Below are 112,944 nucleotides of genomic sequence, written 5' to 3' on the forward strand. Positions count from 1 at the left end.
ATCGGCTTCATCGGCATGGGCGCCAAAAGCGGCGAAAGCGGCAACAGCGGCGACGGAGAGGAAACGGGCGGTCTTGTTCATGATGAAAATCCTTAAAAAAACTTAAAAAGCGTCTCAAAAAAGCCGGGTCAGAAACCGTTCCTGAACCGGGTTCGGTGAGTCGCCTTGCGGGTTCGGCTCATCGATGGGATGAACTGTACGCCGATGGTGTTCAGGGAAAAACCACCCAGTCGTAAACTAACTGTTCCAGTATTGGGAACAATCCGCCGACCCGTCGCCGGGCTGCCAAACCGCCTGTGGCAAACTCGCGCGCTTCGCTTTTTTGTTTGACCGAGTCTCAGAGAGTCCGCCCCACCCATGCAGCAGATCGTTCGGCAGTTGGCCGCAGAAATCAAAGTCAGTGAACAACAGGTGCGCGCAGCGGTGGAGCTGCTGGATGGCGGTGCCACGGTGCCCTTCATTGCGCGCTATCGCAAGGAAGTGACGGGCGGGCTGGACGACATTCAGCTGCGCGAACTGGAGGCGCGCCTGTCCTATCTGCGCGAGCTGGAAGACCGCCGCGTGGCCGTGCTCAAGGCGATTGACGAGCAGGGCAAGCTCACCGATGCACTGCGTGCCGCCATTGCCGCCGCCCCGACCAAGCAGGAGCTGGAAGACATCTACCTGCCGTTCAAGCAAAAGCGCCGCACCAAGGGCCAGATCGCCCGCGAGTTCGGCATCGAACCGCTGGCCGACAAGCTGTTTGTCGACCCCACACTGGACCCCGCCGTCGAAGCTGCGGCGTTCACCAAGCCACCCGAAGTGCTGGATGACGGCAAGCCTGGTGCCGATTTCTCTACCGTGCCCGCTGTGCTGGATGGTGTGCGCGACATCCTCAGCGAGCGCTGGGCCGAAGACCCGGCGCTGGTGCAGAACCTGCGTGAGTGGCTGTGGGCCGAAGGCCTGCTGCGCAGCAAGAAGGTGGACAGCAAGAACGAGAACGACCCCGAGGTCTCCAAGTTCCGCGACTACTTCGACTACGACGAACCCATCGGCCGCGTGCCCTCGCACCGCGCGCTGGCTGTGTTTCGCGGGCGCGGACTCGAAATTCTGGAAGCCAAGCTGGTATTGCCGGTGGAGCCCGAACCCGGCATGCCCAGCATCGCCGAAGGCAAGATCGCCCTGCACCTGGGTTGGAGCCACCAGGGCCGCAAGGCCGATGACCTGATCCGCAAGTGCGTGGCCTGGACCTGGCGCGTGAAGCTCAGCCTCTCGACCGAGCGCGACCTGTTCGCCCGCCTGCGCGACGAGGCCGAGAAGGTGGCGATCAAGGTGTTTGCCGACAACTTGCGCGACCTGCTGCTGGCCGCACCGGCCGGCCCGCGCGTGGTGATGGGGCTGGATCCAGGCATCCGTACCGGCGTGAAGGTGGCCGTGGTGGACGCCACGGGCAAGCTGGTGGAGACGGCCACCGTGTACCCGCACGAGCCCAAGCGCGACTGGGATGGCTCGCTGTTCACCCTGGCCAAGCTGGTGGAAAAACACGGCGTGAACCTGATCGCCATTGGCAACGGCACAGCCAGCCGCGAGACCGACAAGCTGGCCGCTGACCTCATCAAGATGGCCGCCAAGGCCGACCGCGCCATCGAGAAGGTGGTGGTGAGCGAGGCGGGGGCTTCGGTCTATTCCGCCAGCGAATATGCGTCGCAAGAGATGCCCGATGTGGACGTGAGCTTGCGCGGTGCGGCCTCCATCGCCCGCCGCCTGCAAGACCCGCTGGCCGAGCTGGTGAAGATCGACCCCAAGAGCATCGGCGTGGGCCAGTACCAGCACGACGTGAACCAGAGCGAGCTGGCCCGCACGCTGGGCACGGTGGTGGAAGACTGTGTGAACTCGGTGGGTGTGGACCTGAACACGGCCAGCGTGCCGCTGCTCAGCCGCGTGTCGGGCCTGTCCGGCAGTGTGGCCAAGGCCGTGGTGCGCTGGCGCGAGGCCAATGGTGCTTTCAAGAGCCGCAAGCAGCTCATGGATGTGGCCGGGCTCGGTGCGAAGACCTTTGAGCAGAGCGCGGGCTTCTTGCGCATTCGCGGTGGTGACAACCCGCTGGACATGACGGGCGTGCACCCCGAGACCTACCCGGTGGTCGAGCAGATCATGGAAAAGACTGGCAAGCCGGTGGCCGAGATCATGGGCCGTGCCGACATGCTCAAGACCCTGAAGCCCGAGCTGTTTGCCAACGAAAAATTTGGCGTGATCACTGTCAAGGACATCCTGGCCGAGCTGGAGAAGCCCGGCCGCGACCCGCGCCCCGACTTCAAGGTGGCGCGCTTCAACGACGGCGTGGAAGACATCAAGGACCTCAAGGAAGGCATGATCCTGGAGGGCACGGTGAGCAACGTGGCCCAGTTTGGCGCTTTCATCGACCTGGGCGTGCACCAGGACGGCTTGGTGCATGTGAGCCAGCTGGCGCACAAGTTCGTGAACGATGCGCGCGAGGTGGTCAAGACCGGCGACATCGTCAAGGTCAAGGTCATGGAAGTGGACGTGGAGCGCAAGCGCATCGGCCTGTCGATGAAGCTGGATGCCGCGCCACCGCGCCAGGGCGGCGACCGGGGTGCACCCCGTGACAACCGCTTTGAGGGCGCAGGCCGTGGCTACGCACAACCCCAGCGCCGTGGGCCCGAGCCTGTGCAGCAGTCGGCCATGGCGTCCGCATTTGCGAAGTTGCAACAGGCCAAAGGCCGCTGACGCAGCCGGCTGTACCGCCGGTGGTTTTTTGGCCGTGCAGGGGCCCATAATCGCCAGCACCTGAACCAACCACCGGCGCCGTACCCCATGGAGTTGAACGCACTGCTGGCCCAACCTGTGGCACTGCCCAGCCTTCCGCGCGCCGTGGCGCTGCTGATGAGCGAGCTGGCCCAGAACGAACCCAGCTTGCGGCGCCTGAACCAGCTGTTTGGCACCGATCCGGCCCTCGCGGCTCGTTTGCTGGAACTGGCCAATTCCCCCACCTTCCAGCTGCCCGGGCAGATCGCGGGCATCCCCGAGGCGCTGGCGCTGCTGGGCACCGCACAGCTGCGCACGTTGGTCACGTCGGCGCCGCTGGGCACCACGTCGCGCTCGGTGCCCGGGGTGAACATGCAGCAGTTCTGGCGCTACAGCCTCAACACGGCCAAGCTCGCGCGGTCGCTCGCTGGCATCGTCCATCACAACCAGATCGCGGCCTATACCGCCGGTTTGCTGCATGCCTTGGGCGAGCTGGTGATCCATCTGGCGGACCCCGAGAAGGCCCAGTCGGTCAACACCCTGGTAGCCCCGTTTGACCTGCGCCGCGACAAGATCGAGCAACGCATCTTTGGCTACAGCTACGGCCAGGTCACTGCGGGCTGCGCGCGCCGCTGGCAACTGCCCGAGGTGGTGATTGACGCCCTGCAGCACCAGCACGCACCGTTTGACAACAAGGTCTACGAACCCCTGGCGGGCGTCATCCACCTGGCTGCCTGGCGCGCCCGCGCCCGCGAGGCGGAGCTGAACGAAAAAGAGCTGGCCGTGTCCTTCCCTGGCGAAGTGGGGCTGGCCCTGGGGCTCGACATCGACATGGTGCTGCAGCAAGACCCCATTGACTGGACCGCTCGACCGGATGCGGCGGCGGATTTCATCGTCTAGTTGCCCGGTAGCGGGTCAGGCGGTTGCTGGGGAAGGCGCTGTTGAGTAAGGTCTACGGATTGACGGTGCTGCCCCAGCCGCTTTGCGACAATCAGCGCCATGAAAGCATTGCGCATCCATGCTGGCCCCCGCGCCCGCCAACACCTGGAACAACAGGGCCTGCGGCCCGCTGACGTGGGCGTAATCCCGGCAGCGGCTGGCGGTCCCAAGGGACTGATCCTGGGGCCGATGGACCGGTTCATTTTTGGGGAGTGGCTGCCGCGCTCCGATCAGCCAGTGCACCTGGTGGGCGCCTCGATTGGCGCCTGGCGCATGGCCACGGCCTGCCTGCAGCAATCGGTGGCGGCTTTTGAGCGGCTGGAGCACGACTACATCCACCAGGACTACGAGCTGCCACCCGGCAAAAAGCGCCCCACGGCCGCCCATGTGAGCGAGCGGTTCGGCCAGAACCTGGAGGCCTTCTACGGCGGGCGGGTGCAGGAAGTGCTCAGCCACCCCCGCTACCGCCTGCACATCGTCACGTCCCGGGGCCGCCATGTGCTGGGGCGCGAGCATGCGCTGGGCACGCCGCTGGGGTATCTGGGGGCGTTTGTGACCAACACCGTGCACCGCAAGGCGATGGGAGCCTGGCTGGAGCGGGTGGTGTTTTCCTCGTCGGGTGCGGCCTTGCCTTTTGCCACGACCGACTACCGCACCCGGCAGGTGGGGCTGAACGCAGACAATTTCATGCAGGCGCTGCAGGCCAGCTGCTCGATCCCGTTTGTCTTGCAGGCCGTGCACAACATCCCGGGCGCGCCCCGGGGCGCCTACTGGGACGGTGGCATCACCGACTACCACCTGCATCTTGCCTATGGCCTGCCGAACGGTGGTGCTTCTGAATTGATAGCTGCTCAGGCAATGAGTACTAGCGCTTCCGGCGAAAAAGACTCAAAAACTGCGTCTGATCGGCTGCGCGCGGTTGCTGGCGGCCTCGTGCTCTACCCCCACTTCCAGCACCGCGTGGTGCCGGGCTGGCTGGACAAGGGGCTGAAGTGGCGCCACAAGGCCACGTCCGCGCTCGACAACATGGTGGTGCTGTCACCCGACCCGGACTGGGTGCGCCGATTGCCCAACGCCAAGCTGCCCGACCGCAACGACTTCACCCACTACGGCACGGACAGCCGTGCCCGGGCCCAGGCGTGGCTCGCGGCCACGCGTGCCAGCCAGCAGCTGGTGGACGAGTGGCGCGAGTGGCTGGAGCGGCCTGACATGGGAGCGGTGCAGCCGCTGTAGGCCGCCAGAGCGGACGCGCCTCTGGGGCGCATTGGGTCTCCTGCGCTGGCCGCAGGCTCTCAGAACCTGTTCAAAGTCTTTTTGGAGTTGCACAAGTACCTTGCCGGGATGGGATGCCAGGCGCGGTGCGCCGCCGATAGCCCGTGCTATCGGCAAGCGCCGCAACGCCGCAGACCGCCCGGCAAGGCACTTGCCCGCAGGGTTGGAGTGAAATCGGGCGATTGAACGCCCCGGCTGCTTGCCTGGGCACGAGCCCATGCGGCGCATCCGAAGCATCCACTCATCCCGATTGCACTTCAATGCAATCTCCAAAATGACTTTGAACGGGTTCTTAGGTCGAAGCAGGGCGACGTGCCGCCTCTTGCACCGCCCTGGCAGCATGGCGTACAGCGTGGTCCCGGGCCCAAGGCAGCACGTCGGCCGCGGGCATGGGTCGGGCAATGCCATAACCTTGTGCGCGTTCGCAACCCAGCTCTAGCAGCTTGGCGCAGTGCTCGGCGGTTTCGACGCCTTCGGCCACCACATGGCGGTGGAACGCAGCCGCCAGCGCCACGATGGCTTTGACGAGGGTGAGGTCGTCGCCGTCCTCCAGGATGCCGCGCACGAAGGACTGGTCGATCTTGATGGTCTCGGCGGGCAGGCGCTTGAGGTAGGACAGGGACGAAAAGCCGGTGCCGAAGTCGTCCAGCGCAAAACGCACGCCCAGGGCCTGACAGCTTTGCATCATGCGGCGCATGTACTGCATGTCTTCGAGCGCGGCGGATTCCAGGATCTCCAGCTCCAGCCGCGAGGGAGACACCTCGGGGCAGGTGTGCAGGATGTCCTTGAGCCGCTGCACAAAGTTGGGCCGGTGAAAGTGGGGCGCCGCGATGTTGACGCTGACCTCCCATCCCATGCCCGCATCGCTCCACACCCGCATCTGCGCCAGGGCCTGGCGCAGCACCCATTCGCCCAGTTCGACCTGCAGGTCCGTGTCCTCCACCAGCGGCAGCACGTGCTGCGGGCCCAGCAGCCCCTCTTGCGGGTGTTGCCAGCGCAACAGGGCTTCGAGCCCGATGATCTCTCCCGTGCGCAGGTTGACCTTGGGCTGGTAGTGCAGCACCAGTTCGCCCGCGTGCAGTGCGCGGGCCACCCGGGTCTGGCGGGTGTGCTGGGTCTGCACGGCGTGGTCGTGTTGCACGTCGAACACGTGCAGCTGGTTGCGCCCGAAGCTCTTGGCCTGGCACATGGCCTGGTCGGCATGGCGCAGCAGGGTGTCGGGGTTGGCGTCGTCTTGTGGAAACACGGCCACGCCAATGCTGACGGTGATGTTCACCAGGCGGTCGTCAATCGCATAGGGCGCGGCCAGTTGCTGCATCAGCACGGCCAGGCGCGCCTCGATGGCGGGCACATCGGGCTGTTCGCCGAGCAGCAGCACAAACTCGTCGCCGCCCATGCGGGCCACGGCTTCGTGGGCCGTGATGAACGCGCCCAGGCGCCGCGCCACTTCCTTGAGCAGACGGTCGCCCACGCGCTGGCCAAAGGTGTCGTTCACGGCCTGGAAGTGGTCCAGGTCCAGCATGCACACCGCCAGCAGCAGCTGCTTGTTGCGGGCCACAAACAGGGCGTGTGTGAGCTTTTCGGCCAGGGCCGCACGGTTGTACAGACCGGTGAGCGCGTCGTGGCGGGCGTGCCACGAGATCTGGTGGCGCAGGTTGCGTGTTTCGGTCACGTCGCGGAACACCAGCACGCAGCCCGCCGCGTGGCCGCTTCCTTCGCGGATGGCGGCTGCCGTGTACTCGATGGCATAGCGCTCGCCCGAGCGATGGATCAGCACCTCGTAGGTGGCCTGCTGCAGCCCACCCGGCTGGGTGTCGCGTTCGGCGGCTGCGCTGGCTGTGCGGCTGGCAGGCTCTTCGTACAGACGAAACACGTCGTCCAGCTGCCGGCCCAGCGCCTGGTCGGCCGTGAACCCGGTCATGAGCTGTGCGGCCTCATTGATGGTCTCGATGCGCCCGCCCAGGTCGGTGGTGATGACCCCGTCGCCGATGGAGGCGAGGGTGACCTCGGCACGTTCCTTTTCAGCGCGCAGGGCTTCCTGGGCGCGCTTGCGCTCGGTCACGTCCACCAGCGTGCCGATGGTGCCAGCCAGTTCGCCGTTGGTGCTGGTGAAGGGCGCTTCGAAATACGCCATGTCCAGCGGGGGCTGGTGGGGCGGGCGGATGCGGATCTCGTTGTCGTGCGCGCTGGCGATCCGGGCCGACCGTTCCGGGGCCAGTTCGGCCGGCAGGCTGGCCCCTGCAACGCCGTCAGCACCTGGCTGTGACTGGAACAGGCGCTGCCATGCGCGGTTGGCGTCCAGGTAGGTGCCGTCGGCATGGCGCACAAACACGGGCAGGGGCAGGGCATCGATCAGCTGGCGGGTGAAGTGCAGTTGCTCGCTTTGCTGGCGCTGTGTTTCATGCAAGGACAGCACCAGAGATTGCACTTTGCCCGCCATGTCGTTGAAGGTCTCGGCCATGGCACGGGACTCCAGCGTGCCGGTGACCTCCATGCGCGTGCTCAGATAGCCTTGGCGAAACGCGTCGGTGGCCTGGGCCAGGCGCTGCAGCATGCGGGCATTGGCCCGCAGCAGCAGCGTCAGCAGAAAGAAGATGGTGAAGATGTTGAGTGCCGAGATGCGTGCCTGTACCAGCACGGTGCCCCACACCTGGTCCGCCAGGGGCTGCGGGTGGGCCGTCACCGTCAGTCGGCCCGATGTGCCGTCTGCCAGCGCGAGGCCGGACTGCTGCACAGGGGCGGAGAGGTCCAGCCAATCGGTAAACCATTTCGGAGCATTGGCGGGGTAGGGGAGGGCGGTGACCTCAATGGCGGGCTGGTCGGCGGCCTGCCATTTGATGGACGCCACTGCTGGCGCTGCCTGCGCCAACCCCTCGGTCAGGATACGGGTCACGGTGTCGGCATCGGGCGCGGGCATGGCGGCCAGGCGCAGCTGCAAAGGATCGCTGGCGCGCCGCAGTTCGGTAGAGCCTTGCTGCAGGGCTTCGTCGATTTCTGCGGTCAGCAGGTAGTGGTAGCGCACCCCAGTGACCAGCAGGATGATCGCCACGATGGACACATACAGCCGGGGGTAGGTGCCCCGCAGAAGCCAGGTGGTGAGATTTCCGGTGCGCATTGACGGTGGTCCTCCCCCACAACCCCAGTGGTAATGAATGGTTAATTAATTGTTGACAGCGGCGAGTCTATCTTGTGAGAAGTTGTGAGCGTGGTTTTGCATCGCGCTACCGGCGCGGTGTTGCTGATGTGTGACGTTTTGTAAAACTGCGGAGCTGCCAGCACGCGCAATGCGCGCCTGACAAGTGCACGGGCACGCGCTGGCTCTCTGCCATGTGCCGCCGCGCTCAGGTGCGCGGCGGTGGTACCGAGGGGGAGGCGGCTGGGTTCAGAGCGACTGGGCCAGCATGTCGCGGTATTCCTCGGGGGTGGCGATGCGCGGGTTGGTCTTGTGGCAGTGGTCGGCCATCGCGCCCTTGATGATGTCGTCGAACATCGCCTCGTTCACGCCCATGGCGGCCAGGCCGGTGGGCAGGCCCAGGCGGGCGTTCATGTCGCGGATGGCTTCGGGAATATCGCCTGCGCTGGCCAGGCCCATGGCGTGGGCCATGCGTTCCAGGCGCTTTTCCTTCTGCACCGATTCCGCCTGTGCATTGAAGCGCACCACGGCGGGCAGGAACATGGCGTTGAGCGTGCCGTGGTGCAGGCGCGGGTTCACGCCGCCCAGGCTGTGGCTGAGCGAGTGCACGGCGCCCAGTCCCTTCTGGAAGGCCATGGCGCCCTGCATGCTGGCGCTCATCATGTGCAGGCGTGCATCGCGGTCGCTGCCGTTTTTGGTGGCCTGCTCGATGTTCGCCCAGCCGCGCGTGAGGCCGTCCAGCGCAATGCCGTCAGCGGGCGGGTTGAACGCGGCGGACATGAAGGTTTCCATGCAGTGCGCAATCGCGTCCATGCCCGTGGCTGCTGTGAGCATGGGGGGCAGGCCGAGGGTGAGTTCGGGGTCGCAGATGGCGGTCTTGGGCACCAGGTTCCACGAGTGAAAGCCGAGCTTGCGGTGGTCGTCCACGATGATGATCGCGCCGCGCGCCACCTCGCTGCCCGTGCCGCTGGTGGTGGGCACGGCGATCAGCGGCGCGGCGCGGTCGGTGATGCGCGGCGAGCCGCCTTCGATGGTGGCGTAGTGCGTCAGCGGCCCCTCGTGCGTGGCGGCAATCGCGATGCCCTTGGCGCAGTCGATCGCGGAGCCCCCGCCCACGGCGATCAGCCCATCGCAGCCCTGGGCCTTGTACATGTCCACGGCGGCGCGCACGGCGGCCTCCGTGGGGTTGGAGGGGGTCTGATCAAACACGGCCACCGTCATGCCGGGCAGCGCGTCCAACGCCTTTTGCAGCACGCCGGCGGCCTTCACACCGGGGTCCGTCACGATCAGCGGGCGGGTAATGCCCACGCGCTCGCATTCCTGCTTGAGCAGCTGGACGGCGCCGAATTCAAACTGGATCTGGGTGACGTAGTAGATGAAAGCCATGGTGCAACAAGGTGTGTGAATGGGAGTGCCAGCGATTACGATAGCTCGCCAGCCTTTGAAAAGGTTCTGAGCCCACTTTATAAGGAGGAGACAGCCTTGAAAACGAAGCAAACCCTGATGGCGGCCCTGGTGGCCGTCGCATCTGTGACAAGCGCCCAGGCCCAGTGCCTCACGGACGCGCAGGCCGCCGACCTGGTGGCTAACTATGTGGCCAAGACCCCGGCGGCCAACCCCGAGAACCTGACGGACGCCGACGGCGCCTGCACACGCGGCAAGGTCAACGCCTTGCTGGCCCAGCGCATGGGCAAGGTGATTGGCTACAAGGCGGGCTTGACCAACCCCGCCGTGCAAAAGCGCTTCAACACCGACAAGCCCGTGTGGGGCAAGCTCTACGAGGGCATGGTGCTGCCCAGTGGCGCCACGGTGGATGCAGCCTTCGGTGCCCGCCCCCTGTACGAGGCCGACATGCTGGTGCGCGTGAAAAGCGCCGCCATCAACCAGGCCAAGACCCCCATGGACGTGCTGGACGCCGTGGACCAGATCATCCCGTTCATCGAGCTGCCCGACCTGATGGTGCAGGCGCCGCCCAAGCTCAACGGCGCGGGAGTGACGGCCATCAACGTGGGTGCGCGCCTGGGCGTGGCCGGTGTGCCCATCGCCGTGCCGGCGTACCGGGGCGAGCGTTTTGCCATGCTCCAGGCCCTGGCCGACATGAACGTGTCGCTGACCGATGGCGCGGGTGCGCGCCTGGGGAGCGGCAAAGGCAGCGACATCCTGGACCACCCACTCAACGCGGTGGTGTGGCTGTCCGGTGCGCTCGCGCAGGAAGGCCTGGCCATGCAGCCGGGCGACCTGATCAGCCTGGGCTCGTTCTCCGCATTGCTGCCGCCCAAGGCTGGCTTGTCGGTGACGGCCACCTACGACGGCTTGCCCGGCGCGGCACCCGTGCGACTGAGCTTCAAGTAACCCACCCCTGATCGGCCCGCCGCCTTGCGGGCCGTTGTCTTTTCTGCCGAGACCCTGACCGTTGACCGACCTGCACATCCACCACACCCGCCTGACCCCCCAGATGCGCAGCGTGCTCGAACGCATGGCCCGCGCCGGGCACCCGCCGCTGCACACGCGCACACCGCAAGAGGCACGCATCGCCTACCAGGCAGGTGCCGACGTGCTGGAGGTGCCCAAGGCAGCCCTGGCCCGCGTGGAGGACCTGCAGATCCCCACCCGCGATGGTGCCCAACTGCCCGCACGGCTGTATGCGCCCAACACCGACAAGGGCCTGCCCCTGCTGCTGTACACGCACGGCGGCGGCTTCACCATCGGCAACATCGCCACGCACGACATCCTGTGTCGCGAGCTGGCGCGTCTGGCCGGTTGCATGGTGGTCTCGCTGGACTACCGGCTGGCGCCTGAGCACCGCTTTCCCACGGCCAGCAACGATGCGTGGGATGCGCTGCAGTGGCTGGCTGCCAACGCCGAGCGCCTGGGTGCCGACCCGCAGGGCCTGGCCGTGGGGGGCGACAGCGCGGGGGGCACGCTGGCCGCGGTCAACGCCATCCTGGCGCGCGATGCAGGCCTGCCTCTGGCGCTGCAGCTGCTGATCTACCCCGGCTGCGCAGCCCACCAGGACACGCCTTCGCACGCCACCTTTGCGCGCGGGCTGGTGCTGGAGGAGCCCGCCATCAGCTGGTTCTTTGGCCACTACGTGACCACCCGCGAGGAGCGCGAGGACTGGCGTTTTGCCCCGCTGCTGGCGCCGGACGTGGAGGGTGTGGCGCCCGCCTGGATCGGCCTGGCCGAATGCGACCCGCTGGTGGACGAAGGCGTGGACTACGCAGACAAGCTGCGCCTGGCGGGCGTGCCCGTGGACCTGGACATCTACCGGGGCGTGACCCACGAATTCATCAAGATGGGCCGCGCCATCCCCGAAGCGCGCAAGGCCCATGCCGACGCAGCCCGCGCGCTGCGGCTGGCTTTTCACCTGGAGTAAACGAACCCATGCAACGCAGTGATTTCCGTTGTTTCCACCGCCTGCGCGTGCGCTGGGCCGAGGTGGACATGCAAAAGATCGTGTTCAACGCGCACTACCTCATGTACGTGGATACCGCCATGTCCGAGTACTGGCGCGCGCTGGCGCTGCCGTACGAGGCGAGCATGCTGGCGCTGGGCGGCGAGATGTATGTCAAGAAGGCCACGGTGGAGTACCACGCCTCGGCGCGGCTCGACGACACGCTGGACGTGGGCCTGAAGTGCGCGCGCATCGGCAATTCGTCGTGCCTGTTCACGGCGGGCATTTTCTGTGGTGACCGACTGCTCATCTCTGCCGAGCTGGTCTACGTGTTTGCCGACCCGGCCACACAGACCTCGCGCCCGGTACCGGCCGCACTGCGTGCGATCTTTGAAGGTTTTGAAGCGGGCGCCGAAATGGCCGAGGTGCGCACGGGCGACTGGAACACCCTGGGCCGCGATGCCGGCCGCGTGCGCATCGATGTGTTTGTGCACGAACAGGGCATTCCGGCCGAGGTCGAGGCCGATAGGCATGACATCTCGGCGCGCCACGCTGTGCTGTACAACCGGCTGGGCATGCCCGTCGCTGCGGGCCGCCTGCTGCAGCACGCACCCGGAGTGGGCCGCATCGGCCGCATGGCGGTGGACCGGTCGGTGCGCGGTGCGCAGTGGGGCCGCCAATTGCTGGATGCGCTGGTGGACGCGGCGCGTGCCCGGGGCGATGCCGAAGTGCAATTGCACGCCCAGCGCAGCGCCGAGGGCTTTTACCGCCGCGCGGGGTTCACGGTGGTGGGCGAGCCGTACGAAGAGGCGGGCATTGCGCACATCGCCATGGCCCGCAAGCTCTGATGGTTTGCTATTAAAAGGGGAGCTGCTCGGGCATGTAGGACTAGCGCCTGTGCCCGATTTGGCTCAAATATCGTCCAGCAGCGGGTAGGGCAGGGGCAGCAGCGACAGCGCCACGCCGCCTTCTGCGCCCACTTGCAGAGAGCCCTCTTGGGCAGCGCTGATCTGCAGCGACACGATGGTGTCAAACCCGCCGCCCGGCGCAGCGGCTACTTGCACCACGGTGCCGCAGGGTTGTTCGAGGTCGCTGGTGCTGAACACCTCGGCGCCCACCGCCACCTCGGCTGCTGCGTGGGCAATGTAGGCGCGGCGCTTGAGCGTGCCACGGAACTGGCTGCGCGCCACCACTTCCTGGCCGGGGTAGCAGCCTTTCTTGAAGTTCACGCCGCCCACAGACTCGTAGTTGAGCATCTGGGGCACAAAGGCTTCGACCACCGGCGCGGTCAGCGTGGCGACACCGCTGATGGCTTCGCTCCAGAGCCACAGCGTGGCCTCCAGCGCAGGGCCGGCGGGCGCGGGCTCTGTGGCGGGGGCTACCCAGAGGGCGCGCGGGGTGCCATCGGCGGGGTACAGGTGCACCACGGTGGCGGCACCCACATCGGCCTTGGTCCAGGCGGGCTGGGCGCTGCCAGCTACGGAGTTGATAGCGTCTCCGGCAACGCCATAAAGGGAGATGTCACCGGTGGCATCCGTCAGCTTGGCCTTGGCACGCAGCACAAACATCGACAGGCGCTTGAGCGTGGCAGGCAGCAGGTCGCGGCTGCAGACCAGCAGCACCTCGGTGGCGCTACGCTTGAAGCCGATGAAGCTGGCCTGCATGCGGCCCTTGGCCGACAAGAAGGCCGCGAGGCGGGCCTGGTCCATGCCGAGCAGGGCGAAATCCTGGGTGAGCTGGCCGTGCAGAAACTTGGCGGCGTCTTCGCCTTCCACGCGAATCACGCCGAGGTGGGACAGGGGGGCTATGCCATTCAAGGGGTAGGTCATCGCTGAATTATGATGCCCTGATTCATACATATTGGTGGCAGGGTTGTGCGACGTTTACTGGCTTTGATCGTGTTGGTGGGGATCGCACTGGGCGGCGCTGCGTATTGGTGGCTGCACCAGCCGCTCGACGTGGGCCCCGAGCCGCTGGAGCTGGCCATCGAGCCTGGCACCACTCCGCGCGGTGTCGCCCGCGATGTGGTGGCGGCCGGGGTGAAGACGGACGCGCGCCTGCTCTACGCCTGGTTCCGTGTCTCGGGGCAAGACCGCGCCATCAAGGCGGGCAACTACGAAATCCCGCCCGGCACCACCCCCATCAGCCTGCTGCAGAAGCTGGCCCGGGGCGAAGAGGCCTTGCGCGCACTCACCCTGGTCGAAGGCTGGAACTGGCGCCAGGTGCGCCAGGCGCTGGCCAAGGAAGAGCAGATCAAACACGATGCTGCCGCCTTGACCGACGAGGTGCTGATGGCCCAGCTGGGCCGCCCCGGCGTGGCGCCCGAGGGGCGTTTCTTCCCGGACACCTACACCTACGCCAAAGGCTCCAGCGACATCGCCTTGCTGCGCCGGGCGATGCACGCCATGGACCGCCATCTGGAGGCTGCCTGGGCCCAGCGCGCGGCCGACACCCCGCTCAAGTCGGCGGACGAGGCGCTGACGCTGGCCAGCATTGTCGAAAAGGAAACTGGCAAGGCCAGCGACCGGGGCCAGATTGCAGGCGTGTTCGTCAACCGCCTGCGGGTGGGCATGCTGCTGCAGACCGACCCCACGGTGATCTATGGCCTGGGCGAAAAGTTTGACGGCAACCTGCGCAAGCGCGACCTGCAGACCGACACCCCCTGGAACACCTACACCCGCCCCGGCTTGCCGCCCACTCCCATCGCCATGCCCGGCAAGGCTTCGCTGCTGGCCGCCGTGCAGCCGCAGGCCACGCGCGCGCTCTACTTTGTGGCCAAGGGCGACGGCACCAGCCATTTCAGTGCCTCGCTGGAGGAGCACAACCGCGCCGTCAACCGCTACCAACGCGGGCAGCAGTAAACAGTTTCTTGAACCAAGGCGCCCATGTCACGACCCGGTCTGTTCATCACGTTTGAAGGCATCGACGGTGCGGGCAAGTCCTCGCACATCGAAGGCCTGGCCGCGGCCTTCCGCACCCAGGGCCGTACTGTCACCGTGAGCCGCGAGCCCGGCGGCACGCCGCTGGCCGAAAAGCTGCGCGAGATGGTCCTGAACGACCCGATGGATGCGCTCACCGAGTCCTTGCTGATCTTTGCGGCCCGCCGCGACCACCTGCGCAACGTGATCGAGCCCGCGCTGGCACGTGGCGACGTGGTGCTGTGCGACCGGTTCACCGACGCCACCTTTGCCTACCAGGGCGCGGGACGGGGCTTCGACCTGGGTGTGCTATCAACTTTGGAGCGCCTGGCGCAAACCGGACTAGCGCCTGAGGCCAGTTTGATGCGTGAACCCGATCTGACGGTGTGGTTTGACCTGGCGCCCGAGGTGGCGGCCGAGCGGCTGGCCGGTGCGCGTGTGCCTGACCGCTTCGAGGCCCAACCGGTCGAGTTCTTCCGCCGCGTCGCCCAGGGCTACGCTGACCGCGCAGCCGCTGCACCGCAGCGGTTTGCGCGCCTGGATGCGGCGCAAGACCGCCACCGCGTGTGGCAGCAGCTCACCAGCGTGTTTGTGCGCAAGGGCTGGCTTGCCATCATGGTGGCTACGCAGGGAGGGGCGCAATGAGCGAGACCGCCGTGGCCCTGGCGCCCTGGATCGCTGCGCAGCGCACCAGCCTGCTGGCCCAGCGCGGCCACGCGTGGCTGTTGCAGGGGCCGTCGGGTCTGGGGCAATACACCCTGGGGCTGGAAATGGTGCGCGCGTGGCTGTGCGATGCGCCGACAGAGCAGGGCGCCTGCGGCCACTGCGGCAGCTGCCACGCCATCGACGTGCGCACCCATGCCGACCTGTGCGTGCTGATGCCCGAGGTGCAGATGATGGCGCTGGGCTGGCCCCTGTCGGAAAAGGCCCAGGCCGACATTGACGACAAAAAGCGCAAGCCCAGCCGCGAGATCCGCGTGGAGGCCATGCGCGATGCGGTGGAGTTTTCGCAGCGCACCTCGGCGCGTGGCAAAGGCAAGGCCGTGCTGGTTTACCCCGCCGAGCAGATGAACCATGTCACGGCCAACGCGCTGCTCAAGACGCTGGAAGAACCGCCGGGCGACGTGCGTTTTGTGCTGGCCAGCGAGGCTGCGCACCAACTGCTGCCCACCATCCGCAGCCGCTGCCTGGGCCACACCATGGTCTGGCCGGTCGAGGCCGATAGCCTGGCGTGGTTGCAGGCCCAGGGCCTGGCCCTGGATGCTGCAGCGTCGTTTTTGCGCGCGGCAGGCGGGCGGCCTGAGGACGCCTTGGCGCTGGCCCAGTCAGGCCGCAGCCCGCAGGCCTGGTCTGCCTTGCCGCAGGCGGTGGCGCGGGGCGATGTGACGGCGCTGGGCGACTGGGCTCCGGCCCAGGTGATCGACGCGCTGCAAAAGCTCTGCCACGACCTGCTGGCCGCCAGCGTGGGCGCCGCGCCGCGCTACTTTGCGCAGGCCGACCTGCCCAAGACGCCGCCACTGGGTGCGCTCACACGCTGGTCTCGCGCACTGTCCAAGGCGGCGCGCACGGCGGACCACCCGTTCAATGGCGGGCTCATGCTGGAGGCGCTTGTCGCCCAGGCGCGAAACACCCTACACTCCAGACACTAAGCCGCACACCCACCCATGAGCAGTCCATCCACCGCGCCCCGTCCCAGCGTCATGCAGCTGGCCATTAAGGAAAAGGCCGCGCTCTACGCCGCCTACATTCCTTTTTTTGCAGAAGGGGGCATCTTCGTGCCCACCCAGCGCGACTACAAGCTGGGCGACGATGTGTATGTTCTGCTGACCCTGCCCGACGACACCCAGCGCTACCCCGTGGCAGGCCGCGTGGCCTGGGTGACACCGGCCCGTGCTGCAGGCAACCGCACCCAGGGCGTGGGCATCCAGTTCCCCAAGGACGAAAAATCCCGCCAGCTCAAGGCCAAGATCGAGGAATTGCTGGGAACTGCGCTGGGCTCCGACCGTCCTACCCAGACGATCTGACCGCGCCACCGCCGCCCCCGTGCCGACCCGCGCTGGCTGGTCGGCTTTTTTGTTTTTCATCACATGTTCACTGATTCGCACTGCCACCTCAACTTCCCGGAACTGGTCAGCCAGCTGCCCGCCATCCGCCAAGCCATGGCCGAGGCGCAGGTCACCCGGGCCCTGTGCATTTGCACCACCATGGAAGAGTTCGAGGGCGTGCACGCCCTGGCCCTGGCCCATGACAACTTTTGGAGCACGGTGGGCGTGCACCCCGACAACGAGGGCGTGACGGAGCCCAGCGTGCAGGATCTGCTGGACCGCGCGGCGCTGCCCCGCGTGGTGGCGATTGGCGAGACCGGCCTGGACTACTACGGCATGGAAGATCGCAAGGGCGGGCGCAGCATTGCCGACCTGGAGTGGCAGCGCGACCGCTTCCGCACCCACATCCGCGCGGCGCGCGCCTGTGGCAAGCCCCTCATCATCCACACGCGCAGTGCCTCTGACGACACGCTGGCCATCCTGCAGGAAGAGGGCGAGGATGGCGCAGGCAATCTGGCGGGTGGCGTTTTCCACTGCTTCACCGAATCGATGCAGGTTGCGCGGGCCGCGCTGGATCGGGGCTACTACATCTCGTTCTCGGGCATCGTCACCTTCAAGAGCGCGCAGGAGCTGCGCGATGTGGTGGCCTTTGTGCCGCTGGACCGCATGCTCATCGAGACCGACAGCCCCTACCTGGCCCCGGTGCCCTACCGTGGCAAGACCAACAATCCGTCGTATGTGCCCCATGTGGCCCGGCAGGTGGCCGAGACCAAGGGCCTCACGCTGGAGGTGGTAGCGCAGGCCACCAGCCGCAATTTCGACCGCTTGTTCCCTGAGGTGATGGCATGAGCCTGCAACGACGTTCTGCTTTGGCCGCCGTGGCGCTGGGCCTGGTGTCTGTCCGGGCCAGGGCCGGTGCCTATGAAGACTTTTTTGTGGCCGTCCTGCGCGATGACGGTGATGCAATCACTGCGCTGCTGCGCCGGGGGTTTGATCCGAACACCCGTGATCCCAAGGGGCAGGTGGCGCTCACGATTGCCCTGCAAAACGGCGCGAACAAGGCCGTTGCTGCGTTGCTGGCATCCCGTCGGCTGAATGTGGAGGCCCGCAATGCCAAGGACGAAAGCCCGTTGATGATGGCTGCCATCAAGGGCAACGTGGAGGCCGTCAAGGCGCTCATCGCGCGCGATGCCGATGTCAACAAGACGGGCTGGACCCCGCTGCACTACGCCGCGTCGGCAGGTTCGCCGCAGCATGCCGTGATCATTTCATTGCTGCTCGAAAACCACGCCTACATCGATGCAGCATCGCCCAACGGCACCACGCCGCTGATGATGGCGGCGCATTACGGCTCTACCGAGGCCGTGCAATTGCTGCTGGACGAAGGGGCCGACCCTACGCTCAAGAACCAGCTGGGCTTGACCGCCGCTGATTTCGCCTTGCGCGTGAGCCGTACCGAGTCTGCGGAGAGAATCGCTGCGGCTATTCGGAAGCGCCAGCCCAACCGGGGCAAGTGGTAGCCAAGGCTGGCGACAGCAGCACATTGCGGGCTGGTGCAAAGAGGCCCGTCGGGACTGGTTGGAAGTCAGCGAAGGCCAGCGCCGGTCGTGCCGTGCCTAGTTACTCGGCGATGGTCCCTGTGCCCGATGCGGCGCGTGTCTGCAGCCGCGCATACAGCCCACCCTGCGCCATCAGCTCGCTGTGGGTGCCTTGCTCGGCGATGCGCCCGCGCTCCATCACCACGACGCGGTCGGCATGCTCGATGGTGGACAGCCGGTGTGCAATGACCAGGGTCGTGCGGCCCTGCATCAGGCGCTGTAAAGCTTCTTGCACCAGGCGTTCCGATTCGGTGTCCAGGGCAGACGTCGCCTCGTCCAGGATGAGGATGGGGGCGTCCTTGTACAGGGCCCGCGCAATGGCCAGCCGCTGACGCTGCCCACCTGACAACTGCGTGGCGTTGTGTCCCACCACCGTGTGGATGCCCTGTGGCAGACCTTCTACATGCTCCGCCAGGTTGGCGGCAGCCAGGCATTCCCGCACCCGGGTTTCGTTCACGGCCTGGCCCAGCGCCACATTGGTGGCAATGGTGTCATTGAACATCACCACGTCTTGGCTCACCATGGCAAATTGCGACCGGAGGGAGGGCAGGTCCCAGTCCGGCAAGGCATGCCCGTCGACCGCGATGGTGCCCGCCGAAGGCATGACAAAACGCGGGAGCAGGTTGACCAGCGTGGTCTTGCCGGCGCCAGAGGGCCCCACCAGTGCCACGATCTCGCCCGGGGCCACCTGCAGGTTGACCCCGTCCAAGGCGGGGGCGTGGTCGGCGCCAAACGATACAGTGACATTGCTCAGCGTGAGTGCGCCTTGCACGCGGTCCTTGCGGTAGATGCCACCAGTTTCTGCACCCGTGTCGCCCAGCAGCCCAAGGCCGCGTTCCAAAGCTGCTACACCCCGGGTCACGGGGCTGGCCACATCAGCCAGGCGCCGGATGGGCGCGATCAGCATCAGCATGGCCGTAATAAAGGACACAAACCCGCCCACGGTCACGTCCTTCGTATCGACCGCACCCCGGCTCTGCCAGAGCGCAATGCAGATCACCACCGACAGCGCAGCGGCGGCCAGCAACTGGGTCAGCGGTGTCATGGCTGCGGAGGCGATGGTGGACTTGATGGCCAGGCGGCGCAGGCTGCGGCTCAGGTCGGCAAAACGCTGCGCCTGCCCGCCTTGCGCGCCATGCAGGCGCACCATACGATGCGCCAGCACGTTTTCTTCGACCACATAGGCCAGCTCATCCGTGGCCTGCTGGCTGCTCTTGGTCAGGTGGTACAGCCGCCGCGATAGGGTCTTCATGATCCAGGCGACCCCCGGAACGACGACGGCCACAATCAGTGTGAGCTGCCAGTTGAGGTACAGCAAATAGACCAGCAGCGCGACCAGCGTGAAGCCATCGCGCGACAGGCCGAGCAGGGCCTGCACTAGCAACGTGGCCCCGGTCTGCACTTCATAGACCACGGTGTTGGAGAGGGCGCTGGCCGACTGGCGCGCAAACAATCCCATCTCTGCGGCCAGAACACGATCAAACAGCGCCTGGCGCAGTGTCAGCATGCCTTCGTTGGCGATGCGCGCCAGTGCATATTGACCCACAAACTGGGCTACGCCGCGGACGAAGAAAACCCCCAGAATCGCCAGGGGCACCATCCACAGCTGCAAGGTCCCTTGGGTAAAGCCCTTGTCCAGCAGCGGCTGCAGCAGGGCAGGGATGAGGGGTTCGGTGATTGCACCCACCAAGGTTGCAACAATGGCCAGACTCCAGGCCATTCGCTGGTCGCCAAAGTACACCGACAGCCGCCTTAGGCGCGCCATCAAGGTTGTGGGGGGAGTAGGGGCTGTGGCGGGCTTGGTGCCCGTGTCGGTGGCTTGCATGTCGCCCGGATTCTACGTTTGTGCCATGCGCAGCCTGTCCGGCACGGTGTGTCGCGCACAGTTTGTCACAGGGGGCTCGCCGCTGTGTGTAACATTCGGGTTTGCCCTTTCGGCACTTGTTCGGCCACTGCTGGATGCCAATGACCACAGATCGAATCTCCCAACACCCATCTTCCGCAGCTCCGCTGCTTCCCCTGCGCCGCCAGTTGCTGGCCGCACTCATCGCCTCACCATCCATTCCAGCGCTTGCTCAGTTCCGTGTGGAGGTCACCGGCGTTGGGCTGACCCAATTGCCCATCGCCATTGCGCCGTTCCGGGGCGAGGCGCAATCGCCCCAAAAAATTGCGTCCATCGTTCAGGCCGACCTGGAGCGAAGCGGGCAGTTCCGCGCCATTGACGCCTCCGGCGCAGCGCTGGACGAAACCGCGCGGCCAGACGTCGCACTGTGGCGCCAGAAAAGTGCGGATTCGCTGGCCACTGGCAGCGTCACGCGTTTGGCCGATGGGCGTTTTGATGTGCGGTTTCGTTTGTGGGATGTGGTCAAGGGCCAAGACCTGGGCGGACAGAGTTTTGTGGTCACGCAGGGCGACCTGCGCCTGGTGTCGCACCGCATTGCCGACTTCATTTACGAAAAGCTCACGGGTGAGCGCGGTATCTTCTCGACGCGCATTGCCTATGTGACCAAAACCGGCCCCCGTTACAGCCTTTGGGTTGCGGATGCCGACGGCGAGAACGCCCAGTCCGCACTGTCCAGCCCCGAGCCCATCATCTCGCCTGCATGGTCGCCCAACGGGGGGCAACTGGCCTATGTGTCGTTCGAGTCGCGCAAGCCGGTGGTCTATGTGCACGATGTGGCCACAGGTCGCAGGCGCCTGATCGCTAACTTCCGTGGCTCCAACAGTGCGCCAGCCTGGGCGCCGGATGGCCGTACGCTGGCAGTCACGTTGAGCCGCGATGGCGGCTCGCAGCTGTACACCATTGATGCCAACGGCGGCGAGCCGCGCCGCCTGATGCAAAGCGCAGGCATCGATACCGAGCCTGTGTTCTCGGGCGATGGCCGCAGCATTTTCTTTGTGAGCGATCGGGGCGGTGCCCCGCAAATCTACAAGGTGGGTGCGTCCGGTGGCAATGCGGAGCGCGTGACCTTCACTGGCACCTACAACATCTCGCCCAGCGTGAGTCCCGACGGTCGCTGGCTGGCCTACATCTCCCGCGTGGGTGGCGCATTCAAGCTGCATGTGATGGATCTGTCCACGGGCACCGTCAATGCGGTGACAGATACGACGGCGGACGAAAATCCCAGCTTTGCGCCCAACAGCCGGCTCATTGTTTACGCGACCCAACAGCAGGGCCGTGAAGCCCTCATGACCACAACCCTGGACGGCAAGATCAAGGCGCGTCTCGCCGGTCAGGCGGGCGACATCCGCGAGCCGGACTGGGGCCCGTTCCAAAAGCAATGAACTTATCTGCACTTTCAGTTATCAAGCCTTCAGGAGAAATTTGGATGATGAAACGTATTACCCTTGCCCTCACCGTTGCCGCTCTTATGGCGGGCTGCAGCTCTGGCGTTAAGCTGGATGATGTGCCGGTCGAAGACAAAAATGCCACCTCCACCATGGGTGGAGCCAACAACGGTGCGAACTCCGGCAATACCTCGCAAAGCGGCGTGGCGGGCGTGGACCTCGGCCAGTCCGGCCGTGACGGTGCAGGCCCCGTGGGGGTCGCGCGCGTCGTGTACTTTGATTACGACAGCTACGTAATCAAACCCGAGTTCCAGTCGCTGATTGAAGCGCATTCCCGCTTCATCAAAGCGGCCCCCAACCGCAAGGTCATGATCGAAGGCCACACGGATGACCGTGGTGGCCGCGAGTACAACCTGGCACTGGGCCAGAAGCGCGCAGAAGCAGTGCGCCGTTCGCTGGGCTTGCTGGGCGTGCCTGACAGCCAGGTCGAGGCCGTGAGTTTTGGCAAGGAAAAGCCAGCAGCCCAAGGCGCTACCGAAGATGCACGCGCCCAGAACCGCCGCGCTGAACTGTCGTACCGTTAATGACATCCGCTGCACCGGTTTTCTCGTTGCGGGCGCAGGTCACGGCGGCATTGCTCGCCGTGTCGCTGTCTTCTGCCCATGCCGCCATCTTCGAAGACGGCGAAGCGCGACGGGCTATCCTGGAGATGCGACAGCGCGTTGATGGTCTGCAGTTGTCTCAGCAGCGCTCTGCCGAAGAGGTGCGCAAGCTGGGCGAAGAAAACGCTCAGTTGCGCCGCAGCCTGCTGGATTTGCAGACGCAGATCGAGACCTTGCGCGCCGAGCAAGCCAAACTCAACGGCCAGAACGAGCAGCTGTTGCGCGATGTCGGTGAACTGCAGCGTCGGCAGAAAGACATCGCGCAGGGCGTGGATGAGCGATTGCGGCAGTTCGAGCCCATCAAGGTCAATGTGGATGGCCGCGATTTCCAGGCAGATCCTGCCGAAAAGCGGGATTTTGAGGCGGCTCTGGCTGTCTTTCGCTCCGGCAAATTCCCTGATGCAAGTGTCGCTTTCGCGGGCTTTGTGCGGCAGTATCCGCGCAGCGGCTACGTGCCCTCTGCGCGTTTCTGGTTGGGAAATGCCCAGTACGCTACGCGTGAGTACAAAGAAGCCATCGGCAATTTCAAACAAATGCTGACCGACGCCCCCACGCACGCCCGTGCGCCTGAGGCAGCTCTGTCCATCGCCAATTGCCAGATTGAGCTCAAAGACACACGCACCGCGCGCAAGACACTGGAAGACCTCATCCGGGCTTATCCGCAGTCTGAGGCCGCTGTGGCCGCTAAAGAACGCCTGTCGCGGCTCAAGTGATGGAGGGTGATGTGGCTTTTGCCTCGCAGGCTGCGCCAGATGGTGGTGCGGAGTACGCTTCGGAGCGCCGCTTTGGTGGGCTTCAGCGGCTCTACGGAGTGCAGGGCGCAGCCAGAATTCGCTCCGCGCACGTGGCCGTGGTTGGTATTGGTGGAGTCGGGTCGTGGGCCGCAGAGGCCCTGGCGCGCAGCGGCGTCGCGCAAATTACCCTGATCGACTTGGACCATGTGGCTGAATCCAACATCAACCGACAGATCCATGCGCTCACCGATACGGTGGGACAGGCCAAGGTTTTGGCCATGCGTGATCGCATCGCACAAATCCACCCGGACTGCATCGTTCATTGCGTGGAGGAGTTTGTGGAGCCTGGAAACTGGCCGGCCTTGCTGCAAACGCCCGTAGACGCTCTCATTGATGCCTGTGACCAGATCAAAGCCAAAACTGCACTGTCCATATGGGCGCAGGCCCATGGGGTGCTGCACATCACCGTGGGTGCAGCAGGGGGCAAGCGGCATGCGCACAAGGTGGATGTGGATGATCTCGCACTGACCACCCATGACCCGCTGTTGGCCCAAATGCGCTATCAGCTGCGCAAACACCACGGCGCACCGCGGGAGGGCAAGAAGATCGGGGTCACCTGCGTTTTCAGCCGTGAGGCCGTAGCTCCGCCAGATGCTTCCTGCAATATCGATGGCGATGGTTCTTTGAACTGCCACGGCTACGGCTCGGTGGTCGCTGTGACCGCGACCTTCGGCCAATGTGCCGCAGGCTGGGTGCTCGATAAACTTGCAACCAATTTCAAATCGGCTGGAAAAAAGACGCTATAATTCAAGGCTTTGCAGCAATCGACACGATAGCTGCAATCGGTCGGGACGTTAGCTCAGTTGGTAGAGCAGCGGACTTTTAATCCGTTGGTCACAAGTTCGAATCTTGTACGTCCTACCACCCGATTCAAAGCGCATCATTGAATGTGTTTTCAGCCAAAAGCCTCCCTTGGGAGGCTTTTGTTTTTTGCGGCCATTTAAAGCGCCAGTAAAAGACCATCGATGCCCCCTGACTGGTACACGTGGCCGAGGCGGGGGGATCACCGGGTGGGTGCGTCCGCCTCCGGCGGTGGTGAAAAAAGGTCCCAGCTGGCCATGAACAGTGCAGCTATCACTGGACCGATCACAAAGCCCGTGAGTCCGAACAAGGCCATGCCGCCCAGGGTAGAGATCAGCACGATGTAGTCGGGCATCTTGGTGTCTTTGCCTACCAGTATGGGGCGCAAGATGTTGTCCACGAGTCCGATCACGCAGATGCCGAATGCAGTCAGCACCACGCCTTGCCACACAGCGCCTGTTGCCAGAAAGTAGATGGCCACAGGCACCCAGATCAGCCCGGCGCCCACGGCTGGCAAAAGGGACAGGAAGGCCATGAGCACCCCCCACAGCACCGGTCCCTGGATGCCCAAGATCCAGAAAATCATGCCGCCCAGCGCGCCCTGAGAAGCCGCCACCACAATGTTGCCTTTGACCGTGGCCCGGATCACGGTCGTGAATTTACCGACCAGCTGGCGCTTGTGCGCTTCTTCCAGGGGGGTGGCCTGCCCGATACGCTGTGCCAGACTGGCTCCGTCTCGCAGCAGGAAGAACAACAGGTACAACATGATGCCGAAGCTGACAATGAACTCCAGGGTGTTTTGACCGATGCTCAGCGCCTGTGTCGCAACGAATTGACTGGCCTGTACCGCGAAGGACGAGAGCTTTTGCTGCAACTCGCCTACGCTGGTCAGTTGGAGGCGGTCAAGCAGGCCTGCAGCCCAAGCTGGCAGTGCAGCAATGACCTGCTGCAGGTACAGCCCAAAATTGATTTGGCCTGAGCGCACCCGCTCGTAGATTGCGGTGGCTTCCTGAATGAGCGACACCGTGATGGCCGTCATCGGCAAGATCACCACCACAAGGCACAAACCGAGTGTGCATAAGGCCGCAAGCGTGGGCCGCTTGGGCATTTTTCGCAGCAGTTTGCGGTGCAGTGGGGCAAAAAGAATGGCGAGGATGACGCCCCAGAAAACGGCTCCGTGAAACTGCCACAGGATCGCACCGAACGCGACGGTGACGAGGGTGAGCAGCAGCAAAAAGGCTTTGTCCTGGAGGTGTTGATGCGGCATGGAGTGGGGTTTGCAATGGGATACCCGGAATGTACGCGAGGCGCTGATCGGCGCAGCTTCTTGTGCTGTGCGGCGATGGTCTGGATCCACTTTTTGGGGGTGGGCTTCGGTTCGGTGGCACAATGGCGCCCGTACCAAGGCCCTTCCCCAGCCACAGTCGCATCCGCCAACCGGTTCAGCCGTGTCGCGGAAGGTTTCTCAACCAGCTAATGCTTTCCCAAGGAAAGCGGAGGTCAGCGGAATATGAGCGATACGACATCCGTCTATCAAGCCTACCAAGGCAACACCTACCTCTTCGGCGGCAATGCGCCCTATGTCGAAGAGATGTACGAGAACTATCTCGCCAATCCCGGTAGCGTGCCAGATACGTGGCGCGAGTACTTTGACGCGCTGCAGCATGTCCCCGCCGTGGATGGCAGCAACGCCAAAGACGTTCCCCATCTGCCTGTCATCAATGCCTTTGCCGAGCGTGCCAAGCAAGGCGGCACCAAGGTTGTGGTTGCGACGGGCGCCGACTCTGAACTGGGCCGCAAGCGTACCGCCGTTCAGCAGCTGATCGCCGCTTACCGCAATGTGGGTCAGCGCTGGGCCGATCTGGATCCGCTCAAGCGCACAGAGCGTCCCGCAATTCCTGAACTGGAGCCTTCGTTCTACGGTTTCAGCGACGCTGATCAGGAAACGGTGTTCAACACCAGCAACACGTTCTTCGGCAAAGAGTCGATGACGTTGCGTGAACTTATCAACGCGCTGCGTGAGACCTACTGTGGCTCCATCGGCGCTGAATACATGTACGCCACCGACCAGAACCAGAAGCGCTGGTGGCAGGAGAAGCTGGAAAAGATCCGCAGCAAGCCCAGCTTTGGTACTGACAAGAAAAAACAAATCCTTGACCGCCTGACGGCTGCTGAAGGGCTGGAGCGCTTCCTGCACACCAAGTACGTGGGGCAGAAGCGCTTTTCGTTGGAAGGCGGCGAAAGCTTTATTGCTGCGATGGATGAACTCATCCAATCTGCAGGCGCCAAGGGCGTACAAGAAATCGTGATCGGCATGGCCCACCGCGGCCGCCTGAACGTGCTGGTCAACTCGCTGGGCAAGATGCCCAAGGACCTGTTCGCTGAGTTCGATCACACCGCTCCCGAAGACCTGCCTGCGGGTGACGTGAAGTACCACCAGGGCTTCAGCTCGGATGTGACGACCCCCGGCGGCCCGGTTCACCTGTCGCTGGCATTCAACCCCTCGCACCTGGAAATCGTGAACCCCGTGGTCGAAGGCTCTGTGCGTGCTCGAATGGACCGCCGTGCCGATCCACACGGCAAGCAGGTTTTGCCAGTGCTGGTGCACGGTGACGCAGCCTTTGCAGGCCAAGGTGTCAATCAGGAAACTCTGGCGCTGGCCCAGACCCGTGGCTACTACACGGGTGGTACGGTGCACATCATCATCAACAACCAGATCGGCTTCACCACGTCTGATCCACGTGACACCCGCTCCACGCTGTACTGCACCGACATCGTCAAGATGATCGAGTCGCCCGTACTGCACGTGAACGGTGATGATCCGGAAGCCGTGGTCTTGGCCACTCAGCTCGCGCTTGAGTTCCGCATGGAGTTCAAGAAAGACGTGGTGGTGGACATCATCTGCTTCCGCAAGCTGGGCCACAACGAGCAGGACACCCCGGCTCTGACGCAGCCGCTGATGTACAAGAAGATCGGCGCACACCCCGGCACACGCAAGCTGTACGCCGATAAGCTGGCGGCGCAGGGTCTGGGCGAGTCACTGGGCGACGACATGGTTAAGGCCTACCGCGCTGCTATGGATGCGGGCAAGCACACGGTCGATCCCGTGCTGACCAACTTCAAGAGCAAGTACGCGGTGGACTGGAGCCCGTTCCTGGGCAAAAAGTGGACTGATGCTGGAGACACGGCTATTCCTCTGGCCGAGTGGAAGCGCCTGGCTGAGAAGATCACCACCATCCCCGAGAGCGTGACGCCGCATCAGTTGGTGAAGAAGGTGTATGACGACCGCGCGGCCATGGGCCGTGGTGACATCCCTGTGGATTGGGGCATGGGTGAGCACATGGCATTTGCCTCGCTGGTGGCCAGCGGCTATCCCGTGCGCCTGTCCGGTGAAGACTGCGGCCGCGGCACGTTCACGCACCGCCACGCCGTGATCCATGACCAAAAGCGCGAGAAGTGGGACATTGGTACCTACGTGCCGCTGCAGAACGTGGCCGACAACCAGGCCCCATTTGTTGTGATCGACTCCATCCTGTCCGAAGAGGCCGTCCTGGGCTTCGAGTACGGCTATGCGTCGAACGACCCCAACACACTGGTGATCTGGGAAGCGCAGTTCGGCGACTTCGCCAATGGCGCCCAAGTGGTGATCGACCAGTTCATCGCCTCCGGCGAAGTGAAGTGGGGCCGGGTAAACGGCATCACCCTGATGCTGCCCCACGGCTACGAAGGCCAGGGCCCGGAGCACAGCTCTGCCCGCCTGGAGCGCTTCATGCAATTGGCTGCCGACGCCAACATGCAGATCGTGCAACCCACTACGGCCAGCCAGATCTTCCACGTGCTGCGTCGCCAGATGGTGCGTGATCTGCGCAAGCCGCTGATCATCATGACGCCCAAGTCGCTGCTGCGTAACAAGGATGCGACCTCGCCGCTGTCCGAGTTCACCAAGGGCAGCTTCCAGACGGTGATTCCCGAGCAGGATGAAGCCATCGTCAAGAAGGCTGCCAAGGTCAAGCGCGTGATCGCATGCTCTGGCAAGGTTTACTACGACCTCGTGAAGAAGCGCGCAGAGAAGGAAGCCGACGATGTGGTGATCCTGCGCGTCGAGCAGTTGTACCCCTTCCCGCACAAGGCGTTTGCCGCTGAACTGAAGAAGTACCCCAACGCTACCGACGTGGTGTGGTGCCAGGACGAGCCGCAAAACCAGGGTGCCTGGTTCTTCGTGCAGCACTACATCCACGAGAACATGCTCGAAGGCCAGAAGCTGGGCTACTCCGGCCGCGCTGCTTCGGCATCGCCAGCCGTGGGTTACTCGCACCTGCACCAGGAACAACAAAAGGCGCTGGTGGACGGCGCGTTTGCCAAGCTCAAGGGTTTTGTCCTGACCAAGTAAGGCCAGCTGCGACCCGACAACAGAACAAAACCCCATTCCGAAAGAATTGATATGGCTATCGTAGAAGTCAAAGTCCCCCAGCTGTCCGAATCCGTGGCCGAAGCCACCATGCTGACCTGGAAGAAAAAGGCCGGTGAGGCCGTGGCCGTGGACGAGATCCTGATCGAGATCGAAACCGACAAGGTTGTGCTCGAAGTGCCCGCACCGTCCGCTGGCGTGCTGGCTGAAATCATCCAGGGCGACGGCGCCACGGTGGTTGCCGACCAGCTCATCGCCAAGATCGACACCGAAGGCAAGGCTGGTGCCGCGGCTCCTGCTCCGGCAGCAGCAGCTCCTGTTGCCGCCGCAGCACCTGTTGCTGCTCCTGCCGCTGCCGCTGCCGGTGGCTCTAAGGGCGATGTGGCCATGCCTGCCGCCGCCAAGCTGCTCGCCGACAACAACCTGTCTGTGTCGGCCGTGGCCGGTTCGGGCAAGGATGGCCGTGTGACCAAGGGTGATGTGCTGGCCGCTGTGGCCGGTGGCGCCAAGGCTGCCGTGGCAGCCCCCAGCGTGATCCCCACCGGTGTGCCCTCCAAGACACTGCCCCAGGTGGCAGCACCCGCTGGCAAGGAAGACCTGAGCGGCCGCCCCGAGCAGCGCGTACCCATGAGCCGCCTGCGTGCCCGCGTGGCCGAGCGTCTGCTGCAGTCGCAATCGACCAACGCCATCCTGACCACGTTCAACGAAGTGAACATGGCTCCGGTGATGGACCTGCGCAAGAAGTTCCAGGACAGCTTCACCAAGGAGCACGGCACCAAGCTGGGCTTCATGTCCTTCTTCGTGAAGGCTGCTGTGCATGCCCTCAAGAAGTACCCCGTGCTGAACGCCTCGGTGGACGGCAACGACATCGTCTACCACGGCTACTTCGACATTGGTATCGCCGTGGGCTCGCCCCGTGGTCTGGTGGTGCCCATCCTGCGCAATGCAGACCAGATGAGCTTCGCCGACATCGAGAAGAAGATTGCCGAGTTCGGCAAGAAGGCTGCCGAAGGGAAGCTGGGCATTGAAGAAATGACCGGTGGTACGTTCTCCATCTCCAATGGCGGCACGTTCGGCTCCATGCTGTCCACCCCCATCATCAACCCGCCCCAGTCGGCCATTCTGGGCGTGCACGCCACCAAGGACCGCGCCGTGGTCGAAAACGGCCAGATCGTGATCCGCCCGATGAACTACCTGGCCATGTCCTATGACCACCGCATCATCGACGGCCGCGAAGCCGTGCTGGGCTTGGTGGCGATGAAGGACGCGCTGGAAGACCCATCGCGCCTGCTGTTCGACATCTGATCCCCTGACTCCATCGACCCACCCGCGTGGCCCGGCCTCTGGTCCTGCCCGCCGGTGGGTCTTTCTCCAACTGACTGAACGAGATTTCCCATGAGCAAACAATTTGATGTGATCGTCATCGGTGGTGGCCCCGGCGGCTACATCGCCGCCATCCGCGCCGCCCAGCTGGGCTTCAACGTTGCCTGTATCGACGAGTGGAAGAACGAGAAGGGCGGCCCCGCACCCGGTGGCACCTGCACCAACGTTGGCTGCATCCCCTCCAAGGCGCTGCTGCAGTCGTCCGAGCATTTCGAGCACGCCAACAAGCACTTTGCCGACCATGGCATCACAGCCACCGGCGTCAAGATGGACGTGGCCAAGATGATCGCCCGCAAGGACACCGTCGTGAAGCAGAACAACGATGGCATCCTGTACCTGTTCAAGAAGAACAAGGTTAGCTTCTTCCACGGCCGTGGCTCGTTCGTGAAGGCTGCCGAAGGCGGCTACGAGATCAAGGTGGCAGGTGCCGCTGAAGAGACGCTTACCGGTAAGCAGATCATCATCGCCACCGGCTCCAACGCCCGTGCGCTGCCCGGCACGCCGTTCGACGAAGAACTGGTGCTGTCCAACGACGGTGCGCTGCGCGTTGGCGCAGTGCCCAAGAAGCTCGGCCTCATCGGCTCGGGCGTGATCGGCCTGGAAATGGGCTCGGTCTGGCGCCGCCTGGGCGCTGAAGTCACCATCCTCGAAGGTCTGCCCACTTTCCTGGGCGCGGTGGATGAGCAGATCGCCAAGGAAGCCAAGAAGGCCTTCGACAAGCAGGGCCTGAAGATCGAGCTGGGCGTGAAGGTCGGCGAGATCAAGACCGGCAAAAAGGGTGTGAGCATTGCCTACACCAACGCCAAGGGCGAAGCCCAGTCGCTGGACGTGGACAAGCTCATCGTCTCCATCGGCCGCGTGCCCAACACCATTGGCCTGAACACCGAAGCGGTGGGCCTGCAGCTCGACGAGCGCGGCGCCATTGTGGTGGATGCTGACTGCAAGACCAATCTGCCCGGCGTCTGGGCGGTGGGCGACGTGGTGCGCGGCCCCATGCTTGCCCACAAGGCCGAGGAAGAGGGCGTTGCCGTGGCCGAGCGCATTGCCGGCCAGCATGGTCATGTCAACTTCAACACCATCCCCTGGGTCATCTACACCAGCCCCGAGATCGCCTGGGTGGGCCGCACTGAGCAGCAGCTCAAGGCCGATGGGGTCAAGTACAAGGCGGGCAGCTTCCCGTTCCTGGCCAATGGCCGCGCACGTGCGCTGGGCGACACCACCGGCATGGTCAAGATGCTGGCGGATGCCGAGACCGACGAGATCCTGGGTGTGCACATCGTGGGCCCACAGGCCAGCGAGCTGATCTCCGAGGCCGTTGTGGCCATGGAGTTCAAGGCCAGCAGCGAAGACATCGCACGCATTTGCCATGCGCACCCCAGCTTGAGCGAGGCCACCAAGGAAGCAGCGCTGGCGGTGGATAAGCGCACGCTGAACTTCTGATATTGGGTCTCAATCGGCTGCAAGCGCATGATTAACATGCGCTTGCAGCTATCAATTTTGTAGTATCAGAGCAACCGCAAAGTGACCGTCAAACAGGCTTACCTGGCCGAGCTGGCCGCCAAAGGCTATCAAAGCGACCCCGCCCAGCTGCGAGCAGTGGAAGCCCTGCAGCGCTGTGCTGACGAGTGGGCCCAGTACAAGGCTCGGCGCTCCAACGCGATCAAGAAGCTGATCAACCGCCCGGAGATTCCCCGCGGTGTCTACATGTATGGCGGGGTGGGGCGCGGCAAGAGCTTTTTGATGGAGTGCTTTTTTGACGCTGTTCCCCTGAAGCGAAAGGTGCGCTTGCACTTTCACGAATTCATGCGTGAGGTGCATCGCGAACTGGCGGCCCTTCAGGGCACGGTCAATCCGCTGGATATGTTGGGCGAGCGCATTGCCAAGCGCTACAAGCTCATCTGTTTTGATGAGTTTCATGTGGCGGACATCACGGACGCGATGATCCTGCACCGATTGCTGGTGGCGTTGTTCGACAACGGCGTCGGCTTCGTGACCACTTCCAATTTCAAGCCTGACGACCTTTACCCCGGTGGCTTGCATCGGGACCGCATCTTGCCCGCCATTGCACTCCTCAACGAGCGGCTGGAGGTGGTCAATGTGGACAATGGCACCGATTACCGCCGGCGTACGCTGGAGCACGTAAAGCTGTATCACACGCCACTAGGCGCAGAGGCGGATGCCGAGATGAACCAGGCGTTCGACCAACTCGCTGAAGTGCACGATGAAGACCCCGTGCTGCATATCGAGGCGCGCGAAATTCGCGCCCGCCGCAAGGCTGGCGGGGTGGTGTGGTTTGACTTCAAGACACTGTGTGGTGGTCCTCGGTCGCAAAACGACTACCTGGAAATTGCGACGCAGTTCCACACGGTGTTGCTGTCCGATGTTCCTTACATGCCTGTGAGCATGGCGTCGCCTGCGCGGCGCTTTACCTGGCTGGTGGATGTGCTGTACGACCGCCGGGTCAAACTCATCCTGTCGGCGGCTGTACCGCCCGAGCAGTTGTATACCGAAGGGCCTTTGGCTCACGAGTTTCCGCGCACAGTGTCCCGGCTCAACGAGATGCAGTCCAAGGAGTTTCTGGCGCTGGAGCGCCGCATGGTGGATACGGGGTTGACATGAACAAGACCGGTGGTCGCTTTTTGGCGGTAGTGCTGGCGCTGGCTTGCTCAATACTGCCTGTGCTGGTAGCCCCGGCCCGGGCCGCGACGGGGGTAGAAGTAGATGCCGCATCCGCGTCGACCGCTGCACATCGCAAAGTGGAGCGTGACCGAATCAAAATGGAGCGCGAGGCACTGACGGCCCGGCGGCAGCAGGATGAGGCGGTGTGCTACCAACGTTTTGCCGTGGAGGATTGCTTGCGCAGCGTGCGTGCCAAGGCACGGGAGTCCCACGACCGATTGCGTGCGCAGGAAATTGAACTCAACGATGCCGAGCGCAGGGAGAAAGCGGCGGAGCGCCTGCGGGCCATTGAAGACAAGCAAATGGCCGTACCGCCAGCGAGCAAACGCGCTGACGCGCAAGTTCGCAAGCCATCCGCCGATCCGGATGTTGCCAAGGCACAGCGGGACCAGGACGCACACCAACGCGCGCAGCAACAAAATAGCCGTGCCCAGGTTCAGGCCAGTGAACAGGCGGCCCGCGCTGCGGGGACTGCCGAGCGCGCTGCCCAATCGCGTGCCAAACATACCCAGGCGCTCCAAGCGGCGGAGGAGCGCCGCGCGCGGGTCGAAAAATCTCAAGCTGATGCCCTGGCTCAGGGCCGCAAGCCTGCAGCGCCCTTGCCAGCGCCTGCTACTTCTGCGCCTCGCTGAGTTTGGAAGGGCCTCGAGCCAAGCAATCAGTGGCTGAGTGGTTGACGATAGGGTAGCGGCGACTACCTGCTGGTTGCTCGATGGGTTCGCGTTCACCCGTCGATACACCGATGGGTGGTGCAGACAAGGCCCTCAGGGCCGACCCGTGTCCAGCGGCGTCAGGCGCGCAATCTTTTTCTCTTCGGCCAGGGCTTCGATCTTGACGACCACCAGCGACAGGTTGTCGCCGCCTCCGCGTGCCCGGGAGCGGGCTTTTTCAATCAGGAACTCCGTCGCTTCGCGGGGCGACAGCGAATCGACCACCGATGCCAGTTCGGTGGGAGAAAAGTAGTGCCAGACCCCATCGCTGCAGGCCAGCAAGACATCGCCCGGCTGAAGTTGGGGAATGACGTGGGTGGTGATGGGCGGATCGCTCTCTGTGCCCAGGCAACCCACCAGAATGTTGGAATGAGGATGGTTGTTAGCCTCTGCTTCCGTCAGCTCACCCCGGTCCACCAGGGCTTGCACATAGGAGTGGTCGCTGGTGCGGAATGCCAGCCGTGAGCCTTGAAAGTGGTAGATGCGCGAGTCGCCCGCATGCACCCAATGGCAGTCGCCCCGGGGATTGATGAGAAACGCAGCGATGGTGCTGTGAGGTTCCTGCTCTGCCGATATGGCCGTCAACCGGATAACGATGTGGGCCTCTTCAACCATGTTCTTGAGCATTGCCACCGGGTCATCGGTGTCGGGCGAGTACCGCTCGAACAGTTGCCGTGCTGTCATCATGACCTGGTCTGATGCTTTGCGCCCCCCGCTGCGGCCGCCCATCCCGTCGGCAACCACACCCAGAACGCAGCCGTTGTGCCGCTCGTGGGAGATCAGGGCCACCTGGTCTTGCTGGTATTCGCGGTCACCCTTGTGGATGCCGGTGGAGGCGATGAGGCGAAACGCTTTGGTCATGCTGCAGATTGTGGGGGCGCCTACGCGAACGCCTGTCGTGGAAAGCGGGCCAAGCGCGTATTATCCGCCCGCCTGTGGCATTTTTGCCATGCCCATGGCCTCCTGCCTTGAAACCCAGCCTGCACTCTCCCCACCGTCAGTTGATCGAGCTGCGCATGGAACATGCCGATCTCGACGCACTCATCGACCGGTGTAAGCCCGAAGCGGCACCCGACGAACTCACCCTGCGCCGTCTCAAAAAGCGCCGACTCGTGTTGCGTGACGCGATGGAGCGGCTGGAGCGGCAACTTCAACCGCAAGAGCCCGCGTGATGTCACTGGAGGCCATGGTGCCCGAGGTGTTTGCCCCCGATGGTGTGCTGGCGAGGGCTGATGGGCATTTTCAACCGCGTGACGGTCAGACCCAGATGGCCATTGCGGTGGCCCAGACCATTACAGAGGGAGGGGCGCTGGTGGTGGAGGCAGGCACCGGAGTGGGCAAGACCTTTGCCTACCTGGTGCCGGCCTTGCTGAGTGGCGAGCGGGTGCTGTTGTCTACGGCCACCAAGGCCTTGCAAGACCAGTTGTTCGCCCGCGATCTGCCCCGCTTGGCGCACATCCTGGGGCTGCCCGTTCGCATGGCCCTGCTCAAGGGGCGCGCCAGTTACTTGTGCCTGCACCGAATGGAGCACGCACGGCAGGATGCCCAGGCCTTGGACCGAGGCGTCGCCCGTGTGCTGGCCAAGGTGGAGGATTGGTCGCGCCAGACCGTATCCGGCGATCTGGCCGAGCTGACAGGGTTGGACGAGCGATCGCCCGTGATCCCCCTGGTCACCTCGACGCGTGAGAACTGCCTGGGGTCTTCCTGCCCGCGCTTTCGGGAATGCCATGTTCATCGGGCGCGGCGCGAGGCGTTGGCGGCTGACATCGTGGTCATCAATCACCATCTGTTCTTTGCGGATGTGGCGGTACGCGAGTCAGGCATGGCCGAGTTGCTGCCGACGGTGCGTGTGGTCGTTTTTGATGAGGCCCACCAGATCAATGAGACTGGCGTGCAGTTTTTGGGTATGCAGATTTCCACGGGGCAATGGTTGGACTTTGCCCGTGACCTTTTGATAGCCGGGCTGCAGCATGCGCGCGGTCTGGCTGACTGGACAGGCCTGGCGCAGCTTCTGGAGTTGTCTGCACGGGACCTCCGTCTGGTCGTGGGCACCGCTGCTTTCCAGGGACTGAATGGCATTTCGGGAGGGGGCAGATTGCGCTGGACAGAGGAGGCTCCCGAAGGTGTCTCGGGCGCCGTATGGCAGTCCGCGCTGCGCGCACTGGCCTTGGCGTGTGCACAGGCGCTGGAGGCCCTGGACACCGTGAGCGAAATGTCCCCCGATCTGGAGCGCCTGTACGAACGGGGCAGTGCACTATTGGCCCGGCTGGCCAGGTTTTCAGGCCCGTGCCAGGCCGATGCGGTGCGTTGGCTCGATGTGGGCAACCAGTTGCGCCTGATCGAGTCCCCGTTGGACATTGCAGACGCCATGCGCACCCGGATTCTGGCGTCGCCCGCTGAAACCTCGGACGGCGAAGCTTGGCCCGAGGAGCCTGGCGCAAACGCCGGCAGGGCGTGGATTTTCACCTCTGCGACCCTCGGTGCGGACGAGGCGTTGACCTGGTTCACCGAACGAGCTGGGCTCACGGATGCTCGCGTCCTTCGGGTGGCCAGCCCCTTCGACTATGCGCGACAGGCGGCTTTGTATGTGCCGCGCCAGTTGCCGTCGCCTGCAGATCCGTCCCACAGCCGTAGCGTGGCTGACTGGGTTGCACTGGCCGCCGAGCCGCTGGGCGGGCGCACGCTGGTGCTGACCACCACGCTCAAGGCCTTGCGCACCATTGGCGACGCACTCAAAGCACGTTGGCAGGCTTCAGGCACGCTGGAGGTGCTGGTGCAGGGCGAGTGGCCCAAGCGGCGCCTGATGGAGCGTTTTCGCGAGGGGGCATCGCACGGGCGGCAGGGTTGCGTGCTGGTGGCTTCGGCTTCCTTCTGGGAGGGGTTTGATGTGCCAGGCGATGCTCTGCAACTGGTGGTTATCGACAAGCTGCCTTTTCCGCCCCCGGGAGATCCATTGGTGGAGGCTCGCACCCAACACATCGAAATGGCTGGTGGCAAAGCGTTCACTGCCTACGCTCTGCCAGAGGCGGCGGTGGCACTCAAGCAAGGTGCCGGGCGTTTGATCCGGCATGAAGCGGATCGGGGTATTTTGGTGGTGGGCGACACGCGCCTCATCACTATGGGCTACGGCAAGCGCTTGCTGGCAGCTTTGCCCCCCATGCGCAGGCTGGAATCGCCCGAAGAGTTTCAGTCTGCGCTGATGGCGCTTACCAAACCTTCCACCACGGATCCGACTTGCCTTTGACGCCGCCATTCAGATAGGCGCTTTGAGGGTAGGACTTGTCCATCACGCGGCGTGCATCGTCCCGCAGCTGGGTCATTCCGAGCGCGTCGTACGACTGGATCAGGATGTACAACGCCTCTTCCAGAGCGGGCACGCCCTGGTAGTCCGCCAATGCGACCTGCGCGCGATTGATGGCAGCCACATAGGCGCCACGCTGGAAGTAGTACCGCGCCACATGCACTTCATATTGGGCCAGCGAGTTGACGATGTAGGTCATGCGCTGGCGCGAGTCCTGCGCATAACGGGACTCAGGAAAGCGTGTGACCAGTTCGCTGAATGCTTCAAATGAATCTTTCGCCGCCTTTTGGTCACGCTCTGATAGATCCTGGCGCGAGATAAATGAGAACAGACCCAAGTTGTCGTTGAAGTTGACCAGGCCCTTCAGGTACAGCGCATAGTCCAATGCAGGGCTGGCAGGGTGCAGCTTCATGAAGCGGTCCAGCGTTGCGACGGCTTGCGCCTTTTCGCCCGCCTTGTAGTGGGCATAGGCTTTGTCAATCTGGGCCTGCTGTGCCAGTGGCGTGCCTGCCGCGCGGCCTTCCAGCTTTTCCAGCAGAGGAACGGCCTTGTCATACGCCCCGCTGTTCATTTCGTCCTGGGCTTCCGAGTGGATGCGATTGGGACTCCAGCCTGCCGTTTTATCAACTGTGGTGCTGGAGCAGCCAACCAGCAAACCCGCCAGCAGCAGGGCGGAAACAAGGGGCAGTGGGGCACGCAGCATCGCAAGCAGCTTTCAGCAAAGAAGGAAAAAGGTGCACAAAGAAAGGCCCGAGGGTTCAGTCATAGGGGAGTGCGCTTGGCGTACTCGTCACGGAACCCTTCGGCGCCATTTCGGGCACGAAAAAGCATTGTACTGGTGGCGCCAGCAGCGCCAAGGCGCTGCCGACGCAAGTCCTGTTGGAGAGTCGCAGGGGTTTCTACAATGCCTGCATGTTTGTTCATTTGCGCCTGCACACCGAGTTCTCCGTCGTTGACGGTACCAATCGCATCGACGAGGTGGCCAAAGCGGCCGCCAAGGACGGCCAGCCCGCTCTGGCCATCACCGATCTCAATAACCTCTTCGGGGCGATCAAGTTCTACAAGGAAGCGCGAGGTAAAGGTGTCAAGCCCATCTTGGGTGCAGAAATCTTTCTTGAGGGCGAGGCGGGAGGTGTCCCATCGCGCCTTATCCTCTTGGTGCAGAGTCGCCAGGGGTATCTGAATCTGTCGGAGCTGCTGGCCCGGGCCTGGACGCGCAATATCGTCAAGAATCTGGCGCTGAGCACCTGGACGTGGCTGGAAGAGCTGTCAGACGGATTGATTGCCCTGTCTGGCGCGCAGGCGGGTCCGGTAGGGCAAGCGCTGATGAAGGGGGATGAGTCAGGTGCCGCCGACGTTGCGTTGCGCTTGGCGGGCATTTTTCCGCACCGGTTTTACATCGAGCTGCAACGGGCCGGCCGAAACGACGATGAAGCCCATGTGGTGGCAGCCGCTCAGCTTGCTGCACGGTTGAACCTGCCGGTGGTGGCGACCCACCCCGTTCAGTTTGCCGAGCCGGATGATTACGAGGCCCACGAGGCGCGCATCTGTATCGCCGAGGGGGAAATCCTGGCAAACCCGCGTCGTGTCCGCAAGTTCACCCGCGACCAGTATTTCAAGTCTTCGGCGGAGATGGAGGCCTTGTTTGCCGACCTGCCATCGGCCATCGCCAATACGGTCGAGATTGCACAACGCTGCAACCTGACCCTGGTGCTGGGCAAGCCGCAGCTCCCGGATTTTCCGACGCCCAACGGCATGCCCATCGACGAGTATTTCCGCTACGCGTCGTTTGAAGGGCTGGAGGATCGCCTGAAACATCTTTTTCCTAACGAAGCTGAGAGGGACAAGGAGCGCCCGCGCTATGTCGAGCGCCTGGAGTTCGAGCTGCGCACCATCCTCAAAATGGGGTTCCCGGGCTACTTCCTGATCGTGGGTGATTTCATCCAGTGGGCGAAGCAGAACGGCTGCCCAGTGGGGCCCGGCCGTGGCTCCGGCGCCGGTTCGCTGGTCGCTTATGCGCTAAAGATCACTGACCTGGACCCGCTGCAATACAACTTGCTGTTCGAGCGATTCCTGAACCCGGAGCGCGTGTCGATGCCCGACTTCGACATCGACTTCTGCCAATCCAACCGCGACCGTGTGATTGACTATGTCAAGGACAAGTACGGCAAGAACGCTGTGAGCCAGATCGCTACCTTCGGCACGATGGCGGCCAAGGCGGCCATCCGCGACGTGGGCCGGGTCATGGACATGAGCTACACATTTTGTGATGGCATCTCCAAGCTGGTGCCCGGCAAGCCTGGCATGTCCTACACCCTGGCCTATCCGCCTGAGGTGAAAAAGGAAGGCGACAAGAACAACTATGCGCTGGAACTGGAGCCCATGCTCTACGAGCGCGTGCGCAAGGAAGAAGACGTCAAGACCGTCATCGAGATGGCACAAAAGCTTGAGGGTATGACGCGAAACATCGGCATGCATGCCGGTGGCGTTCTGATCGCACCTGGCAAGCTCACCGATTTTTGTCCGCTGTACCAGCAGCCGGGCAGCGAGTCCGCTGTAAGCCAGTATGACAAGGACGACGTGGAAGCCATCGGCTTGGTGAAGTTCGACTTCTTGGGGCTTGCCACGCTCACCATTCTGGAAATTGCACGCGAGTTCATCATGAAGCGGCACAAGGGTCAGGAGAATTTTGCGTTCGAGAATATTCCCCTCGACGACGGACCCACTTATCGACTGTTCTCTGAGGGTAAGACCGAAGCAGTGTTCCAGTTTGAAAGCCGCGGCATGCAGGGCATGTTGAAAGAGGCGCGCCCCAGTCGACTGGAAGACCTCATTGCCCTGAATGCGTTGTACCGGCCGGGGCCTATGGACCTGATTCCCAGCTTTGTGAACCGCAAGCATGGCAAGGAAGAGGTCATCTACCCCCACCCGCTGGTAGAGCCGGTGCTGGCCGAGACCTACGGCATCATGGTGTACCAGGAGCAGGTGATGCAGACCGCCCAGGTGCTGGGCGGATATAGCTTGGGCGGCGCCGACATGCTTCGGCGTGCCATGGGGAAAAAGAAGGCCGAGGAAATGGCCGAACACCGAGCCATTTTCCGCAAGGGCGCAGCGGAGAAATGCATCAGCCAGGAGAAGGCCGACGAGGTGTTCGACCTGATGGAGAAGTTCGCGGGCTATGGCTTCAACAAGTCACACGCGGCTGCTTACTCCCTGCTGGCGTACCACACTGGCTGGCTCAAGGTGCACTACACGGCCGAGTTCTTCTGCGCCAACATGACCGTGGAAATGGACGACACCGACAAGCTCAAGGTGCTGTTCGAGGATGCACACAAGATGGGGCTGTCGTTCGAGCCACCGGACGTGAATCGGGGCTTTTATCGGTTTGAACCAGTCACCGACAAGATCATCCGTTACGGTCTGGGGGCGGTGAAAGGCACTGGACAGCAGGCGATCGAAGCTATCGTCGCGGCCCGTGAAGGGCGCGGTGAAGGCCCCCAGGGTTCGACCAAAGGGCCCTTCAAAAGTCTGTTTGACTTCTGCGTGCGAGTGGACAAGGCCCGCATGAACAAGCGCACGGTCGAGGCCCTGATCAAGGCGGGTGCCTTTGATTCGATCCATCTCAACCGGGCGGCCCTGGTGGCCTCTATTGATCGGGCCTTTGACTTTGCTGCCGCAACGCTGGCCAACGTCAACCAGGGCGGGTTGTTTGACATGATGGGTGACGATGCCCATGGCTCCAGCACCCAGGAGCCCGATCTGGTGGACGCCACGCCCTGGGGTATCAAGGAACGGCTTACGCTGGAAAAAACCGCCGTCGGGTTCTACCTGTCTGGCCATCTTTTTGACGAAGTGGCCACCGAGGTGCGCCGCTTTGTGCGCACCCAGATCGATGAGCTGCTTGACAGCCGTGAGCCCCAGGTACTTGCCGGCATCATCAGCGACTTTCGGGTCATCAACGGGCAACGCGGTAGGCTGGGACTCTTCAAGCTGGACGACAAGTCTGCTGTGATTGAGGCTTCTGCCGATGAGGCGTTGCTCAATACCTACCGCAATCAGCTCAAGGAAGATGAGTTTGTAGTGATGATGGGTCGGCTGCAGCTGGACCACTTCAGTGGCGGTCTGCGCGTCAAGGTGCAGCAGGTGTGGGACCTGGCGGGCGCGCGTTGCCGGTTTGGCAAATACCTGCATGTGACTGTGGGTGATAAGGCGCCAGATGTGCCGCGCTTGGTGCGCGAGTTTCCGCCGTTGCGCGAAGAGATCGCCGAAGGGGAGTTGGTGCACGGGTTGCGCGTGCGCATGGGCGTGCGCTGCAAGTCGGACGATGCTGCTGCAGTGGCAGAGTTGCAACTGGGTGAAAACGCGCGTTTCTATCCCAGCGATGCTGCGTTGGCGGCATGGACCGCCCAAGTGGGGGCCGGTGCCGCCAATGTGGTGTACGAGTGATTGAGTTCCCCGCAGAAGTTTCTGTAAGCCGTGGGTTGAAAAATACCTGGTCAACAACCAGCTTCTCCTGCAGCGGCACCCTGTTCGGGTCGCTAGAATGATTTTCATGGCAACAAAACCACCTTCACCCCCCACCGCGCCGCCCGTGACCCGGCCTGCGCGGGATGATGGCGGTTCGGTCGTGCTCGAGAGGCGCACCCAAAAGACCCAGCCGCCGCAGATGTACCAGGTGGTCATGCTGAACGACGACTACACGCCCATGGAGTTCGTCATCGTGGTTCTGCAGGAGTTTTTCAGTAAAGACCGCGAAACTGCCACCCAGATCATGTTGAAGATCCACCTCGATGGCAAAGGCGTGTGCGGCGTTTATTCGCGCGATGTGGCAGCCACCAAGGTAGAGCAAGTGCTTGACGCCGCCCTCAAGGCGGGCCACCCACTGCAATGTGTCAGTGAGCCTGTTGAATAACAGGTCTTTTGTCCCGATCTAAAGTTATCCCTTCCACGCAAGCACAAAGGAGTTCACATGATTGCCCAGGAACTGGAAGTCAGCTTGCACATGGCCTTTGTTGAGGCCCGTCAGCAGCGCCACGAGTTCATCACCGTGGAGCATCTGTTGCTTGCATTGCTCGATAACCCCAGCGCAGCGGAGGTGCTGCGCGCATGTTCGGCCAATATCGATGATCTGCGTTCATCGCTGGCGAATTTCATCAAAGACAACACCCCGCAGGTCGCAGGTACCGACGAGGTGGACACCCAGCCTACGCTGGGATTCCAGCGCGTGATCCAGCGCGCCATCATGCACGTGCAGTCCACGGGCAACGGCAAAAAAGAGGTGACGGGTGCCAATGTGCTCGTGGCAATTTTTGGCGAAAAGGACTCGCACGCCGTGTACTACCTGCACCAGCAAGGTGTCACGCGTCTGGATGTGGTGAATTTCATTGCCCACGGTATCAAGAAGGGCGAGCCGCCCGAGCCCGCTAAGGCCGAGAATCAGGCCGAGGGCGAAGAGGGCGGTGGTGGTGAGCGTAACGAAAAGGCGTCGCCGTTGGAGCAGTTCACCCAGAACCTGAACCAGGCCGCCAAGGATGGCAAGATCGATCCATTGATCGGCCGCCATTACGAGGTCGAGCGTACGATCCAGATTTTGTGCCGTCGCCGCAAAAACAATCCTCTGCTGGTGGGCGAGGCAGGGGTGGGCAAGACTGCGATTGCCGAGGGCCTGGCTTGGCGGATCACGCAAAACGATGTGCCCGAGATCCTGGCCGAGGCAACGGTTTACTCCCTGGACATGGGTGCGCTGCTTGCGGGCACCAAGTACCGTGGCGACTTCGAGCAGCGCCTCAAGGGCGTGCTCAAGTCGCTCAAGGACAAGCCCAACGCCATCCTTTTCATCGACGAGATCCATACCTTGATCGGTGCGGGTGCGGCCTCGGGCGGCACGCTCGATGCCTCCAACCTGCTGAAGCCCGCGCTGTCCAGCGGCCAGCTCAAGTGCATCGGTGCGACCACTTTCACGGAGTACCGGGGGATCTTCGAGAAGGATGCTGCCTTGTCGCGCCGCTTCCAAAAGGTGGACGTGGTGGAGCCCAGCGTGGCCGAAACCATCGACATCCTGAAGGGGCTGAAGTCTCGTTTTGAAGAGCATCACAGCGTGAAGTACGCTGCAGCTGCCCTGCAGGCTGCGGCAGAACTGAGCGCCAAGTACATCAACGACCGCCACCTGCCCGACAAGGCAATCGACGTCATCGATGAAGCCGGTGCGGCCCAGCGCATCATGGTGCCGAGCAAGCGCAAGAAGACCATTGGCAAGGCCGAGATCGAAGAGATCGTGGCCAAGATCGCGCGCATTCCGCCTGCCAACGTGTCCAATGACGACCGCGGCAAGTTGCAGACGCTGGAACGTGACCTGAAAAGCGTGGTGTTTGGCCAGGACAAGGCATTGGAAGTGCTTGCCAGTGCCGTCAAGATGGCGCGTTCGGGTCTGGGCAAGGGCGACAAGCCGATCGGCTCGTTCCTGTTCAGCGGTCCCACCGGCGTTGGCAAGACTGAAGCGGCCAAGCAGCTTGCCTACATCATGGGCATCGAGCTGATCCGTTTTGACATGTCCGAGTACATGGAGCGCCATGCCGTGAGCCGCCTGATTGGCGCGCCTCCAGGTTATGTCGGTTTCGACCAAGGTGGTCTGCTGACGGAAGCCATCACGAAGAAGCCGCACGCGGTGCTGCTGCTCGATGAGATCGAGAAAGCACATCCGGACATCTTCAACGTGCTGCTGCAGGTCATGGACCACGGCACGCTGACGGATAACAACGGCCGCAAGGCCGACTTCCGTAACGTGCTCATCATCATGACCACCAACGCTGGCGCCGAGACCATGAACAAGGCGACCATTGGTTTTACCAACCCGCGGCAGGCGGGCGATGAAATGGGTGATATCAAGCGCCTGTTCACTCCTGAGTTCCGCAACCGGCTGGATGCCATCGTCAACTTCAAAGCGCTCGATGAACAGATCATCCTGCGCGTGGTGGACAAGTTCCTGCTGCAGCTGGAGACGCAGCTGGCCGAGAAGAAGGTGGAGGTCACCTTCACCGATGCCCTGCGCAAGCACCTGGCCAAGAAGGGGTTCGATCCGCTGATGGGCGCGCGCCCTATGCAGCGCCTGATCCAGGACACCATCCGCCGCGCCTTGGCTGACGAGTTGCTGTTTGGCCGCCTGACGGAAGGGGGACGCCTGACCGTGGATATCGAGATGAAGAAGGACGACAAGGGTGTAGAAACACCCGATGTGCTGCTGGATATCCAGCCTTTGCCAAAGAAGGAGCGTTCAGCGAAGTCCGAGCCTGCAGAGCCTGAAGAGGCGACGGCCGACTGACATCGGGTCCTCGCAGATCCACAAAAAGCCCACGGTTCACGCCGTGGGCTTTTTCATTGGCGATGGCCGCTGGGGCCCACACACCCGCAGAGGCGGTGTTGAACTGTTTTTTAGCGTGATGGCGTGCGTGCGACCGGCGCGCCAGCGCGCCCTGCCTTGACCGGTTGTGTAGCCTGAGCAAGCAAGGGCGCGCACTGCGCGTCGTCGTCAGCTCCGGGTACCGTTACAGGTAACAATGCCAAGGCGGCAGGCGCGGCCACCGCAGCGGCAATGGCTGCCCCGGCGCGCAACAGCAGGGGGCCTGGTTCTGCGCCCACATCGGGTTTGCCCAGCGTGCCGCGCACGTACAGCGGAGTGCGCAGCGAGAAGAACTTCCACTCCAGCGACGCTGGTTTCACGCTCAGGTTCAGGCGTTCCTCTGCCATGTCGATGGTGCCCGTGACATCCACCACCGCCTCGTTGGTGCTCAGCTTGGCGGTGCGGACCGTGGCAAGGCCTTCGCGCACCGCCAGATCTGCCACCGCGCAACGCAGTTGCACTTCTTTGTTGTCGCCAAACAGTTTGCCCACCACGATGCTGCCTACGTTGAGTGCAGCGCGGTCCAGTAGTTCGCGGCTCAGAGTGCCATCGCGCACATACAGGCGGGCCTCGCCGCTGCTGCTGCCAAGCCACTGCGCTACGGAATTCCCCTGGCCATTCAGCGCCATGGCGCCATCGAGTCGCCCCAGGCTTTTTTGAGTCAGTTCCACCTCGGGAAACAGCGCAGCGAGCCGCAGGTTTTGCACGCGGGTGTCCATGTGTACCGTCAGCGGTCGTTTGCGGCTGTCCAGCACCAGTTTGGATTCAATCTGGCCTTTGGCCACACCAAAATGCAAGGGTTCCAGGCGCAGCACGGCATCGTCCAATACGGCATGCACGCTAAGGTCCTCCAGCGGCAGGCTGTTGGGTCGGATCACACGCTGCCCCGCGAACTTGAGATCCATATCCATGGTGCTCCAGCGATCGGTGGCAAACGCAGCGTTGGGCAGCACCTTGCCATTGCGGCCAGGCTGGGCAGTCGCCGTGGTGGCTGTACCGAGCACTGGTCCCAGGTCCACCAGGCGCAACTGATTGGATGTGATAGCGCCTGAAAGTTTGCCGCGTGGCGCAGCCGACACGAAGCGCAGATTGCCGTGCAGATCGCTCTGGCCTACCGTACCAGTGAAGTCACGGTAGTCCCATACAGCACGGCCTGGTTGCAGACTGCCCTGCAATCGTCCCTGGGTCTGAAATGCGGGCGTATTGGGCAGGACAAGACCCGTGAGTGCATACAGGTCTGCCATGCTGGCGCCTTTGAGCATGACTTGGAAATCCATCCCTGACAGCGCACCAGGGTTTGCCAGAATGCCCCGAACGGCTGTTTCTACGCTGCCCGCCTTGGCGGTGAATTGCAGGGGGTAGTTCACCTCTTTGTCGCGCAGCGAGAGCACAGAGCCGGCCTGACCCTGACCCTCGATACGCGCCTTGCCCAGCGTGCCCTTGAGGTCGAAGCGCACGCCATAAACTGGGGTGCTAGAGGCACTCGCCGTGCCAGACGCAGGCGAAGCAGCATTCCCCGATGCAACGACTGTCTGCCCTTCGCTGAGGGTGTCGACGCGGGCGGTCAGATCAAGGTCTTGCTTGGCGTCGTTATATGCCAAATGCCCCCCGCGAACCGCTAGCTGATAAATGCTGAACGCCCAGCGCGGCGTGGCGTCATCGGGATCCCTCTTGGGGAGCAGCGTCCAATTGTTGCTGCCGTCGCGCAGGCGGGCGAGGGAGATGTCCGGGCCAGACAGCTCCAGGGTATCAATGACCACTTGCCTCGCCAGTAGTGGCCAAAGCTTGAGCGATGCGCGCGCCATCTCGGCGCGTGCCGTGGTTTGGGGCGTTGCGGCTTTGCCAGGACGGGCAAATCCTGGAGGGTCTTGCAAAACCAGCTGGGTTCCCTGCACAGTGATGCCAGGAACCCAGCGGTGCCACCCTTCTTCAAGGGGCTGTGGCCAGTGCCAGGATGCGGATAAATCGCCCTCCACCGCAAACTGTCGTCCGGTTGCCTCGCTGAGGGTTTGGTTGATCCAGGGTTTGGAGCGGTTCCAATCCCACTGGCTCAGCGTCACAGCGCCTATCAGCAGCAGTCCTACCATGACTCCCGCTACGCCACAGGCAATGCGGACCCTGCTATGGCCCTGCCTCGGGCGAGGCGTTGAAGTCACTCCCGCTGGTGCCATTGCCGTCGCCGTTGCGCGTGCAGATGTGGTGTGCTGGTCCGTTTGGGGTCTTGTCATAGAGCAGCCATGCTAGCCCGCAGAACGCAAATTTGCGTCGATTGCGTTGGCTAACAGGCCTTTTGGCGTGCTTGTCCTACAGCGCTGCTCTCCATGGGCTTTGTGCTCCACCTGTATGCGCGGGTGAAGCGCTATCCCCGGTCGGGACTGGCGTATCTTGACGCCGACCAACCCCCTAGAATTTGCACGCCATGCACAACCCTCGCCATCCCCATGTATTGCCCGTGCGCGATGGGGTGAGCCCCAGCTGCGTGGTACTGCCTGCGCGAGGGCAGGGCAGCATGCTGGATTTTTTGACAGAGCGACTGCCGGCCGTATCCCGTGAAGGGTGGCACGAGCGCATGGAGGCGGGTGTCGTGGTGGATGAACGCGGGCAGGCCGTGTTGCCTGATCGGGCTTTTGAGGGAGGTCTGCGCCTTTACTACTATCGAAGTCTTCCCGCCGAGCCCGCCTTGCCGTTCAGTGAAGCGGTGGTGTACCAGGACGAGCATCTGGTGGTGGCAGATAAGCCGCACTTCATGCCGGTAACGCCCTCAGGCCGGTATCTGCACAACACCTTGCTGGTACGCCTCAAACGCCGATTGGGGCTGCCCGAGCTCTCGCCATTGCACCGCATTGACCGTGATACGGCTGGGTTGGTGATGCTGTCAGTGCATCAGGCAACGCGCGGAGCGTATCAGGCGCTGTTCCGCGATCGACAGATCATCAAGCATTACGAGGCCGTTGCGCCGTGGCGCGCCGACCTGACCTTCCCGCGTGACCACCGCAGCCGGTTGGAGGAGAGTCCCCAGTTCTTTCGTATGCAGGAGGTGTCGGGCGAGCCCAATAGCTACACCCATATTCAGGTGCTAGAGGTCTCAGGCGACTGGGCTCGGTACCTGCTGTCGCCAGTCACTGGCAAGCGCCACCAGTTGCGCGTGCATATGGCGGCCCTGGGGCTGCCACTGCGCAACGACCCTTTTTATCCCGTCGTCAACGACCCGCCCGAAGGCGACTACTCGCGCCCACTGCAGCTGCTGGCGCGGTCTCTGGAGTTTGTGGATCCCGTCACTGGGGTGCAAAGAGTTTTTGAAAGCAGACAGGCGCTGAGCCTGCCTTGAACACGCTGGGACCTCGACGCAGACCTGCATGACGACTTCTGTGTGCAGCAGCGGGTTGTTGTTGTGGTGAATTTTTGCAAGGGTTTTCCCTATGTCTAAAAAGGCCATTGCACCGGCGATGGTTTTGTTTTTGCGCGACTTCGGGTACTTTGGTTCTCCGTATGCACGTTGATGCATAAATTACCCAAAAGCACCAGATGATTCCCTCAAGCTCCCGCCATTCCGTCGCCTTCAAGCTGTCCTTGACGGCTTTGCTCAGTCTGTTGGCGGTTTTGTTGGCCACGATGGGCATCGTCAGTACCCTGCTCTGGAAAGACTTCGGACGCCTCGCGCGTGGTGATGCCATGCAATACGCCGCCCAGGTACGCACTTTGGTCCAGACCTTTGATGAAACGGCGCAAGAGCAGGCCAAGCGCGACTTCACCCTGTTCAAGGCGAATTTCCCAGGTCAATTCACCGTCGCAGAGTCGCCTGGGGCCGATGGAAAGCCCGAGGCGGTGCTGTCTTTCCAGGGGGCCTCCGTCAACGGCGACTTTGAAGTGGTGGACCGATTCTCCAAGGACAGCACGGGAGCAGTGGCCACGATTTTCGCGCGCACCGGCGACGATTTCATTCGTGTGACCACATCCCTCAAAAAGCAGGATGGTGAGCGTGCTTACAAGACCCTGCTGGACCGTAAGCACCCGGCCTATGCCCTCATGAATGAGGGCAAAACCTATATCGGCCGTGCCAGCCTGTTTGGCCGTGAGTACATGACCGTGTATGAGCCCATCCGCGACGGGACTCGCACCATCGGCATCCTGTTCATTGGCTCCGACATGGGTGCCATTCTGGGCAAGCTCGACACCGTGATGGCGGGACAAAAATTGTTTACCTCGGGTGCTGTGTATGCCGTCAATCTCTCATCGGGCCCCGCACGGGGCAGTGTTTTCGGGTTGCCCGGCGCTGGCAAGTCCCTGAAGTTGGATGACAAGGACGACAACGCCAAGGCTTGGCTGGCGTCGTTGGCTGCGGTCCAGTCCTCTGGCGATCTGGAGTCCGGTTGGTCGCCCCGTCACAGCGGTGAGAGTGATACCGCCACCCGCTACGTGGCGGTTGAGCACTACAAACCCTGGAGCTGGGCCATCGTTGCCGAGGCGCCTTTGACAGAGATGATGAGTGAGGCGCGCGGCGTGCTCACCTGGCTTTGGCTGGGTGTGGCGGTGGCACTCGCGTTGCTCACAGTGGTGCTGTTGGTGGCTACGCGCAGGCTGGTGGGTGCCCCCGTGCAGCAGCTAAGCACGGCCCTTGGCTATCTGGCGCAGGGGGATCTCACGCACGCGGTGTCCGTCCGCTCGCGCGATGAAATCGGCTCTCTGGCCCAGGCCATGGAAGGCTTTCGCGTCCGGTTGGTGGAAAGTTTGGGCACGGTGCGTACCAGTGCCGACAGCGTATCTGCTGCCAGTACGGAGATTGCACAGGGTAACCAGGACCTGTCGGGGCGTACCGAAAGTCAAGCCAGTGCGTTGGAGCAGACGGCGGCCAGCATGGAGCAACTGGGCGCCACCATACGCCACAACGCCGACAGCGCAAGCCAAGCCAACCAACTGGCCGTGGGGGCCAGCCGGGTTGCCCAGCAGGGTGGTGAGGTGGTGTCCAAAGTGGTCCGCACGATGCAGGACATCAACAACAGCAGCCAGAGGATCGCCGACATCATTGGTGTGATCGACGGCATTGCCTTTCAGACCAACATCCTGGCGCTCAACGCGGCGGTCGAGGCAGCACGCGCGGGTGAACAAGGTCGCGGCTTCGCGGTAGTGGCTGCCGAGGTGCGCAACCTGGCCCAGCGCACGGCAGCCGAAGCCAAGGCCATCAAGGAGCTGATTGGCGCCAGCAGCGCCATGGTGCAACAGGGCTCGGTGCTGGCGGATCAGGCGGGCACCACGATGCAGGAAGTCGTCAGCTCTATCCAGCGCGTGGCCGACATGGTCTCTGAAATCAGCGCGGCCAGTAACGAGCAGACCGCCGGAGTTGGCCAGGTGGGTGAGGCTGTCACACAGCTCGACCAGACCACGCAGCAGAATGCGGCGCTGGTGGAGGAAATGGCTGCGGCTGCCAGCAGCCTGCGCACGCAGGCGCAGCAGATGGTTGAGGCCATTGCGCGGTTCAACCTGGGCCAGGATGCAACAACGGCGCGTATGCATGTGTCCGCACCGGACCGTGCCGTGCCAAAGCTCGGCGGCTAGAGAGCCCTCGACAGAAAGACGTCAGCCCATGAAAAAACCTGCCAGGCATTGCTGCCTGGCAGGTTTTATTGATTTGGAGCGGGTGAAGGGAATCGAACCCTCGTATGAAGCTTGGGAAGCTGCCGTTCTACCATTGAACTACACCCGCGACGCTCCGGATTATAGGCAGCATCCGCCAGCTGTCTGGCAAGCGCTTTGTGCAAGCGTGCAAAACGCATATCCATAGCCGAACATGTTGCTTGGGTGTGATCGCGTCGGGCTCTAAATTCCTTCCACCTGCTGCACCGCGCAGGCACTTCAAAGAAAAGGAAAGGATGCCAATGACAACCCAACGCACTCTCTCATCGCAATGGTTTGGACGCCGCTGGATGCGCGCCTCCTTGGCATCCTGCATGGCGTTGTTCGGTGGAACTTTGCTCGCTGCCACACCCATCCCCGCAGGCCCTCTGGTCACCACCGAATGGCTGGCGCAGAACCTGGACAACCAGCAGGTGCGCATTGTGGAGGTGAGCGTGAACCCCGGCCTGTACGAGCGCGGCCATGTGCCGGGTGCGGTCAACTTCTCGTGGCACCAGGACCTGAACGACCGGGTGCGCCGTGACATCGTGAGCAAGGAGGCGTTTGAGGCCCTGTTGTCCAAGGCGGGCGTGTCGCAAGACACCACGGTGGTGCTGTACGGCGACACCAACAACTGGTTTGCTGCCTGGGGCGCGTGGGTGTTTGACATCTATGGTGTCAAGAACGTGAAGCTGCTCGACGGCGGCCGCAAGAAGTGGGAGGCGGAGAACCAGCCGCTGAACAACCGCGTGCCCGAGTTTGCAACCACCAGCTACCGGGTGGCCAAGGTGAACACCGACCTGCGGGCCCGCCTGTCCGATGCATTGGCTGCGGCAGAGGGCAAGAGCAATGCAAAGCTGGTGGACATCCGGTCGGCCGACGAATACGCGGGCAAGATTTTTGCCCCGGCCGGTGTGCCCGAGCTGAGCATCCGTGCTGGGCACATCCCCGGCGCGGCCAACGTGCCCTGGGGCCAGGCGGTCAAGGAGGATGGCACCTTCAAGTCCGCCGAGGACCTCAAAAAGCTCTACGCCAACGCGGGCGTGGATGGCAGCAAGCCCATCATCACCTACTGCCGCATTGGCGAACGCTCCAGCCACACCTGGTTTGCGCTGTCCAAGATCCTGGGCTACAGCGTCAAGAACTATGACGGTTCGTGGACGGAATACGGCAATGCGGTGGGCGTGCCCATCACCAACCCGGCGGGCACCATCTGGGCCGCGAAGTGAATGGGCTGACCGACAGAACCTTTTGGGAAGAAGGTGCAATGCAAAACAAAGAGATCTTTTGAGTTTTGGTAGGGGGTCTCCTTTACAGCCCGCCTGGTGCGGGCTTTTTTTATGGGTGCGGTGCAATGACATACAAGATCAATTTCTCTGGCGCAGGAGCCCTGGCGTCGCTTGCAGCGCTGGCGGCATTGGGTTGGGCGGCCCAGGCGGTTCAGGGCTTGCCAGGCGGGCGCACGCTCGTTTTTGCTTTGATCACGGGCGCGGTGCTGGGGCTCGTGCTGCAGCGCTCGCGCTTTTGCTTTTACTGCCACGCGCGCGACTGGTTTGAAGACCGCAATCCGCGCGGGCTGCTGGCCATCGTGCTGGCGCTGGCGGTGGGGGTGGTGGGCTACACCGTGGTGCTGGGCAGCTGGCTGCCGGTGCCCCAGCCGGGTAAGCTGCCGCCCGACATGCACATCGGCCCCGTGAGCTGGGTGCTGGTAGCGGCTGGGCTGTCGTTTGGCACCGGCATGGTGGTGTCGGGCTCGTGCATCAGCGCGCACTGGTACCGGCTGGCCGAAGGGGCCACGGTATCGCCGTTCGCGCTGGCCGGGTCGGCACTGGGCTTCATCCTGGGTTTCAAGACCTGGAACCCCTTGTACAGCCTGAGTGTGGCCGATGCGCCCGTGGTGTGGCTGCCTGCCCACCTGGGGTATGGCGGCGCCTTGCTGGTGCAACTGGGTGGGTTGGCCCTGGTGGCTGCCTGGCTTTGGCGTGGCTTTGCGCAGGAGGCCGCCGCATCATCAGCGCCGGGTGCAGTCCCTGCCGTACCAGGACTGCGTGCCGTGTGGCGCAACCTGTGGACCGGGCGCTGGCACTACTGGGTAGGCGGGTTGGTCGTGGGGCTGATTGGCGCGTTTGCCATCGTGCGCATGCGACCCCTGGGCGTGACAGCCACGCTGGGCAGCGCCGCACGCCAGTGGGCACAGGGGCGGGGCTGGATTCCAGACCGGCTCGATGGGCTCGATGGATTTGCGGGTTGTGCTACCGTGCCGCAGGCCACCTGGGTTACCCCCAATGCCATGCTGTTGGTGGGCCTGGTGGCGGGAGCGTTCGTGGCAGCCACGGCCAGCCGCCAGTTTGTGCCGCGCTGGCCCACGTGGCGCGATGCTGTACGGGGCCTGTCGGGCGGCGTGTTCCTGGGCTGGGGGGCGATGACCGGGCTGGGCTGCACCATTGGCACGCTGCTGTCCGGCGGCATGGCGGGCGCGCTGTCGGGTTGGGTGTTTGGTGCCGCGGTGTTCTTCGCAGTGTGGGCCGGCCTGCGCGTGAAGGCGATGTTGCGTCGCTGACGAGGCCCTAAATTTTGAAGCTTTTTTGGCTGCTAGCGCTTATAAATTAAGCGCTAGCAGCTATCAAAAGCATATCAACGGGAAGCCGTTCTGGCGCTGGTCACTTCTGAATGTCGCCCAGGCACAGGTATTTGATCTCCACATAGTCGTCCATGCCGTAGTGCGAGCCTTCGCGGCCCAGGCCCGACTGCTTGACGCCGCCAAAGGGTACGTGCTCTGTGGCCAGAATGCCCACGTTGGCACCGACCATGCCGTATTCCAGCGCCTCGGTCACGCGGAAGATGCGACCCACATCGCGGCTGTAGAAGTAGCTGGCCAGGCCGAACTCGGTGTTGTTGGCTGCGTCGATGGCTTCCTGCTCGGTCTTGAACTTGAATACGGGTGCAAACGGGCCAAAGGTTTCTTCGCGGGCACACAGCATGTCGGCCGACGCATTGGCCACCACCGTGGGCTCGAAGAACTGCCCGGAGCCCAGACTCTTGAGCCGCTGGCCGCCAGCCACCACCTGACCGCCCTTGGCCAGCGCGTCGTCCACGTGGCGCTGCACCTTGGCCAGCGCGGCTTCCTCAATCAGCGGGCCCTGGTTCACACCGGCTTCAAAGCCATTGCCCACCTTGGCCGTCTTGACCTTGGCGGCGAACTTGGCCACGAACTCGTCGTACACGCCTTCCTGCACGTAAAAGCGGTTGGTGCATACGCAGGTCTGGCCCGCGTTGCGGTACTTGCTGGCAAAGGCGCCTTCCACGGCGCTGTCGATGTCGGCATCGTCAAACACCAGGAAGGGCGCATTGCCGCCCAGCTCCAGCGACATCTTCTTGACCGTGGGGGCCGACTGCGCCATCAGGATGCGGCCCACTTCGGTGCTCCCCGTGAAGCTGATGTGGCGCACCACGTCGCTTGCGCACAGCACCTTGCCGATGGCAATGGAGTTGTCGCTGTCCGCGGGCAGGATGTTGAACACACCGGCTGGAATGCCCGCGCGGATGGCCAGCTCGGCGGCGGCCAGGGCGGTGAGTGGTGTCAGCTCGGCTGGCTTGATGACCACGGGGCAGCCCGCAGCAAGCGCAGGCGCGACCTTGCGGGTGATCATGGCCAGCGGGAAGTTCCATGGCGTGATGGCCGCGCACACGCCGATGGGTTGCTTGAGCACCAGCAGGCGGCGGTTGTTGTCAAACTGGGGCAGGGTCTCGCCGTTGATGCGCTTGGCCTCTTCGGCAAACCATTCCACAAAGCTCGCGCCGTAGGCGACCTCGCCCTTGGCTTCTGGCAGGGGCTTGCCCTGTTCGGCGGTCATGATGCGGCCCAGGTCGTCCTGATTGGCCATGAGCAGGTCAAACCACTTGCGCAGGATGATGCTGCGCTCCTTGGCGGTCTTGGTCTTCCAGGGGCCCCAGGCGGCGTTGGCGGCGGCAATGGCGGCCTCGGCATCCTGCGGGCCCAGATTGGCCACGTCGGCCAGCTTCCGTCCCGTGGCTGGGTCGTTCACGTCAAAGCGGCTGCTGCCCGCCACCCACTGGCCGTTGATGAGGCCGTCAGTCTTGAGCAGCGTGGGGTCGTTCAGCAGTGCGAGGGGAGATGTCTTCATGTCCATGGGAATTCTTCCGGGAGAGGTGACGAAACAGAGGGCGAGCAGAAAAGAGAAGGGGAGCAGAGCGGGTAGCCAACGACCCGCGTACATCTAGCCAAAGGCTAGCATGGGCGGGGCTGCGCAATGCGTCGCCAAAGTGGCACCGGCAACAGCGGCATGGGTCGGGATGCGTGCACTGGTGAACACGGCTTGCGCCATCATGTGCGTCGGCCCCGCAGCCACTCCAGCGCCAGCAAGAGGCTGGTGGTGAAGAGGATGAGCAGTGTGGCCACGGCGGCAATGGTGGGCGAAATGTTCTCGCGGATGCCGTTGAACATCTGGCGCGGCAGCGTGGACTGGTCGGCCCCGGCCAGGAAAAGGGTGACCACCACTTCGTCAAAGGAGGTGGCAAATGCAAACAGGGCGCCGGAGATCACGCCCGGCGCAATCACCGGCAGCGTCACGCGGAAGAAAGTGTTGAGCGGTGTCTCACCCAGGCTCAGCGAGGCGCGCACCAGGTTGTGGTTGAAGCCCGCCAGCGTGGCCAGCACGGTGGTCAGCACAAAAGGTGCGCCCAGGGCTGCGTGCACGATGATGAGACCGAAGTAGCTGTCGGCCAGGCCCAGCGGCGCGAAGTACAGGTAGGTGGCCACGCCCACCACGATGATGGGCACCACCATGGGGGCAATCAGGATGGCCATGAGCAGTCCCTTGAACCGGAAGTCCGCCCGCGACAGGCCCACGGCGGCCAGGGTGCCGAGCACAGTGGCAATCAGCGTGGCTGCGGGCGCCACGATAAAGCTGTTGCGCGTGGCACGGGCCCATTCGGCCGACTCGAACAGGTTGCGGTACCACTTGAGCGACCAGCCGTGGATGGGGTAGGCGAGGAACGAGCTTTCGGAGAATGACAGCGGCACCATCACCAGGATGGGGGCCAGCAGGAACACCAGCACGGACACGCACAGTGCGCGCACGGCCCACCAGCCGAGCTTGTCGGCCAACGTGGCGTACAGGGGGAATTGGGGCAGGCGAAACATGGTCAGCGACTTTCAGCTTTGGAGGGAGTGATCAGCCCAGACTCAATTCGGCTTTGCCAATGCGGCGGTACACGCCATACAGCAGCAGCGTGGCTGCCAGCAGCAGGGCACCCAGCGCGCAGGCCATGCCCCAGTTCACTTCCACATTGGTGTAGCGGGCGATGTAGTAGCTCAGCATCTGGTCATCGGCCCCGCCCAGCAGCGCGGGCGTGACGTAGTAGCCAATGGCCAGGATGAACACCAGCAGCGCACCCGCGCCAATGCCGGGGTAGGTTTGCGGCACATACACCCGAAAGAACGCGGCAATGGGCGAGCTGCCCAGCGACACCGCCGCACGCAGGTAGGTGGGAGGCACGCTTTTCATCACGCTGTACAGCGGCAGGATCATGAACGGCAGCAGGATGTGCACCATGGCAATCACCACGCCCGTGCGGTTGAACAGCAGCGCCAGCGGCTGTTCGATCAGGCCCAGGCCCATCAGGCCCCGGTTGACCAGGCCTTCGGATTGCAGCAGCACGATCCAAGCGGCCACACGCACCAGGATCGAGGTCCAGAAAGGCACCAGCACCAGGATCATCAGCACGTTGGCCGAACGCGCAGGCAATGAGGCGAGCCACCAGGCCAGCGGGTAGCCCACCAGCAGGCACACCAGTGTGACCACCAGGCTGATGTGGAACGTGCGCAGCAGGATGCCGCCGAAGGCGCGCTGCTCCTCGGGCATGCGCTCGACCTGGCCCAGTGCATCGCGCTGCAGGTCCACCGATGCAAGCAGGTAGTCGGGCGTCCAGCGGGCGCCGTTCTTGGCGATGGTGCGCCAGAACGGTGCCTCGCCCCAGCGGGGGTCGGCGCCCAGCAGGCGCTCCCTGATGGCGTCGGCAGAACCTTCAAAAGGCATGTCGCGGTAGGCCCCCATCACCATGGAGCGTGCGCCCGGCACCTCGGAGTTGAGCCGGCGCGCGAGGGCGCCTGCGTCCGAACGGTCGGGCAGGCGGGCGAGATCGCCCACCAGCGCGGCGTAGGCCGCCGCAGGTGGTGCGTCGCGCCGGTCCCAGCCGTCCAGGGCACGCATGGTGCCGGGCAGTGCGTTGGCCACTTCGGGGTTCTCCACCGCGCGCTGCAGCAGCGCGGCAATGGGCACCAGCAGCGTGAGCAGCAGGAACACCAGCAAGGGCAGCGTGAGGCTGAACGCCCGCCATTTGCGCCGCACTTCGGCGCGGGCCAGGGCTTTGCGCAGCGCGCCGGGGGCGTGGCTGTCCTGTGCGCGGTGCGGGGCCATATCAGGGGCGTTCATGGCGATCACGCCGGAGTGGGCTTGCATGGTGGTGGGCTCTGTCTGCTGCTGGTGTGGGCTCATGGCTCAGGCGGGCGGGCGCAGGCTTACTGCGTGGCCCAGGCGGCAAAGCGCTTTTCCAGCGCCTCGCCCTGGTCGGCCCAGAAGCCCACGCTGAACTGCAGGGCCTCCTTGGCGTTGGTGGCCGAGGTGGGCAGGTCGTCCAGCACCTTCTTGTCCAGCGACGCCAGGGCCTTGGTGTTGGCCGGGCCATAGGCAATGTTCTGTGCATAGGCGGCTTGCTGTGGGGTCTGCATCGTGAAGGCGATGAACTTCACAGCAGCATCCTTGTTGGGTGTGCCCTTGGGGATGGCCCAGTAGTCCAGGTCGTAGATGCCGCCGGGCCAGTAGATCTTGAGGTTGCGGCCTTCGCGGTTGGCGGCGTCGATGCGGCCGTTGAACACCGTGGTCAGGGTCACATCGCCTGCGACCAGGAACTGCGGCGCCTGGGCACCGGCCTCCCACCACTGGATGTTGGGCTTGAGTTCGGTCAGCTTCTTGAACGCGCGGTCGGCGCCGTCCTTGGTGGCCAGCACCTTGTACACGTCGGCGGGCTTCACGCCGTCGGCCAGCAGCGCAAATTCGAGGTTGTAGCGCGCGCCTTTGCGCATGCCGCGCTTGCCCGGGATCTTCTTGGTGTCCCAGAAGTCAGCCCAGCTGGTGGGTGGGGTCTTGAGCTTGTCGCCGTTGTAGGCCATGACGGTGGACCACACGAAGATGCCCACAGCGCACTCGTTCACCGCAGCGGGCAGCAGGTCGGCCTTGGGCACGATCTTGCTGTAGTCCAGCTTTTCGTACAGGCCTTCATCGCAGCCGCGCGCGGCGTCGGGCGATTCGACCTCGACCACGTCCCAGGTCACCTTCTTGGCCTCGACCATGGCCTTGACCTTGGCCTGCTCGCCGTTGTACTCCACGGCCACGATCTTGTTGCCAGCCTTTTCGTAGGGCTCGTAGAAGGCCTTCTTTTGTGCATTGGCGTTGGCACCGCCGAAGTTGACGACGGTGAGTTGCTGCTGCGCCAGGCTGGGCAGGGCCAGGCAGGCAGACAGGGCAGCGCAGGCGATCAGGCTCTTGTTTTTCATGGTGCGGTTTCCTAGGGGTTGAGGGAAGGGGACGGGGAACAAAAAAATACGGTTCAGTGAACGGTGGGCGGGGCGTAGATGCGCACGGACTCCGTGGGGAACTCCAGCAGCACCGCATCGCCAGGTTCGGGGTGCGGGTTGGCGTCGGCGCGGGTCAGCGGCAGCTTGACGGTGGCTTGCGCCTGGCCGGCGCCGATGTCGCACATCAGGCGCAGGTGGTCGCCGTAATAGATGGCACGTGCCACCGTGGCGCGCAGGGCGGGGGCCTGGGGCGTGGCGCTGGCGGCATGCAGCGCAATGCGCTCGGGGCGGATGCAGGCCTCGGCCGGGGCGCCGGGTGCCAGGTGGTTCACATTGAGGCCGGGCAGGCGCTGGCCGTCAGGCAACTGCAGAGCCCACGCCGTACCACTGCCTTGCAGCGTACCGGTGATGACCGTGCTGTCGCCCACAAAACCCGCCACAAAGCGGTTGGACGGGGTCTCGTACAGTGACTCCACATCGGCCAACTGCTGAATGACACCTTCGTTGAACACCGCCACGCGGTCGCTCATGGTCAGGGCTTCGCCCTGGTCATGGGTCACGTACACAAAGGTCACACCCAGCTGGCGGTGCAGCTCTTTCAGCTCGATCTGCATGTGCTCGCGCAGCTGTTTGTCCAGCGCGCCCAGGGGCTCGTCCATCAGCACCAGCTGGGGGTTGAACACCAGGGCGCGGGCCAGCGCCACGCGCTGCTGTTGGCCGCCCGACAGGCGTGCGGGCAGGCGGTCGGCCATGCCCGACAGGCGGACCATGTCCAGCGCCTTCTTCACGCGTTCGGCCTGCTCGGCCTTGGGCACCTTGCGCACGGTGAGCGGGTAAGCCACGTTCTGCCCCACGGTGAGGTGGGGGAACAGCGCGTAGTTCTGGAACACCATGCCAAAGTTGCGCTTGTGTGGCGGCGTGCGCGTGATCTGCTTGCCATCGAGCAGGATGTCGCCCGCGGTGGGCGACTCGAAGCCGGCCAGCATCATCAGCGTGGTGGTCTTGCCAGAGCCCGAAGGCCCCAGCAGGCTCAGGAACTCGCCGCGCTGGATGTCCAGGTCCAGCGCACGCACCACAAGCTGTTCGCCGTCGTAGGTTTTTTGCACGCCGCTGAAGCGGACCAGGGGTTCTGCGTGGTTCATGGTGGTGGGGGCAATCAAGGGAGAAGGGATTCAGCCCACAGCCGCGAAGCTGTCGGCCAGGATGGCCAGGCCTTCGTGCAGCAGTTCGTCCGATGCCGTCAGGGGCACCAGGATGCGGATCACGTTGCCGTAGGTGCCGCAGGACAGCAGGATGAGCCCGCGCCGCGCGGCTTCGGCCACGACCTTTTTGGTCAGTGCGGCGTCGGGGCGGTGTATATCGCCGTTTTCAAACAGCTCGATCGCCACCATGGCACCCAGGCCGCGCACGTCGCCGATGGCGGGTACTTTGGCGGCCATTGCTTTCAGGGCACTGACCAGCAGCGCGCCCATGTCCTGGCTGCGGGCCAGCAGGTTTTCCTGCTCGAACGCATCGATCACCGCCAGGGCTGCCGCGCAGGCCACCGGGCTGCCCGCATAGGTGCCGCCCAGGCCGCCAGCTGCAGGCGCGTCGATGACGTCAGCGCGGCCCACCACGCCCGACAGGGGGAAGCCGCCCGCCAGCGACTTGGCGGTGGTGATGAGGTCGGGGGCCACCGGCCATTGTTCGCAGGCGAACCACGTGCCCGTGCGGCCCGCGCCGGTCTGCACTTCGTCGGCAATCAGCAGGATGCCGTACCGGTCTGCGAGGGCCTTGAGGCCGGTGATGAACTCGGGCGGGGCCACATAGAAGCCGCCTTCGCCCTGCACGGGCTCGACGATGAAGGCGGCCACGCGCTCGGGCTCGATGTCGTTCTTGAAGATCAGCTCCACCGAATGCAGGGCCTGCTCCACGCTCACGCCATGCAGTGCGTTGGGGAACAGCGCGTGGTAGGTCTCACCCGGGAACGGACCAAAACCCACCTTGTACGGAACGACCTTGCCGGTGAGGCCCAGCGTGAGGTTGGTGCGGCCGTGGTAGCCGCCCGTGAAGGCGATCACGCCAGGGCGCTTGGTGTAGGCGCGGGCGATCTTGATGGCGTTTTCCACAGCCTCGGCGCCGGTGGTGAGCAGCAAGCTCTTTTTGGCAAACGCGCCGGGGGCCAGCGTGTTCAGGCGCTCACACACTTCCACGTACGGTTCGTACGCCACCACCTGAAAGCAGGTGTGGGTGTACAAGTCCAGCTGGGCCTTGACGGCGGCGATCACGCCAGCGTGCAGGTGGCCGGTGTTGAGCACCGCGATGCCACCGGCAAAGTCGATAAAGCGGCGGCCCTCCACATCCCACAGCTCGGCGTTGCGGGCCTTGTGGATGAAGAGTTCATGGGCCTGGCCCACGCCCCGGGCCACGGCGGCGTGGCGGCGGGTGAGGAGGGCGGCGTTGGTGAAATGGCGGTCTTGCTGCATGGTGTGGGCGGTGGCTGTGAAGGACAAAAAAGGGAATGAAAACCAGGAATGGGGCGAATTCTGGAATCCACGCCACGGCCCGTCCATGTACAGCGCAGCGCTGTTTGGCGCGCACTGTGCAGGTCTAGAATCCTGTACAGGCAATCCCTGATTTGGTGTGCGCCAACCCAGTGCACAATTCGCCCCCTTTTTTGCTCCCCTGATGCTCACTCTCAGCCCCGACCTCCAGACACCTCTGGTCAGCCAGATCGTCGATGGTCTGCGGGGGCTCATCGCCGGGCAGGTGCTCAAACCCGGCAGCAAACTCCCGTCCATCCGCGCTTTTGCCGCTGCGCACGGCGTGAGCGTGTTCACCGTGGTCGAGGCCTACGACCGCCTGGTGGCGCAGGGCTGGCTGGTGTCGCGGGCCAATGCGGGCTTTTTTGTGAAGCGGCGGGGCGACGAGGGCGCTGCGCCCGGCACTGGTGCGCCCGAGCGGGCCGTGCCCCGTTTTGATGCGCGCTGGTACCTCAAACAAATTTTTGAAAACCGCAACCTGCCCATGAAACCGGGCTGTGGCTGGCTGCCGCACGACTGGCTGTTTGGCGATGCGGTCAAACGCAGCATGCGCCAGCTGTCGTCCGACGGGCCCGAACTGGACGGCTATGGCCTGCCGCACGGCCACATGGCGCTGCGCATGGTGGTGGCCGAGTCGCTGGCCGAACACCATCTGGCGGTGGACGCCGACCAGGTGCTGCTCACGCAGGGCTCCAGCCAAGCGCTGGACCTGGTGGCGCGTCGTCTCGTCAAGCCTGGCGATGTGGTGCTGGTGGACGACCCCGGCTATCCCAACCTGCTGTTCATGTTGCGCTTTGCGGGAGCGCAAGTGGTGGGTGTGCCGCGCACCGCCACCGGCTACGACCTGCCCGCACTGGAGGCTCTGCTGGCCGAGCGCCAGCCCACGGTGTTCTTCACGCAGCCGCGCCTGCAAAGCCCCACCTGCTCGGTGGCATCGGTGGCGCACCTGCACCGGCTGCTGCAATTGGCCGAGCAGCACAACTTCATGCTGGTGGAGAACGACATCTACGCCGACATGGACCCTGGCGTGCGCCCCTCGCTGGCCAGCCTGGACCAGCTCAACCGCGTGATCTACCTGGGCAGCTTCTCCAAGACGATTTCGCCCAACCTGCGCACCGGCTTTCTGGCGGCGCGGCGCGACCTGCTCGACGAGCTGGTGCAGCTCAAGATGATCTCGGGCCTGACCTCGTCAGAGATCACCGAGCGCATCACGTTTGGTGTGGTGACGGATGGGCGTTGGCGCAAGCACCTCAAGTCCCTGCGCGAGCGCCTGGCTGAGGCGCACCGCACGGTGGGGCGGCGCTTGCTGAACCTGGGGTTCGAGCTCTTCCATGAGCCCGAGGCGGGCATGTACCTGTGGGCCCGGCACCCCGACCTGCCCGACAGTGCCGAGCTGTCGAAAGAGGCCACCGGTGCGGGCATCATGCTCGGGCCGGGTCAGCTGTTTCTGGTGGAGCCCCGGCCTACGGGCTGGCTGCGGTTTAACGTGGCGTTCAGCCAGGACGAGCGGATGTGGCGCTTTCTGGAGCAGCGCATCGAGATGGGCCAGCAGGTGGCGGAACAGGGCAGTTCCCTGGCCTGAGTACGCGGTTTGAAGCGTTTTGGGGCGGATGCGCTAGTGCAATATGCCTGGATTGCTATCAAATAGATAGTGATTGACGCAACTGCCCGTGGCCCGGGGGGCTGGTCCATAGGGACCCTCTGCACGAATCACCGCGTCGTGTGCATCAGCGGGCTCGGGCGGTCTGCTGCGTTGCAAATACTCGCAATAGCTACGGCTATTGCTGCGTTTTGCGCCTTGCAACCCCTCCCGATCCGCTGCGCTCACTTGGCCAGCGAGATTCGTGCAGAGGGTCCCTAGCGGTCGATGATGTGCCGCGCGAAGCGCTCCAGGTACTCCATCAGCTGCTCCGCGCCCGCCACGGCCTGGGCCTCGTCGCCACTGGCAATGCCCTGCGCCAGTTGCATGTGCGCGCGGGCACCCTCTGACACCTCGCCTTCGTGCTGGTAGGCGTACCAGAAGCGGCGGCACTGCACGATGAGCGGTTGCACGCATTTGACGGCCGAGTGGTTCTGGCTGGCCTGGTGGGTGACGAGGTCCAGCTCATGGTCGGCCAGCATGTAGTCGTCGAGGTGGCCGCGCGCTGCGGCCTGCACCATGTTTTCCGCACACCGCACGATGGCCTGGCGCTGCGGCGCGGTAGCGCGGCGTGCGGCGTTGGAGGCCAGCAGGCGCTCCAGCACGCGGCGGGTCTGGATCACGTCCAGGTGGTCGGCCAGATCGATGTGCGACACCAGCAGCCCGCGCCGGGGCTGCTGCACGATCAGCCCGATGGACACCATGCGCAGCAGCGCCTCGCGCACCGGAGTGCGGCCCAGGCCCGTGCTCTCGGCGATCTCGGCCTCCACCACGGGGCTGCCGGGCTGCAGCTGCAGCGTGGAGATCATGGTCTCGATGGCGTCGTAGGCCACGTCCGCCGCGCGCCGCTTGGGCGCGGGGTCTTGCTGGGGGGAGGGGCGGCGGAGTGTCATCGGGCGTGAAGGACGTTGCGGGAGGCCGCATCTTATGGGATGCGGCCCTGGTGAACCTTGCGGACTGTCAGAGGCTTGCGCCCGCCTTGCGCAGCTCGGCAATCTGCGGCGCCTTGGGCAGCCACAGCTTGTCGAACTCCTGGATGATGCCGTCGGGGTTGAACGACGATGCCGTCTTGAAGGCGATGGACGTGCCCTTGAACTTCTCGATCAGCCCGGCCTCGGTGGTCACGATGTCATTGATCTGCGCATCCAGCGACTGGGCCACCAGCTTGCGGATGATGTCCTTGTCCTTGGCATCCAGCCCTTGCCAGATGCGGCCGGAGACCAGCGGCGCGAACGGCATGAACAGGGCGTTCATCTGCAGCAGGGCCTTGGCCACCTTGTCGAAGCGCTGGTTCCAGGAGAACTCGATGTCCGCCTCCAGCCCATCCACCTGGCCGTTGCTCATCGCGTCAAACACCTGGGGCGTGGGGATGGGCGTGGGGGCGGCGCCGAGCATTTGGTAGAAGTCGCGGTACACGGGCGTGGGGTTGATGCGCAGCTTCATGCCCTTGATGTCGGTGGGCACGGTGATGTCCTTGGTGGAAAACACCGCGCGCATGCCGGTGATGCCCCAGCCCAGGCCAATGGTGCCCGTCTCGCGCGGCAGCGCCTCCAGCAGCTTGGTGGCGGCGGGGTGCTTGACCAGTTTGGCTACGGCGGGGGTGGATCGCACCAAGTAAGGCGCATTGATGGCCGCGATGCTGGCCACGCGCGAGCCCAGCTCGGCGGCTTGGATCCAGCCCATGTCGAGCGCGCCGGACTGCAGCTGCTGCATCATCGCCGCCTCGTTGCCCAGCTGGCCCGAGTGGAAGACCGTGACGCTCAGGCGGCCATCGGTTTCCTTCTTCAGCGCCTCGCCAAACTGCACGGCAGCGCGGTTCCATGAGTGGCCTGCGGGCGTGATCAGGCCCAGGCGAAACTCCTTGGCGTCGGCGGCACGCACCAGGGCCGTAAAGCCCAGCCCCGTGACGGTGGCAGCGGCCACGGCGTGGCGCTGGATGAAATGGCGGCGGGTGACAGCGGGGGTGCGGGCGGGCTGGGTCGTCATGGTGAACTCCGTGTGAAAGAACTTTGGGAGGGGACGGGGGATTTGCTGGGCGGCGGTCTACTTGAGCAAACCGAGCGACAGGCTGGGGAACAGCGACAACATCACCAGCGCCACGCAGCTGATGATGAAGAACGGCAGCGTGACGATGAACATCTTTCCGGGCTTGGCCCCGGTGACGGCTGACGCGACAAAAAAGCTCAGGCCCACGGGTGGGGTCATCAGCCCCAGCACCAGGTTGACGACGATCACCACACCAAAATGGCGCGGGTCGATGTGATAGACCTCGGTGGCAATCGGCAGCAGGATGGGGGCGGTCATGATGAGACCGGGGATGCCGTCGATCACCGTGCCGATGACCAACAGGATGACGTTGGTGAGCAGCAAGAAGGTGACCGGGTCGTGCGCCACGGTCTGCACCCAGGCGGCCACCATCTGAGGCACCTTGCCGTAGATCAGCAACCACGAGAACACGGCCGCTGCCGCCACCAAAAACAGCACGATGGCGGAGTAAATGGCCGAGCGCAGCAGGATGGCGGGCATGGCGCTGAACCGGAACTCCTTGGTCACATAGCGACCCACCAGGGCCGAGGCCAGCGCGCCAACGGCGGCCGATTCGGTGGGGTTGGCCAGGTCACTCAGGATGGAGCCCACGATGATGATGGGGATCAGCAGCGTGGGGCTGGCCTGCACCACGGTGCGCGCGCGCTGGGCCAGCGTGCGCTTTTCGCTGCGCGGGTAGTTGTAGACAAAGCCCATGAGCGCGATCACGACAAAGAACAGCACGGTGAGCAGCACGCCGGGCAGGATGCCGGCAATCAGCATGTCGCCCACGGCCACCTGGGCCAGCACGCTGTAGACCACAAACATCACCGAGGGCGGGATGATGGGCCCCAGCATGCCGCCGTACACCGTGAGGCCGGCCGCAAAGGTCTTGTCGTAGCCCTGCTTTTCCATCTCGGGCACCATGACCTGCGACATGATGGCCACCTGCGCGGTGGCCGAGCCGATGATGGATGACACCAGCATGTTGGCCAGGATGTTCACGTAGGCCAGCCCCCCTTTGACGGAGCCGATGAAGGCCATGGACAGGTCCACCAGCCGCCGCGTGATGCCGCCGCTGTTCATGATCTCGCCGATCAGGATGAACAGCGGGATGGCGATGAGGCCATAGCTGTCCACCCCGCCGAACATCTGCATGGGGAACGACTGGAACAGCACCGGGCTGCCGATGCTGAGGATGTACACCGCGCCCGACAGGCACAGGCACACGCCGATGGGCACACCCACCATCAAGGCGGCGAGGAAGAACAGGGTGGTGATCATGGTCGGGCTCTGGTGGGTTTTGCGGGCGCAGGGGCGTTCAGTTCACGGCGTCGGCGTTGACTACGTCGAAGCCCGCGTGCTGCACACGCTCTGCGGCGCCCATGTCTTCGAACAGGTTGGCCAGTGCATGCACGCTGAAGGTGGCCGAGAAGATCGGCAGGATGAGTTGCAGCACCCAGGTGGGCCAGTTCAGCGTCTGGGTGCGCTCGGTGTAGATGAAGTTGAAGCTCTCGGCGGCAAACTCCTTGGCGTCAAAGCCGTAGCGCGCAATGCCGATGGGGTCCATCCACACCCAGCACATCACCAGCATGGCCAGGCCAAACAGCAGCACGCCGGACGTGGCCACTACCTTGAATGCCTTGGCGCCCCGCGCGCCGAGGTGGTCGGTGAGCATGGTCACCGCAAAGTCCATGCGCAGCCGCGTCATGACCGAGGCACCCACAAAGGTCAGCCAGACCACCGTGTAGACCGCCGCCTCGTCCACCCAGTAGATGGGCATGCCGGTGTAGCGCGTGACCACGTTGAGCAGGATCAGCAGCACCAGCAACGTCATGAGGGCGGTGAGCAGATGCCGCTCCATGCGCAGAACCTGCGTGGACAACGCCAGCACCCAGCGGACGGGAGCGTGCGGCGCCGGAGAGTGCGGGGCGGGTGGACGGTTGGGTGTGGGCATGATGGGGTTCCTGGGGAGGAGGGCGCGGCAATGAAAGAAAAGCCTTGTGCTTTTTAATATCTAACAAATATATTTAAAAGCAAGATGGATGCCTGCTGGGTGGGGTAAGCCCTGAAAGGAGAGACGGGGAAAACGGCTGCGCGCCTGTCAGCCCGAGGGAGCTGCGGGCTCGCGCTGAGCACTGGTGGTGGGCGCGGGCGTGCGGGCGGCCAGCGTGCCAATGCGTGTGGGCGCCAGCAGATGCCGTGGGGGCGCAGGCGTCCAGCCAAACAGGTGCTGTGCGGCAGCGCCGCAAATGCGGCCCTGGCACGCGCCCATGCCGCAGCGGGTGTGGAGCTTGGCGTCGATCCAGCCGTCGCGATCGGCCAGTGCAGCGTAGGGCACGTCTTCGCAGCGGCACACCAGGGTGCCGGGCTGCGCCAGGGTTTTGAGTGCTTCGTTCAGTGGAAAAGAAGCCTGTAACGCCTGCGCAAAGCCCTCCCAGCGCGCCAGCTGGGGGCGCAGCGCCTGGGCCTGTTGCACCTGTCCCGCCGCAGCATGGCCTGCCATCGCGCCCTGAACCAGTGCACGTTCGCTGCCGCCAAAGCCGGTGGCTTCACCCGCGGCGAACACTCCGGGCACGCTGGTGCGCATCTGTGCATCGACAGCCAGGCCCTGGCCATCGCTCAACGGCCCGCCCAGTGCGCAGCCCAGCATCTGCCCCAGGTAGGTGTTGGGTACCAGCCCGAACCCGCAGGCCACGCGGTCGCAGGCCATGGTTTCTTCGGCGTGTTGGCCTTTGCGCAGCCTCACTGTTTGCACCTGCGTGGTGCCTTGGACTTCCAGCACATGGCTGCTGGCGCGCAACTGCGGGTGAAGCAGCGTGAGGGCTTGCAACGCCTTGGCAGGCCAGCGCGGCAGTTGCGCTGCAAAGCCAGCGAGCGCGCTCCACGGCGCCTGCTCCGCCACGCGCACCACGGTGGCACCCGCTTTGTTGGCGGTGGCGGCAGCGGCCAGCAGCAGAGGGCCTGTGCCTGCAATGACGATGCGCTGGCCGCGCACGTCAAGCCCTGCCTTGATGAGGGCCTGCAAGGCGCCTGCACCCGTCACACCGGGCAACGTCCAGCCCGGGAAGGGCAGCAGCAGCTCGCGGGCTCCGGTGCACAGGATGATGCGGTGGCTGTGCTGCGTCCAGCCCCGGTCTGCGTCTTCCAGCAGCAGGGCCGGGGCCTTGTCGCCGGGTTGCGGGTCACCCAGGCCCACCACGCGGGAGCCAGGCAGCAGGCGGATGTTGGTGTGCCGGGCCAGCGCCGCGCGGTGCTGTTGCGCCAGGGCGGGCAAGACCACCTGGGGGCCATCGCGCCAGATTTGCCCGCCGGGCTGCGGGTTGTCGTCCACGATGGTGATCGCTGCCCCGCTGGGTGCGGTAGCGAGGGCAGCCGCCAAACCTGCAGGGCCAGCGCCGATGATGAGGATGTCGCAGCGCTCGTGCGCCGAGTGTTGCTCGGTCATGGGTGGGGTCACGGGCTGGTTCATGACGTGGCGCTCCCGGGTGCTGTGCCGACATCGGTGTGAATCGACATGCCCTCGGTGCAGACCGTCTGGCACGCCAGGCGGGTGCGGCCGTGGATGCGGACCCTGCATTCGTGGCACACCCCCATGCCACACAGCGGTGCCCGCGCCGCGCCGGTGACCGAGGTGCGTGTGGTGCCGGGTGTTTGCTGCGCCAGCGCGGCGGCGACGCTGGTCCCTGCGGGCACCTGGAGGGGCGTGCCATTCACCACGATGTGCACCAGGGCGGGTGTTCTGGATGCGGTCATGGTGTGCTCAGGCCTGCAAAGCGTGCAGGGGCATAGGGCGTGGGGTCGATCGCCGGCGTGCCCTTTGCGATCTGGGCCGCCAGCAACTGCGCGGTGGCCGGGGCGGTGGTTACCCCCAGCCCTTCATGGCCCACGGCCAGCCACAGGTGCGGGTGTTCGGGGTGCGCGCCAATCAGCGGCAGGCTGTCAGGCGTGGCGGCGCGAAAGCCGGTCCAGGTGCGGATGGCGTTGAGGTCGGCCAGGCCTGGCAGGTAGTCGAGTGCCCGTTGCAGCATGCGCGCCATCACGGCGTTGTTGACGGCGGGGTCGGTGGTGTCGAACTCGCGCGACGAGCCGATCAGCAACTGCCCTGTGGGCCGGGGCTGCACGTTGAAGGCCACCGAGGTACCGTCGCTGTGGTGCGCGCTGGTGATGTAGCCCAGCTCCACCAGTTGGTGGTGCACGGTGCCCGGGTAGCGGTCGGTGATGACGAGGTGGCCCTTTTTGGGGCGCAGCGGCAGGCCGGGGCACAGCTGCGGGGCGTGGATGCCGCTGGCCAGCACGATGGCGCCTGCGCTGCGCTGGCTTCCGTCGCGCAGTGTGACGGTGTGGCCGTCGATCTGCATCGCTTCAGCCTGCTCCAACACAAGGTGTCCGTGGGCTGCGGCCTGGTCCAGCAGCCACTGGGCTGCGCGCGGGGCGTAGACCACGCTGTCCCCCTGCACCTTGAGCGCACCCGCCAGACCGGGGCGCAGTGAGGGTTCTGCGCGGGACAGGGCGGCCGCGTCGAGCATGTCGCAGGCGATTCCGTGTGCTTGCAGGGTGCTGCGTTTGTCATGGGCCGCCTGCAGCTCTGCATCGTTGGTGGCCAGCCAGAGCGTGCCGCAGGGCGTGAACGCACAGCCCGCATCCATGTGGGGTGCCCAGGTGTGCCAGAGGTCCAGCGACGTCTGGCTCAGCGCCAGCTCGGCAGGGTTGTCATCCATCACCACCAGATGGCCCATGCCCGCCGCCGTGGCACCGCCGAGGCGCGCATCGATGACACGTACCGACAGCCCGGCCAACACCAGCGCATGGGCGCAGGCGGCACCCACGATGCCAGCGCCAATCACAAGGACATCGGTGTGTTGCATGGGGCGCGGGTGCAGCAGGGTCGGGTTAAAGCCGGATGCCCCAGCCAAAGGGGTCCTTGTCTTCAATCAGCAAAGTAGCGTCGGCGCTCATGTGCGCGCGGCCCCGCAAGGTGGGGATGACCTTGCCATCGTCCTGCCGCGTGTAGCTGGCCTCGAACTGGCTGCCGATGATGCTGGCCTGGCGCCAGAGTGCGCCCGGTGCGAGCTTGCCGTCAGCCGCCAGGCAGGCCACCTTGGCGCTGGTACCCGTGCCGCAGGGCGAGCGGTCATAGGCCTTGCCGGGACACAGCACATAGTTACGGCTGTCGGCCTGGTCGTCTTCGGCAAACAGCTCGATGTGGTCTATCTCGCCGCCGTTGTCGCCCCGAATGCCCTGGTCTTTGAGGGCTTGCTGCACGGCGCAGCTGTAGGCCATCAACGCCTCCAGGTTGTCGCTGGCTACACGCTGGCCGTGGTCGGAGATCAGGAAGAACCAGTTGCCGCCCCAGGCCACATCGCCCACCACGCGGCCATGGCCGGGCACATCCACCGCCAGCTGGTGGTGCAGTCGGTAGGCGGGCACGTTGCGCACGCTGACCGAACCATCAGCGTGCAGGGTGGTGGTGACGGTGCCCACCGGGGTTTCGATGCGGTGCTCGCCAGGGGTGATGCGGCCCAGGTAGGCGAGCGATGCGATCAGCCCGATGGTGCCGTGGCCACACATGCCCAGGTAGCCGCTGTTGTTGAAGAAGATCACGCCCGCTGCATTGGCCGGGTCTTGCGGCGCGCAGAGCAGCGCCCCCACCACCACGTCGCTGCCACGCGGCTCCAGCACGGTGGCTGCCCGCCAGGCATCGTGGCGCTCGGCCAGCAGCGCACGCCGTTCGGCCATGGTGCCGGTGCCCAGGTCCGGGAAACCGTCGATGACAAGCCGGGTCGGCTCGCCGCCCGTGTGGGAGTCGATCACGTGGATGCGTTGCATGGTGCTGTGGTGGTGGTGGAGTAGGGCGCTCAGTGTCTCAGGCGACAGACTGGTATTTTGTAGGGCGCGTGGCCAGGGCCTTGCGCACCACACTCTCGACAAATGCGCGTTCGTCGCCCACCAGGGGCAGGCGGGGGCGGCGCATGTGTTCGGTGCCCACACCCACCAGCGCATCGATGAGCTTGAGGTTCTGCACCAGCTTGTTGGACACATCCAGGTGCAGCATGGGCGTCATCCACTGGTAGAGCGGCAGCGCCTCGGCAAATTTGCCCGCTTTCATCAGGTCGTACAGCGCCACGGTTTCGCGCGGGAAGGCGCAGCCCACGCCGGCCAGCAGGCCGTCGCATCCCAGGGCCAGGCCTTCGTAGGCCAGGTCGTCCACGCCCAGGAAGAGCTGGTAGCGGTCACCCACGGTGTTGCGCAGGTCGGTGATGCGGCGGATGTCGCCGGTGCTTTCCTTGATGGCGGCGATCCACTCGCAGTCGGCCAGCTCCACCATGTGCTCGGGCTTCAGGTCCACGCGGTAGGCCACAGGGTTGTTGTAGACCATCAGGGGGCGCTGGGCGGCGCCCGCCATGGCGCGCACATTGGCCATGGCCTCGCGGGCATCGGCCACGTAGATCACCGAGGGCATGACCATGTAGCCGGCCACGCCGAGCTTGTTTCCGCCGTCGATGTACCGCAGGGCTTCGCGGGTGCTGGTTTCGGACACGTTGGCGAGCACTGGTACGCGGCCGTCAGCAGCTTCGAGGGCGATCTTGGCGACCTGGAGCTTTTCCTCCAGCGTGAGGGTGCTGGCTTCGCCGAGAGAACCGCAGGTGACCAGCCCGTGGATGCCGTTGCGGATCTGGAAGTCGATGTGGCGGGCTGTGCCCTCGGCGTCGATGGACTCGTCGGCGTGGAACTTGGTGGTGATGGCAGGGAAGATGCCTTGCCAGCGGGGTTGTGGGTTCACGAGGGACTCCTTGGATCGGTGGTCGGGTTGAAGTTATTAATATATTAACAAGATATTTAAAGCGCGCAAGCGGATTTTTCCGCACCCGTTGGCGCATGGAGTGGAGGCGTCTGTCCTCGCCTTGTCGCCCTCCCGCCACGGACCGCCAGCCTGCAAACCTATAATGAAAGGTTGGTCCCCATAGGGGCAGCGACAGGCAGCGCGCGGGCGCGGGTCCTGCGGCCTGCCTGCTGCGTGCAACCACTCCACAACACCATGAGCACTCCCACTTTTTCTGTCGCTGACATCCGCAAGTCCTTCCTGGACTTCTTCGTCTCCAAGGGCCACACCGTGGTGCCGTCGAGCCCTCTGGTGCCTGGCAACGACCCCACGCTGATGTTCACCAACTCGGGCATGGTGCAGTTCAAGGACGTGTTCCTGGGCACCGACAAGCGCTCGTACAACCGGGCGGTGTCGGTTCAGGCCTGCCTGCGTGCGGGTGGCAAGCACAACGACCTGGAAAACGTGGGCTACACCGCGCGCCACCACACCTTCTTTGAAATGCTGGGCAACTGGTCGTTTGGCGACTACTTCAAGCGCGAATCGCTCAAGTGGGCCTGGGAGCTGTTGACCGAGGTCTACAAGCTGCCGCCAGAGCGCCTGCTGGCCACGGTCTACCAGGAAGACGACGAGGCCTACGACATCTGGACCAAGGAAATCGGCTTGCCACCCGAGCGCGTGATCCGCATCGGCGACAACAAGGGCGGCCGCTACAAGTCCGACAACTTCTGGATGATGGCTGACACCGGCCCCTGTGGCCCCTGCAGCGAAATCTTCTATGACCACGGCCCGCACATAGCGGGTGGCCCTCCCGGCAGCCCCGATGAAGACGGCGACCGCTTCATCGAGATCTGGAACAACGTGTTCATGCAGTTCAACATGGACGAGACGGGTGCCGTGACCCCGCTGCCCGCACCTTGCGTGGACACCGGCATGGGCCTGGAGCGCCTCGCTGCCATCCTGCAGCACGTGCACAGCAACTACGAGATCGACCTGTTCGACGCGCTCATCAAGGCCGCCGGGCGCGAGACCGGCGTGACGGACCTGAACAACAAGAGCCTGCGCGTGATCGCTGACCACATCCGCGCCACCGCGTTTTTGGTGAGCGATGGTGTGATCCCCAGCAACGAAGGCCGTGGCTACGTGCAGCGCCGCATCGTGCGCCGTGCCATCCGCCACGGGTACAAGCTGGGCAAGAAGACCCCGTTCTTCCACAAGCTGGTGGCCGATCTGGTGCGCCTGATGGGTGACGCCTACCCATCCCTGCGCGAGCAGGAGCAGCGCATCACCGAGGTGCTCAAGGTGGAAGAAGAGCGCTTCTTCGAAACGCTGGCCAACGGCATGGAAATTCTGGACACGGCCCTGGATGGCGGCGCCAAGGTGCTGCCCGGCGACGTGGCGTTCAAGCTGCACGATACCTATGGCTTCCCGCTCGATCTGACCAACGACGTGTGCCGCGAGCGCGACGTGGAAGTGGACGAGGCAGGCTTCAAGACCGCCATGGAAAAGCAGAAGGCCCAGGCCCGCGCTGCTGGCAAGTTCAAGATGGACAAGGCGCTGGAGTACACCGGTGCCGCCAACCAGTTCACGGGCTACGAACAGCTCGCAGAGACTGCAAAAATCGTAGCAATCTATGTAGACGGTACTAGCGCTGCAGCACTGAAAGCCGGCCAAAACGGCGTGGTGGTGCTGGACACGACCCCGTTCTACGCCGAAAGCGGCGGCCAGGTGGGTGACGAAGGCGTCATCACCAGCGGCTCGGCCCGTTTTGCGGTGGGCGATACGCTCAAGATCAAGGCCGATGTGTTTGGCCACCACGGCACGCTCGAAGAGGGCACGCTGAACGTGGGTGACACGGTGCAGGCCCAGGTGAACACCGCCGTGCGCGCTGCCACCATGCGCAACCACTCGGTCACGCACATCATGCACAAGGCCCTGCGCGAAGTGCTGGGCAGCCACGTGCAGCAGAAGGGCAGCTTGGTCAATGCTGACCGCACGCGTTTCGACTTCACACACAACGGCGCCGTGACGGCGGCTGAAGTCCGCGAGATCGAACGCCGTGTGAACGAAGAAATCCTGGCCAACCAGCCCACGCAAGCGCGCGTGATGGACATCGAGTCGGCCCAGAAGACCGGTGCCATGATGCTGTTTGGCGAGAAGTACGGCGAAACCGTGCGCGTGCTCGACATCGGCACCAGCCGCGAACTGTGCGGCGGCACGCACGTGCAGCGCACAGGGGACATCGGCCTGTTCAAGGTGGTGGGCGAGGGTGGTGTGGCTGCCGGCATCCGCCGCATTGAGGCCGTGACCGGCGCCAACGCACTGGCGTACTTGCAGAACCTGGAATACACCGTGAATCAGGCCGCCAGCACCCTCAAGGCGCCGGTGGCCGAGCTCAACGGCCGCATCAGCCAGGCGCTGGACAACGCCCGCGCGCTCGAAAAGGAAGTGGCAGCCTTGAAGGGCAAGCTGGCCTCGAGCCAGGGTGACGAACTGGTGAACCAGGCGGTGGAGGTGAAGGGCCTCAAAGTGCTGGCTGCGGCGCTGCCGGGTGCCGACGCCAAGACCCTGCGCGACACCATGGACAAGCTCAAGGACAAGCTCAAGACCGCTGCCATCGTGCTGGCCGCCGTGGATGGCGACAAGGTGCAGATCGCCGCGGGCGTCACCGTCGACAGCGTGGGCAAGCTCAAGGCGGGCGAACTGGTCAACTTTGTCGCCCAGCAAGTCGGCGGCAAGGGCGGCGGCAAGCCCGACATGGCCATGGCTGGCGGCACGGATGCGTCCAAGCTGCCCGCAGCACTGGCTTCGGTGACAGGCTGGGTCACGCAGCAACTGGGCTGATGTACCGGTCACCACAGCGGCACCCGCCGCTGTGGTGTGGCAGCCATGGCTGCCAAAAAGAGGGTGACGGAACGCCAGCTTTCACCCTAAAGTGCAGCGCATGGACACCCTGCGCGACAGCCCCCAAGACCCGCCGCCGTCCGCTGTGCTTCGCGGTACGGGCGCTGCTTCGGTAGGCCAAGGCGGCCACCTGCCATGGTGGCGTCGCATCACCATCCCCTTTGAGGTCCTGATCGCCACCGTGGTGGTCACCGCCATGCTGTTGTTGACAGCGTTGCTGGTGTACCAGGTCAGCACCAGCGCACGCCAGGCCATCATTGCGGCGTCGGACGAGAGTGCGCAGCGCATCAGCCAGCTCATTGCCGAACGGGTGCACCGCATCGTGGACCCGGCCGATGCCACCATCCGCCTGCTGGCGTTCGACCCGGTGGCCTCGGCGTCCACCCTGCCAGCGCGGCTGCGGCGCCTGCCCGTGCTGGCGCGGCTGCTGGAGCAGAACCAGCTGCTGTCGGCGGTGTTCATCGGCTACCCGGACGGACAGTTTTTGCTTGTGCGACCGGTGCGCAACGAGGCCTTGCGGGTGCGGCTGGATGCACCGCCCAAAACGGCGTACCTGGTGCAGTCCATGGCGCGAGAGCGCGGCGTGGCGGGCATGGTGGGGCGCTGGAGTTATTACGACGCGGACCTGCGGCTGATCGACTCGGCCGTCCGTCCTGAATATCGCTACGACCCCCGCACCCGCCCCTGGTACGCCGAGGCGCTGGAGCAGAACACCCAGATCCTGACGGCACCCTATGTGTTCTTCACCACGCAGGAGGTGGGCATCACGCTGAGCCAGCCCAACGAGGACGGGCGTGCGGTGATTGGCCTGGACGTGGCCCTGACCGACCTGGGACATGAGATCAGTGGCCTGCGCCTGATGCCCCGCACCGAGATCGCGGTGGTGGACAAGGACGGCCGCGTGCTGGCCTATCCCGACATGTCGCGCGTGCTACTGCGTGATGGCAACACGCCGGGCCTGCGGCTGCGTGCCCTAGACGATCTGGGCGTGCCCAGCCTGCATGCGCTGCAGGCGCTGGGCCTGAAAGATGGTGATTCACGCCGCCTGCAGGCCGACGGCGAGGAATGGCTGGGCCGTTCGCTGCCGCTGGCATCGATGCGCTGGCAAGGGCTGCAGATCCTGATGGCGATTCCTACCAAGGAGCTGCTGGCCGAGGTGAACAACAACCTGCGCCAGCAGGTGTGGCTGTCGGTGTCGCTCATCGGCCTGATGCTGCCGTTGGGCTGGCTGGCCGGCCGGCGCGTGGGGCGCAGTCTGTTCGGGCTGGCGTTGCAGGCCAGGGCGCTGGCGCGGTTTGATTTCCGGCGGCCCGAACGGCGGGTGTCGCCGGTGCGCGAGGTGCGCGACCTGGGGCAGGTGATGGACCGCATGTCCGACACCATCCAGGAGTTCTTGCACATCACCCACCACATCAGCGCCGAGTCGCGCACCGACCTGATGCTGTCGAGCGTGCTGTACGAGCTGGTGCGCGCCACCAGTTGCACCGGCGGTGCGGTGTACCTCGTGGACCCGCAACGCACCGGCTTGCTGCGCGCGGCCCGCCATTGCGAAGACCCGGAGCAGCAGTCGCGCTACCCCGAGCACCTGGCCATGGTGCATTTCATCAACCATACCGAGCCCCAACCCGGCGACCAGCACGAAGACGATGACGATACCGAGCCCGGGCGCGTGCTGCGCGTGCAGCTGCGCACCCGTGACGGGCAGCCCCTGGGCCTGCTGGTGCTGCGCTACATCGCGGACCAGACGCAGGACGACGCGCATTTCCGGGCGTTTGTCGAGAAGTTGTCCGGCACGCTGTCGGTGGCCATCGAGACGCGCAGCCTGATCGAAGGCCAGAAGAAGCTGCTCGATGCTGTCATCCGCCTGCTGGCCGACGCGATCGACGCCAAGAGCCCCTACACCGGTGGCCATTGCGAGCGCGTGCCGGAGCTGGCCGAGGCGCTGATGGACCGCATGTGTGCGGCCAAGGACGGTCCGTTTGCCCAGGTGGCCATGACCGATGCCGAGCGCTACGAATTCCGCCTGGGGGCCTGGTTGCATGACTGCGGCAAGGTCACCAGCCCCGAGCACATCATCGACAAGGCCACCAAGCTGGAGACGCTCTACAACCGCATTCACGAGGTGCGCATGCGCTTTGAGGTGTTGTGGCGGGACGCTGAGCTGGACTACTGGAAGCAGCATGTGTCCGGCGTGGACCCGGTGCGCCTGCAGCGTGAGCTGCTGCAGCGGCGCGAACAACTGCAGGAAGACTTTGCCTTTGTAGCGCGCTGCAACGTGGGGGGCGAATTCATGGCCGAGGCGGACATTGCCCGCCTCAAGGCCGTTGGTCGCCAGATATGGCAACGGCATTTTGACGACCGCCTGGGCCTGTCGGCCGCCGAGATGCTGCGGCTTTCCAGCGTGCCGGTGCGCCCCTTGCCCGCCAACGAGCCGCTGCTGGCCGACCGGCCCGAGCACATCGTGCCCTGGGGCACACGCAAGCCGCCGGTGGAGGCGGGCAACCCCGCCAATCGCTGGGGCTTTGACATGGTGTTGCCGCCCTACGAGGCGCACCTGGGCGAATTGCACAACCTGTCCATCCAGCGGGGTACGCTCACCGCCGAAGACCGCTTCAAGATCAACGACCACATCGTGCAGACCATCATCATGCTCAGCGGTCTGCCGTTTCCGCCGCACCTGGCGCGCGTGCCGTCGATTGCCGGGTCCCACCATGAAAAGCTGGACGGCACCGGCTACCCCCGGCGCCTGAAGGCGCCCGAGCTGACGCTGGCCGACCGGGTGATGACCCTGGCCGATATCTTTGAGGCGCTGACTGCGGCCGATCGGCCCTACAAACCACCCAAGACCTTGTCCGAGTCGCTCAAGATCATGACCCACATGGTGCGCGAGCGGCACATCGATGCCGAGGTGTTCCGCTTCTTCCTGACCAGCGGCGTGTGGCGCGACTACGCAGAGCGCTTTCTGACACCTGCGCAGCGCGACGAGGTCAATGTGGAGGCCATTCTGGCGTCGCTGGGCTGAGAGGGGAAAGACGCCCTACGGTGGACGATGGGACGCAACGTTCTTGCGCGGGCCAGCCTTGTCGCAGCGGACAGCGGACAGCAGACCATATGCCCATGGGGCCCGGCCCGGTCAGAACAGCTCGACGTCGTCGTTGGCGACCTTGGTTGCCAGTTGACCGCTGGCCACCAGATCGTCATAGAAGCAAACCTGGTTGCGGCCATGTTCCTTGGCGTAGTAAAGCGCCTGGTCGGCCTGGCCCAGAATCTCTACGGGCGAGCCGCGCGTGGTGCTCACAAAGCCCAGGCTCACCGTGACCTGGCCCACCTGCGGGAAGTGGTACTCCTGCACGGCCAGCCGGAAGCGGTTGAACACCTTGTGGGCGGTGCTCAGTGTGGTGGAGCGCAGCAGCACAACAAACTCCTCGCCGCCGAAGCGGAAGATGCGGTCATGGCTGCGGAAAGAGCTGCGCAGGATGTTGGCGATCAGGATCAGCACCTCGTCGCCATACAGGTGGCCGAACCGGTCGTTGACCTGCTTGAAGTGGTCGATGTCCACCACCGCCAGCCATTGCTGCACGGGTTCGTTGTCGCTGGCCACTGCGGTTTCCTCGGCCGCAAAAGACTCGGTAACGGCGCCCGTCCGGCTGGCCAGCCCGCTCATGGTGTAGCGGGAGAACTGCTCGTCAAAAGTCTTGCGGTTGAACAGGCCGGTGAGCGCATCACGCTCGCTGTAGTCGAGCAGGCTCTGGTAGTTCTGGTACACCTGAAACACGCCCATGAGCACGTCGAGCTTGTGGGCCGAGAACGGGCGCGACTGCGTGATCTCCAGGCAGGTGCTGACCTTGTCGTGCATCCACACCGGCAGCCACAGCACATGGCGACCCCGGCGGGGCGAGGCCAGCGCGCTTTCGCCATGGCTGTCCACGCAGTCCCGCAGCGCGGGGTATTGGTCCAGCGGCTCGCGGCGGGGGTCGGCGGCGGCTTCGGAGTCGGTGGACACGAGCTGGCCGCTGTCCACCCATGTGCGGGGGCGCACATGGGGCACGCCACCGTCCGTGAACAGCTCCAGGGCCCGCACCTCGATGATGCTGCTGAGCTTTTGCAGCGTGGACAGCACCGATACCTCCAGCCGCAAGTGGTCGCGGTGGCCAGTCATCTCCACCAGGTTTTGCAGGATGGGTTTCATAGGCGGTGTGGTGCGGGCCGATCGGGGCATGTCGTGGGGTCAGTTACGGCGCACAAACACCACGTCCCACACCCCATGGCCCAGTCGCAGGCCACGATTTTCGAATTTGGTCAGCGGGCGGTAGTCGGGTTGCGGTGCAAAGCCGTCTGCGGTGTTTTGCAGCAGCGGTTCGGCGCTCAGCACCTGCAGCATTTGCTCGGCGTAGGGCTGCCAGTCGGTGGCGCAATGCAGGTAGCCGCCGGGCTTGAGGCGTGCAGCCAGCTTGGCCACCAGCGGGGGCTGGATCAGGCGGCGCTTGTTGTGCTTTTTCTTGTGCCAGGGGTCGGGGAAGAAGATGTGCACACCGTCAAGAACGCCGGGCGGCAGCATGTGGTCGATCACCTCCACAGCGTCGTGCTGCAGGATGCGGATGTTGGTCAGCTCTTGCTCGCCGATGCGCTTGAGCAGGGCACCCACGCCGGGCTCATGCACCTCGCAGCACAGGAAGTTGTCATCAGGCCGCACGCGGGCGATATGGGCCGTGGCCTCGCCCATGCCAAAGCCGATCTCCAGCACCAGCGGGGCGCTGCGGCCAAAGGCGGCGGTGGCGTCCAGCGGGGCGGGGGTGTAGGGCAGCACAAAACGCGGGCCGAAGTCCTCAAAGGCCTTGGCCTGGCCCGTGGTGGTGCGGCCGGCGCGGCGCACAAAGCTCTTGATGGTTTTGGGGTGGGTCACACCGGCGGGGGCAGAGCCCTGTACGGCGGGCGCTGTGGGGGCGTCGGCTGCGGCAGGCGCAGCATTGGCGGGGGCGGAAGCTGTGGTCAATTCGGTCACGGTGGGCCATTGTAGTTTCGTCGCCACGCCACCACCCACTGTGCCAGTGCGTCGGGTATGCAAATGTTGTGCAGATTTGCCACAGCGGGCAGGCCCAGGGCGAGCGCGGCGTGTGACAGGGCCACCAAAGGGTTGTCCAGTTCCAGCGCCTGCGCGCCGTTTTGTTTGGAGAGTTTTTCGCCGTTGTCACCGCACACCAGGGGGGTGTGCAGATAGCGGGGTGTGGGCACCCCCAGGGCCTGCTGCAGCAGGATCTGGCGGGGCGTGTTGTCGGTCAGGTCCTCGCCCCGGACCACATCGGTGATGCCCTGGTCGGCGTCGTCCACCACCACGGCCAGCTGATAGGCCCACAGTCCGTCTGCGCGGCGCAGCACAAAGTCGCCCACGGCGGTCGCAACCTGTTGCTGCTGGCGGCCCAGGCGGCGGTCGTGCCACTGCAGAAGCCCATCTGCTATTGAATATGTAGCATCCCAGGCATGATCCACTAGCGCTATCGGCTGTTTTTGCTTGAAGTCTGTCACATTGAAGCGCCAGGAGCGCCCTGTGCGGCCATGCAGCCCATGGCGGCAGGTCCCGGGATAGGGCAGTGCGGCATGGCGTTCACGCGCATGGCCCTGCGCGGCATGGGCGTCTTCGACGTCCTTGCGTGAACAGGCGCAGGGATAGGCATCGCCCTGCGCCACCAGCTGGTCCAGGGCATGCTGGTACAGCCCGCTGCGCGCAGACTGCCACTGGGGCGGGGCATCGGGGTGCAGACCACAGGCGGCCAGCTGCTGCAGGATGAAGGTGTCAGCCCCCGGCACGCAGCGGGGCTGGTCCACATCTTCCATGCGCACCAGCCACCGGCCGTTGTGTGCGCGTGCGTCCAGCCAGCTGGCCAGCGCGGCCACCAGAGAGCCCGCATGCAGCGGGCCCGTGGGAGAGGGGGCAAACCGCCCCACATAGCGCCCTTCAACGCGTACTGCGGGGCTGTCCTTGTCGTGCGGCGTTGCGCCCACGCCTCGCGTCATGCCACGGCAAGTGCCAGTTCCAGGCCCGACACAAAGGCATCTTCCAGCCGGTGCCCCAGGCACCAGTCTCCGCACGCACCCAGGCCGGCCTTGGCGTCCCACAGGTGGCTCTTGCCTAGCGGGTGGGTGGTCTGCGCATAGCGCCAGCGGCGGGTGTCGGCATGCGCGGGCTCGGCCCGGATGCCGGTGACCTCGGCAAATGCCTTGAGCAGCTTGGCCTGCACGCGGGCTTCGTCGTCTTCGAGGTGTTCTGCCGACCAGGCGGGGCTGGCCTGCACCGTCCAGCGCTCCACCACATTGCGCCCCGGCTTGGACGACTCGCGCGCCAGCCAGGCAATGCGGTGGTGGGTGCTGCGCGCGGCGTTCCATTGCGGGCCCAGTGTGGTCAGGCCCGGGCGCACGGCCTGGGGGTAGGCCAGCATCAGGGTCCAGCAGGGGGCAATGGCCACCTTGGACATGGCGTCGGCCAGTGGGGAGTCGAGTCCGGAGCCGGAAATCAGTGCCTGCGCAGGCACGGAGGGCTGGGCCAGCAGCACGGCATCGAAGCCTGCGTACACGTGTTGCTCGCCGCCTGCGCCTTCGGTGCGCAATTGCCAGCCTGGTGCGTTCACGGCGTCGGGTTCGATGCGGGTGACGCGGGTGTTGGTGATGAGCTGGCCTGCCTGAACCAGGGGGTCAGCCCAGGTGGTGACCAGCGATTGCATGCCCGGGCTGGCCACCCAATGGGCCTCGCGGTGGGGCAGGCCCACGGCGGCTACGCGGCCTGCAGCGTCCAGCACCTGGACCGAATTGGCGCTCCAGCGCTTGCAGATGCCGGGCACGGTGTCGATGGCGCGGGCAAAACGCGGGTCGCGCACGGTGAAATATTGGGCGCCGGCATCAAAGTTGCCAAAGGGGCTGTCGATGGTGGCGGTGCGGCCACCGGCCTGATGGGATTTTTCGAACACCGTCACCCGGTGGCCGGCCTGGACCAGGGTGCGGGCGCAGGCAATGCCCGCCATGCCTGCGCCGATGATGGCGAAGTGGCGCTGCGGTTTGCCGGAGGGGGTGACTGGGGTGGCGGGCGCTGCGGAGGCCGCAGGGATAGGGGCGCTGGTGCGTCGGAGCCGTTTGGCGGGGAGAGGATCAGGTTTGCTCATGGGAGGCCTTTCGGTGACGGTCGGCAAAAGAAATGCGATGCAGAACCAACAGGAACCACTCTACACGCGGTGCCGGCCTGTGCGCACTTGATCAGGGTCACAAATGATGGTGGTTTTCCAGCAGAGCGCGGCGTGTGGCGGGACTTTGCAGCTGGTTCAGCCACCACTGCAGCGCGCGGCCGGGTGCGGTGAAGCCAGGACCACCCCAGGCGTAGTGCACGCGCACGTTGCGTTCGGGCCGGGCCACGCGGCGCGCCACCAGCCGGCCGGCTTCCAGGTAGGGGCGCACCATGGGTTCGGGCAGAAAGCCGCCGCCCAGGCCGCGCAACTGCACGCGCACCTTGGCCTGCATGGTGTCCACCGTCAGCACATCCTGCCCACCCAGCAGGCCCATGGTGGCGCCGCCCCGGGTGGCCGAATCTGCCACGGCCACGGCGCGGTGTTCGAGCAGCGTGGCGTCGGAGATGGGCTCGGGCGCGGTGGCCAGCGGGTGATGGGGCGCCACCACGTAGATGAAAAGTACGTCACCCAGCAGCCCTTGCTGCAGGCCGGCCACGTTGTTGCTGGCCACCGAGACGCCAATGGCCAGGTCTGCGCGGCCGGAGGTCAGCGCCTCCAGCGTGCCGGTCATGATGCCGTCGCGCAGCTTCAGCCGCGTCGGGGGCTTCATGGCGTAGAACGCGTCCACCAGCTCCAGCAGGGTGTGGGGCGAAATGATGCCGTCCACCGACAGCGTGAGCTGTGGCTCCCAACCCGTGGCCACGCGGCGCACGCGGTGGGCTACCGCGTCGATGTCTTGCAGCAGGCGCGCGCCTTCGCGCAGCAGCTCCACCCCGGCCTCAGTAGGGCGGGCCTGGCGTGCGCTGCGGTCGAACAGCAGCACGTCCAGTGCGTCTTCGATCTGGCGCACGCGGTAGGTGAGGGCGCTGGGCACCAGGCCCAGTTGCCGTGCGGCGGCGGCAAAGCTGCCAGCCTCGGCAATCACCTGCAGCATGGTCAGCGCATCGGGGGTGAGGACATCGCGGGCGTTTTGCATGGTGGTGCCATGTTAATTCAGATTATTTGAACAGTGCCATCAATCCGTCTGTGCCCGCAGAGGTGGCTGCGGTCCTACAGTCGAGTCTTGAAAGGAGCACTCACATGCTGACTGTTCGTAAATCGCAAGACCGGGGCCACGCTGACCATGGCTGGCTCAATTCCTTCCACAGCTTCTCGTTTGCCGGGTACTACGACCCTGCCCACATGGGCTTTGGCAACCTGCGGGTCATCAACGAAGACCGCATTGCGCCGGGCACCGGGTTTGGCACCCATGGCCACCGCGACATGGAAATCATCAGCTACGTGCTGTCGGGCGAGCTGGCCCACAAGGACAGCATGGGCAACGTCAAGGGCATCCCGCCCGGTGACGTGCAGCGCATGAGTGCAGGCACCGGCGTGCAGCACAGCGAGTTCAACCACGCTGCTGGCCAGACCACGCATTTTCTGCAGATCTGGATTGAGCCGAACGTGCGTGGTATCCCGCCCAGCTACGAGCAAAAGACTTTTGCCGAGGCTGAAAAGCGCGGCGCCCTGCGCCTGGTGGCATCGCCCGACGGCGTCCAGGGCTCGGTGAAGATCCATGCTGACGCAGCCTTGTATGCGGGCTTGCTGAATGGTGACGAGTCCGCCACCCTGGCGCTGAACCCCGCCCGCAAGACCTATGTGCACCTGGTGCGTGGCGCGCTGAGCGCCAACGGCCAGGCCCTGTCGGGTGGCGACGCGCTGCTGATGGAAAAGGAAACCACCTTGTCGTTGACCGATGGCCACGACGCCGAGGTGCTGGTGTTTGACCTGGCCGCCTGATCTTTACTTCGTAACCACTTTCACTCAGGAGTTCTTCACCATGTTCACATCCCTGCAAAACCCTCTGGCCCTGGCATCGCGCCTGCTGCTGGCCGCCCTGTTCCTGCCTGCGGGCATCAGCAAACTGACCGGCTTTGCCGGCACCGTGGGCTACATCACCTCGGTGGGCCTGCCCATGCCCACGGTGGCGGCAGCGGTTGCGGCGGCGGTCGAAGTGCTGGGCAGCCTGGCGCTGATCTTTGGCGTGGGCACCCGGTTTGCCGCACTGGCGTTGGCCTTCTTCACGCTGGTGGCCAGTTTCTTCTTTCATGCCTACTGGAACCTGCCCGCTGACAAGCAAATGATGCAGCAGCTCATGTTCTTCAAGAACGTGGGCGTGACCGGCGGCCTGCTGGCCCTGGCAGCATTTGGCGCCGGCGCCTGGAGCCTGGACGCTCGCCGCTCGGACCGCTGATCCGGATGGCATAGAAAGGGCCTGCAACCCGCAGGGGTGCAGGTTCTGGCATTCAATCTCGTCGTTGGTTGTCGTTCTGTTGGTAGTTCTTTTGGTTCTTTCCCCTGGTCTCGTTCCCTCATCGTTTCAACAGGAGTTATCTCATGGCACACATCGCAGTTGTTTACCACTCGGGTTATGGTCACACGCAGCGCCTGGCGCAGTCTGTGGCGGAAGGTGCAGGCGCCCAGCTGGTCGCCATTGATGCGGAGGGCAACCTGCCCGAAGGCGGCTGGGAAACGCTGGCCGCTGCCAGCGCCATCATCTTTGGCTCGCCGACCTACATGGCGGGCCCCAGCTGGCAGTTCAAGAAATTTGCCGACGCCTCGTCCAAGCCCTGGTTCAGCCAAGCCTGGAAGGACAAGCTGTTTGCAGGCTTCACCAACAGCGCCAGCACCAATGGCGACAAGCAGATCACGCTGGACTACATGTTCCACCTGGCCATGCAGCACGGCGGCATCTGGGTGGGCAACGGCATGATGCCCGCCAACTCCAAGGCGGCCACGCGCAACGATGTGAACTGGATCGGCTCGTTCAGTGGCGCCATGTCCCAGTCGCCGTCCGACGCCTCGGCCGCCGAGATGTTCCCTGGCGACCTGGAAACGGGCAAGCAGTTCGGCCAGCGCGTGGCTGACGTGGCCCGCCGGCTCGACCGCTAAGCCCACTTTTGGCGCTACAGTGGCGCGCCCCAATACAACCAGGAGAACACCCCATGGCAGTTGAATTGCGGCGCGTCCCCGGCGCGCCCATGGCCCAGACCGTGCATATCCGCGCGCACGATCTCGTGGCCGATGGCAGTGTGGAGGAGGGCGGCGCTGACAGCGGCCCCAGCCCGCACGACCTGTATGACGCTGCCTTGGGGGCCTGCAAGGCGCTTACGGTGTTGTGGTACGCACGCCGCAAGGGCCTGCCGGTGGAAGATGTGCAGACGGTGGTTGAGCGCGACGCATCGGCCGAACGCACGGGGGTCTACCGCCTCGCGACCCGGTTGCAAGTCAGCGGTGACCTCACCGATGCCCAGATCGCCGAGCTGGAAACCGTGGCGCAGAAATGCCCTGTGCACAAGCTGATGACCACGGTGACGACCGAGATCAGCACTTCGTTGGAGCGTGCATCATGAGCGATACCCCCAGCTTTCTGCCCCTCACGGGCCATGCCAAGGATCTGGGCGGCGGTTTCACCGTGCGCCGCCTGCTGCCCGCTGTGCAGCGCAAGGCCGTGGGGCCCTTCCTGTTTTTCGACCACTTCGGTCCGGTGACGGTGGAACCGGGCGACAGCCACGATGTGCGGCCCCATCCGCACATTGGCCTGGCGACGGTGACCTATTTGTTCTCTGGTGCCATCATGCACCGCGACAGCCTGGGCTACGTGCAGCAGATCGAGCCCGGCGCCATCAACTGGATGACGGCGGGGCGCGGCATCGTTCACTCCGAGCGCCGCCCAGAGAGCTTTGCGAACCAGGCTTATGTGAACCATGGCATCCAGCTATGGGCTGCGTTGCCAGCCGCCCATGAGGAAGCTGACCCCTCGTTTGTGCACACGCCTGCTGCGGCCATTCCGGAGTTGCTGGTGGATGGCGCCACCGTGCGGGTGTTGATCGGCGAGGCCTTTGGTCAGACCTCGCCGGTGGCCACGTATTCGCGCACCTTGTACCTGGACATTCAGTTGCCTGCCGGGGCCACGCTAAAGATTCCGGCGCTGGTGCCCGAGCTGGCGGTGTACACCGTGGACGCACCCGTGTCGCTGAACGACGATGAGGTGCCTGCGCACATCCTGGCCGTGACGGAACCCGGCCAGCCCCTGCGCCTGACGGCGGGCGAGAGCGCCGTGCGCCTGATGGTGATTGGCGGCGAGCCGCTGGATGCGCCCCGCCACATGTGGTGGAACTTTGTCTCCAGCCGCAAGGACCGCATCGTGCAGGCCGCCAGCGACTGGGAGGCCCAGGCCATGGGCCAGGTGCCGGGCGAGGTGGAGTGGATACCCCTGCCGGAACACCGCTTCAAGGCGTGATCAAAGCGTGATATGTGGATAAAAATGGGCTGTAGCGCTAGTACATAAAGCGCTGGCAGCTCATGATTTGATAGCGCTTTCTGTAGCGGCTGCAGCCGCTGTAGGCGTGTCGATGGCGAGCCCGGTGTCCAGTACGCGGCGCTCGTCAAACACAAAACACCCGCCGTGGTAGTGCGCGCCGTCTGTCAGCTCAAAGTATTTCAGGATGCCACCCTCCAGCTGGTAGACATGGGGCAAGCCTTCCTCGCGCATGAGGATGGCGGCTTTTTCGCAGCGGATGCCGCCGGTGCAGAAGCTCACCACCGTCTTGTCCTGCAGTTCGCTTTTGTGCGCGCGCAGTGCAGGGGGAAACTCGGTGAACTTGTCGATGCGCCAGTCGATGGCGTTGTCGAACGTGCCTGCGTCCACCTCGAAGGCGTTGCGGGTATCGAGCGTGACCACTTCGCGGCCGTCGTCGTCATGGCCTTGGTCCAGCCAGCGGCGCAGCGTGGCCGGGTCTACCGAAGGCGCACGGCCTGCGGCGGGGCGGATGGTGGGGTGGTCCATGCGGATGATCTCGCGCTTGACCTTGACCAGCATCTTGCGAAACGGCACCGTGGCCGACCAGCTCTCCTTGGGCTCCAGATCGGCAAAGCGTTCGTCGGTACGCAGCTGAGCCACAAAATCACGCACGGCTTCGGCCGGGCCCGCCAGAAAGAAGTTGATGCCCTCTTCGGCCAGCAGGATGGTGCCCTTGAGATGGGCGGCCACTGCACGCTCATGCAGCACATCGCGCAGCGCGGCGGCATCGGGCAGCGGCACGAACTTGTAGCAGGAGATGTTGAGGACGGTGTCGGTAGTGTTCACGGCAGTAAAAATGCACAAAGGCCCGCTGGCGGGCCTGTGGGTCACAGTGGCCGGGCCGCGCCTCATGCGCCGCTCGGCGTATCCAGATCAGGCCGCAGGCGACAGCAGCGTGGACTCGATCTTGTTGGCCAGCTGGGCAATGGCCAGTGCCGCCGGGCAGCCGGGGGTCTGCAGCAGCAGCAGCTGGCGGCGCATCACGGCGTCGCGCACCGAGGGGTCGGCCGGGATGTCGCCCATGTGGATCAGCCGCATGGGGCGACCGGATTCGGTGCTCACAAAGCGGTCGAGCACCTGCTGCAGCTGGCTGGTGATGGCGCGGCCGTCGCCCGGACGCGCCGCCTGGTTGATGACCATGCGCACATGCTGGCGTTTTTGCTGCATGGCCAGCACCTTGATGGCAGCGTAGGCGTCGGTGAGCGAAGTGGGCTCGGGCGTGGCCACGATCAGCACCTCGGAGGCCAGGGACACCGAGAACAGCACCACGTCGGAGATACCGGCGCCGGTATCGAGCAGCACCACGTCGTAGCGCGGCGTGAGCGCCTGGATCACGTTCAGGAACTGGTTGCGCACTTCGGGCGTGAGGCGCGAATACTCCACCATGCCAGAACCGGCCAGCAGCACGTCAAAGCCACCGGGCGCGGCGATCACAGCATCGTCCAGTGCGGCCTTGCCGGTGAACACGTCGTGCAGGGTGATCTTGGGGTGCAGGTTCAGCACCACGTCCAGGTTGGCCAGGCCCAGGTCGGCGTCGAGCACCAGCACGCGCTGGCCTCGGCGGGTGAGGGCGGCGGCCAGGTTGGCTGATACGAAAGTCTTGCCCACACCGCCTTTGCCGCTGGTCACCGCAATGATGCGGGCGCCAGGAGCGGCAGAGGCCAGGGGGGTGGCAGGGCCTGCAGGGGCTGCAGGCGTTGTGGGTTGGGGGGACAGCGCGTCGCTCATCATCTAACTTTCAGTAGGCGCTGCCTGTTGGGTTGGGGTCCAGTGGAGGCAGGTCGCCCCAACCCGAAGGGGTGTAGAGCGGGCCAAACAACAGGCTTTTCTCTTCGGCACTGACGGTGCTGTCGGGTTGTTCCTCGATGCTGACGCGGTTGCGGCCCGACGCCTTGGCCTGGTAGAGCTGGTGGTCGGCCCGGTCGGTCCACAGCAGGGTGGTGGAGCGGATCCACTGCATGGCAAATGCGCCGCCGATGCTCACGGTGACGTTCAGCTCCACCGTGGGGGAAATGCGGATGGGCGTGTTGGCCACCGCGCGCCGGATGCGTTCTGCCACCACGCGGCCAAAGGCAGCCTGGCAGGCCGGCAGCACCACGGCAAATTCTTCACCGCCGTAGCGGGCCAAGGTGTCCATGGGGCGCACGCAAGCACTGAGCGTGCGGGCCACCGACTGCAACACCACGTCACCAGCCAGGTGGCCGTGGGTGTCGTTCACCTTTTTGAAATGGTCGATGTCCAGCATCAGCAGCAGTGCCGCCTCGCCTGAGCGTGTGACGCGGTCGATCTCGCGCTCGAGCACCGCGCGGAAATGTCTGCGGTTGGCCAGGCCGGTGAGCGGGTCTTTGAGCGACAGCTCGCACAGGCCATCGATGAGACCCTGCAGGTACAGAGAAGGCACCTCGCGGTGCAGTGCTGCCTCGCTGCCGCCGGCCTGAGCCACCAGAGCGTGAGCAGTATCCAGGCGAAGGTCGCGCAGATCTACCAGATGAGAGGCCGCAGAGTCAGACACAAATTGGAACAAAGAGAGTTAGGCAAGTGTACCAGCGCGCCAGCAAGAACAGGGCCAACGCAAGGCCGGCGCGGCGTAGGTGAAACCCGGTCTACGCACGGGCCACGACGGACTCGGGAAGCTGCTGCAGCGCCACCAGCGCCACCAGCGCCTCGGCATCGGTGCGGTACATGGCCAGCCCTGGGCCCGGCTTCAGCAACCCCGCCTGCCGCAAGACCTGCTCTGCCGGCAGCTTCAGTCCGCTCAGATGCAATGTTCCACCCCGCAGTTCCATTTGCGCCAGCAACTGGGCGAAGGTTTCCACGCCGGTCACATCGATGCGGTTGATGGGCTGCGCCAGCAGACACAGGTGCAGCACCTCGGGGTGGGCGGCCAGGTGTTCGGTCACGCGCCGCTCCAGAGCGCTGGCAGAGGCAAAGTCCAGCTCCGCGTCCATGCGCAGCGCCAGTAGCCGGGGTGCCAGTGGCGGCAAGTGCCACAGGTGCCGGTCGCGCAGGCTCCCATCAGGGTGCAGGCCCACTTCAATGATGCGCGGGTGCAGTCGCTGGTAGAGAAAGTGGCTCAGATTCATCAGCAAGCCCACCAGCACGCCCCAGTACATGCGCGGCGCCGTGGCCAGGGTCAGGGCAAAGGTGACGCCGCCGATCACTGCCTCTACCCGCGACACCCGCCACAGCCTCATCAGGGTGCCCGGTTTGATGAGGCTGGTGACGGCCGTGACCACGACCGCCGCCAGCACCGACTGCGGCACGTGGTACAGCGCGGGCGTCAACCACAGCAGCACGACCAGCACCAGGCTGATCGCAAACAGTGTGGCCCAGCCCGTCTTGGCACCGGCGTAGAGGTTGATGGCCGAGCGTGAAAACGACGCACTCGTGGCAAAACTGCCGCACAGGCCACTGCTGATCTTGGCCAGGCCCTGGCCAATCAGGTCCTGGTTTTCGTTCCACTGCTCCTTGGAGCGCTGGCTTTCCACCTTGGCGCTCGATGCCGTCTCCAGAAAGCTCACCAGCGTCACCACCAGCACGGGCATGACCAATGCACTGAAACTGGACCAGGGCAGGGCGCCGGGCCAATAGGGCGCTGGCAAGCCCGACGGCAAGGCGCCCACCACTGCGCCACCTGCATCGGCATAACCCAGGGCCCAGCTCAGAGCACCCGCAGCACCCACCACCACGATGGCCGCCGGGAACTGGGGCAACACGCGGCGCGCCAGCATCAGCAAAGCGAGGCTCCCCAGGCCGAAGCCCGCTGCAGTCAGGTCGAACAGCCCCAGCGATGGCGTGGACAGCAGGGCGCCCCAGTCGGCAGCCCGCAACCCTGTCAGTGCCCCCAACTGCGACCCCAGGATCAGCAGGGCCGCCGCCTGCGTAAAACCATTGAGTACGGGTGAGGTCACGAGGTTGAGCAACCAGCCAAAGCGCGCCATGCCCATCACCATCTGCAGCAGACCCGACAGCAGGGCCATCCATGCCGCCAGGGCCACCCACTGCGCACTGCCTGGCTCGGCCAGGCCGGTGAGCGAGGCGCCGATCAGCAAACTGGTGAGCGCTGTGGGCCCCACCCCCAGCCGCGTGGATGAACTGAACAGCACGGCGACCAATGCCGGAATCAGCGATGCGTAGATGCCCGTGACCAGCGGCATGCCCGCCAGCGCCGCATAGGCCACACCCTGCGGCACCAGCATCAGCCCCACCGTCATGCCCGCCCAGAACTCCCCTTTGAGCAGTTGTCGGTCAGGGCGGGGCCATTTCAAAAAAGGAAGCCAACGGGCGAGCGAAGACACGGTCATGCCCCGATTGTCACCCGCTCAGCAGGGAGTGCGGCCGATGCGCGTCTGGCGTTGCCGTCCTACAAGCACTTCGGCGATGTCCGACCCGCAAGCCGCTGCCCGCTGCCTACAGTGAGGCCATGTTTCAACCGCAAGGAGTCATTGCATGAACCCCAAGAATCTGATCGACCGTCCCGCCCATCGCGTTGCGAGCATTCTGGCCGTGAGTGCCCTGGCCTTGGGCCTGGCCGCCTGCAACAAGACCGAAGAGCCCACCGTGGGCCAGCGACTGGACTCTGCCGTCGAAAAGACCGAACAAGCCGCAGCTGACGCCCGTGTGAAGGCCGAGGGCGCGATGCAGAACGCAGAGACCAAGATGGAGCAGGGCGCGGCCAATGCGGAAGCCACGGCCAAGCAGGCAGCCAACTCCGCCAAGGGCGTCATCGACGATGCCACCATCACCGCCCAGGTGAGCGCGGGCCTGGCCAAGGACCCCGACCTGAGCGCCGTCAAGATCAATGTAGACACTGTCAACGGCAAGGTCACGCTGAACGGGCCCGCACCCTCCACGGTGGCCCGTGAACGCGCCGAGACCATCGCCAAGGGCGTGAGTGGCGTGACCTCGGTGAACAACCAGCTGGTCGTGACGGCTGGTTAATGCCAACCTGCAGGGCTTGTGGTGCATGCATCCCAAGCCCTGCGGTGTGATCGCCAATCGATCTAAGCGCCGCCCGGGTCACTCCGGGCGGCGCGCTACCATGGCTGGCATGAAAGACCACGACATTGATCTTGCCACCCATATCGTCCACCACGACTACCAGCCTCCGGCCGGGTTTGTAGCTCCCCAACCGGGGGTTTTCAAGGCCTCCACCGTCATCTTTCCCAGCGTTGCGGCCATGCGCTCGCGCGAGTGGAAAGACAAAAGCGGCTACACCTACGGGCTGCACGGCACGCCCACGACCTTCATCCTCGAAGAGCGCCTGTGTGCGCTGGAGGGCGGTCTGCAGTGTGTGCTGGTGCCCAGTGGCTTGGCGGCCATTGCCAACGTGGGGTTGGCGCTCCTCAAGCCCGGCGATGAGGTGCTGATCCCCGACAACGCCTACGGACCCGGCAAGGATCTGGCCAATGGCGAACTCGCCCGGTTCGGGATCACCCATGTGTTTTACGACCCGCTGGATCCGGCCGACCTGGCTGCCCGCATCACGCCGGCCACCCGTCTGGTCTGGCTGGAGGCGCCGGGCTCTGTCAGCATGGAGTTTCCGGACCTGTGCGAGCAGGTGCGCATTTGCCGCGATAGGGGCGTGACAACCGCGCTGGACAACACCTGGGGCGCGGGCCTGGCGTTTGCGCCCTTTGACCTGACCGGCGACGGCAGCCTGGGGGTGGACATCTCGGCCCATGCGCTCACCAAGTATCCGAGCGGAGGAGGTGATGTGCTCATGGGCAGCGTGATCACGCGCGACCCGGGCCTGCACATGAAGATCAAGCTGACGCACATGCGGCTGGGACTGGGCGTGGGGGCGAACGACGCCGAGGCCGTGCTGCGTGCGCTGCCCAGCATCGGACTGCGCTATCGCGCCCACGATGACGCTGCCCGCCAGCTGGCGCGGTGGTTTCAGCAGCAACCCGCCATTGCGCAAGTGCTGCACCCCGCGCTGGAAGGCGCGCCCGGCCATGCTCACTGGAAGGACCTGTGTGGCGCTGCTCACGGCGGGCAGGGGCTGGCAGCTGGCCTGTTCAGCGTGATGATCGACGCCCGGTACACCCAACAGCAAGTGGATGCCTTCTGCGACGGCTTGCGCTTGTTCAAGCTGGGCTACAGCTGGGGCGGCCCCATGAGCCTGGTCGTCCCTTACAACATTGCCAGCATGCGCAGTCGGCCGCCCGCCCATTTGAAGCCGGGCACGCTGGTGCGGTTTTCGATCGGCCTGGAGGCTGTGGAGGACCTGCGGCGCGACCTGCAACAGGCGATGGAGCGCGCCTTCACCCAGGGCTGAGACGGCCTCGGCAAGGGTCCGGCGCGGCCCACTGCCGCTGGATTTCGTATGGGATACGGGCTTTCCTCAGTGGCGCAGCCGAACGGGCGGGCTTAGTGTGGCGGAATGAACGCGACATCCTCCAAGCCTGTGCCGGACACCCTTGGCACCCCTGACACCTCCGAGGCCCGGCAGGCTGAGGCCATTGCCGACCGCGTGAAGGCCCAGACCGCCCAGCCCGTGCAGCTGCAGCCGTTGCGCGTGGCCGACCCCTTCCGGTGGCTGCGGCGCGGCCTGGACGATGTGCGCGCCGCGCCGGGCATTGCTGTTTTCTATGGCGTGTGCTTCTGGGTCATGGCGGGGGTGCTGGGCTGGGTGTTCCGCACGCGGCCTGAATACACCATGTCGCTTGCCAGTGGCTGTCTGCTGGTGGGGCCTTTTCTGGCCATGGGGCTTTACGACACCAGCCGTCGGCGCGAGGCGGGCCTGAAGCCGCAGCTGAGCGAATCCCTTACCTGCTGGGACAGCCACATGGGCAGCATGGGCATGCTGGTGCTGGTGCTGGTGGTGCTGGAGCTGCTTTGGGGCAGGGCCTCGCTGGTGGTGTTTGCCGTGTTCTTCAACACCGGCATGCCCTCGACCACCGGTGTGCTGCAGGCGGTGTTCAACCCGCAGAACTGGAGCTTTGTGGCGGTGTACACGGTGGTGGGCGGTGTGTTTGCGGCGCTGGTGTTTTCCACCTCCGTGGTGTCCATCCCCATGATTCTGGACCGCGACACCGACGCGCTGACTGCGGGCATTACCAGCATGCGTGTGGTGATTGAAAACCCCGGCGTGATGCTGCTGTGGGGCGCATTGATCACCCTCATCGTGGCCGTCTCGCTGTGGTTTTGGGGGGTGGGCCTGGTGCTGGCGGGGCCTGTGCTGGGCTTTGCCAGCTGGCATGCGTACCGAGCTGCCGTCATTCCGCTGCAGCGCACCCCGGCAGGGGCCTGAAAACCCCGTCCTGTTACAGTGAGTCTCAACTTCAGGAAGCAACTACCTTGGCAACACCCAACTACGGATACGAAAAACGCCAGCGCGAACTCGCCAAAAAACAAAAAAAGGAAGAGAAGCTGAGGGCCAAAACACAGCGCAGGCCGAACGATCCGCAAGGGGATGACCAGCCCGCTGACGACCAGCCAGCGGGCGCTGCAGGCCATCCCGAGCAGCCTGCAGGCTGAGTGACCTGGCTGCGTCACAGGGGTCCGCTGCACCAATCGCCGCGCCCTGTTCATCTGCGGTCTCTGGCGGTCTGCAGCGTTGCAAATACTCGCAATAGCTACGGCTATTGCTGCGTTTTTTTTCGCGTGGCAGCCCCTCCCGATCCGCAGCGCACACTGACCGCTCGATGCGTGCAGCGAATCCCTAACGCAGCAGCTTTTTGAGCTCTGGCCACACGTTGGCCAGCATTTGCGGATGCGCTTCGGCGCGAGGGTGAATGCGGTCGGGCTGGAACAGGCGGGTCGGGTCCGGTCCGTCAGCCACACCCTTCAAGAAAAATGGCACCACAGCCGCCTTGTGGGTCTGTGCCACGGTGGTGAACAGACCCGCAAACTTGTTCGCGTAGTCGGTGCCATAGTTGGGCGGCACCTGCATGCCCACCAGCAAGACCTTGGCCCCGGCCTTTTGCGCCGCCTGGGTCATCCAGGCCAGGTTCTCTTCGGTGTTCTTGAGCGGCAGGCCGCGCAGGGCATCGTTGCCCCCCAGTTCAATCACCACATGGCTGGGCTTGTGCTGCGCGAGCAGTGCAGCCAGGCGCGAGCGGCCGCCCGAGGTGGTCTCGCCGCTCACGCTGGCATTGACCACGGTGGCTGCGAGCTTGTCTTGCGCCAGTTGTTTTTCCAGCAGTGCCACCCAGCCCGTGCCCCGCGCCAGGCCGTATTCGGCGCTGAGCGAGTCCCCCAGCACCAGAATCACCGAAGGGCGTCCGGCAGTCCCTGCCTTGGCGGCGGCCTGCGCAAAGGCCGTGGGCGCACAAAGCCCCACCACCAGGCCGATAGATGCGCTCAGGATAAAGTGGCGCCGTTGCTGCAGATTGCGAATCAAAGTAAAGAGCCTTTCATGTCCGAATCCTCCCCACTGCCCAAGACACCGCCCGCCACCCCCATCATTGCCGTGGAGCATGTGTTCAAGTCGGTGACGGATTCCACCGGAACCCTCGACATTCTGCGGGATATCGATTTCCGCCTGGCTGCCAGGGAAACGGCGGCCATCGTCGGCGCCTCGGGCTCGGGCAAGAGCACGCTGCTGTCCATCATCGCGGGGCTCGATACCCCCACGCGCGGAACGGTGCGGCTGGACGGCCACGACCTGTTTGCCATCGATGAAGATGCGCGGGCTGCATTGCGGGCCCAGAAGGTGGGTTTTGTGTTCCAGAGCTTCCAGCTCATGGGCAACCTCACAGCGCTGGAGAACGTCATGCTGCCGCTGGAGCTGGCCGACCGCCGCGATGCACGCAAGGCCGCCACCGAGATGCTGGCGCGCGTAGGACTGGGGCAGCGCCTGTCGCACTACCCCAAGGTGCTGTCGGGCGGCGAGCAGCAGCGCGTGGCCCTGGCCCGGGCGTTTGTGGTGCAGCCTGCCGTGCTGCTGGCCGACGAGCCCACGGGCAGCCTGGACTTTGCGACCGGCGAAACCATCATGAAGCTCATGTTCGAGCTCAACCGCGAGTTGGGCACAACGCTGGTGCTGGTGACCCACGACCGCGCGATCGCCGCGCAGTGCGAGCGGCGCATCACGATCGATGCAGGGCGCGTGGTGTGAGTGGTGGGTGGGGTTTTTGAGCGTTTTGGGCTGCAGGCGCTAGTGAAACATGCGCAAGCAGCTATGAATTTGATAGTGGCCTGAGGGAGTGGGCTGCGCCCAGCGGATAATCCCCCCATGTCCAGCCCCAAAGTTCTCTTCGGCTTTCACGCCGTGGGCGTGCGTCTGAAGACCGCGCCGCAATCCATCATCGAGATTTACTACGAAGCCACGCGCCGCGATGCACGCATGCGCCAGTTTCTCGACCGTGCCCGCGAGGCCGGTGCCCGCCTCATCGAAGCCGACAGCGTGCGCATCGCCAAGCTGGCAGGCAGCCACGGCCACCAGGGCGTGGCCGCGCGGGTGGAGCCCGTGAAGGTTGCCACCTCGCTGGACGAGCTGCTGGAAGACCTGGAAGCCGCAGGCATCGAGCAGCCCCTGCTGCTGGTGCTGGATGGCGTGACCGACCCCCACAACCTGGGCGCCTGCCTGCGCGTGGCCGACGGCGCGGGTGCCCATGCCGTCATCGCCCCCAAGGACCACGCCGTGGGCATCAACGCCACCGTGGCCAAGGTGGCCAGCGGTGCGGCCGAGACCATGCCGTATTTCATGGTCACCAACCTTTCGCGCACCCTGAACGAACTCAAGGAGCGCAACATCTGGTGCATCGGCACCAGCGACGATGCGCCCAAGACCATTTATCAGGTGGACCTGAAAGGCCCCGTGGCCCTGGTGCTGGGCGCCGAAGGCGACGGCATGCGCCAGCTCACGCGCAAGACCTGCGACGAGCTGGTCAGCATCCCCATGAAGGGCGCGGTCGAGAGCCTGAACGTATCCGTGGCCAGCGGCGTGTGCCTGTACGAGGCGCTGCGCCAGAGGACTTGATCCTCGGCCCGCTGGCTCCACCGGGGAAGGCACCATGCTGGACACCGTGAAAGCCTGGGTCCGGCAAAGCCAGCGCATCGCCGTGCTGACGGGCGCCGGGGTCAGCGCCGAATCTGGCGTGCCGACCTTCCGCGATGTGCAGACGGGCTACTGGGCGCAGTTTCGCCCCGAAGACATGGCGACCGAGGCAGGCTTTCGCGCCCACCCGCAGCGGGTGTGGGACTGGTACCAGTACCGGCGCGACCTGCTGACCGGTGTGTCGCCCAACGCAGGGCATCTGGCGCTGGCCGACTTTCAGCGCCGCCACCCCGACTGCATCACCCTCATCACCCAGAACGTGGACGGGCTGCACCAGCGCGCGGGCAGCACCGGCGTGCTGTGCCTGCACGGCGACATTTTTCAGGACCGCTGGCTCGACACCCCGCGCAACTGCTGCTTCATCGACCACGCAGTGGCCGGCCACCCGCCGTACTGCGACCGCTGCGGCAACATGCTGCGTCCGGGCGTGGTGTGGTTTGGCGAGCCTTTGCCGCTGGCGACGTTGGAGGCCGCCGAACAGGCGGCCAACCAATGCGACCTGATGCTGGTGGTGGGCACGGCCGGTGCGGTGTACCCCGCAGCGGGTCTGGCCCACCAGGCTCGGGCCGCCGGTGCCAGGGTGGTGGTGCTCAACCCCGCGCCCAGTGCGTTGGACGATGTAGCGCACGCGGTGCTGCGCGGCACGGCGGCGACGGTGCTGCCGCAGTTGCTGGGCGATTGAGCGGGTGTGCGTGGTGCAGGCGCTCAGCCCCGGGTTGCGCGGTGCTGCAGGGGGCGTTCACACGCTGTCGAATCCCGGTAGAAACCCTGATTTGACGTACGCCTGCCACCCTTTGTCGCACAGCTGACAGGCGGGGAGGCGCTCTGGCCGGTAGCCTGCGCCACCTTTGTTTTATCTGCCCTGCACATCATGAGCCGTCGCCACTTTCTTTTGCGTGCCACCCAGGCCGTTGCCGCCACTGGCCTGCCCGCATGGGCCCACACCGCGATGGCGGCCGAGGAGGCGTTGACTGCGCGCTCCATCACCCTGGGCTGTTCCATTGCCCTGACGGGGCCGCTCGGCCAGGCAGGCATTGAGCAGGTGGCGGGCATGAAGGCCGCGTTTGCCGAGGTGAATGCCGCTGGCGGCGTGTTGGGCCGCGAAATCCGCATGGAGGTCAAGGACGACGGCTACGTGGCTGCGCGCACGCTCAAGAACGTGACCGACATGGTCGATGCGCAGTCGGTGTTCGCGCTTATCTCGCCGCTGGGTACTGCCAACACCGCGTCCATCCTGCCGCTCATCGAGTCCAAGGGCATCCCCACCGTGGGCCCGGTGACCGGCGCCACATCGCTGCGTGCAGCGGCCAACAAGCATGTGTTCTTCCTGCGCCCCAGCTACCGCGAAGAAACCCAGCGCCTGGTCAAGCAGATCGTGGAGATGGGCCTCAAGCGCATTGCGGTGGTGTACCTGGACAACCCGTTTGGCAAAGAGGTGCTCAAGGACATGTCCACTGCACTGGACGAGATCAAGGTCGAACGCGGCGGCGAGTTTGCGCTGGCCGTGGACGGCAAAAATGGCGCCGAGCTGGCCGATAAGGTGGCGGCCGAGCGCCCCGGCGCCGTGCTGCTGGCCACTACCGGCACGGCCAATACCGCGTTTGTGCAGGCCTTCCGTGCCAAGGCGCAGGGTGTGCCGCTGGCCGGTCTGTCCGTCACGGTGATCTCGTCGGAGCTGCCCAAGCTGGCGGCCTCCACGCGCGGCCTGGCGTTGGTGCAGGTGTTCCCCGATGCCAATTCGCAAAAGTCGGTGGCGGTGCGCAAGTTCCAAGCCACGATGAAGGCCACGGGTGGAGACCCGGCGTTTTTGAACAGCAACAGCGCGCTGGAGGGCTGGCTCAACGCCCAGATCATGATTGAAGGCCTGAAGAACGCGGGCAAGGAGCCCACGCGCGAACGCCTGCGCGCCGGGCTGATGGCCATCCGGTCCCTGTCGTTTGGTGACTTCAACGTTGGCTTTGGCAACAAGGCGCCCTACATCGGCTCGGACGCCATCTACCTGGCGATCTACGCGGAGAACGGTCGCCGGATCAGCTGATGGGCAGGGGGGCGTCATTCCGTTCACCCCGCAACCCGTCAAGCCATACGCTAAGGGCCCGCGCACGCGCGGGCCTTTTTTGTTGGGTTCAGCCTTGGGCGCTGGCGGCGTCCAGCTGGGCCAGCGCATCGCTGTCCAGTTGCAGCTGGGTGGCCTTGACCAGCTCATGCAGCTGGGCCACTGACGTGGCGCTGGCAATGGGTGCGGTGATGCCCGGTTGCACCATCTGCCAGGCCACGGCCACTTGGCCGGGCGTGGCGTTGTAGCGGTGTGCGACGGCGTCCAGCGCCGCCAGAATGCGCAGCCCCCGGTCGTTGAGGTACTTGGCCGTGGTGTTGGCGCCGCGTGCGCTCTTGGCGGCGTCGGCTGCCGTGCGGTATTTGCCGGTGAGGAACCCGGCGGCCAGCGCGTAGAAGTTGATCACGCCGACCTGCTGCTGCACACACAGCGGCTGCAGCGCGTCTTCAAACACGGCGCGGTCGTACAGGTTGAACAGCGGCTGCAGGCTTTCGTAGCGCGGCAGGCCCAGGCGTTCGCTGGTCTGCAGCGCCTCCTGCAAGCGCGCGGCGCTGTAGTTGGAGGCACCAATGGCACGCACTTTGCCGGCCCGGATCAGGTCTGCATACGCGCCCAGTGTGTCGGCCAGCGGCACAGTGGTGTCGTCGTCGTGTGACTGGTACAGGTCGATGTGGTCGGTCTGCAGCCGCTGCAGCGATGCCTCCACCGCCTGGCGGATGTAGGCGGGGCGCAGGCCCACCTTGCCGTCCCCCATGTCCTTGCCCACCTTGGTGGCCAGCACGATGCGATGGCGCTTGCCGCTGCGCTTGAGCCAGCGGCCGATCACCGATTCGGACTCGCCCCCGGTGTGCCCCGGTGCCCAGCGCGAGTACACATCTGCGGTGTCGATGAAGTTGAAGCCTGCGTCCACCCACGCGTCGAGCAGTGCGAACGAGGTGGCTTCATCGGCCGTCCAGCCAAACACATTGCCGCCAAAACACAGGGGCGAGACCTGCAGGCCCGAGCGGCCCAGGGAGCGGAGTTGCATGGATGTGCCTTTCAAAAAAAGAGAAAGAAATCATGCCCGTTGCCGGGGGTTGCGCAGCGCACCCCGGCCTTCCAAGCCGTTAGACCAGCCCCAGCGCACCCAGCAGTGCACCGGCGCCCAGCATCCACAGCAGGTGCAGCTTGGTGCGCCACACCAGCACCGTGGCCGTGGCGGTCAGCAGCCAGAGGGGCCAGTCGGTGGTCCATTCGCCATGGGCGCGCGCCAGCACCCAGGACGTAGCCACCAGCAGGCCGATCACCACCGGGGCCATGCCTTGCTTGAACGCGCGCACGCCGCGCCGCTCGCGGTTGCGGTGGCCCCAGCGTGTGGCCGTCCAGGTCAGCAGGCTGCTGGGCAGCATCACGCCCAGCATGCACACCGCCATGCCCAGCGCGCCCAGCAGCCAGCCAGCCACACCGGGGCCGCCTGCGTTGATGCCCACGTTCCAGCCCAGCAGGGCGATGAACAGCACATTGGGGCCCGGGGCGGCCTGGGCGATGGCGATGGAGGCGTTGAACTGCGGGTCGGTCAGCCACGCCTGGCGTTCGACCAGAAAGCGGTGCATGTCGGGCGCGGTGGCAATGGCGCCACCCACCGCCAGCAGCGACAGCGACAGGTAATACAGGAACAGGTTGAGCCAGTCGCCGATGCTCAGGGCCATCAAGGGAGCGGTGAGGGAGGCGGTGCTGCTCATGGTGCGAGCTTTCTCCAGGTCAGCAGGCAGGCGGCCCCGCCGATCACCGGCAGGATCCAGAACAGCGGCCAGCGCAGCCAGGCCATGGCCACGATGGTCAGCGCCGTGATGGCCAGGCACAGGGGGCGGCCGAGCGGATGGTTGCGGATCGAGACAAACAGCTTGATACCCACCCCGGCAATCAGGCCTGCCGCCACGGCCCCCATGCCACGCAACGCGCCTGCCACGGCCGGTTGGGCAGAGAACTGCGCATACATCACCGCCAGCGTCAGCACCAGCATCAGCGGAAACGTCAGCATGCCCGCCAGCGCGGCAAACGCGCCGCGCAGGCCAAAGTAGCGGTCCCCGATCATGATGCTGAGGTTGACCACGTTGGGGCCCGGCATGATCTGCGCCACGGCCCAGTCTTCGACAAACTCTTCGTTCGTCATCCAGCGTTTTTTCTCCACCAGTTCGCGCTGCACGACCGCCAGAACACCGCCAAAACCCTGCAGCGCCAGCCAGGTGAAGGACCAGAACAGATCGGTCGGGTTGCGGGGCTGCGGGCGCGCAGGCATTTCGGTGGGGGGGGGTGAGGCGGTGGCGGGTGCCATGGGTGCAAGATTCAGTGAAAAGTGGCTGATGCGCCGGTAATTCATGCCTTGATAGCTATCATTGTGATAGCTTTTCGGTGATGCGGCGGCCCCCGTGATGTTACGCGCGCATGAGGCGGTGCGCTGGCGTCGGGGCGTCGTCATCGGGCAAGCCCGGGGCGGCCATTGGTGCACGCGCGCAAGGCGGTGTGCCGCTATGCTGCCGGGTGGTACGCCCCCCGGGCCCTGGATTCATCCCTAGAGACAAGGACACCCCATGAAACTCATTCGATACGGCCAGCCTGGTGCAGAACGCCCCGGTCTGGTGGACGCCCAAGGCACGCTGCGCGACCTGTCCATGCTGTTGCCTGATATCGGCCCCGCGCAGCTCAGCCCGCGCGCCCTGTCGGCGCTGGCCGCCATTGACGCGCGCCGCCTGCCTGCCGTCTATGGCTCGCCCCGCCTGGGCAGTCCGGTGGGCGGTGTGGGCAAGATCGTGTGCGTGGGCCTCAACTATGCCGACCACGCCAAGGAGGCGGGCATGCAGCCGCCCGCCGAGCCGGTGCTGTTCATGAAGGCCGTGACCGCGCTGAGCGGCCCCAACGATGATGTGCGGATACCGCCTGGCGCCATCAAGACCGACTGGGAGGTGGAGCTGGGCATCGTTATCGGCACCCGCGCCCGTCATGTGTCCGAGGCCGACGCGCTGGCCCATGTCGCCGGTTATGTGCTGGCCAACGATGTGTCCGAGCGCGCCTGGCAGTTGGAGCGTGGCGGGCAGTGGGACAAGGGCAAGAGCTACGACACCTTCGCGCCCATCGGCCCCTGGCTGGTGACGGCCGATGAGGTGGCCGACCCCCACGCCATCGACCTGTGGCTAGAGGTGAATGGCCAACGTGTGCAAAACGGCAGCACGCGCAATTTCATTTTTGGCGTGCCCACCGTGGTGTCGTACATCAGCCAGTTCATGACCCTGGAGCCGGGCGACCTCATCCTGACCGGCACGCCTGCAGGCGTGGGCCTGGGGCAAAAGCCCGCGCCGTGGTTCCTCAAGCCTGGTGATGTGATGCGCCTGGGCGCCACGGGGCTGGGCGAGCAGCTGCAAAAGTGCGTGGGTGGGTGAGGCTGGCTGAGGCCAGCAGGGGCGTAGTGTGGTCACACACACCCGAGGGGCTTTGTGACAGGCCTATCGGGCTTCGTCAGGCCAGCTTGCCCTTGAGCGCATGCCCCTGGGTGCGCCAGCCCGCTTGGTCTGCATGGGCCACCTTGAAGACCTTGAGGTCCGCCTGGCTTTCGCGCTTGACCTTGAATATTTTGAAGCTGGCCTGGTTCTCGTAGTTCACGAAGAACCAGGACGCATCGCCTGTGGCCTGCGTGGCGTAGGCGACCTCGTGCCAGCACAGGTCGGCCTGGCTCTCGTAGGCCACTTCGCACACGCGTGCATCGGCCTGGTTCTCGTATTTCACTTCCAGAATTTTGGCCACGGGCGTCCTTTGGGTTGTTGGTCTGCTAGCGCTGGGAGCCTGCAAACGGCAGCCCTTTGCCGGTTTCGGCCGAGAGGTGGGCGGCAGCGCGACCCACCAAGATAATCCAAAACCGCTGGCATCGTGCTGGCAGCGGTGCAAGAGGATGTAAGAGCCCGCTGCGGCCACCTGTTGGTTTGGCTTGTCGGGAGTGTGCATGTATGGTGCTGGCTTGTACCTTTGACTTTGGAAGCCCCCATGCCCCATACCGCGCGCCGTGCCCACGCCGAGGGCCACCGTTCTGACCGCATTGGTTGGCTACGCGCCGCGGTGCTCGGGGCCAATGACGGCATCGTCTCCACCGCCAGTCTGGTGGTGGGCGTGGCGGCTGCGCAATCGAGCCAGTCCACCATCGTGGTGACGGCGGTCGCTGGGCTGGTGGCGGGCGCCATGTCGATGGCGGCGGGCGAATATGTGTCGGTGCATTCGCAGGCCGACACCGAAAAGGCAGACCTTGACCGCGAGCGCGCGGAGCTGGCCACAGACCCTGCGGCCGAGGCGCGCGAACTGACCGCCATCTACGTCGGCCGAGGCCTGACCCCCGAGCTGGCCCAGCAGGTGTCAGCGCAGCTGATGGCGCACGACGCGCTGGGCGCACACGCGCGGGACGAGTTGAATGTGTCCCCGGCGCTGGCCGCCCGTCCGGTGCAAGCGGCCCTCACATCAGCCGCCAGCTTTGCGGTAGGGGCAGCCCTGCCGCTGGCTGTTGCCGTGGTGGCGCCCGCCAGCAGCCTGCTGTATGCGGTGGCGGGCTCGGCGCTGATCTTTTTGGCGCTGCTGGGGGCTGTGGCAGCGCGCACAGGTGGCGCAAGCATGGCCGTGGGGGCCTGGCGCGTGACCTTCTGGGGGGCCCTGGCCATGGCCATCACGGCGGGGGTGGGGGCGTGGTTTGGGGCGCCGGTGTGAAGACTGCCAGCGCGCCCGCCGCACCACGGGCTGAGCGTGCATCCTACGAGGTGCTGGAGACGAAAATTTGAATCTGAACGGCCTGTAGCGCTAGTGAAATATGCGCTAAATGCTATTAAAAGCAGAGCGTTTTGACGTCAATTCATGGCGCTGCGGCTGGTGATCTGCCCCAGCACCGTCGCCCCCGTCAGCCGTTGCTGTACGGTGGCCTGCACGGCCGGTGGTGCATCACGCAGCAATGCGGGCCAGTCGGCCTGCGCCTGTTTCACCACATCCCGCAGCAGCGCCAGGTGCCGGGGCACGCGCAGCAGCCCGGCGGATTTCATCAGGCCTTCCATGTCATCCCAGGTCAGCGCCCGCAGGGTTCTGTCGATGGCGCGGTTCACGGCGTACTGCTGGTCTGGCACTCCATCAAAAAACGCGGCCACGCACACCGGGTCATACAGCGGGGCCAGTTGGGGCACACGGCCGTCGGGGTAGACCAGGGCCCAGTTTTTGAGGTGGGCGTCGGTGTTGCCCATCAGGATGAAGGCCACCATGCGCGCGAGAAATTCTCGCGTGTCCTGCACCGGCTGCCGGCTCAGGCGGTTGAGCACACGCAGCATGGTGGCCCAGTCGTGCAATACCCCCTTGCCGTGCGACTTGCCGTATTTTTGGCGGGGCGTGTAGCCCAGCACCTGGTTGAACTCCTCCATGTGCACACGGGCGCCGCCGGGCAGGTGGTCAAAGCGCTGCACGGCCAGGATGTCGTTGAAGGGAACGGTGTCGGGCAGGTCGGCCTCGGCGCGGGTGATGACGTGCACATCGGCCACGTTCAGCCCCAGCGCCTTGCACAGCTGGTAGCCGGTGTACTCGTTGGCCACCAGGTCCGGGTGCGCGGTGGTGGGCAGCTTCAAAATCACGCTACCCGCCGCGCCCTGGCGGTGCACGGTGTAGCGGCGGCCGTCCTGCACCGCGCTGAACTTGGTCACCACGCCGGGCAGCGAGGCGGCGTCCTCCACCGGGAACTCCACAAACCCCGGCTCCAGCACATCCAGGCCCTGTGTGGTGTGCCAGTAGCGCACCACGTCCGGGATGCCGTCTTGCGCGGGCACGGGCTCCACCTCCAGCGCGCCCATCAGGTCATGGCCTGCAGCGGCCAGCAGCTCGAACTCGTCGTCGGGGCTGCAGCCGCGCTCGCGCGCCAGCCGCTCGCGGTTGTGGCCTTCGGGCAGCAGGTTCTGGAAGTACACGGGCCAGCGTCCATCGGTGCGCACCAGCCGCGCATCGCGTGCTGATGCCAGGATCTGCTGCGTGGCGGCCTCGTCCGCACCCTGGTAGCTGAGTGACAGGGTGGGGCGCTGCGGGTTGCGGATGTAGCTCTCGTCAAACGACACACGCAGGATGTCGCCGTATTGCGAGAGGTAGCCGATGGCCTCACGACGGTTGGCTGTCCTACCTGGCTCGCCCGCGCTGCCATCCGCCTGCGGGGGGCGGTGCAGGTACAGGCGCAGGTAGCGGATGGAGGTGCTCATGGGGCTTGGGCTGGGCAGTGCGGTAGGGTGGTGCGTCGTCAGGGTCAGCGGCGCAGGCTGTCCACCACCGAGGGCGGCGCATCCACCCCCTCGGGCTGGCCCAGAAACTTGCCACCGGCCTGAATGAATGCCTCCAGGCTGGGCCGCAGGCCGCTGGGTACGGCAATGATGTCCATGCCCAGCACCCGCGCCATTTCGGCCAGGGTGGAATAGCGGGGGTCCAGGTCGCCGCCCTCGGTGCGCTGCACCGTCATGCGGGAGAGACCTGCACTTTCGGCCAACTGGGCCTGGGTCATCTGGTGGGCTTTGCGGGCGGCGGCAAGGGCGGGGATGAGATTGTTTGGCATGATGATAATTATACTCTTTTTTAATATAAAGAGTATATAAATATACAAATTGTCGCCGCCATGCTCGGTTTAGAGCGAAGCCAACGGAGGCAATACCTCGCTGCGCTCTGTGCAAAACCGCTGCACCTCCTCCAGCAGCCACTCTTTCACCAGCTCCATTGCCGGGCTAGGGTGCGTGGTGGTCACAAACGAATAGGCCGCGCGCGATGGCACGCTGCGCCCCAGCAGCGGCACCAGGCGCCCGGCCTTCACGTCCTGCAGCACCAGCGCGGCGCGGCCCATGGCAATGCCCTGGCCGGCCAGCGCTGCGCCGAGGGCCAGTTGCGACAGGTTGAACTGCTGGCCGCCCGCCCAGGGCGGTGGCGTGGCGCCCCTTTGCGCAAACCAGTGCTGCCATTCCTCATAGGTGTCTGCGCCGTCCCAGGCGCTGCCGTCGTGCAGCAGCCAGTCGCCGTGCAGGTCCTCGGGTGTGGTGATGGGCGGGTGGCGGGCCAGGAACTCGGGGCTGGCGACGGGGATGAGCCATTCGTCCAGGAACACGGTGGCGTTCAGGTCGCGGTAGCCGCCCAGGTCAAAGCGCACGGCGGCCTCCACGCCGTCGCGCACCATGCGGGTGCGGTCCAGGGTGTGGAACTCGCCAAATACGCGCAGCCCGGTATGGGGGTGCTGGCGAAAGAAGTCGCCCAGCCGGGGGGTGAGCCAGCTCATGGCAAACGAGGGCGAGCAGCTCAGCGTGGCGGTGGCGGCCTCTGCCGGCTGGCGCATCTGGGCCAGGGTGCTTTCGATGGCGTCAAAGCTCTCGCGCAGCACCACGGCCAGCCATTTGCCCTCGGGCGTCGGCACCAGGGCGCGCGGCGTGCGCAGGAACAGCGGGCGGCGCAGCCAGTCTTCGAGCTGCTTGACCTGCTGGCTCACGGCGCCCTGGGTGATGCACAGCTCGGCCGCCGCCTTGGTAAAGCTGCCGTGGCGGGCGGCTGCATCAAAACTGCGCAGCCAGGCGAGCAGGGAGGGGGAGAGGCGAATATCCATTATTAATACTAATGATGCGCTCAATATAAATGGTTTGTGACGGAGGCGTGACCGGCGAAGAATGGGGGCAACACTCTTCGAGACATAGCTGCCATGACGACTGCCGAAACCCAACCTGCCTTGGATGCCTTGCTGACTGCCCGTTTACGCAATGCCCAGCCTGCTTTGTGGACCAACCCGGCGCGGCAGGCCCAGCCCGCCGCCGCGCTGCCTGCACTGGGCAGGACCATTAGTCTGGATGATACGCACGCAGCGGCCGCCCGCCTGGCACGTTTTGCCGGGCTGCTGGCGCAGGTGTTCCCCGAGCTCGCCGCCACCGGAGGCGTGGTGGAGTCGCCCCTGCTGCCTGCTGCGGCGCTGGCGCCTGCACTGGACATGGCCGAAGCGCGAGGGAGCCTGTTCATCAAGGCCGATCACAGCCTGCCCGTGGCGGGCTCCATCAAGGCGCGGGGCGGCATGCACGAGGTGCTGGAGTTTGCCGAGGGGCTGGCGCTGCAGCATGGTTTGGTAGAGCCTGGCGGCGACTACCGAGCGCTGGCGACGCCGCAGGCGCGCGAGCTGCTGGGCCGCTACCAGGTAGCGGTGGGTTCCACCGGCAACCTGGGCATGAGCATTGGTGTGGTGGCGTCTGCCTTAGGTTTTCAGGCCACGGTGCACATGTCGGCCGATGCCAAGGAATGGAAGAAAGACCGCCTGCGCCAGCGTGGCGTGCAGGTGGTGGAGCACGCGGGCGACTACGAACGCGCCGTGGCCGCAGGCCGTGCCGAGGCGGCCAGCAACCCGCAGTGCCACTTTGTGGACGACGAGCAATCGTTCTCGCTGCTGCTGGGCTACAGCGCAGCGGCGCTGCACCTGCAAAAGCAACTGGCCGAGCAGGGCGTGGCGGTGGATGCCGAGCACCCGCTCATCGTCTACCTGCCCTGCGGCGTGGGCGGCGCGCCGGCGGGCATCACCTTTGGCCTGCGGCAGGTGCTGGGGCCGCATGTGCACTGTTTTTTTGCCGAGCCGGTGCAGTCGCCGTGCTTCATGGTGCAGATGATGGCGGGGCAGGGGGAACACCCCTCTGTCTACGACTGGGGCCTGACCAATCGCACCGAGGCCGATGGCCTGGCCGTGCCGCGTGCGTCGCTGCTGGCCGCCGAACTGATGCGTCCGCTGCTGTCGGGTGTGTTCACCGTGGCCGACGACACTTTGTTTGGGCAGCTGGTGCGGGTGCTGGATGCCCTGGGCGAGCGCATCGAGCCCTCGGCTGCCGCAGGCTTCAGCGGCCCGGCCATGTTGACGGGTACCACGGCAGGGCAGGCCTGGCTGCGCAGCACGGGCATTGAGGCCGTGCTGCACCAGGCCACCCACCTGGTGTGGACCACGGGCGGCCTGCTGGTGCCCGATGCGCAGTACCAGGGCTTTGTGCAGCGCGGGCGGGCCGTGCTGGCTGCGCAGGCCTGATGGCCCGCCACCTTCTTTCCTCTTTTTTCTTTTCACTTTTTTATCTGGAGCCACGCCATGAACCGCAAGCAACTGCTGTTGTCTGCCGTCCTCTGTGCCGCCCTGGGGGCCACTGCGTGGACTCCGGCCATGGCGCAGGACGCTGCATTCCCTACCAAGCCGATCACGCTGGTGATTCCGTTCCCGCCCGGTGGCGCCACCGATGTGCTGGGGCGGCTGATTGGCAAAAAGCTGGGTGACAAGTTGGGCCAGAGCGTGGTGATCGACAACCGCGCGGGGGCGGGCACGGTGATCGGTGCGACGTCGGTGGCGCGGGCGGCGCCGGATGGCTACACGCTGCTCATGAGCTCGGGCACCACCTTCACCGTCAACCCCGCCGTGCGCGCCAAGCTTCCGTACGACCCGGTCAAGAGCTTTGAGCCCATTGGCATCACGGGCCGCACGGGGTTGATTCTGCTGGCCAACAAGGATGTGCCGGCCAGCGACCTGAAGCAGTTCGTGGCCCTTGTGAAGGCGGCGCCCGACAAGTATTCGTATGGCTCGTTCGGCACGGGCACCACCTCGCAGTTTGCAGGCGAGATGTTCTTCCACGCGGCGGGTCTCAAGATCCAGCATGTGCCGTACAAGGGCAGTGCGCCTGCGATGACCGACCTGCTCGGCGGGCAGATCCCGTTCACGGTGGATACCGTGTCGGCCGCGCTGCCGCAGCTCAAGGACGGCAAGATCAAGGCCATTGCGGTGACATCCGGCAAACGCTCGGCCCTGCTGCCCAAGGTGCCCACGCTGGCCGAGAGTGGCTACCCCGGCCTGGAGATGGACACCTGGCTGGCCATGGTGGCGCCGCGTGGCCTGCCACCGGCCGTGAAGTCACGCCTGGAGCTGGCGCTGGCCCAGGTGGTGTCGGACCCCGAAACGCGTGACAAGATGATCGCGGCGGGGTTCGAGCCGTCCTATGCTTCGTCCAAGGTGTTGGCCGAGCTGATCGACAAGGAGCTGCCGCTGATGCGCGCCATTGCACAGCGTGCCGCTATCACCGCAGACTGAACCCGTGGGACCAGAACAAGGAGACAAGCCTGAGATGACCACCACAAACCCCCAAGCCTTGGTTGAGCTGACCGCCAACGAACTGCGCCATCGCATCGGCACGCGCGAGATTTCGCCGGTGGAGCTGCTCGACGCCTGCATCGCCCGCATCGAGGCGGTGAACCCGCATGTGAATGCCGTCACCGCCACCTGCTACGACCGCGCCCGCACTGAGGCCAAGGCGGCCGAGCAGGCGGTGCTGCGCGGCGAGCCGCTGGGCCTGCTGCATGGCCTGCCCGTGGGCGTGAAGGACCTGGAGGCCACGGCGGGCTTGCTGACCACCTATGGATCACAGATCTACCGTGAGCACATTCCGGCCGAGGACAACGTGCTGGTGGCACGCCTGCGCGCGGCGGGCGCCATCGTCACGGGCAAGACCAACATCCCCGAAATGGGCGCAGGCGCCAATTCGCGCAACACCGTGTGGGGCGCCACGGGCAACCCCTTCAACCCCAACCTGAACGCCGGGGGCTCGTCGGGCGGCTCGGCCGCTGCGCTGGCGTGCGACATGTTGCCGGTGTGCACGGGCTCGGACACGGGCGGGTCGCTGCGCATTCCGGCGTCCATCTGCGGCGTAGTGGGCTTCAGGCCCTCGCCCGGCGTGGTGCCCAGCTCGCGCAAGCTGCTGGGCTGGACGCCGATTTCGGTGGTCGGCCCCATGGGCCGCACGGTGGAAGAGGCCTGTCTGCAGTTGGCGGCATCGGCGGGCATGTCGGCGGGCGACCCGCTGAGCTACCCGCTGGACCCGATGAGCTTCCTTCTGCCCGAAGCCGTGGACCTGAGCCGCCTGCGCGTGGCTTATACCGAGGACTTTGGTGCCTGCGCTGTGGACAACGGCATCCGCGCCGTGTTCCGCCGCAAGGTACAGGCCATGAAGCACCTGTTTGCGCGTTGCGACGCCATCGACATCGACCTGGGCGATGTGCACCGCTGCTTTGACGTGCTGCGCGCCGAGGCCTTTGTGGCCAGCACGCGCGAGGCCTACGAGCGCGACCCCGCCAGCCTGGGCCCCAACACCCGCGCCAACTACGAAATGGGCGCCGCCATGACGCTGCTCGACAGCGCCTGGGCGCAGGCCGAGCAGACACGCATCCTGGCGCGGTTCCAAAAGCTGTACGAAGAGTACGACGTGATCCTGGCGCCCACCACGCCGGTGTCGCCGTTTGCGTGGACCGAGCTGTTTGCCAGCCATATCAACGGCGAGCCGCAGGCCAACTACTACCGATGGCTGGCGTTGACTTATGTGACCACGCTCACCACCCACCCTGCGCTGAGCCTGCCCTGTGGGCTGGACGACGCCGGGATGCCGTTTGGCCTGCAGATCGTGGGCCGCTTCCGTGCCGACCGCCATACGCTGGGCGTGGGGCATGCGCTGGAGCAGGCGTTCAAGGGCATTGCAGGGCTGGCACGGCCCCGGCCCGACATCGCCAAGCTGATGCAAACCAATGCCGAACCCGCGCTGACCTCCATCGTGACCGTGGCACCCGACCCCCGCGACGCCCGCAGCCTGCCGCGCGACGACCGTGCGGCATCGGCCGCACAGGTGTCGGCCGTTTGAGCAGGAGGAGCAGATGCAAACCGTAGACACCATCGTCATCGGCGCAGGCATTGCCGGGGCCTCCGTGGCCTGGCAACTGGTGCAGCCCGGCGCCGCAGGGCAGAGCGCCAGCGTGCTGCTGCTGGAGCGCGAATCGCAGCCCGGCTATCACACCACCGGCCGCTCGGCCGCGCTCTACATGGCGACCTATGGCACGCCCAACATCCAGGCGCTGACCCGGGCAAGCCGCGCGTTTTACGACGCGCCGCCGGCGGAGTTTGGCGCTGACCCCATCCTCTCGCCCCGGGGCGTGGTCTATGTGGCCGGGCCGGACCAGCTGGACCTGCTGAAGCAGACCTACGACGAAGCGCACGCCACCTCGCCCAATGTGCAATGGGTGGACAAGGCTGAGCTGCTGGCGATGCTGCCCTGCCTCAAACCCGAGGCTGTGGCAGCCGGCATGAGCGAGCCCGAGGCGGCCGACATTGATGTGAACGCCCTGCACCAGGGCTACCTGCGCGGCCTGCGCCAGCGCGGCGGCCAGGTGCTGACGAACGCCGAGGTCATGGCTGTGCGCCGCGAGGGTGATGTATGGCAAGTGACGCTGGCCGATGGGCGGGTGTTTGCTGCCCCCACCATCGTCAATGCTGCGGGCGCCTGGGCCGATGTGGTGGCGGGCCTGGCCGGTGTGCCACCCATCGGGCTGGAGCCGCGCCGCCGCACGGCATTCACCTTCCCGGTGCCCGAGGGCATGGATGCCGCCCACTGGCCAGCCGTGATTGGCATCGACGAGAGCTTTTACTTCAAGCCCGACGCGGGGCAACTACTGGGCTCACCGGCCAATGCCGACCCTACACATCCGCACGATGTGGTGCCGGAAGAGCTCGACGTGGCCACCGGGATTTATCACATCGAGGAAATGACCCGCTTCCAGATCCGCCGGCCGTCGCACACCTGGGCCGGGCTGCGCTCCTTCGTGTCGGATGGCGACATGGTGATCGGCTGGGACAACCACGTGCCCGGCTTCTTCTGGCTGGCCGGGCAGGGCGGATACGGGATTCAGAGCGCGGCGGGCGCCTCGTTGCTGGCGCGGCAACTGTTGCGGGGCGAGCCGCTGGCCGACGAGCTGGTGCGCGAGGGCGTGGGGGTGGAAGGGCTGTCGCCTGCGCGTTTGCGCTGAGGTGCCCAGACGGGAGGGGCTCAGCTTCTCAGGCGAAGGTGTTGACGTTGGTGCCCAGCGCGCCGCTGGTGGCCAGCTGGGGTTGGGGCATGGACTGCTGCATGGCGTCGATCATGGTGGCGGCCGATACCGCCTGCATATCCAGCGCCTTTTTCAGTACCACCATGTTCAAGGCGTCCGACGTCTTGGCGCTGGCCAGGTTGGTAGCGGTGTTGACGATGCTGTTGGTCAGGGCGACGTCCATGGTGACTCCTCGGGGCAATGGTGGGTTATCGGCGCGGCAGAACGCGGCTTGAGCGTTGTTACATGTTCAGCGGTGGTGGACCTGCTCTGTAGTGCTCCACCTAGTCCAGCGCGGGCACCCCAAGGGCTGGGCAGGCGGCCAGGTCGGAGGCGTGGGTGTGTGGCAGCTGGCGGGCTGCGTCGCGCAAGGCGGTGCGCAGGCCTTCTTCCAGCGTGGGGTGGTAGAACGGTATGCCCAAAAGATCATGCACGGTCAGCTGCTGCTGCACGGCCAGGGCCAGCAGGTGGGCGAGGTGCTCGCCATCGGGGGCACACAACTCGGCACCCAGCAGGCGACCACTCGTGTGGTCGGCATAAACGCACAGGCGCCCCTGGTTGCGCTGTGCGGTGCGGGCACGGCCCTGGTTTGCGTAGCTGGCGGTGCCGGTGATGGTGCTGTGCGGGTCTATATCGGCCACGCGTGGCCCCACCACCGCCACGTTGGGGTCGGCGAACACGATGGAGAGCAACGTGCGGCGCCGAAATCGCGTGGGCGTGGGGGCCAGGGCGTTCAGGCCAGCAATGTGGCCCTCATCGGCCGCCTCGTGCAGCAATGGGGTGTGGGTGTTGGCGTCGCCCGCCAAAAACACCGGCAGGTCGCCAATCTGTTGGGTTTGCGGGTCTACGGTGGGCAAGCCGCGCGCATCCAGCGGCACGCCCAGCGTCTCGAGGCCCAGGTGTTCGATGTTGGGCACCCGGCCCATCGCGGCGATGACCTGGTCCACCACCACGCGGTTGGCGCCACTTGCCACCTCGATGCCTCCGGGCACCTCGCGCAACTGCGCCTCGGCGCCCATGTGCAGGACCATGTCTTGTTTCAGCAGAGCGGCCAGCTCGGCATTGAGCGTGGGATCGCTCAGCCCGGCCAGCGTGTGACCGGTGGTGAACGCCGCCACCTGCAAGCCCAGCCGCGCCAGGGCTTGCGACAGCTCCACCCCGATCGGTCCCATGCCGATCACCGCAATGCGGGGGCCTATGGTTGGTTGTTCGAACAAGGTGTCGGTGGTGAGCATGCGGTCGCCAAACGCCAGCCATGCCTCGGGCACACGGGGGCGTGATCCCGTGGCGATGATGATGCTGCGCGTGGCGTAAGCCGTGCCATCAATGTCCACCAAACGCGGCCCCAGCAGCGTGGCGCGCCCTGACACCTGGTTGCTGTCCAGTTCGTTTGTGGCTTTGAGGGCGCCTGCCACGAAGTCGTCGCGCAGTGCGCGCACGCGTTGCAGCACGGAGGGCAGGTCGGCGGTCAATGCACTGGCGCCCCGAAGGCCAAATGCTTCAAAGGTGTGGCGGCGGTGGAAGGCGTTGGCCGTCTCGATCAGCGCTTTGGACGGCATGCAGCCCACGCGGGCGCAGGTGGTGCCCCAGGGGCCTTCGTTCACGATGAGGTAGCGGTCTGTGCGCTTGCGCACTTCGCGCAAGGCGGCCAGGCCCGCCGTGCCGGCGCCGATGATGATGGTGTCGAGCGGTTGGGGCATGGGGCTCTTTCGGAGTCGGAAAAGCCGGAGTGTGTAGCGTGAACGGCCCCACCGCTGTAGGCATGCACGCCGTTTTACGAGGGCGCTGTGGGGGGCGCTTCCCAACCCTTTGTATGAAGGCGTAGCCCGGGGTCAGGCTTCGACATCCGACCAGCCCACGCGGCCTTGCCCATGGTCGTTGATGCGTTGCACAAAGGGCGCCGCTTGTGTTTGGGGCAGGCGCAGTTGCAAGGTGACCAGGGTGCCATGCTGAACGTCCACCAGTTCGGCACCTGCCGCCTCGATTTCTCGGCGCAGCAAGCCCTCCAGGGCATAGGGCACCTGGCATTGCAAGGTGGTCATGCGCTGCAGCGTGACCTTGGGGGCGGTGAGCAGCGCCTGGGCAATGGTGTCGGTGTAGGCGCGCACTAGGCCGCCCGCGCCCAGCTTGACCCCGCCAAAATAGCGCACCACCGTGGCCAGCACGCCTTCCAGGTCCTGGTGGCGCAAGACGTCCAGCATAGGGCGGCCGGCGGTGCCGCCGGGCTCTCCGTCGTCTACCGCAGCCGACTGTCCGCCCGCCAGTAGCGCCCAGCAGATATGGGCTGCGCCAGGGTGCTGCTTCCACAGCGCATCCACTGCCGCCTGCGCGCTGGCGCGGTCGGCCATGGGCTGCACGCAGCCGATGAAGCGGCTTTTCTTGATGATGAGTTCGCTGTGCGCCGGGGCAGCCAGAGTCTGGGGCATGGGGCAGCGAGTGTAAGGCGAGCGCTTTGGGTGCCGGCATATGGCCGTGTGTGACGGAAGTCACAGACCGGACCCTGAAGGGTGTGGATCGGCACAAATCGCGTTGGGAATGTGCGTTCTGTCACACATGCCATAGGCGTGCGTTCCTACACTGCGAACTTGTTGCTGTGGCCTACGCTGTTGCTACGCATTTGAAAGCACTCGGGCCATCAGAAAAGGAACCGCCATGTTTGCCACTTCGCTCTCTGCACCTTTGCCTACTTCCCTCGCCGGCCATCTGTTTGGCCGTTTCATCTCTCCCTCGGTATCCCAGGCATCGGGTGCCAGCACGGTGGCATCGACCAGCGCGATGCCAAACGCAATGGAAGAGCACGACGACGAGATGCCGGACCTGGCTCAGCGCGTGCGGGAAATCGGTGAGTGGTGATACGGCGTACTGCGTGACGTGACAAGCCACGCAGCGTCCCTTCAGCCGGTGTTGCCCATGCAACCGTCTGCTGCGCCCAGGTCGCGTGCCATGAGCACGCTGGTGTAGTTGGTCAAAGGGCGCCAGTCGCACTCGCCGACCACCCGGTAACCCCAGGATTCATACATCGCTATCAAGGCCGTGGCGGGTTGCGCAGTGTCCAGCGCCATCACCAGGGCGCCCGCTCGGCGGGCATAGTCCTGGGCATAGGCGTGCAGCTGTTTGCCGTAACCCTGGCCTTTGGCGTCAGGGGTGATGCAGAACTGGCACAAAGACCACACCGAAGGGTCGCGGTACAGCGGCACTGAGGATTCCGGTTGAGGCGGTCGCAGCGTGACAGTGCCCACATAGTCTTCGCCGTCCAGCATCACCAACCCCGTGCCTGAAGCAAACCGCTTCGCCGTATCTTCCATAGACTGGTGGGTGCCCCAATAGCGCAGACCCCGCAGCGCATGGGGTGCGTAGGCGCAGTGGATGAGGGCGGTCAGGCGTGCGAGGTCATCGCCGGCCGTGACCGGGCGAATCAAAAGCGAATCGGACAAAGTCATCGAGATACTCCGTGGCCCCGCGTTGGGCGCTGTTGGCCGGGCAGCGGGTCGTGTTGCCTCATTTCAAAGCTTCAGCTCCCAGGTCTCTCCCACCAATTGCTGACCAAAGCCTTCATAGGGCTCGGTCTTGACCAGCCGAAAACCGCGCTGACCGTAGATGCCACGCGCAGCCGTGAGACAGCTGTTGGTCCATAGAACCATCTTTTTGTAACCTTTTGCACGCGCAAAGGCAATGCATTCGTCGGTGAGGCGGGCGCCCAGGCCGAGGCCCCTGGCTTTGGGGCTGAGGATGAGCATGCGCAGCTGCGCCGTGGTGGCCGATTTGCGCACCACAAACACCGAGCCCACGCGCTCGCCGTCCAGCTCGGCGATCCAGGCTTTC

At 64.9% G+C, this 112,944-nt stretch carries 98 protein-coding genes, 2 tRNA genes and 1 pseudogene (1 of these 101 only partly in view); 54 read left to right on the forward strand and 47 right to left on the reverse strand.

Translation table 11 applies throughout. The annotated features are described in order from the left end of the window. Window positions 1-81: pseudogene (locus ACTJKQ_RS02840) on the reverse strand (DUF4148 domain-containing protein); the annotation flags it as partial. A 276-nt stretch (window positions 82-357) separates the two neighbouring features. On the opposite strand from ACTJKQ_RS02840, the gene ACTJKQ_RS02845 reads away from it, so the two are divergent. From ACTJKQ_RS02845 to ACTJKQ_RS02855, 3 genes are all read left to right on the forward strand, one after another. Next, window positions 358-2,727, forward strand: a complete 2,370-nt coding sequence (locus tag ACTJKQ_RS02845; RefSeq protein ID WP_440595935.1) for a Tex family protein — start codon at window positions 358-360, stop codon at window positions 2,725-2,727. An 87-nt stretch (window positions 2,728-2,814) separates the two neighbouring features. Next, window positions 2,815-3,645, forward strand: coding sequence for an HDOD domain-containing protein (locus tag ACTJKQ_RS02850; protein WP_056063447.1), 831 nt, complete (start codon window positions 2,815-2,817; stop codon window positions 3,643-3,645). 99 nt (window positions 3,646-3,744) lie between these two features. Continuing rightward, entirely contained in the window at window positions 3,745-4,917 is a 1,173-nt protein-coding gene (locus ACTJKQ_RS02855; protein WP_440595936.1) for a patatin-like phospholipase family protein, read from the forward strand. 331 nt (window positions 4,918-5,248) lie between these two features. Here the strand turns inward: ACTJKQ_RS02855 and ACTJKQ_RS02860 are convergent, their stop codons facing one another. Further along, a complete protein-coding gene (locus tag ACTJKQ_RS02860; protein ID WP_440595937.1) occupies window positions 5,249-8,071 on the reverse strand; it encodes an EAL domain-containing protein in 2,823 nt (940 codons plus the stop codon). Window positions 8,072-8,338: 267 nt separating this feature from the next. After that, the gene (locus tag ACTJKQ_RS02865; protein ID WP_056063438.1) at window positions 8,339-9,475 is read right to left on the reverse strand and encodes an iron-containing alcohol dehydrogenase; all 1,137 of its coding nucleotides are present in this window, start codon (window positions 9,473-9,475) and stop codon (window positions 8,339-8,341) included. Between the two features lie 96 nt (window positions 9,476-9,571). Between ACTJKQ_RS02865 and ACTJKQ_RS02870 the strand changes: the two genes are divergently transcribed. The 3 genes from ACTJKQ_RS02870 (at window position 9,572) to ACTJKQ_RS02880 (ending at window position 12,331) form a co-directional block, all read left to right on the forward strand. Then, window positions 9,572-10,441: a 2-keto-4-pentenoate hydratase gene (locus tag ACTJKQ_RS02870; protein WP_440595938.1), complete on the forward strand. Its 870-nt coding sequence runs from the start codon at window positions 9,572-9,574 to the stop codon at window positions 10,439-10,441. Between the two features lie 61 nt (window positions 10,442-10,502). Next, complete coding sequence (locus ACTJKQ_RS02875) at window positions 10,503-11,465, forward strand: alpha/beta hydrolase (protein ID WP_440595939.1); 963 nt, start codon at window positions 10,503-10,505, stop codon at window positions 11,463-11,465. 8 nt (window positions 11,466-11,473) lie between these two features. Then, on the forward strand, window positions 11,474-12,331 hold the full coding sequence (locus ACTJKQ_RS02880) for a YbgC/FadM family acyl-CoA thioesterase (RefSeq protein WP_440595940.1): 858 nt from the start codon (window positions 11,474-11,476) through the stop codon (window positions 12,329-12,331). Window positions 12,332-12,394: 63 nt separating this feature from the next. Here the strand turns inward: ACTJKQ_RS02880 and ygfZ are convergent, their stop codons facing one another. Continuing rightward, window positions 12,395-13,312 carry a CAF17-like 4Fe-4S cluster assembly/insertion protein YgfZ gene (gene ygfZ, locus ACTJKQ_RS02885; protein WP_440595941.1) on the reverse strand — a complete coding sequence of 306 codons (918 nt, stop codon included), beginning with the start codon at window positions 13,310-13,312 and terminating at the stop codon, window positions 12,395-12,397. Window positions 13,313-13,357: 45 nt separating this feature from the next. Here ygfZ and mltG point away from each other — a divergent pair, with 45 nt between their 5' ends. The 6 genes from mltG (at window position 13,358) to ACTJKQ_RS02915 (ending at window position 17,966) form a co-directional block, all read left to right on the forward strand. After that, the gene (gene mltG, locus ACTJKQ_RS02890) at window positions 13,358-14,344 is read left to right on the forward strand and encodes an endolytic transglycosylase MltG (protein ID WP_304529003.1); all 987 of its coding nucleotides are present in this window, start codon (window positions 13,358-13,360) and stop codon (window positions 14,342-14,344) included. A gap of 24 nt (window positions 14,345-14,368) precedes the next feature. Further along, complete coding sequence (gene tmk / locus ACTJKQ_RS02895) at window positions 14,369-15,046, forward strand: dTMP kinase (RefSeq protein ID WP_395454341.1); 678 nt, start codon at window positions 14,369-14,371, stop codon at window positions 15,044-15,046. Then, a complete protein-coding gene (locus ACTJKQ_RS02900) occupies window positions 15,043-16,050 on the forward strand; it encodes a DNA polymerase III subunit delta' (protein ID WP_440595942.1) in 1,008 nt (335 codons plus the stop codon). Before tmk ends, ACTJKQ_RS02900 begins: the two co-directional genes overlap by 4 nt. 15 nt (window positions 16,051-16,065) lie before the next feature. Next, entirely contained in the window at window positions 16,066-16,425 is a 360-nt protein-coding gene (locus ACTJKQ_RS02905; RefSeq protein ID WP_015013859.1) for a PilZ domain-containing protein, read from the forward strand. Between the two features lie 63 nt (window positions 16,426-16,488). Continuing rightward, complete coding sequence (locus tag ACTJKQ_RS02910) at window positions 16,489-17,295, forward strand: TatD family hydrolase (protein ID WP_440595943.1); 807 nt, start codon at window positions 16,489-16,491, stop codon at window positions 17,293-17,295. Then, the gene (locus ACTJKQ_RS02915) at window positions 17,292-17,966 is read left to right on the forward strand and encodes an ankyrin repeat domain-containing protein (RefSeq protein ID WP_440595944.1); all 675 of its coding nucleotides are present in this window, start codon (window positions 17,292-17,294) and stop codon (window positions 17,964-17,966) included. Before ACTJKQ_RS02910 ends, ACTJKQ_RS02915 begins: the two co-directional genes overlap by 4 nt. 100 nt (window positions 17,967-18,066) lie before the next feature. Here ACTJKQ_RS02915 and msbA read toward each other — a convergent pair whose 3' ends face one another. Further along, window positions 18,067-19,869 (reverse strand): lipid A export permease/ATP-binding protein MsbA, encoded by a 1,803-nt coding sequence (gene msbA / locus ACTJKQ_RS02920; RefSeq protein WP_440595945.1) that lies wholly within the window; start codon window positions 19,867-19,869, stop codon window positions 18,067-18,069. Between the two features lie 140 nt (window positions 19,870-20,009). Here msbA and tolB point away from each other — a divergent pair, with 140 nt between their 5' ends. The 5 genes from tolB to ACTJKQ_RS02945 all read left to right on the forward strand — a co-directional run bounded on the left by tolB (window position 20,010) and on the right by ACTJKQ_RS02945 (window position 23,652). Beyond that, window positions 20,010-21,329 carry a Tol-Pal system beta propeller repeat protein TolB gene (gene tolB / locus ACTJKQ_RS02925; RefSeq protein WP_121942778.1) on the forward strand — a complete coding sequence of 440 codons (1,320 nt, stop codon included), beginning with the start codon at window positions 20,010-20,012 and terminating at the stop codon, window positions 21,327-21,329. A 44-nt stretch (window positions 21,330-21,373) separates the two neighbouring features. Next, on the forward strand, window positions 21,374-21,916 hold the full coding sequence (gene pal, locus ACTJKQ_RS02930) for a peptidoglycan-associated lipoprotein Pal (RefSeq protein ID WP_056063400.1): 543 nt from the start codon (window positions 21,374-21,376) through the stop codon (window positions 21,914-21,916). Next, window positions 21,916-22,707, forward strand: a complete 792-nt coding sequence (ybgF, locus tag ACTJKQ_RS02935) for a tol-pal system protein YbgF (protein ID WP_121942779.1) — start codon at window positions 21,916-21,918, stop codon at window positions 22,705-22,707. The genes pal and ybgF overlap by 1 nt, the downstream gene beginning before the upstream one ends. Continuing rightward, window positions 22,707-23,534 carry a tRNA threonylcarbamoyladenosine dehydratase gene (locus ACTJKQ_RS02940; protein WP_440595946.1) on the forward strand — a complete coding sequence of 276 codons (828 nt, stop codon included), beginning with the start codon at window positions 22,707-22,709 and terminating at the stop codon, window positions 23,532-23,534. The genes ybgF and ACTJKQ_RS02940 overlap by 1 nt, the downstream gene beginning before the upstream one ends. A gap of 42 nt (window positions 23,535-23,576) precedes the next feature. Then, window positions 23,577-23,652, forward strand: a tRNA-Lys gene (locus tag ACTJKQ_RS02945). A 139-nt stretch (window positions 23,653-23,791) separates the two neighbouring features. Here ACTJKQ_RS02945 and ACTJKQ_RS02950 read toward each other — a convergent pair. After that, a complete protein-coding gene (locus tag ACTJKQ_RS02950; RefSeq protein ID WP_108499244.1) occupies window positions 23,792-24,856 on the reverse strand; it encodes an AI-2E family transporter in 1,065 nt (354 codons plus the stop codon). A gap of 243 nt (window positions 24,857-25,099) precedes the next feature. Between ACTJKQ_RS02950 and ACTJKQ_RS02955 the strand changes: the two genes are divergently transcribed. The 5 genes from ACTJKQ_RS02955 to ACTJKQ_RS02975 all read left to right on the forward strand — a co-directional run bounded on the left by ACTJKQ_RS02955 (window position 25,100) and on the right by ACTJKQ_RS02975 (window position 32,691). After that, window positions 25,100-27,979, forward strand: a complete 2,880-nt coding sequence (locus ACTJKQ_RS02955; RefSeq protein ID WP_288850493.1) for a 2-oxoglutarate dehydrogenase E1 component — start codon at window positions 25,100-25,102, stop codon at window positions 27,977-27,979. A 51-nt stretch (window positions 27,980-28,030) separates the two neighbouring features. Then, window positions 28,031-29,302 carry a 2-oxoglutarate dehydrogenase complex dihydrolipoyllysine-residue succinyltransferase gene (gene odhB, locus ACTJKQ_RS02960; RefSeq protein WP_288850492.1) on the forward strand — a complete coding sequence of 424 codons (1,272 nt, stop codon included), beginning with the start codon at window positions 28,031-28,033 and terminating at the stop codon, window positions 29,300-29,302. Window positions 29,303-29,392: 90 nt separating this feature from the next. Continuing rightward, complete coding sequence (lpdA, locus tag ACTJKQ_RS02965) at window positions 29,393-30,820, forward strand: dihydrolipoyl dehydrogenase (protein WP_056744454.1); 1,428 nt, start codon at window positions 29,393-29,395, stop codon at window positions 30,818-30,820. A gap of 81 nt (window positions 30,821-30,901) precedes the next feature. After that, a complete protein-coding gene (gene zapE, locus ACTJKQ_RS02970; RefSeq protein ID WP_440595947.1) occupies window positions 30,902-31,999 on the forward strand; it encodes a cell division protein ZapE in 1,098 nt (365 codons plus the stop codon). After that, a complete protein-coding gene (locus ACTJKQ_RS02975) occupies window positions 31,996-32,691 on the forward strand; it encodes a hypothetical protein (protein WP_440595948.1) in 696 nt (231 codons plus the stop codon). The genes zapE and ACTJKQ_RS02975 overlap by 4 nt, the downstream gene beginning before the upstream one ends. Before the next feature lie 132 nt (window positions 32,692-32,823). Here the strand turns inward: ACTJKQ_RS02975 and ACTJKQ_RS02980 are convergent, their stop codons facing one another. Next, on the reverse strand, window positions 32,824-33,630 hold the full coding sequence (locus ACTJKQ_RS02980) for a PP2C family protein-serine/threonine phosphatase (RefSeq protein WP_056063373.1): 807 nt from the start codon (window positions 33,628-33,630) through the stop codon (window positions 32,824-32,826). 107 nt (window positions 33,631-33,737) lie between these two features. On the opposite strand from ACTJKQ_RS02980, the gene ACTJKQ_RS02985 reads away from it, so the two are divergent. Then, window positions 33,738-33,941: a YdcH family protein gene (locus ACTJKQ_RS02985; RefSeq protein WP_108499247.1), complete on the forward strand. Its 204-nt coding sequence runs from the start codon at window positions 33,738-33,740 to the stop codon at window positions 33,939-33,941. Next, window positions 33,941-36,013 carry an ATP-dependent DNA helicase gene (locus ACTJKQ_RS02990; RefSeq protein ID WP_440595949.1) on the forward strand — a complete coding sequence of 691 codons (2,073 nt, stop codon included), beginning with the start codon at window positions 33,941-33,943 and terminating at the stop codon, window positions 36,011-36,013. The genes ACTJKQ_RS02985 and ACTJKQ_RS02990 overlap by 1 nt, the downstream gene beginning before the upstream one ends. Here the strand turns inward: ACTJKQ_RS02990 and ACTJKQ_RS02995 are convergent. Next, on the reverse strand, window positions 35,976-36,773 hold the full coding sequence (locus ACTJKQ_RS02995) for an outer membrane protein assembly factor BamD (protein ID WP_440595950.1): 798 nt from the start codon (window positions 36,771-36,773) through the stop codon (window positions 35,976-35,978). The two genes, ACTJKQ_RS02990 and ACTJKQ_RS02995, sit on opposite strands and share 38 nt — an antisense overlap. A gap of 209 nt (window positions 36,774-36,982) precedes the next feature. On the opposite strand from ACTJKQ_RS02995, the gene dnaE reads away from it, so the two are divergent. The 3 genes from dnaE (at window position 36,983) to clpA (ending at window position 43,388) form a co-directional block, all read left to right on the forward strand. Next, complete coding sequence (gene dnaE, locus ACTJKQ_RS03000; protein ID WP_440595951.1) at window positions 36,983-40,516, forward strand: DNA polymerase III subunit alpha; 3,534 nt, start codon at window positions 36,983-36,985, stop codon at window positions 40,514-40,516. Window positions 40,517-40,613: 97 nt separating this feature from the next. Further along, window positions 40,614-40,982: an ATP-dependent Clp protease adapter ClpS gene (clpS, locus tag ACTJKQ_RS03005; RefSeq protein ID WP_015013909.1), complete on the forward strand. Its 369-nt coding sequence runs from the start codon at window positions 40,614-40,616 to the stop codon at window positions 40,980-40,982. Window positions 40,983-41,039: 57 nt separating this feature from the next. Continuing rightward, a complete protein-coding gene (gene clpA, locus ACTJKQ_RS03010; RefSeq protein WP_108499250.1) occupies window positions 41,040-43,388 on the forward strand; it encodes an ATP-dependent Clp protease ATP-binding subunit ClpA in 2,349 nt (782 codons plus the stop codon). A 110-nt stretch (window positions 43,389-43,498) separates the two neighbouring features. On the opposite strand, the gene ACTJKQ_RS03015 is transcribed toward clpA, so the two are convergent. Continuing rightward, the gene (locus ACTJKQ_RS03015) at window positions 43,499-45,694 is read right to left on the reverse strand and encodes an AsmA family protein (RefSeq protein WP_440595952.1); all 2,196 of its coding nucleotides are present in this window, start codon (window positions 45,692-45,694) and stop codon (window positions 43,499-43,501) included. Between the two features lie 191 nt (window positions 45,695-45,885). Between ACTJKQ_RS03015 and ACTJKQ_RS03020 the strand changes: the two genes are divergently transcribed. After that, window positions 45,886-46,794, forward strand: coding sequence for a pseudouridine synthase (locus ACTJKQ_RS03020; protein ID WP_440595953.1), 909 nt, complete (start codon window positions 45,886-45,888; stop codon window positions 46,792-46,794). Between the two features lie 197 nt (window positions 46,795-46,991). Further along, window positions 46,992-49,019, forward strand: coding sequence for a Cache 3/Cache 2 fusion domain-containing protein (locus ACTJKQ_RS03025; RefSeq protein ID WP_440595954.1), 2,028 nt, complete (start codon window positions 46,992-46,994; stop codon window positions 49,017-49,019). 74 nt (window positions 49,020-49,093) lie between these two features. Here ACTJKQ_RS03025 and ACTJKQ_RS03030 read toward each other — a convergent pair. Next, window positions 49,094-49,167 (reverse strand) — tRNA-Gly (locus ACTJKQ_RS03030). A 220-nt stretch (window positions 49,168-49,387) separates the two neighbouring features. On the opposite strand from ACTJKQ_RS03030, the gene ACTJKQ_RS03035 reads away from it, so the two are divergent. Both ACTJKQ_RS03035 and ACTJKQ_RS03040 read left to right on the forward strand, forming a co-directional pair. Further along, window positions 49,388-50,305: a sulfurtransferase gene (locus ACTJKQ_RS03035; protein ID WP_440596152.1), complete on the forward strand. Its 918-nt coding sequence runs from the start codon at window positions 49,388-49,390 to the stop codon at window positions 50,303-50,305. A gap of 125 nt (window positions 50,306-50,430) precedes the next feature. Beyond that, entirely contained in the window at window positions 50,431-51,636 is a 1,206-nt protein-coding gene (locus ACTJKQ_RS03040) for a YeeE/YedE family protein (protein ID WP_440595955.1), read from the forward strand. A gap of 100 nt (window positions 51,637-51,736) precedes the next feature. Here the strand turns inward: ACTJKQ_RS03040 and ACTJKQ_RS03045 are convergent, their stop codons facing one another. The 6 genes from ACTJKQ_RS03045 to gabT form a co-directional block, all read right to left on the reverse strand. Beyond that, window positions 51,737-53,227, reverse strand: a complete 1,491-nt coding sequence (locus ACTJKQ_RS03045; RefSeq protein WP_440595956.1) for an NAD-dependent succinate-semialdehyde dehydrogenase — start codon at window positions 53,225-53,227, stop codon at window positions 51,737-51,739. Between the two features lie 194 nt (window positions 53,228-53,421). Beyond that, window positions 53,422-54,240: an ABC transporter permease gene (locus tag ACTJKQ_RS03050; protein WP_440595957.1), complete on the reverse strand. Its 819-nt coding sequence runs from the start codon at window positions 54,238-54,240 to the stop codon at window positions 53,422-53,424. Window positions 54,241-54,271: 31 nt separating this feature from the next. Then, on the reverse strand, window positions 54,272-55,516 hold the full coding sequence (locus tag ACTJKQ_RS03055; RefSeq protein ID WP_440596153.1) for an ABC transporter permease: 1,245 nt from the start codon (window positions 55,514-55,516) through the stop codon (window positions 54,272-54,274). Window positions 55,517-55,617: 101 nt separating this feature from the next. Further along, the gene (locus ACTJKQ_RS03060; RefSeq protein ID WP_056063211.1) at window positions 55,618-56,652 is read right to left on the reverse strand and encodes an ABC transporter substrate-binding protein; all 1,035 of its coding nucleotides are present in this window, start codon (window positions 56,650-56,652) and stop codon (window positions 55,618-55,620) included. A gap of 53 nt (window positions 56,653-56,705) precedes the next feature. Further along, a complete protein-coding gene (locus tag ACTJKQ_RS03065; RefSeq protein ID WP_056065049.1) occupies window positions 56,706-57,815 on the reverse strand; it encodes an ABC transporter ATP-binding protein in 1,110 nt (369 codons plus the stop codon). Between the two features lie 30 nt (window positions 57,816-57,845). Continuing rightward, entirely contained in the window at window positions 57,846-59,138 is a 1,293-nt protein-coding gene (gabT, locus tag ACTJKQ_RS03070) for a 4-aminobutyrate--2-oxoglutarate transaminase (protein ID WP_440595958.1), read from the reverse strand. A 202-nt stretch (window positions 59,139-59,340) separates the two neighbouring features. Between gabT and ACTJKQ_RS03075 the strand changes: the two genes are divergently transcribed. Further along, on the forward strand, window positions 59,341-60,777 hold the full coding sequence (locus tag ACTJKQ_RS03075; protein ID WP_056065047.1) for an aminotransferase-like domain-containing protein: 1,437 nt from the start codon (window positions 59,341-59,343) through the stop codon (window positions 60,775-60,777). A gap of 275 nt (window positions 60,778-61,052) precedes the next feature. On the opposite strand, the gene ACTJKQ_RS03080 is transcribed toward ACTJKQ_RS03075, so the two are convergent. From ACTJKQ_RS03080 to ACTJKQ_RS03120, 9 genes are all read right to left on the reverse strand, one after another. Beyond that, complete coding sequence (locus ACTJKQ_RS03080) at window positions 61,053-61,727, reverse strand: GntR family transcriptional regulator (RefSeq protein ID WP_440595959.1); 675 nt, start codon at window positions 61,725-61,727, stop codon at window positions 61,053-61,055. Between the two features lie 67 nt (window positions 61,728-61,794). Next, the gene (locus ACTJKQ_RS03085; protein ID WP_440595960.1) at window positions 61,795-62,820 is read right to left on the reverse strand and encodes a TRAP transporter substrate-binding protein; all 1,026 of its coding nucleotides are present in this window, start codon (window positions 62,818-62,820) and stop codon (window positions 61,795-61,797) included. A gap of 57 nt (window positions 62,821-62,877) precedes the next feature. Next, the gene (locus ACTJKQ_RS03090) at window positions 62,878-64,143 is read right to left on the reverse strand and encodes a TRAP transporter large permease (RefSeq protein WP_440595961.1); all 1,266 of its coding nucleotides are present in this window, start codon (window positions 64,141-64,143) and stop codon (window positions 62,878-62,880) included. Between the two features lie 37 nt (window positions 64,144-64,180). Next, the gene (locus tag ACTJKQ_RS03095) at window positions 64,181-64,816 is read right to left on the reverse strand and encodes a TRAP transporter small permease (RefSeq protein ID WP_440595962.1); all 636 of its coding nucleotides are present in this window, start codon (window positions 64,814-64,816) and stop codon (window positions 64,181-64,183) included. 147 nt (window positions 64,817-64,963) lie between these two features. After that, window positions 64,964-66,331 carry an FAD-dependent oxidoreductase gene (locus ACTJKQ_RS03100; RefSeq protein ID WP_440595963.1) on the reverse strand — a complete coding sequence of 456 codons (1,368 nt, stop codon included), beginning with the start codon at window positions 66,329-66,331 and terminating at the stop codon, window positions 64,964-64,966. After that, a complete protein-coding gene (locus tag ACTJKQ_RS03105; RefSeq protein ID WP_440596154.1) occupies window positions 66,328-66,588 on the reverse strand; it encodes a 2Fe-2S iron-sulfur cluster-binding protein in 261 nt (86 codons plus the stop codon). Before ACTJKQ_RS03105 ends, ACTJKQ_RS03100 begins: the two co-directional genes overlap by 4 nt. A gap of 23 nt (window positions 66,589-66,611) precedes the next feature. Continuing rightward, entirely contained in the window at window positions 66,612-67,727 is a 1,116-nt protein-coding gene (locus ACTJKQ_RS03110) for an NAD(P)/FAD-dependent oxidoreductase (RefSeq protein WP_440595964.1), read from the reverse strand. Between the two features lie 25 nt (window positions 67,728-67,752). Beyond that, on the reverse strand, window positions 67,753-68,688 hold the full coding sequence (locus tag ACTJKQ_RS03115; RefSeq protein ID WP_440595965.1) for a 4-hydroxyproline epimerase: 936 nt from the start codon (window positions 68,686-68,688) through the stop codon (window positions 67,753-67,755). 37 nt (window positions 68,689-68,725) lie between these two features. Continuing rightward, the gene (locus ACTJKQ_RS03120) at window positions 68,726-69,643 is read right to left on the reverse strand and encodes a dihydrodipicolinate synthase family protein (RefSeq protein WP_055398099.1); all 918 of its coding nucleotides are present in this window, start codon (window positions 69,641-69,643) and stop codon (window positions 68,726-68,728) included. 255 nt (window positions 69,644-69,898) lie between these two features. On the opposite strand from ACTJKQ_RS03120, the gene alaS reads away from it, so the two are divergent. Next, window positions 69,899-72,526, forward strand: a complete 2,628-nt coding sequence (gene alaS, locus ACTJKQ_RS03125; RefSeq protein WP_440595966.1) for an alanine--tRNA ligase — start codon at window positions 69,899-69,901, stop codon at window positions 72,524-72,526. 100 nt (window positions 72,527-72,626) lie between these two features. Next, window positions 72,627-75,608, forward strand: coding sequence for an HD domain-containing phosphohydrolase (locus ACTJKQ_RS03130; protein ID WP_440595967.1), 2,982 nt, complete (start codon window positions 72,627-72,629; stop codon window positions 75,606-75,608). Window positions 75,609-75,719: 111 nt separating this feature from the next. On the opposite strand, the gene ACTJKQ_RS03135 is transcribed toward ACTJKQ_RS03130, so the two are convergent. From ACTJKQ_RS03135 to ACTJKQ_RS03155, 5 genes are all read right to left on the reverse strand, one after another. Further along, window positions 75,720-76,775 (reverse strand): GGDEF domain-containing protein, encoded by a 1,056-nt coding sequence (locus tag ACTJKQ_RS03135; RefSeq protein WP_056063179.1) that lies wholly within the window; start codon window positions 76,773-76,775, stop codon window positions 75,720-75,722. Window positions 76,776-76,814: 39 nt separating this feature from the next. After that, window positions 76,815-77,588 carry a tRNA (guanosine(46)-N7)-methyltransferase TrmB gene (gene trmB, locus ACTJKQ_RS03140; RefSeq protein ID WP_440595968.1) on the reverse strand — a complete coding sequence of 258 codons (774 nt, stop codon included), beginning with the start codon at window positions 77,586-77,588 and terminating at the stop codon, window positions 76,815-76,817. Further along, window positions 77,585-78,598: a tRNA glutamyl-Q(34) synthetase GluQRS gene (gluQRS, locus tag ACTJKQ_RS03145; protein WP_440595969.1), complete on the reverse strand. Its 1,014-nt coding sequence runs from the start codon at window positions 78,596-78,598 to the stop codon at window positions 77,585-77,587. The genes trmB and gluQRS overlap by 4 nt, the downstream gene beginning before the upstream one ends. Continuing rightward, window positions 78,595-79,599: an NAD(P)/FAD-dependent oxidoreductase gene (locus ACTJKQ_RS03150; protein ID WP_436076053.1), complete on the reverse strand. Its 1,005-nt coding sequence runs from the start codon at window positions 79,597-79,599 to the stop codon at window positions 78,595-78,597. Before ACTJKQ_RS03150 ends, gluQRS begins: the two co-directional genes overlap by 4 nt. 235 nt (window positions 79,600-79,834) lie before the next feature. Beyond that, window positions 79,835-80,773 (reverse strand): LysR family transcriptional regulator, encoded by a 939-nt coding sequence (locus ACTJKQ_RS03155; RefSeq protein ID WP_056744595.1) that lies wholly within the window; start codon window positions 80,771-80,773, stop codon window positions 79,835-79,837. Between the two features lie 104 nt (window positions 80,774-80,877). On the opposite strand from ACTJKQ_RS03155, the gene ACTJKQ_RS03160 reads away from it, so the two are divergent. The 5 genes from ACTJKQ_RS03160 to ACTJKQ_RS03180 all read left to right on the forward strand — a co-directional run bounded on the left by ACTJKQ_RS03160 (window position 80,878) and on the right by ACTJKQ_RS03180 (window position 84,082). Then, window positions 80,878-81,579, forward strand: coding sequence for a pirin family protein (locus ACTJKQ_RS03160; protein WP_440595970.1), 702 nt, complete (start codon window positions 80,878-80,880; stop codon window positions 81,577-81,579). A gap of 40 nt (window positions 81,580-81,619) precedes the next feature. Then, the gene (locus tag ACTJKQ_RS03165; protein ID WP_056744599.1) at window positions 81,620-82,033 is read left to right on the forward strand and encodes a DoxX family protein; all 414 of its coding nucleotides are present in this window, start codon (window positions 81,620-81,622) and stop codon (window positions 82,031-82,033) included. Window positions 82,034-82,176: 143 nt separating this feature from the next. Further along, a complete protein-coding gene (locus tag ACTJKQ_RS03170) occupies window positions 82,177-82,731 on the forward strand; it encodes a flavodoxin family protein (protein WP_056063158.1) in 555 nt (184 codons plus the stop codon). Window positions 82,732-82,784: 53 nt separating this feature from the next. Then, window positions 82,785-83,192: an OsmC family protein gene (locus ACTJKQ_RS03175; RefSeq protein ID WP_099730380.1), complete on the forward strand. Its 408-nt coding sequence runs from the start codon at window positions 82,785-82,787 to the stop codon at window positions 83,190-83,192. Further along, the gene (locus tag ACTJKQ_RS03180) at window positions 83,189-84,082 is read left to right on the forward strand and encodes a pirin family protein (protein WP_440595971.1); all 894 of its coding nucleotides are present in this window, start codon (window positions 83,189-83,191) and stop codon (window positions 84,080-84,082) included. The genes ACTJKQ_RS03175 and ACTJKQ_RS03180 overlap by 4 nt, the downstream gene beginning before the upstream one ends. A gap of 60 nt (window positions 84,083-84,142) precedes the next feature. On the opposite strand, the gene ACTJKQ_RS03185 is transcribed toward ACTJKQ_RS03180, so the two are convergent. The 4 genes from ACTJKQ_RS03185 to ACTJKQ_RS03200 form a co-directional block, all read right to left on the reverse strand. Then, window positions 84,143-84,928 (reverse strand): sulfurtransferase, encoded by a 786-nt coding sequence (locus tag ACTJKQ_RS03185; RefSeq protein WP_440595972.1) that lies wholly within the window; start codon window positions 84,926-84,928, stop codon window positions 84,143-84,145. 87 nt (window positions 84,929-85,015) lie between these two features. Then, complete coding sequence (locus ACTJKQ_RS03190) at window positions 85,016-85,870, reverse strand: MinD/ParA family protein (protein WP_146870794.1); 855 nt, start codon at window positions 85,868-85,870, stop codon at window positions 85,016-85,018. A gap of 10 nt (window positions 85,871-85,880) precedes the next feature. Continuing rightward, the gene (locus ACTJKQ_RS03195; protein WP_056065041.1) at window positions 85,881-86,654 is read right to left on the reverse strand and encodes a GGDEF domain-containing protein; all 774 of its coding nucleotides are present in this window, start codon (window positions 86,652-86,654) and stop codon (window positions 85,881-85,883) included. A 91-nt stretch (window positions 86,655-86,745) separates the two neighbouring features. Beyond that, entirely contained in the window at window positions 86,746-88,446 is a 1,701-nt protein-coding gene (locus ACTJKQ_RS03200) for a SulP family inorganic anion transporter (protein WP_440595973.1), read from the reverse strand. A gap of 145 nt (window positions 88,447-88,591) precedes the next feature. Here ACTJKQ_RS03200 and ACTJKQ_RS03205 point away from each other — a divergent pair, with 145 nt between their 5' ends. The 4 genes from ACTJKQ_RS03205 (at window position 88,592) to ACTJKQ_RS03220 (ending at window position 91,624) form a co-directional block, all read left to right on the forward strand. Next, window positions 88,592-89,083 carry a BON domain-containing protein gene (locus ACTJKQ_RS03205; protein ID WP_440595974.1) on the forward strand — a complete coding sequence of 164 codons (492 nt, stop codon included), beginning with the start codon at window positions 88,592-88,594 and terminating at the stop codon, window positions 89,081-89,083. 100 nt (window positions 89,084-89,183) lie between these two features. After that, window positions 89,184-90,422 (forward strand): PLP-dependent transferase, encoded by a 1,239-nt coding sequence (locus tag ACTJKQ_RS03210; RefSeq protein WP_440595975.1) that lies wholly within the window; start codon window positions 89,184-89,186, stop codon window positions 90,420-90,422. A gap of 105 nt (window positions 90,423-90,527) precedes the next feature. Continuing rightward, on the forward strand, window positions 90,528-91,397 hold the full coding sequence (locus ACTJKQ_RS03215; RefSeq protein ID WP_288850428.1) for a DUF2189 domain-containing protein: 870 nt from the start codon (window positions 90,528-90,530) through the stop codon (window positions 91,395-91,397). Between the two features lie 47 nt (window positions 91,398-91,444). Beyond that, on the forward strand, window positions 91,445-91,624 hold the full coding sequence (locus tag ACTJKQ_RS03220; protein WP_082564946.1) for a hypothetical protein: 180 nt from the start codon (window positions 91,445-91,447) through the stop codon (window positions 91,622-91,624). Window positions 91,625-91,808: 184 nt separating this feature from the next. On the opposite strand, the gene ACTJKQ_RS03225 is transcribed toward ACTJKQ_RS03220, so the two are convergent. Next, complete coding sequence (locus ACTJKQ_RS03225; protein ID WP_015013948.1) at window positions 91,809-92,489, reverse strand: arylesterase; 681 nt, start codon at window positions 92,487-92,489, stop codon at window positions 91,809-91,811. A gap of 15 nt (window positions 92,490-92,504) precedes the next feature. Here ACTJKQ_RS03225 and ACTJKQ_RS03230 point away from each other — a divergent pair, with 15 nt between their 5' ends. From ACTJKQ_RS03230 to ACTJKQ_RS03245, 4 genes are all read left to right on the forward strand, one after another. Further along, window positions 92,505-93,206 (forward strand): ABC transporter ATP-binding protein, encoded by a 702-nt coding sequence (locus ACTJKQ_RS03230; protein ID WP_056644256.1) that lies wholly within the window; start codon window positions 92,505-92,507, stop codon window positions 93,204-93,206. A 117-nt stretch (window positions 93,207-93,323) separates the two neighbouring features. Beyond that, window positions 93,324-94,070 carry a 23S rRNA (guanosine(2251)-2'-O)-methyltransferase RlmB gene (gene rlmB, locus ACTJKQ_RS03235; protein ID WP_094290709.1) on the forward strand — a complete coding sequence of 249 codons (747 nt, stop codon included), beginning with the start codon at window positions 93,324-93,326 and terminating at the stop codon, window positions 94,068-94,070. A 34-nt stretch (window positions 94,071-94,104) separates the two neighbouring features. Further along, a complete protein-coding gene (locus ACTJKQ_RS03240; RefSeq protein WP_440595976.1) occupies window positions 94,105-94,830 on the forward strand; it encodes an SIR2 family NAD-dependent protein deacylase in 726 nt (241 codons plus the stop codon). A gap of 189 nt (window positions 94,831-95,019) precedes the next feature. Beyond that, window positions 95,020-96,186 carry an ABC transporter substrate-binding protein gene (locus ACTJKQ_RS03245; protein WP_260667162.1) on the forward strand — a complete coding sequence of 389 codons (1,167 nt, stop codon included), beginning with the start codon at window positions 95,020-95,022 and terminating at the stop codon, window positions 96,184-96,186. A gap of 88 nt (window positions 96,187-96,274) precedes the next feature. On the opposite strand, the gene ACTJKQ_RS03250 is transcribed toward ACTJKQ_RS03245, so the two are convergent. The 3 genes from ACTJKQ_RS03250 to ACTJKQ_RS03260 all read right to left on the reverse strand — a co-directional run bounded on the left by ACTJKQ_RS03250 (window position 96,275) and on the right by ACTJKQ_RS03260 (window position 98,518). After that, entirely contained in the window at window positions 96,275-97,231 is a 957-nt protein-coding gene (locus tag ACTJKQ_RS03250; protein WP_440595977.1) for an aldo/keto reductase, read from the reverse strand. Between the two features lie 79 nt (window positions 97,232-97,310). After that, complete coding sequence (locus ACTJKQ_RS03255) at window positions 97,311-97,925, reverse strand: chromate transporter (protein WP_440595978.1); 615 nt, start codon at window positions 97,923-97,925, stop codon at window positions 97,311-97,313. Next, window positions 97,922-98,518, reverse strand: coding sequence for a chromate transporter (locus tag ACTJKQ_RS03260; protein ID WP_440595979.1), 597 nt, complete (start codon window positions 98,516-98,518; stop codon window positions 97,922-97,924). The genes ACTJKQ_RS03255 and ACTJKQ_RS03260 overlap by 4 nt, the downstream gene beginning before the upstream one ends. Window positions 98,519-98,774: 256 nt before the next feature. On the opposite strand from ACTJKQ_RS03260, the gene ACTJKQ_RS03265 reads away from it, so the two are divergent. After that, the gene (locus ACTJKQ_RS03265) at window positions 98,775-99,620 is read left to right on the forward strand and encodes a fumarylacetoacetate hydrolase family protein (protein ID WP_440595980.1); all 846 of its coding nucleotides are present in this window, start codon (window positions 98,775-98,777) and stop codon (window positions 99,618-99,620) included. A 76-nt stretch (window positions 99,621-99,696) separates the two neighbouring features. Here the strand turns inward: ACTJKQ_RS03265 and ACTJKQ_RS03270 are convergent, their stop codons facing one another. Next, entirely contained in the window at window positions 99,697-99,981 is a 285-nt protein-coding gene (locus tag ACTJKQ_RS03270; protein ID WP_146870804.1) for a DUF6150 family protein, read from the reverse strand. 237 nt (window positions 99,982-100,218) lie between these two features. On the opposite strand from ACTJKQ_RS03270, the gene ACTJKQ_RS03275 reads away from it, so the two are divergent. Continuing rightward, window positions 100,219-100,926 (forward strand): VIT1/CCC1 transporter family protein, encoded by a 708-nt coding sequence (locus tag ACTJKQ_RS03275; RefSeq protein ID WP_395454435.1) that lies wholly within the window; start codon window positions 100,219-100,221, stop codon window positions 100,924-100,926. 137 nt (window positions 100,927-101,063) lie between these two features. Here the strand turns inward: ACTJKQ_RS03275 and ACTJKQ_RS03280 are convergent, their stop codons facing one another. The 3 genes from ACTJKQ_RS03280 to ACTJKQ_RS03290 form a co-directional block, all read right to left on the reverse strand. Then, entirely contained in the window at window positions 101,064-102,440 is a 1,377-nt protein-coding gene (locus ACTJKQ_RS03280; protein ID WP_440595981.1) for a type II toxin-antitoxin system HipA family toxin, read from the reverse strand. A gap of 44 nt (window positions 102,441-102,484) precedes the next feature. After that, a complete protein-coding gene (locus ACTJKQ_RS03285) occupies window positions 102,485-102,787 on the reverse strand; it encodes a helix-turn-helix transcriptional regulator (RefSeq protein WP_440595982.1) in 303 nt (100 codons plus the stop codon). Window positions 102,788-102,856: 69 nt separating this feature from the next. After that, on the reverse strand, window positions 102,857-103,816 hold the full coding sequence (locus tag ACTJKQ_RS03290) for a LysR substrate-binding domain-containing protein (protein WP_440595983.1): 960 nt from the start codon (window positions 103,814-103,816) through the stop codon (window positions 102,857-102,859). 93 nt (window positions 103,817-103,909) lie between these two features. Between ACTJKQ_RS03290 and ACTJKQ_RS03295 the strand changes: the two genes are divergently transcribed. Genes ACTJKQ_RS03295 through ACTJKQ_RS03310 form a run of 4 tightly spaced genes read left to right on the forward strand, consistent with a single transcriptional unit; the run spans window position 103,910 to window position 109,062 of the window. Further along, window positions 103,910-105,262, forward strand: a complete 1,353-nt coding sequence (locus ACTJKQ_RS03295) for a D-serine ammonia-lyase (RefSeq protein ID WP_440595984.1) — start codon at window positions 103,910-103,912, stop codon at window positions 105,260-105,262. A 57-nt stretch (window positions 105,263-105,319) separates the two neighbouring features. Further along, complete coding sequence (locus ACTJKQ_RS03300) at window positions 105,320-106,306, forward strand: Bug family tripartite tricarboxylate transporter substrate binding protein (RefSeq protein ID WP_440595985.1); 987 nt, start codon at window positions 105,320-105,322, stop codon at window positions 106,304-106,306. Window positions 106,307-106,340: 34 nt separating this feature from the next. Further along, window positions 106,341-107,903, forward strand: coding sequence for an amidase (locus ACTJKQ_RS03305; protein ID WP_440595986.1), 1,563 nt, complete (start codon window positions 106,341-106,343; stop codon window positions 107,901-107,903). 13 nt (window positions 107,904-107,916) lie between these two features. Continuing rightward, window positions 107,917-109,062: an NAD(P)/FAD-dependent oxidoreductase gene (locus tag ACTJKQ_RS03310; RefSeq protein WP_440595987.1), complete on the forward strand. Its 1,146-nt coding sequence runs from the start codon at window positions 107,917-107,919 to the stop codon at window positions 109,060-109,062. Window positions 109,063-109,090: 28 nt separating this feature from the next. Here the strand turns inward: ACTJKQ_RS03310 and ACTJKQ_RS03315 are convergent, their stop codons facing one another. The 3 genes from ACTJKQ_RS03315 to ACTJKQ_RS03325 all read right to left on the reverse strand — a co-directional run bounded on the left by ACTJKQ_RS03315 (window position 109,091) and on the right by ACTJKQ_RS03325 (window position 111,548). Beyond that, complete coding sequence (locus tag ACTJKQ_RS03315) at window positions 109,091-109,306, reverse strand: putative motility protein (RefSeq protein ID WP_108497152.1); 216 nt, start codon at window positions 109,304-109,306, stop codon at window positions 109,091-109,093. 100 nt (window positions 109,307-109,406) lie between these two features. Then, window positions 109,407-110,822 carry a dihydrolipoyl dehydrogenase gene (locus ACTJKQ_RS03320; protein ID WP_440595988.1) on the reverse strand — a complete coding sequence of 472 codons (1,416 nt, stop codon included), beginning with the start codon at window positions 110,820-110,822 and terminating at the stop codon, window positions 109,407-109,409. 132 nt (window positions 110,823-110,954) lie between these two features. Then, window positions 110,955-111,548: an IMPACT family protein gene (locus ACTJKQ_RS03325; RefSeq protein ID WP_015013968.1), complete on the reverse strand. Its 594-nt coding sequence runs from the start codon at window positions 111,546-111,548 to the stop codon at window positions 110,955-110,957. A 226-nt stretch (window positions 111,549-111,774) separates the two neighbouring features. On the opposite strand from ACTJKQ_RS03325, the gene ACTJKQ_RS03330 reads away from it, so the two are divergent. Continuing rightward, the gene (locus ACTJKQ_RS03330) at window positions 111,775-111,975 is read left to right on the forward strand and encodes a hypothetical protein (RefSeq protein WP_440595989.1); all 201 of its coding nucleotides are present in this window, start codon (window positions 111,775-111,777) and stop codon (window positions 111,973-111,975) included. 41 nt (window positions 111,976-112,016) lie between these two features. On the opposite strand, the gene ACTJKQ_RS03335 is transcribed toward ACTJKQ_RS03330, so the two are convergent. Further along, the gene (locus ACTJKQ_RS03335; RefSeq protein WP_440595990.1) at window positions 112,017-112,562 is read right to left on the reverse strand and encodes a GNAT family N-acetyltransferase; all 546 of its coding nucleotides are present in this window, start codon (window positions 112,560-112,562) and stop codon (window positions 112,017-112,019) included. A 63-nt stretch (window positions 112,563-112,625) separates the two neighbouring features. Beyond that, window positions 112,626-112,944, reverse strand: the 3' end of a protein-coding gene (locus ACTJKQ_RS03340) for a bifunctional helix-turn-helix transcriptional regulator/GNAT family N-acetyltransferase (RefSeq protein WP_440595991.1). It continues 644 nt past the right edge of the window; only the last 319 of its 963 coding nucleotides appear in the window; the start codon falls outside the window, past its right edge; it ends in the stop codon at window positions 112,626-112,628.

The sequence above is a fragment of the Acidovorax sp. 22279 genome, assembly GCF_052045435.1.
Lineage (GTDB): Bacteria > Pseudomonadota > Gammaproteobacteria > Burkholderiales > Burkholderiaceae_C > Acidovorax > Acidovorax delafieldii.

Coding starts and splice junctions, on each gene's coding strand:
- ACTJKQ_RS02995 (WP_440595950.1), bottom strand. CDS start 36,773: ATGCTGCGTGCCCCACTGCCCCTTGTTTCCGCCCTGCTGCTGGCGGGT.
- clpA (WP_108499250.1), top strand. CDS start 41,040: ATGATTGCCCAGGAACTGGAAGTCAGCTTGCACATGGCCTTTGTTGAG.
- ACTJKQ_RS03085 (WP_440595960.1), bottom strand. CDS start 62,820: ATGACGACCCAGCCCGCCCGCACCCCCGCTGTCACCCGCCGCCATTTC.
- ACTJKQ_RS03275 (WP_395454435.1), top strand. CDS start 100,219: ATGCCCCATACCGCGCGCCGTGCCCACGCCGAGGGCCACCGTTCTGAC.
- ACTJKQ_RS03330 (WP_440595989.1), top strand. CDS start 111,775: ATGTTTGCCACTTCGCTCTCTGCACCTTTGCCTACTTCCCTCGCCGGC.
- ACTJKQ_RS03250 (WP_440595977.1), bottom strand. CDS start 97,231: ATGCAACTCCGCTCCCTGGGCCGCTCGGGCCTGCAGGTCTCGCCCCTG.
- ACTJKQ_RS03160 (WP_440595970.1), top strand. CDS start 80,878: ATGCTGACTGTTCGTAAATCGCAAGACCGGGGCCACGCTGACCATGGC.
- ACTJKQ_RS03260 (WP_440595979.1), bottom strand. CDS start 98,518: ATGGCACCCGCCACCGCCTCACCCCCCCCCACCGAAATGCCTGCGCGC.
- ACTJKQ_RS03295 (WP_440595984.1), top strand. CDS start 103,910: ATGACGACTGCCGAAACCCAACCTGCCTTGGATGCCTTGCTGACTGCC.
- ACTJKQ_RS03040 (WP_440595955.1), top strand. CDS start 50,431: ATGACATACAAGATCAATTTCTCTGGCGCAGGAGCCCTGGCGTCGCTT.
- ACTJKQ_RS03200 (WP_440595973.1), bottom strand. CDS start 88,446: ATGACCGTGTCTTCGCTCGCCCGTTGGCTTCCTTTTTTGAAATGGCCC.
- ACTJKQ_RS03310 (WP_440595987.1), top strand. CDS start 107,917: ATGCAAACCGTAGACACCATCGTCATCGGCGCAGGCATTGCCGGGGCC.
- ACTJKQ_RS03020 (WP_440595953.1), top strand. CDS start 45,886: ATGCACAACCCTCGCCATCCCCATGTATTGCCCGTGCGCGATGGGGTG.
- alaS (WP_440595966.1), top strand. CDS start 69,899: ATGAGCACTCCCACTTTTTCTGTCGCTGACATCCGCAAGTCCTTCCTG.
- clpS (WP_015013909.1), top strand. CDS start 40,614: ATGATTTTCATGGCAACAAAACCACCTTCACCCCCCACCGCGCCGCCC.
- gluQRS (WP_440595969.1), bottom strand. CDS start 78,598: ATGACGCGAGGCGTGGGCGCAACGCCGCACGACAAGGACAGCCCCGCA.
- ACTJKQ_RS03300 (WP_440595985.1), top strand. CDS start 105,320: ATGAACCGCAAGCAACTGCTGTTGTCTGCCGTCCTCTGTGCCGCCCTG.
- ACTJKQ_RS02850 (WP_056063447.1), top strand. CDS start 2,815: ATGGAGTTGAACGCACTGCTGGCCCAACCTGTGGCACTGCCCAGCCTT.
- ACTJKQ_RS03015 (WP_440595952.1), bottom strand. CDS start 45,694: ATGACAAGACCCCAAACGGACCAGCACACCACATCTGCACGCGCAACG.
- ACTJKQ_RS02975 (WP_440595948.1), top strand. CDS start 31,996: ATGAACAAGACCGGTGGTCGCTTTTTGGCGGTAGTGCTGGCGCTGGCT.
- ACTJKQ_RS03075 (WP_056065047.1), top strand. CDS start 59,341: ATGCTCACTCTCAGCCCCGACCTCCAGACACCTCTGGTCAGCCAGATC.
- ACTJKQ_RS02865 (WP_056063438.1), bottom strand. CDS start 9,475: ATGGCTTTCATCTACTACGTCACCCAGATCCAGTTTGAATTCGGCGCC.
- ACTJKQ_RS02990 (WP_440595949.1), top strand. CDS start 33,941: ATGTCACTGGAGGCCATGGTGCCCGAGGTGTTTGCCCCCGATGGTGTG.
- ACTJKQ_RS03320 (WP_440595988.1), bottom strand. CDS start 110,822: ATGCCCCAACCGCTCGACACCATCATCATCGGCGCCGGCACGGCGGGC.
- ACTJKQ_RS03230 (WP_056644256.1), top strand. CDS start 92,505: ATGTCCGAATCCTCCCCACTGCCCAAGACACCGCCCGCCACCCCCATC.
- ACTJKQ_RS03055 (WP_440596153.1), bottom strand. CDS start 55,516: ATGGCCCCGCACCGCGCACAGGACAGCCACGCCCCCGGCGCGCTGCGC.
- ACTJKQ_RS03180 (WP_440595971.1), top strand. CDS start 83,189: ATGAGCGATACCCCCAGCTTTCTGCCCCTCACGGGCCATGCCAAGGAT.
- ACTJKQ_RS03175 (WP_099730380.1), top strand. CDS start 82,785: ATGGCAGTTGAATTGCGGCGCGTCCCCGGCGCGCCCATGGCCCAGACC.
- dnaE (WP_440595951.1), top strand. CDS start 36,983: ATGTTTGTTCATTTGCGCCTGCACACCGAGTTCTCCGTCGTTGACGGT.
- ACTJKQ_RS03285 (WP_440595982.1), bottom strand. CDS start 102,787: ATGCCAAACAATCTCATCCCCGCCCTTGCCGCCGCCCGCAAAGCCCAC.
- ACTJKQ_RS02955 (WP_288850493.1), top strand. CDS start 25,100: ATGAGCGATACGACATCCGTCTATCAAGCCTACCAAGGCAACACCTAC.
- ACTJKQ_RS03110 (WP_440595964.1), bottom strand. CDS start 67,727: ATGCAACACACCGATGTCCTTGTGATTGGCGCTGGCATCGTGGGTGCC.
- ACTJKQ_RS03210 (WP_440595975.1), top strand. CDS start 89,184: ATGGCTGGCATGAAAGACCACGACATTGATCTTGCCACCCATATCGTC.
- ACTJKQ_RS03170 (WP_056063158.1), top strand. CDS start 82,177: ATGGCACACATCGCAGTTGTTTACCACTCGGGTTATGGTCACACGCAG.
- ACTJKQ_RS02860 (WP_440595937.1), bottom strand. CDS start 8,071: ATGCGCACCGGAAATCTCACCACCTGGCTTCTGCGGGGCACCTACCCC.
- ACTJKQ_RS03290 (WP_440595983.1), bottom strand. CDS start 103,816: ATGGATATTCGCCTCTCCCCCTCCCTGCTCGCCTGGCTGCGCAGTTTT.
- ACTJKQ_RS02915 (WP_440595944.1), top strand. CDS start 17,292: ATGAGCCTGCAACGACGTTCTGCTTTGGCCGCCGTGGCGCTGGGCCTG.
- ACTJKQ_RS03130 (WP_440595967.1), top strand. CDS start 72,627: ATGGACACCCTGCGCGACAGCCCCCAAGACCCGCCGCCGTCCGCTGTG.
- ACTJKQ_RS03065 (WP_056065049.1), bottom strand. CDS start 57,815: ATGAACCACGCAGAACCCCTGGTCCGCTTCAGCGGCGTGCAAAAAACC.
- odhB (WP_288850492.1), top strand. CDS start 28,031: ATGGCTATCGTAGAAGTCAAAGTCCCCCAGCTGTCCGAATCCGTGGCC.
- ACTJKQ_RS02855 (WP_440595936.1), top strand. CDS start 3,745: ATGAAAGCATTGCGCATCCATGCTGGCCCCCGCGCCCGCCAACACCTG.
- ACTJKQ_RS02910 (WP_440595943.1), top strand. CDS start 16,489: ATGTTCACTGATTCGCACTGCCACCTCAACTTCCCGGAACTGGTCAGC.
- ACTJKQ_RS03060 (WP_056063211.1), bottom strand. CDS start 56,652: ATGAAAAACAAGAGCCTGATCGCCTGCGCTGCCCTGTCTGCCTGCCTG.
- ACTJKQ_RS03150 (WP_436076053.1), bottom strand. CDS start 79,599: ATGGCGGGCATTGCCTGCGCCCGCACCCTGGTCCAGGCCGGCCACCGG.
- ACTJKQ_RS02845 (WP_440595935.1), top strand. CDS start 358: ATGCAGCAGATCGTTCGGCAGTTGGCCGCAGAAATCAAAGTCAGTGAA.
- tmk (WP_395454341.1), top strand. CDS start 14,369: ATGTCACGACCCGGTCTGTTCATCACGTTTGAAGGCATCGACGGTGCG.
- ACTJKQ_RS03090 (WP_440595961.1), bottom strand. CDS start 64,143: ATGATCACCACCCTGTTCTTCCTCGCCGCCTTGATGGTGGGTGTGCCC.
- ACTJKQ_RS03095 (WP_440595962.1), bottom strand. CDS start 64,816: ATGCCCACACCCAACCGTCCACCCGCCCCGCACTCTCCGGCGCCGCAC.
- rlmB (WP_094290709.1), top strand. CDS start 93,324: ATGTCCAGCCCCAAAGTTCTCTTCGGCTTTCACGCCGTGGGCGTGCGT.
- lpdA (WP_056744454.1), top strand. CDS start 29,393: ATGAGCAAACAATTTGATGTGATCGTCATCGGTGGTGGCCCCGGCGGC.
- ACTJKQ_RS03255 (WP_440595978.1), bottom strand. CDS start 97,925: ATGAGCAGCACCGCCTCCCTCACCGCTCCCTTGATGGCCCTGAGCATC.
- ACTJKQ_RS03240 (WP_440595976.1), top strand. CDS start 94,105: ATGCTGGACACCGTGAAAGCCTGGGTCCGGCAAAGCCAGCGCATCGCC.
- ACTJKQ_RS03245 (WP_260667162.1), top strand. CDS start 95,020: ATGAGCCGTCGCCACTTTCTTTTGCGTGCCACCCAGGCCGTTGCCGCC.
- ACTJKQ_RS02950 (WP_108499244.1), bottom strand. CDS start 24,856: ATGCCGCATCAACACCTCCAGGACAAAGCCTTTTTGCTGCTGCTCACC.
- ybgF (WP_121942779.1), top strand. CDS start 21,916: ATGACATCCGCTGCACCGGTTTTCTCGTTGCGGGCGCAGGTCACGGCG.
- ACTJKQ_RS03315 (WP_108497152.1), bottom strand. CDS start 109,306: ATGGACGTCGCCCTGACCAACAGCATCGTCAACACCGCTACCAACCTG.
- ACTJKQ_RS03280 (WP_440595981.1), bottom strand. CDS start 102,440: ATGAGCACCTCCATCCGCTACCTGCGCCTGTACCTGCACCGCCCCCCG.
- ACTJKQ_RS03205 (WP_440595974.1), top strand. CDS start 88,592: ATGAACCCCAAGAATCTGATCGACCGTCCCGCCCATCGCGTTGCGAGC.
- msbA (WP_440595945.1), bottom strand. CDS start 19,869: ATGCAAGCCACCGACACGGGCACCAAGCCCGCCACAGCCCCTACTCCC.
- ACTJKQ_RS03165 (WP_056744599.1), top strand. CDS start 81,620: ATGTTCACATCCCTGCAAAACCCTCTGGCCCTGGCATCGCGCCTGCTG.
- ACTJKQ_RS02900 (WP_440595942.1), top strand. CDS start 15,043: ATGAGCGAGACCGCCGTGGCCCTGGCGCCCTGGATCGCTGCGCAGCGC.
- ACTJKQ_RS03035 (WP_440596152.1), top strand. CDS start 49,388: ATGCGCGCCTCCTTGGCATCCTGCATGGCGTTGTTCGGTGGAACTTTG.
- ACTJKQ_RS03190 (WP_146870794.1), bottom strand. CDS start 85,870: ATGAGCGACGCGCTGTCCCCCCAACCCACAACGCCTGCAGCCCCTGCA.
- ACTJKQ_RS02880 (WP_440595940.1), top strand. CDS start 11,474: ATGCAACGCAGTGATTTCCGTTGTTTCCACCGCCTGCGCGTGCGCTGG.
- ygfZ (WP_440595941.1), bottom strand. CDS start 13,312: ATGACCTACCCCTTGAATGGCATAGCCCCCCTGTCCCACCTCGGCGTG.
- ACTJKQ_RS03215 (WP_288850428.1), top strand. CDS start 90,528: ATGAACGCGACATCCTCCAAGCCTGTGCCGGACACCCTTGGCACCCCT.
- ACTJKQ_RS03025 (WP_440595954.1), top strand. CDS start 46,992: ATGATTCCCTCAAGCTCCCGCCATTCCGTCGCCTTCAAGCTGTCCTTG.
- ACTJKQ_RS02980 (WP_056063373.1), bottom strand. CDS start 33,630: ATGACCAAAGCGTTTCGCCTCATCGCCTCCACCGGCATCCACAAGGGT.
- ACTJKQ_RS03050 (WP_440595957.1), bottom strand. CDS start 54,240: ATGTTTCGCCTGCCCCAATTCCCCCTGTACGCCACGTTGGCCGACAAG.
- ACTJKQ_RS02905 (WP_015013859.1), top strand. CDS start 16,066: ATGAGCAGTCCATCCACCGCGCCCCGTCCCAGCGTCATGCAGCTGGCC.
- ACTJKQ_RS03265 (WP_440595980.1), top strand. CDS start 98,775: ATGAAACTCATTCGATACGGCCAGCCTGGTGCAGAACGCCCCGGTCTG.
- ACTJKQ_RS03135 (WP_056063179.1), bottom strand. CDS start 76,775: ATGAAACCCATCCTGCAAAACCTGGTGGAGATGACTGGCCACCGCGAC.
- ACTJKQ_RS03100 (WP_440595963.1), bottom strand. CDS start 66,331: ATGAACCAGCCCGTGACCCCACCCATGACCGAGCAACACTCGGCGCAC.
- pal (WP_056063400.1), top strand. CDS start 21,374: ATGATGAAACGTATTACCCTTGCCCTCACCGTTGCCGCTCTTATGGCG.
- ACTJKQ_RS03335 (WP_440595990.1), bottom strand. CDS start 112,562: ATGACTTTGTCCGATTCGCTTTTGATTCGCCCGGTCACGGCCGGCGAT.
- ACTJKQ_RS03080 (WP_440595959.1), bottom strand. CDS start 61,727: ATGACACTCCGCCGCCCCTCCCCCCAGCAAGACCCCGCGCCCAAGCGG.
- ACTJKQ_RS03325 (WP_015013968.1), bottom strand. CDS start 111,548: ATGCCCCAGACTCTGGCTGCCCCGGCGCACAGCGAACTCATCATCAAG.
- ACTJKQ_RS03305 (WP_440595986.1), top strand. CDS start 106,341: ATGACCACCACAAACCCCCAAGCCTTGGTTGAGCTGACCGCCAACGAA.
- ACTJKQ_RS02940 (WP_440595946.1), top strand. CDS start 22,707: ATGGAGGGTGATGTGGCTTTTGCCTCGCAGGCTGCGCCAGATGGTGGT.
- ACTJKQ_RS03115 (WP_440595965.1), bottom strand. CDS start 68,688: ATGCAACGCATCCACGTGATCGACTCCCACACGGGCGGCGAGCCGACC.
- gabT (WP_440595958.1), bottom strand. CDS start 59,138: ATGCAGCAAGACCGCCATTTCACCAACGCCGCCCTCCTCACCCGCCGC.
- tolB (WP_121942778.1), top strand. CDS start 20,010: ATGACCACAGATCGAATCTCCCAACACCCATCTTCCGCAGCTCCGCTG.
- ACTJKQ_RS03155 (WP_056744595.1), bottom strand. CDS start 80,773: ATGCAAAACGCCCGCGATGTCCTCACCCCCGATGCGCTGACCATGCTG.
- ACTJKQ_RS03045 (WP_440595956.1), bottom strand. CDS start 53,227: ATGGACATGAAGACATCTCCCCTCGCACTGCTGAACGACCCCACGCTG.